This window comes from Telluria sp. PB2R4 (genome assembly GCF_059685695.1).
The window spans coordinates 57,672-171,172 of sequence record NZ_JCASIC010000009.1 but is presented as its reverse complement, the minus strand read 5'-3'; the positions used below and the strand labels follow the sequence as shown (position 1 = coordinate 171,172).

Here is a 113,501-nt window from a genome sequence, read left to right as displayed (position 1 = left end):
GCGAGACCGTCACCGTGCACCTCTACCAGCACCTGGGCGACGAGAAGAACCTGTTCGGCAAAGGCATGGTCTCCAGCCTGTCTTCCGCCATGCTGATGCGCGGCACGGCGAAATACAGCCGCGCCGAACTGGCCGACGCTTTCGACAAGCTGAAGATGGCGGGCGGCCCGGCCAGCTTCCAGACCACGCGCGAGCATCTGGCGGAGGCCATCAAGCTGGCGGCCCACGTGCTGAAGGAGCCGGCCTTCCCGGCGCAGGAATTCGAGCAGCTGCGCCGGCAGATCCTGGTCGGCCTGGAAGCCAGCCGCGCCGAACCGCAGAGCGTGGCCTCGCGCGCACTGTCCACGCACTTCAACCAGTACCCGCGCGGCGACATCCGCCATGCCAACACGCTCGAGGAAGACCTCGAGGACGTCAAGGCCGCGCGCCTGGAAGACGTCACCGCCTTCCACCGCGCATACTACAACGCCAGTCCGGCCGAGATGGCGATCGTCGGCGACTTCGATCCGAAGGAGATCGTGCCGCTGGTCGACAGCCTGTTCGGCAATTGGAAGGCGTCCGCCAACGTGGCGCCGGTACTGCGCAAGCATGCCGAGGTGGGGCCATTGAACAAGACCCTGGATACGCCGGACAAGGAGAACGGTTTCTTCCTGGCGCGCATGAACCTCGACCTGAACATCGACGACGCGGACTACCCGGCCCTGATGCTGGCCAATTACATCTTCGGCGAGGGCGGCCTGAAATCGCGCCTGATGGACCGCATCCGCCAGAAAGAGGGCCTGTCCTACGGCGGCGGCTCCGACCTGTCGGCCGGGGACCTCGACCGCGCCGGCGGTTTCTCGATCAGTGCCATCGCGGCGCCGCAGAACCTGCGCAAGCTCGACGCCGCGGTACGCGACGAACTGGAGCGCGCGGTCAAGGACGGCTTTACGGCGCAGGAGCTGGCCGATGCGAAATCGGGCCTGATGCAGCAGCGCGTGCAGAACCGTACCAGCGACGCCGCGCTGGCATCGGGCTGGACTTCCTACCTGTACCGCGGCCGCACCTACGAGTGGTCGGCCCAGTTCGAAGACAAGCTGATGGCGGTCACGCTGCCCCAGCTGAACGCGGCCTTCCGCAAGGCGATCGATCCTTCCAAACTGTCGGTGGTGATGGCGGGGGACCAGCGCAAGGCCGGTGCTGCTGCGAAAGCACCCTAGATGCAACAACTGTTGTCCCGATTGTGACAAGACACCGGATGCTGCGTTAAAATGTTGCCCTTGGGAAGCATTGATTGCACAGCATCAGGGGTATCATGAAAGCACTATCAAAATCGCACGTTTCGAATGACTTGCCGTTCGCCGGCAAGGTGGCCTTGGTCACCGGCGCGGCCAGCGGTATCGGACGCGCCACGGCGCTGGCCTTCGGCCGTGCCGGCGCCCAGGTCGTGGTCGCCGACACCGCGGTCGACGGCGGCCATGCGACCGCCGCGATGATCGTGGAAAACGGCGGCAAGGCGTTGTTCGTGCGCAGCGACCTCACCCGGTCGAGCGATGTCGAGGCGCTGGTCGAGAAGACCATCAACCACTACGGACGCCTGGACATCGCGGTCAACAACGCCGCCGTCGACGAAGAGTGCGCGACGCTGGCCGAGGGTAACGAAGAGCAGTTCGACCGCATCATGGGCGCCAACGTCAAGAGCGTGTGGCTGTGCATGAAGTACCAGCTGCGCCAGATGCTCAGCCAGGGCGGCGGGGCGATCGTCAACGTGTCCTGCGTGTCGGGCATGGTGGGCGCGCCGAACCGCGCGATCTACGCGGCCAGCAAGCACGCCGTGGTCGGCCTGACCAAGAGCGCGGCCGCCGAATACGCGCGCGAAGGCATCCGCATCAACGCGCTGTGTCCGGGCGCCGTCAAGACCCCGATGCTGGCCCGTGCGGTCGAGCGCGAACCGTCGCGCGAGAAGAAGCTCAAGGCGGCGCATCCGATGGGCCGCTTTGCCGAGACCCTGGAAATCGCGAATGCGGCGCTGTGGCTGGCGTCGGAGCAGGCTTCCTACGTCAATGGGCATGAGATGGTGGTGGACGGCGGGTTCACGGCGATCTGAACCGGCAAACCGGGTCCGTAGGGTGGGCGGCTATGCCGCCCACGCGGTGATAGTTTGAATATGAGTAGCCGCGCAAGCAGCATTACCTTGGTTTGAACGCGTGGGCGGGAGACCCGCCCACCCTACGCGTTCAGCTCCGCCACGAAGTCATACATGTCGCCCCTGAAATAAGAGCGGCAGAATTCCACCGCCCGCCCATCGCGGGCAAATCCCAGCCTTTCCACGCACAGCCCCGCGTCGCCTTCGCGCGCCGCTAGCTGCCGCGCCTGTTCCGCGTTCAGCAGCAGCGCCGACAGCCGCTGCAGCGCGCGCACCGGCCGCTTGCCGGTGGCGGCCAGCGCCTCGTACATCGAATCGCCCACCGCGTCCAGCGCGGTCAGGGCGAAGGCGGGGATGGTCGCGTACTCGAGGCACATCGGCACCTCGTCGGCATAGCGGATGCGGTGGAAGCGGTAGACCGGCGTGCCCGGCGAGAGCCGCAGGCGCAGCGCTTCCTCGGGCGTCACCAGGCCTTCCGAACGCTTGAGCCACTCGGTGCGGGGAATGCGGCCGCGCGCCCGCATGTCTTCGGAAAAAGAGCTGAGCTTGGCGAAGTTCTTTTCGATGCGGGTGTTGATGAAGTTGCCCGCGCCGGCGCGCCGCACCAGCAGGCCTTCCTCGACCAGCGCGTCGATCGCCTTGCGCACCGTGATGCGGGAAATGCCGAGGGCCGAGGCCAGTTGGCGTTCCGCCGGCAGGGCCGCGGCGCCGCCCCAGGCGCCTTCGTCGATGGCGCGGCGCAGAGCGTGCTGCAATTGCTGGTACAGCGGGAGCTTGCCGCCAGCGGCGGCGGCAGACTGCATCAATTCGGCAAGTGCGTTCATCCCCGCATTCTAGCGCCTACTTGGGCCGCGGGTCCCGGAGCCGGTGCTGCGACACGGCGACCCGACCGGCGCGGATTTCGCGCACCGCGCCGGCCACCGCGCGCGCCACGTTGCGCACTTCTTCCTGCACCGCGGTATCGCGGTCGAGGGTGGCGTGGCTGTCGGCATAGGACTCGTAGTAGCCGATGTAGCGGTCGAGCTGGGCGAAGCTGCCGGCGTCGACGAAATCCATCCAGCCGAACCAGTCGGCCAGCGAACGGCGCGTGCCTTCGATGCCGGCCACGTCGCCGTGCACCACCAGTCCGAAGGCGCGTCCCGCCAGATGCTTGGGATAATCCCAGCCGGCCAGCTCGATCTCCTTGGCCTGCTCGGCCTTCTTGCCGTGGGTAGAGGTGGGGTCGGGATTGCCGCCGTCGGCGCACACCAGGCGGTCGATCATGAGCTTGAGGGGGCTGGGCGACTGGTACCAGTAGACCGGGGTGACGATGATGACGCCGTGTGCCAGCACCCAGCGCTCGTAGATCTCGTTCATCCAGTCATTGACCTGGCGTTCGGCGTGGTTGGGGTAGCAGCTGCAGGGCCAGTGGCATAGCGGCATGGCGGTCGAGACGCAGCCCTTGCACGGGTGGATGTGGCGGTCGTAGTCGGAGGTGAGCAGGCTCAGGTCGAGCACGTCGACCTCGACGCCCTCGGCCTCCAGGACCTCGCGCGCCAGCATGGTCATGCGCCAGCTCTTGGAGATCTCGCCGGGGCAGGTGCCGTCGTTGCGGGCGGAACCGTTGATCAGGAGGACGCGGTTGCGCGAGGCGGGGTCCTTCTGGCGCTGCTCGGCCCCCAAGAGGCGGTCGCGCGTTTCCTTCCACTCGACCGACAGGTCGTAGCCAGGGTCGGCGAAGCCGGGTCCGGCCTTGACGGTGCGCGGCGCCTTGCGGCCTTCGTCATACGCTTCCCAGGCGACCTGCTCGATGGCGTCCAGTTCGCGCGCCACGCCGTCGTAGGCGGGGTCGAAGAAGGCCTGGCGGAAGCGGAGATGGAATTCGTTGCGTCCCAGCTTGGCTGGCGCCTGTCCCTTGCGTACCTCTGTCATGCCGCCTCCCTTCGTCGTTGTGCAAGAAATTATCAGCCTTGCAAGGACTCGCCAATGTTCGCGCGCGCACATAGCGCCGCAAAAGCCAGGACAAAGGTGAACGAAAAGCGAGACGAAAAAAACCGGGCGCGTGGCCCGGTCCGGTGTGCGGGAAGCGGCCAACCGGGCTAACCCGGGCCGCAACCGCGTATCAGGCTTGCTGTTGCAGCAGGAGCACCCAGTACTTGGCCAGGTCGGCGGCGCCGCCCTTGCCGGTGATGCCCTGGAAGGTCTGGATCGCTTCGGCCTTCTTGCCGGCGCGAACCTGCGCCATGCCCAGGCGCAGCTTGGCTTCGTCCGGCGCCTTCAGGCCGCCCTTGGCGATACCCTGCTGGATGAAACCGATGCCCTTGTCGGCCTGGTCCATGGTGGCGTAGGCCCAGCCCAGGTTGACGAGGCCGGCGCCGGTCTTGGCCTTGGCCGCGCTCGCTTCGCCCGAGGCGATGGTCTTGGCGTCGTCGGCGGCCTGCCTGGTCGCCTTGCTGCGCAGCGCGGTGTGGGTCTTGGCATCGCTGCCCTTGCCCAGGACGCCGGCGGCGAAGCCAGCATCCAGCACGCTCTTGGCTTCGGCCGGGAAGCCGTCGCGCAGCGCGACTTCCGCCAGGTAGGTGTAGTGCTCCGGCGGCATCTGCTTCACGGCAGCCATTTCCAGGCGCAGCATGGCGGCGCCGTAGGTGGCTTCGTCGAAACCGGCCTTGCGGCCGACGCCGCGGTTGAGCAGGTCGATCCAGAAGTCGTCGTTCGGGTAGTACTGGACCAGGTTCTCCAGCGCGAACATGTAGCCTTCGGTGTCCTTGGCCTTGTTGGCTTCCTGGCCCAGCAGGCGCAGGTCGTTCTCGCTCGGCTTCTGGCCGGCCTTCTTGGCGTCGTTGATGTTGGACAGCAGCAGTTCCTTGGCGCCGCCAAAGTTACCGCTGTTGACCTGGGCGCGCGACAGGGCGGTGCGCACCTTGGCCGGATCGCCGCCTTCTTTCTGGAAGCGGGTGTACCACTCCACGGCCTTGGCATAGTTCTTGGCGTTGAAGTTGGCGTCGCCCAGAGCCTGGTAGTAGGTCAATTGTTCGGCCGGGGTCAGGCGGCCGGAGGCCAGGATCGCTTCCATGACCGGCATGGCGGCGGCGTTGTTTTCCGAACCCAGGGCCAGCGACAGCTTCATGCGGTTGATGACGTAGTCTTCGTACGGGGTGCGGTTCGGCATCGCTTCTGCCTGCGTGATGCGATTCTGCACTTCAGTAAAGTTCTTCGCATCGATCAGCGGCTTGATGCCGGCCGGGTCGAGCAACTTGTACATGTCCGGACGGACGGTGTCCTTTGCCGCCGCCTGGGCGGCAGCCGCCGCGGCATCAGTCTTCTCCTGCGCATAGGCGCTGGACACCAGCGCCGGGGCGGAAACGCCGATCGCGGCGAGCATCAGGCAGAGGCGGGCAAGACGGAATTGGGCCATGAAAAATCCTTCAATCAAGTCGATAGGGGTAAAGCGATAATGGTGGAGACATGCATATCCTGCAATATAGCGAGAATGCTATCCCGGCAAAATGTGCATTGTCCCATAAATCTGCCGTTTTCAGGCTCGGCAATTGTGCCCTAGCGTGCGCGGGAGTGGGGGCGTCGTTACATAGCGTTACCTCATGCTTTTAAGCAAGCGGTGAGCTAAGATTTTGTAGCGTGGGCGGCTCGTGATTCGGTCCAGTGGACCGATTCACCCCACGCGTTCAACGCACGGATGCGCTGTGACTACGCATGATCTGGCTGAACGCGTGGGCGGAAGACCCGCCCACCCTACGATGCAAATCCGGGTACCGGGCAGCGACCCGGCGCCTCGATCTCGCCGGCCAGCCAGTCGATGACGGCGTCCACGGCGGGCGCCGCGAAGCCATAGGTCATCAGGGCCGGGGCATCGAAGTCGAGGGCCTGGTAGGGGTTCCACAGCGCCAGGTGCAGGTCGGGCCGCCAGGTGGCGCGCGCATGCGGGCCATAGCGGCGGCGCGAGGTCGAGGCCAGGATCGTGAAGCGGCCGTCCTGCGGCAGCGCGCTCCAGTCGAAGGCCTCGGCGTCGGCGAAGGTGAGCAGTTCGACCTCGTACAGGCGGCCCAGCGCGGCGGCGATGCTGGCTGCCGGCACGCCGGCTTCCGATACGCCGTCGCTCACCACGTCGGCGCGCGCCACCAGGCGCACCTGGCTGCCCCTGGCGGGGCGTCGTGGTTCGCCGAGCGCGCTCAGGCCGGCGCGCCATGCGCGCGCCATCAGCGCCCGGTCGTCAGGCTCGCTCATGTAGCTCACCGGTCCGGCCGGGTGCGCAGCCGCCAGCCTCGAGAGGCGCGCCAGGCGCGCCTCGACTTCCGCCAACGGCAGCACGCCGTCGCGGATCGCCGCGGCGATCGCGTGCACCGTCTCTTCTTGTGTCTCGCGCGTGCCGATCGCCATCACCATGTCGGCGCCCGCCACCAGCGCATTCACGGCCGCTTCGCCGGCGCCGTAGCGGTGCGCGATGGCGTGCATGTCCATGCCGTCGGTGATGATCACGCCCTCGTAGCCGAAGCGCTCGCGCAGGATGCCGGTCAGGATCGGGCGCGACATCGTCGCAGGGTAGACCGGGTCGAGCGCCGGGTAGACGATGTGGGCGGTCATCATCGCGGAGGCGGCATGTTCACCCTGGGCCGCGATGCGGAACGGGGCGAACTCGAAGCGTTCCAGTTCCGCCAGCGGCTTGTCCACCGTCGGCAGGTCGCGGTGCGAGTCGACGTGGGTGTCGCCGTGGCCGGGGAAGTGCTTGACGCAGCAGGCCACGCCTTCGCTTTCCGAGCCTTCCATCCAGGCCATGGCGAGGCGCGCTGCGGTTTCCGGATCGGCGCCGAAGGAGCGCTCGGCGATCACCGGGTTGTGCGGGTTGTTGTTCAGGTCCAGTACCGGCGCGAAGTTCCAGTTGAAGCCGAGCGCGCGCACCGCGCGCGCCACCGCGGCGCCGACCGCGCGTGCCAGCGCCGGATCGTTGGCCGCGCCCAGCGCCATGGCGCTCGGCGGCGCCGGCACCCAGGTCGCGCGCACCACGGCGCCGCCTTCCTGGTCGAGGGCGATCAGGGCTTCCGGCCCCATCGCTTCGCGCAGCGCGCCGGTGAAGCGCGTCAGCTGGGCCGCGTCCTGCATGTTCTGGCGGAACAGGCAGGCGCCGCGCACCTTGTACTGGCGCAGGAAAGCGTCGGTCTCGGGATCGAGTTCGGTGCCGAACAGCCGCACCATGATCAGCTGGCCGGCGAGACTCAGGTAGTCACCCTTGTAGTCGGTCATTGTCGGTTAACCCCGTTCGCTTAGTTGGTCTTTGTGACTTTGCTCAGGTGGCGCGGCTGGTCCGGATCGAGGCCGCGCGCTTCCGACAGCTGCGCCGCCATCATGTAAAAGGCCTGGATCGCGGCGATCGGGTCGAGGTCGGGCGTTGCCGCAGTCGGCAGCGTCAGGTCGCGGCTGGCGATGTCCTGCGGGGCCGCGAGCATTACGCGCGCGCCGCGGCCGCGCATCTCTTCGGCCAGCGCCACCAGGCCCGCCTGCGTCGGGCCGCGGGTGGCGAAGATCAGGAGCGGGTAGCCTTCTTCGATCAGGGCCATCGGGCCGTGCTTGATCTCGGCGCCGCTGAACGCTTCGGCCTGCAGGGCCGAGGTTTCCTTGAATTTCAGCGCCGACTCCAGCGCCACCGGGAAGCTGATGCCGCGTCCGACCACCATGATGTTGCGGGCCGGGGCCAGCACCTCGATCGCGGCCGACCAGTCGGCTTTGGCTGCGGCGCGCAGGGCGTCGGGCAGGGCGGCAATGCCGTCCTTCAGTTCGGCGTCGCCCTGCCATTCGGCCACCAGGCGCGCGCCGGCGACCATGCTGGCGATGAAGCTCTTGGTGGCGGCCACGCTCTGTTCTTTACCGGCGTGCAGGGGCATGGTCCATTCGGCTGCCCTGGCCAGCGGAGATTCCGCATCGTTCACCAGCGCCACGGTGGTGGCGCCGCCGTCGCGGAAATAGCGGATCGGCTCGACCACGTCCGGGCTCTGGCCCGACTGCGAGATCGACAGTGCCAGGGTGTCGCGCGTGTTCAGCGGCGATTTATAGAGCGTGATGAGGGACATCGGCAGCGACGTCACCAGGCGGCCCATGCGCGCCATGATCAGGTAGGCCAGGTAGCTCGAGGCGTGGTCCGAACTGCCGCGCGCGACCGTCACCGCGCTGTGGAAGCTGGTGGCGCGCAGCGCCCGGCCCAGCTCGGCGTAGCGGTCGACGTCCTGGGCCAGTTGGTGCGCCACGCAGTCCCCGGCGGACAGCGCTTCCTGGTACATGAGCGAGGTAGGAATGTTGGCGGTCACTGGGCTTCTCCTTCGATATAAACGGCTTTGATATTCAGGTCGCGGTCGAGCACGACGAAATCGGCATGGCAGCCCGGCGCCAGGCGGCCGCGCTGGGTTTCGCCGAGGTAGTCGGCGGCGTTGGTGGAGACGCGCAAGCTGGCTTCGCGCAGCGACAGGCCGATCTTCACCAGGTTGCGCAGCGCCTGGTCCATCGTCAGGGTGCTGCCGGCCAGGGTGCCGTCGGCCAGGCGCACGCCGCCCATGCACTTGTGGACGACCTGGCGGCCCAGCATGTATTCGCCATCCGGCATGCCGGCGGCGGCAGTGGAGTCGGTCACGCAGAACAGCTTCGGGATGCAGCGCAGCGCGGTCTTGATCGCGCCCGGGTGCACGTGCAGCAGGTCGGGGATGATCTCGGCATATTCGGCGTGCGCCAGCGCGGCGCCGACCATGCCGGGGTCGCGGTGGTGCAGGCCCGGCATGGCGTTGAACAGGTGGGTGAAGCCGGCCGCGCCGTGCGCCAGGGCCTGCACGCCGTCTTCGTAGGTGCCGCTGGTATGGCCGATCTGGACGCGGATGCCGGCGTCGGCGATCGCGCGCAGCAGGTCCATGTGGCCGTCGATCTCGGGCGCCACCGTGATCAGGCGCATCGGCGCGGCGTCGTTGAAGCGATGGACTTCGTCCAGCGTGGCTTCGCGCGCGTAGGGCGGCTGCGCGCCCAACTTGCCCGAATTGATATAGGGGCCTTCCAGGTGCACGCCGAGGATGCGCGCCTCGCCCTTGCCGCGGGCCTTGATGGCGGCGCCGATGGCGGCCAATGCGCGCTCGATGTCTTCGCTGGGGGCGGTCATGGTGGTGGCCAGCAGGGCGGTGGTGCCGTGCTTGGCGTGCAGGGCGGCGATCGAGTGCGGCGCGTCGCCGCCTTCCATCATGTCGCGTCCGCCGCCGCCGTGCACGTGCACGTCGATGAAGCCGGGCAGGATGTAGTCGTCGTTATTCGCGGACGGATCGACTTCGTGGCCGTCGACGGTCTCGATGAATGCGCCATGGCGCAGTTCGCCGTGGATCCAGCCGCCCGGCGTCAGGATATTGCCTTTCATTGTGCTGCTCCTTGTAGTTGGCGCGCGACCATGCGCAGCGCACCTGCGGCCGAATCGCCCTGCGCCGGCACGCAGCGCGCCAGCGTCGCGGCCGGCAGCCAGGCGCGCAGGGCCTCGCCCAGGCCACCGCACAGGGCCAGCGGCAGGCTTGCACTGCGGTCGAGCGCGTCGGCGATGCTGGCCACTTCACGGCCCGCGTGTTCGAGGATGGTGCGCGCCACCGGGTCGGTCTCGCCGTGCGCGACCACGAAGCGCGCCAGGCCGGCGTAGGCGGTCTGGTTGGCGCGCCCCAGCCAGACCTGCACCGCGTCGCGCGAGCCGCCGCAGAAGGCGATGACGTCGCGCGCAAAGGCGTGGCCTTCGACCCGGCCGTCGAGCACCTGTTCGATGTGGTTCAGCGCGCGCAGGCCCATCCAGGCGCCGCTCGCTTCGTCGCCAGCCGGGAAGCCCCAGCCGCCGACTTCGACCTTGCTGCCATCGTGCAGCATGGCTTCACCGACGCTGCCGGTGCCGATCGCGACGATCGCACCGGGACGGCCGCCATGGGCGCCCATCAGGGTAGTGAAGCCGTCGGTATCGAGCGCCAGCGCGGCGTAGCCGGGATTGGCGGCGATGAACCGGGCCGCCCATTCCTTGTTGTGCACGCCCGCCAGGCCGAGGCCGATACCGCAGGAGGACATGGGAACAGGATCGATGCCGAGGGTGGCGAAGGCCTGGGCAACGACCCCGTTGATGGTGGTCCAGGCATTGTCGATGCCGCGCGACAGGGCCGAAGGGCCGCCGCTGGCCTGCGCTAGTTCTTGCAGTTCGGCGCCGTCGGTCCGGGCCAGGCGCACGCGGGTGCCAGTGCCGCCGCCATCGACGCCGATGAGATAGTCGGTCATGTTGAAAGTGTTCTGCCGGGGAGGTCAGCGCACTATAGGCAGGCGGTACCGTGATGTCAACAGGTATTTAACTGGTATGCAAATTTCCTGTGCAGATATACTTCCATGACCGTAGGTTATTTGCATAAGACCTTGATTATGCAAATCTTTCTATTGGTACTGGAATTGGTATTGTTTAGCCGGACGGTTCCGCTGGTATGACGAAGTCTGTTACTCCACGCGGCGGCTGCCCCTGCGGTCCACCAGCAGGAGCTCGCCGTGGCCGCCGTGGCGGCTCGCCTTGACTCCGGTGACGTTCACTGTGGCATTGGCGGGACCGGTAACGGCAATGTCCGCGCGTCCGGCGCTCAAGCCGCGGCCTTCGAGCCCGCCCGAACCGCTGAGCCGGGCCTTGACCAGCCCGACCTTCCCCTTGAGCTTGGCGGCGCCGGGGCCGCTGATCTCGAGCAGCAGTCGCTTGCCGTCGATCTCCGCATCCAGCCCGCCCGAGCCGTGCAGCCTCGCGTCCAGCGTGTCGGACACCTTCGCCAGTTCGATCCCGCCGGGACCGTCCGCCCTGAGCGTTGCGCGCCGCACGATCAGTTCGCCCGCGTCCAGGTCGCCCGAACCGTTTACCTCGGCGCTGAGTTCGCCGACGCTTCCGCTCAGCGTGGCGCTGCCGGGACCGTCCAGGCGGACGACGGCGATGGCCGCCTGCAGGCCGCTGGCGCGCAGGTCGCCCGAGCCGCCGACCGTCGCGTCGAAGCGCTTGATGATGCCGGCCACGCAGGCGCTGCCGGGGCCGTGCTGCACGGTCGAGGCCGCCTCGACCGCCAGCGCGCAGGCCTCGAAGTCGCCCGAGCCGCCGATCTCGGCACGCAGCTCGCGCGCACTGCCCGATAGTGTCATGCCGCCCGGGCCGCTCATGCGCGCATCCAGGCGCGCCAGGCGCAGCGCGTCGGCCTCGAGGTCGCCCGAGCCGCTGAGCGTCGCGGCCAGCACATTGCCGACGCCGGACAGGCGCACGTCGCCCGGCCCCGACATGTTCAGGTCGACGTTGGCGGCTTTTACCCGGTGCAGGTCGAGGTCGCCGCTGCCGCTGGCGCGCACCGCCAGTTCACGCACCGCGCCCGCGGCCCGCAGGTCGCCCGGTCCGTCGACGCTGACCGAGAAACGCTCGCCCGTCAGTTGCGCCAGGTCGACGTCGCCGCTGCCCGACATCGCCAGGCGCTTGAGCTGGCTGGCCGTGATGTGGATGACGACCGGTGGGCGCTTGCCCCAGCTGAAATGGAAACCGTTGCGCTCCACCGGCCGCACCACCAGGGTGTCGCCGCGCACCAGGGTTTCGATCTCGTCGAGCTGCTTGCGCTCGCCCGACAGCGAGACCGCCTGGCGCCCCTGGGCGCGCACCACGACCTCGTACGGGACCGCGAGTTCGATGGCGCTGAAGGCGGCCACGTTGCGCTGCTGCGTGACCGGTGCGCCGGGCGCTTCGGCATGGCTCGACCGGGTGGCGAAGAAGCCGGCGCCGATGGCGGCGGCCAGCAGGAGGGGCTTCAGGGAACTGTGCATATTCATGTTCTTGTGCTGGCGGGTTCTGGACGGATGTATCGGGAGCCTGGACGATAAGCCAGCGTGGCGCGCGGCGCATGCGGAAAGCGACGGATCCGCGAAAACAGGGAGCAGAGTGCATATTCAGGAGATGAGCGAATAACCTGCAGGGCGTGCCTCCATCCATGGCAACATGACAACTGGGGACCGGTCCGGATGTGGCTCGACCGCAACAGCCATGCATATCGGGCGGTACGCAGCACCGCGCCTTGACCTGCGCCGGGCCTGGCGCGTGGCCGGGCGGGGCCGTGCGGTGTCATAATGCGCGCATGGAAGGAGAACTGCCGTGATTCGCTATATGGGCACCCGCAAGACCGACGACGGGGCCGCCGTCTATGTCTTCCTCGTCAATGGCATGCAGAAGGAAGTGCGCGAGCACGCGCTCAAGCAGCACCCTGGCTGCTTTGAGGCCCTGCCGGCTGCGGTGAAGGCCCAGATCGCGGCCAACCGCGCCTGGCTGTCCAGGCTGTAAGCGGCCGTGCGGTTCATCCGACTGGCGCCCGCCGCCATGCTTCTGGCTGCCCTGGCAAGTTCGCCAGCGGCCCAGGCCATGCCCTCGACCTTCAGCCAGGTCGTCGGCAATGCATTGCTGTGCCGCAGCCATCTCGACAACCGCTATTTCCACGACTACCTCACCACCTCCTTCGGTCCGGCCTACAAGCGCGAAGGCGGCGCCTGGTGGTTCAAGGTCGAGGCCACGCTGTGGGGCGCCGAAGTGAAAGAGGTCATGGTCAGCGACGATACGGCCGAGCTGGTCTTCATCGCCGCCCAGACCGAGAGCACGCCGGAAGAACTGCAAGGCGCGATCCGCAGCGTCACCGGCGCCGCATTCCGCACCGTCGACGCATCGGCCTTTCCCTTGCGCGTGTCGGAGGCGGGCAGTACGATCGCTTACATGAATGACAAAAGCAAGATATATTGCAAGAAGTTCAAATCGCTGCCGGCCCGCTAGCCGGGCCCGCATGGTCGTCACGCAGTTTTGTACATGTATAACCATTATTTCCAGCTGAAGGGCGCGCCGTTCTCGATCGCTCCCGATCCGCGTTACCTGTTCATGAGCGAACGCCACCGCGAGGCGCTGGCGCACCTGCTGTATGGCATCGGCAGCGGCGGCGGCTTCGTCCTGCTCACCGGCGAGATCGGCGCCGGCAAGACCACGGTGTGCCGCTGCTTCATCGAGCAGATTCCCGAGAACTGCCGCCTGGCCTATATCTTCAACCCGCGCCTGAGCGTCGAGGAATTGCTGCTGAGCGTGTGCGACGAATTCCGCATCGACCTGCCGCCGGCCGGCACGCCGCTGGGATTGAAAGGCTATGTCGACGCCATCAACCGCTACCTGCTGGAATCGCACGCCCAGGGCCTGAACAATGTACTGGTCATCGACGAGGCCCAGAACCTGTCGGCCGAGGTGCTGGAACAGCTGCGCCTGCTGACCAACCTCGAGACCAGCGAGCGCAAGCTGCTGCAGATCATCCTGATCGGCCAGCCCGAGCTGCGCACGCTGCTGGCGCGTCCGGAGCTGGAGCAGCTGGCCCAGCGCGTGATCGCGCGCTATCACCTGGGGCCGCTGTCCGAACCGGAGACCGGCGCCTACGTCGCGCACCGGATGGCGGTGGCTGGCGCCGTCGGAACGCCGTTCCCGCCGGCGCTCACGCCATCCATCCACGCGCTGACGCACGGGGTGCCGCGCCGCATCAACCTGCTGTGCGACCGCGCGCTGCTCGGCGCCTACGTCGAGAACAGTCCGCAGGTCACGCGGCAGATCCTCAAGAAAGCGGCGGCCGAGGTGTTCGCCGGCGAGCCGGCCGCGGCGCGCCGCCTGCGCATGCCGCTGGTGGCCGGCGGCGTGCTGGCGGCCATGGCCGTCAGTGCGGCGGCCTGGCAGGCGCTGCCGGCACGCGCGCCGGCAGCCGAGCCCGTGGCGCATGCCGCTGCGCCGGCCAGGGCAGGGGCGGCGAAGGCGACGCCAGCGTCCAGTGTGCCGCCGGTGCAGGCCGACCAGGACAACGCCTTGCGCGAGCTGGCCGCGCTGTGGGGCCAGCCGCTGGAGGGGGCCAAGCCCTGCGAGGCGGCGCTGCGCCTCGAACTGCGCTGCCACCAGGGTCGCGGCGGCCTGTACGAACTGCGCCTGCTCGACCGGCCGGCCGTGGTCACCCTGCACGAGGGCCCGCGCACCGGCTATGCCGTGCTGTCCGCGCTGGACGGCGACAGCGTCACCCTGAGCGCCGGCGCGCGGCGCGAGAAAATCGACCTGGCCAGCTTCGTGGCCCGCTTCGGCGGCGAATTCACCACCTTCTGGCGCATGCCGCGCGGTTTCCGCGAGGAGCTGGCCGAAGGCGCCCGCGGCCCCGACGTGGACTGGCTGGCCGGCCGGTTGGCCGGGCTGGACGGCGCCCCTGCGCCCCAGGCAGGACGCCCGCTGGACGCCGCCGCGCGCAAAACGCTGCAGCGCTTCCAGGCCGCGCAGAACCTCAAGGCGGACGGCCTGGCCGGTCCGCGCACCTACATGCGCCTGAACCAGCTCTCCGGCGTGCCGGAACCGCGCCTGCTGGCCCGCGCCGCGACGGACAAACCACAATAAGCATGTCGTACATCCTCGAAGCCCTCAAGAAGGCACAGGCGGAACGCCAGCTCGGCAATGCGCCGACCATCCACGCGCCGCCGTCCAGCTATCCGGCGGCGCCGAGCCGCACGACGCGCAATCCGGTGATCATCGGCGCGATTGCCGGCACCATCGTGGTGGCGATGGGCGCCGTGTTCCTGCTGCGCCAGCCGGCGCCCGCGCCGGCGGTGCAGGTGGCGAGTGCGCCGGCGCCGGTTGCGGCGGTTGTCGCCACGCCGGCAGCGCCACCGGCCGCTGTACCGTCGACGCCAGTGCAGCCTGTCGCGCCAGAGCCGGTTACGCAAGCCGTGAAGCCGGAAGCGCCGGCCAAGCTTACTAAAGCGGAGACCAAACCGCCGGCGCCTGCCGCAAAACCAGAACCCGCACCGCGCGCCGAACCGGTCGAGGCCGTGGCTGAGACCAGGGCCGAGCCATCGCGTCCGGTGGTGATGGCTGCCCCGGCCGCCGAGGACAGCATCGGCCCGCTGGGCTCGCTGCCGGAACCGGTGCAGCGCGAGATCCCGAAAGTGGCCTTCGGCGGCTACATCTACTCGCCGAACCCGGCCGAGCGCCTGCTGCTGGTCGACAAGATGCTGCGCCGCGAAGGCGAGGAAGTCGCCCCCGGGCTGGTACTCGAACGCCTGCTGCCGAAGGCAGCGATCATGAACTTCCGCGGCCACCGCTACCGTGTCGCTTACTGACCTGCGGGGGCCTGGCGGCGGCCCGGTGCTGGGCGTGGTGGGCTGGTCCGGCAGCGGCAAGACCTCGCTGCTCGAGGGGCTCATCGCGCGCCTGGCCGGCCGCGGCCTGCGCGTCAACATCGTCAAGCACAGCCACCACGACGTCGAGCTCGAGCCGCCGCGCAAGGACAGCGCGCGCCTGCGCATGGCCGGGGCAGCCGAGGTGATGCTGGCTTCCCCCTACCGCGTCGCCATCCTGCGCGAACTGCGCGGGGCGCCCGAGCCATCGCTGGCCGAGCACCTGGGACGCCTGGCGCCGGCCGACCTGACCCTGGTGGAAGGCTACAAGTGGGAGCGGATGCCCAAGCTGGAAGTGTTCCGGCCCAGCCTGGGCAGGCCGGCGCTGTATCCGGACGATCCCGATATCCTGGCGGTGGCGTCGGATGGGCCGCGGCCGCATGGAGAGGACGGGGAGGGCGGACCGGCATGGCTGGACCTGAATGATACGGATCAGGTGCTGGCCTGGCTGGAAAAGTGGTTGCGCTGAAGTGTAGACGAACAATAAGACCGCGGCGGACCGGGTTACACCAGTCGCTTGCAACAATTGAGTTTGCCTCAGCGCTAAGGGCAGGTCTGTGCGCGACAGTGCGTTTTCGACCCGAAGCAGCCCTTCCTTTAACGCGGCTTCAGTCCGTGAAACCGAGGATGCCCGACGGAATGGTCGAGAGCCTGCTGCGGCGCTTATGGCACCCGGGCGCCCTGTTTCTCGGCTTCGTCGACAACATTTATTTTTTTTTGAGATTTGGCAGCGGTGGAGTGCCGATCAGCTTCTGTACTTCATTACGATTCGAGTCTCCGGGCACTGCCAAAACGCGTAGCGCTTCTGGATCGATTAACCCCCCCGTTCTCAAGATCCTTGCAGCTCGATCCGCCGTAATGTACCTGAAAAATAACGAGAGGTCGCGAAGTGTCGTGAGTCAGACATTGGCCACCGACGAAGTCAACTCCTCGATAACGAAATATGGTCTCTCGGCGCCAATCCGCTCCAACATACTGTCATCGGCTCCAAAAAAGTTTGAAGATTGCGATCAAGATTATCAAGGAAGAGCAGGCAATTGCAAGGATCCCGTCCCGATTACCGGATCGACACAAACGCCAAAAGTATCCTGAGTCGCCTTTAACCCGTCGTCCAGACTTCTGATGCCGCATGGAAATATTGAGATTAACTAGAAGGCAGACAATCATGACGATCGAGAGGAGATTGTGATTTTCTCTTGCCCATTCAAGAAGGTGCATTTTCGCTCATTTACGCAATAGTTTTTAACGTCCGGACGAGCAAACGCCGACGGTGATTATTGGTGGTGTTTGCATACGGCCTCCCGTCGCTGAAAACGGCCATTGAGCCAGCATGGCGGGACGTCAGGAAGGAATACTCACGCATTTTTACGACCGGCTGCATCCGAACATAGCAGACTTTGCCTTCAATCTCCATTTTCAGTTATGGCTGAGCTTAAACCTGGCCCACCGAGGCATCGGGACTCCCCGCTTCACGCCGCCGTCGCGCGCGTCGCACTGCTGGAATCGATGCCAGCGGCAGTCCAGCGTGGATCACGATCAACCACCATAAGCTATGCGTCATTGCATATGCGATAGTGAAAACGAAAGCGGAGACAATCGAGGCGAGTAACTGTTTTGGATTCGTGTAGCCATGACCAATGCCATACGCAAGAGCAGAGATAGCAATAGCGAGTGGCAGGCCAGTGTTTGGCGTCAGCAACAGCAGAATGAAACCACGGTAGAGGATTTCCCATGTGGCAGTCATGATCGACATGCTCACGATAAAAGCCAGCGTTTCGCTACCGCTTCGCGGCCAGGGGAAAGACGAATCCAGCACCTCGCGTTCGCTTTCGGCACGGGCCTCGGGCGTCTTGCGCCGCTCGATGACCTTGGCCACTAGCCAAAGGCCGCCAAGAAGCAGCACAGCAAAGCATAGGCCCCAGACGCCTGCCCTGGACAGGGGGATATCAAATCCGAGATCTCGTAACGTATAGCCAGCCTGCCACGAACCGGTCCACAGGACGGCCAATAAGACTAGCGGCTGCCAGCTCATTGACCAGTAACGAAGCATCAGGGAACGGGGCGGTTTGTTGCTCTTCGGACTTAAACTACGCCATAAGTTAAATGCGGGAAAGACAATCAGCAGATAGGCGGCGAGCAGGATGTTTAACATGGCAGGGGGCAGAATTGGGCGTTTGGCAAACACCAGGCGCGTCATACGTCAGCGCAAGAATAACATTGGCACACGCATAGGAAAGTCAACAATTACCACGGCGGCAAACGGCCGTTTTTGGCCGATAGCAGCTGTCGGTATGGTTCAGTGGTCGGCTTCGTTGCCACCTGAACAAGTTATCGGGCGTCGGCGTACTGCCGAGGCTCCTTTGGCAAACTTTAATGTTTTGTGGCAAATTGTTTGTCCATGACATTGAAGGCCTAAAGTTCTCGCCAGTTATGCCGTAAAGGGTGGATACGCCTGAATGGGCCTCAATGGGAGAACGACATGGACGTGTCCAGCATTGCCAAGCTGTCCACCAGCATCGCCGAAACCGGCAACCGCCAGGAAGTGAGCCTGGCCGTGTTCAAGAAGGCGCAGCAGATCCAGGAAGCGACCGCCACCCAGCTGCTCGAAGCGCTGCCGGCGGTGCAGCCGGCGAACCTGCCGGCGCATCTGGGAACCAGGATCAATACGACCGCCTGACAGGCCAGCCGCAGCAGCCGCGGGCACGCCGCCCCGGCTTGCATCTTTCCTCCGCCTGAACAATACTGGCGCCTTCACCAGCCAGGAGATTCCGCATGACCCATCGCCACGCCCTGATCGCCGCCGCCCTTGCCGGCGTATGCGCCCATGCCGCCGCCCAGGACACGATGGGCACGCCGAAGGCCGACCAGGAAACCTGCTACGGCGTCGCCAAGGCCGGTCAGAACGATTGCGGCACCGCCACCCACGGCTGTGCCGGCGTCGCCAAGGCCGACAACGATCCGAACGAATGGAAGTTCGTGGCCAAGGGCACCTGCACCAAGCTTGGCGGTTCACTGGAAGCCGGTCGGGTCGCGCAAGACAAGCCTGCGCAAGCCAAGCCTGCCCAGGACCAGGGCGAGCCGGCCAAGGCCGAACCCGGGAAGTAATCCATGTCCGCCCCGGGCGCGGTGGCCGTCGGCATCGGTCTGCGCACGCCGCACTACCGCGCCTTCCTCGACCAGCGCCCGCGGGTCGGCTTCATCGAAGTCCACAGCGAAAACTACCTTGCCCGCGCCGGCTGGGACTGGCACGTGCTCGGCGAGCTGCGCCGCGACTATCCGGTCAGCCTGCACGGGGTCGGGCTCGGGCTCGGCTCGGCGCGCGGTTTTTCCGATGCCCACCTCGAGCGGGTGCGCGCGCTGGTCGATGCGGTCGACCCTTTCCTCGTTTCCGAACACCTGAGCTGGGGCGCGCTGGCCGACCGCCAGCTCAACGACCTGCTGCCCATGCGCCTCGACGCCGCCGCCCTGGCGCTGCTGTGCGAGCGGGTCGACCGGGTCCAGGCGCGCCTGAAACGGCGTTTACTGGTCGAGAACGTCTCGACCTATGTGCGCTTCCGCGCCGATACGATGAGCGAGGCCGAATTCCTGGCTGAACTGGCGTGCCGTACCGGTTGCGGCATCCTGCTCGACGTGAACAACCTCTACGTCAACCAGCACAACCACGGCGAAGACGCGCGCGCCGCGATCGCCGCGCTCCCTATCGGCAGCGTCGGCGAGATCCACCTTGCCGGGCACCTGGAAACGCCGCTGGCGCTGGTCGACCACCACGGCGCGGCGGTGGCCGAACCGGTCTGGGACCTGTACCGCGCCGCGCTGCGGCGCTTCGGCCGCGTGCCCGCCCTGGTCGAATGGGATGCCGACCTGCCGCCGCTCGAGGGCCTGCTGGCCGAGGCGTTGAAGGCCGAGGCGATCGCAGGGGACTACTCGCCGCCGCCCGTCATGGCTACGCCGGCGCGTCCTGCGGCGCCGCTGGCGCAAGTCGCGGCGCCGGTCCCAGATTCGGGGCTTGCCGAGCTCCAGCAGCGCTTCGGCGAGGCCTTGTTCGACCGCCAGCACGAAGCGGCCCTGCAATCCTCCCTCAGCGAAGGCGGGGCAGGGCGGCTTACACTGTACCGCGGCAACCTGAGCGCGGGTTGGGAGCGCGCACTGGGCGAGGCGTATCCGGTGCTGCGCGAGCTGGTGGGCGACGAATTCTTCGCGGGCCTGGCGCGCGCCTACGGCAAGGCCGTGCCCTCGCAGGATCCGGACCTGGCAGCCTTTGGTGCAGGCTTCGCCGATTTCCTCGGTGGCTTCGCGCCGGCTGCGCCGTATCCCTACCTGCCTGACGCAGCCCGCCTCGAGTGGGCGGTTCACCGTGCCCACCTCGCGCCTGATGCGCCGCCGCTCGGCCTCGACGCCCTGGCCACGATGGCGCCGGCAAGCCTGGACGCCGCCCGCTTCATCCTGCAGCCGTCGGTGGCACTGGTCGATAGCTGGTGGGCCGTCGCCGCGCTGTGGCAGGCGCACCAGCCGGGCGGCCCGGCGCTGCCCGCGCGCGTGGACGCGCCATGCAGCGCGCTGGTCGTGCGGCGCGGCTGGCGGGTGGAGGTGGTGGAACTGGGCGCGCCGGAAGCGGCGGCCCTGGTGCAGCTGGCGGCGGGCGCCAGCTTCGGCGAGGCGGTCGACGCGCTGCTTGCCGCCGCCCCGGCGGATGCGCCCGCGCCGGACATCGGCGCCATGCTGCGCAGCTGGTTCGGACGCGGCGTGGTGAGCGCGATCGCGACGGACGGACCGTCGCGTACTCTACAGACTTAGTGGAAAGCGCGCAGGATGCGCTGTTCGCCGGTGTAGTCGCAGAAGCGTTCGTTGGCGGCGCGGGTGGCGGCCATCATGCGCTCGAGCTGGGCGTCTTCGAAGCGCGCCAGCTCTTCGTTGGCCGCTTCCAGCGCCAGCGCCAGCTTGGCGCGCGCGTTCTGGTACAGCGCGCTGCTGTAATGGTCGGTATTCTTCAGCAGCTCTTCCGCATTCTCGATGACGAGACGCAGGTCTCCGATGAGCTGCTCCTGGGACTGGGCGCGGTTTGGGGTTTCCATGGCTTCACCTGTGGCCGGTTGATTTAAGTCGATCCTGACGACTTAAAATATAAACAAGGAAGCCCCGTCCTGTTTGTTAGCGCGCAAACATAAGCCCGCTGTTTTACGCCATGTTTCCTGCGTGATTACTGGACCCGGATCTGCAGGTCGCCGATGGTGACGGTCTGGCCGCTGCGGATTTTCGCGGTCTTGCGCAGTTCCTGCTTGCCGTCGACCGACACCGCGCCGCTGGCAACCATGTTCTTGCCGGCGCCGCCGCTGTCGACCAGGCCGACCAGCTTCATCAGCTGGTTGAGTTCGACGAACTCCGCTGTCAAATCGAATACTATTTTTTGCATGCTTTTCTCGGGTAGGGGGGTAGAGCGCCTAACAAAACCCCTAGGGCAAGGCGCATCGTCGCAGACAGTACGCTAGTACGGCAAGACGATGCAACGCCGCCATAGGGGGAATTGTCAGGCGCTCTTAGTCGATTGGATCGGGCCGGGTCATATCGATCGGCACGATCCACGCATCGAACTGCTGCTCGGTGACGAAACCCGACTGCAGCGCGGCCTGGCGCAGGGTCAGGCCGTCGTGCGACGCGGTCTTGGCGATCTGCGCGGCGCGATCATACCCGATGTGCGGCGCCAGCGCGGTCACCAGCATCAGCGATTTTTCCATCAGCTCGGCGATGCGTGCGGCGTTCGGCTCGATGCCCTGGGCGCAGTGCGCGTCAAACGAGCGCATGCCGTCGGCCAGCAGGCGCGCGCTCTGCAGGAAGTTGTGGGCGATCATGGGCTTGAACACGTTGAGCTCGAAGTTGCCCTGCGAGCCGCCGACCGTGATCGCGACGTCGTTGCCGAACACCTGGCAGCACAGCATCGTCAGCGCCTCGCACTGGGTCGGATTGACCTTGCCCGGCATGATCGAGCTGCCCGGTTCGTTTTCCGGAATCGTGATCTCGCCCAGGCCCGAGCGCGGGCCCGAGGCCATCCAGCGCACGTCGTTGGCGATCTTCATCAGCGCCGCGGCCAGGGTCTTGAAGGCGCCGTGCGCGTACACCATGGCTTCGTGCCCGGCCAGCGCCATGAACTTGTTGGGCGCGCTCTTGAAGGCCAGGCCCGTGAGCGAGCTCAGTTCGGCCGCGATGCGGGGCGCGAAGTCCGGATGCGCGTTCAGGCCGGTGCCCACCGCGGTGCCGCCAGCGGCCAGCGCCAGCAGGCCGGGCAGGGTGGCGCGGATCGCGCTTTCGCAGAAATCGAGCTGGGCGACGTAGCCGGAGAATTCCTGGCCCAGCGTCAGCGGCGTGGCGTCCTGCAGGTGGGTGCGGCCGATCTTGACGATGTCCTCGAAGTCGCGCGACTTGCGCAGCAGGGTGGAGCGCAGTTTGCCAAGCGACGGTAACAGGTTCTGCGCCACGGCGACCGCGGCCGCCACGTGCATGGCGGTCGGGAAGATGTCGTTCGACGACTGGCCCATGTTGACGTGGTCGTTCGGGTGCAGCAGGCGCTTCTCGCCGCGCTCGCCCTGCATGAGCTCGGAACCGCGGTTGGCCAGCACCTCGTTCATGTTCATGTTGCTCTGGGTGCCGGACCCGGTCTGCCACACCGCCAGCGGGAATTCATCCGGGTGCCGGCCCTCCAGCACTTCGTCGGCGGCGCGGATGATGGCCTCGGCCTTGTCGGCAGGGAGCTTGCCGAGCGAGCGGTTGACGGCGGCGGCGGCGCGCTTGACCTGGGCCAGGGCGGCGACCAGCTCCGGCGCCATGCGCTCGGTCGAGATGTGGAAATGGTGGAGCGAGCGCTGGGTCTGGGCGCCCCAGAGGCGGTCCGCGGCGACCTCGATCGGTCCGAAACTGTCCTTCTCAATCCTGTTGTCCATGGGGTTTCCTGTCGAATGCGGGGCTGTTACTAAAGAGTTTAGCCGATTGGCCGTTAAAGACGCTCAGGCTTCAATTTCATCTTCCTTATGGCGTGCCGCCTTCCACTGTTATTTAGTTGCGTCCTGCTGGCCGGCGCTGTCCAGGCGGCCGAGCTCGGCGAACTACGCGTCAGCTCCTTCATCGGCCAGCCGCTGGTGGCCGACATCGAGCTCACCATGCTGGAAGACGCCGCCACGAAGGTCGGGGTGCGCCTGGCGCATCCGGAGGTCTACCGCGGCGCCAGCATCGGCATGCCGGCGGTGCTGTCGACGCTCAGGATGTCGGTGATGCAGCGCGACGGCCGCCAGTTCCTGCACGTGACATCCACCGGCCCGGTGGTGTCGGAACACCTGCACCTGTACCTGGAACTGGCCGACGGTGCGCAGCGCACCGTGCGGCTGGCCACGCTGTGGCTGTCGCGCGACCCGAACCCGGTCTCGCCCGCGCCAGCGCCGTTGCCGGCGCCGGCACCTGTGGCAGCTCCGTTGCTTGCCATGGCGGCGGAGCCCGCTCCGACACCGGCGCCTGCGCCTGCACCGGTGCAGGAAGCCAGACCGAAGCCTGTTCCAGTCGTCGTCAAAGCAAGGCCGGCTGCCGCACCCCCCAAGCCGGGCAAGCCTGCGCCGCCGAAACCGGAGCCGGTCATGGCCGGCGCAGCCTGCGTCCCGCAACCCCAGCGCCAGGTCGACGCCTGCGCCGTGCTGGATGCCAAGAATGCCATGCTGCGCGAACAGCTGGGGCTGCTGGAGGGCAAGGTGCAGCTGCTGCAGGTGGCGGCGGGCGCCCCGGGGGCCCCGGCCGTTCATCCGGTCAAGGTGCACAAGCCGAAGAAGAAAAAGCCGGAGCCGCCACCGGAACAGGGGACGCCGTGGCTGTTGCTGGGCGCCGGCGCCGCGCTACTGGCGCTGTTGGGCGGCCTGGTGTTCGCCCTGCGCCGCAAGCGGGCGGCAAAGCGCGCGGCCAAGCCGGCGGGCGGACTGGGTGCGCGCCTGAAGGAGCGGTTCGGACGCCAGGCGGGGCCGGCTGGAGCGGTCGAACCGACGCTGGAAGAGGCCGCACACGAGTCGTCTACACAAGTTTGATTTTTACGTTATACTCATTTCGTGGTCGCGAGATCACGAACGGCACAGAGGCCTGGCGCAGCCACCACCGATTGCGTGGCGCGGAAAGCAGGCAGACGTTGAAGAAACGCCTGTGTCCGGAAGCAGTTCGTGCGCCAACTGCGGCAGCGAACGCCGGATGCAACCGGCAAGAGGCGACGCCAGGAGATACCTGGTGCTCGCACTCTCCCTATTCCGTGCCAGAGCCTCCGCTCGGCACACCAAAGGCGCCTGCGGGCGCTTTTGTCGTTTCTGGCCGCCGCAGCGCAGAGCAGGGGCGGTCCATGCTCTTTGCATGGTTCGACCTCCCGCCAGGCCACGGACACGCTACAATCTCGCTGCAGTACCAACCCTGGCGAGTCATGAAAAACTGGATCAATCGTTTGTTGAGCGGAGCGGAAGCCCAGGCGGCCACGCCTTCGGCCGCCGCTGCGCAGCCAGGCAGCGGGGCAGGGGGAAGCGGGGCGGAGCCAGCCACCGCCAGTGCCGCCACCGACGCCCTCTATTACCGCTGGCTGGCGGGGCCGGCTACGTTCGAGGCGCCGTTTGAGACCGAGCGCCTGATCCTCGAGCAGGTGCACACGCTGGCGCAGAACCCGGCCGTCGCGGCCGACCTGGTGCCGCGCGTCCCCGAACTGATTCCCAGGCTGCTGCGCAGCCTGCGCGACGACAGCGTCAGCACGAACGAACTGGCCGGCCAGGTGGCCGAGGACGTGGTGCTGGTCGCGGAAGTCCTGCGCGAGGCGAACAGCGCGTATTACCGGCCCGTCACCCCGATCAAGACCCTGGACGCGGCGATCATGCTGCTCGGCCAGAACGGCTTGCGCATGCTGCTGGCGCGGGTCGCCTTCCGGCCCATTATCAAGCTGCACGAGGCCGGCTTTGCCCGCCGCGCCGCGCCGCTGGTATGGAACCACTCCGAAAAATGCGCCGTCGCCGCCAGCCTGATGGCTTCCGCGGTGGGGGCCGACCTGTTCGAATCCTGTCTGGCCGGGCTGATGCAGGACGTCGGACTGGTCGTTGCCTTCCGCCTGGCCGATCGCGTCTGCCATAACGGCAAGATACCGGCGTCCAGCGACTTCGGCGTGGAACTGCTGGCGCGCAGCCGGCAGCTGTCGGCGGTCATCGCCAGGCACTGGGAGTTCCCCGACAAGGTAGCCGAGGCGATCGCCCGCGCCGGCCAGCCGGACGGCTCGAGCCTGGCGCAAGCGCTGGCGCAGGGGGATCACATCGCCAAGCTGCGGCTGCTGATCGACGCCGGGCGCCTGGGCGAGGACGATGCGCTGGTCACGGAAGGGCTCAACAGCTTCCAGCGGCGCTGCTTGGGCAAGCTGAGCAACCTGGACGCATAACCCATCAAAACAAAAGGCACCCGCAGGTGCCTTTGATCGTGAATCCTTACTGAATCAATGCGCGCACATTGCGCGGTCCAGCTGGCCCATCCACGGTTCGGTCACGTCGCGGATCGCGCGGTCATTGGCCATCAGTTGCTTGAGCAGGTCGATCTTGCGCTGACGCATATTGCCCTCCAGTGCAGGCACGCCGCCGATCGCCGCACCCGCCGCCACACTGGCCTGCACGTTCAGCTTGTCGAATCCGGTCCAGTCGCCCGCCTCGGCGGCGCCCTTCATCTGGCTGCTGAGGCCAGCGAGGTTTTCGTACATCGAGAGGACATCGTTCGAGGTCATGTTAGCACCGAGACAAGTACGCCGGCCGGATTGCCGGGTATCTAAGCCATTTACGGATGGGCTTTCGGGAACTTTAGGGTGTTTTTGAAAAAAACTCGAAATTTTTTCCATTGGATACAAATATTGTCAGTCATGCATGTTCAAGGCATTCGGCATGCTCCAGAATGCCCCCGCCAATCCCCGGTTTCAGCAGCCTGCCCCTGTTTTTTGCAGTCTGTCGCAATCCTGGCGCAGGTGCAGCCCGGCTTACTTACAGTGCGTGCTGGGTTGCTGCGCCGTCGGGCGCAGCGATCCGCCAATAAAAACAGATTCGAGAGAGAGACTTATGAGAGACATGCCAGTCGCCCGGGCTCGCACAGCCGCGTTCGCGCTTATCTCTGCGCTGGTGCTTGCGCCGGGCGCCGCCACCGCGCAGGCCGAGGCGCCATTTTCCTTCGCGGCCACGCCGGGCAAGCTGCCAAAAGACGTGGTGCCGCTGCAGTACACGGCCCACATCATGCCGGACGTCGCCGCAAATACCTTCCGCGGCACGCAGACGGTCGAGATCGAGGTCTTGAAGCCGACTTCGACCATCATGCTCAATGCCGACAACCTGCAGATCGAGGCCGCCACGCTCAGCGGCGACGGCCTGGGCAAGTTGAAGCTCGACCCCATCCTCGACAAACAGGAGCAGACCCTGCGTTTCGAGCTGGCCCGGCCGCTGGCGCCGGGTAAATACGCGCTGGCGCTGGCGTTTCGCGGCCAGATCAACCGCGAAGGGCGGGGCCTGTTCTACGTCAACTACAAGGCCGGCGGCCGCGACAAGAAACTGATCGCCACCACCATGGCGCCGACCGACGCGCGCCGCATGCTGCCCACCTGGGACGAGCCGGTCTTCCGCGCCCGCTTCAAGCTGACCGTCGATGTGCCGGGCAACTTCAAGGCCTATTCCACCACCCCGATCGAAAAGCGCGAAGACCTCCCAGGTGGCATGCAGCGCATCAGCTTCGGCAATACCCCGAAGATGCCGAGCTACCTGGTGGTGCTGGTGGCGGGCGAACTCGAGCGTATCTCCGCCAGGCAGGACGGCGTCGACATCGGCATCGTCACCACCGAAGGCAAGCTCGGCTCCGCCACCTTCCCGCTGGCCGCCACGCGCGACCTGCTGCGTTACTTCAACAACTACTTCGGCATCCCGTACCCGCTGCCCAAGCTGGACCAGATCGCGATCCCGGGCGGCTTCAACGGCGCCATGGAAAACTGGGGGGCGGTCGTCTACAACGAGCCGACCCTGCTGTACGACCCGAAGAAAAGCCCGGAGCGGGTCAAGAAATTCACCTTCAACATCAACGCCCATGAGGTGGCGCACCAATGGTTCGGCAACCTGGTGACCATGGCCTGGTGGGACAACCTGTGGCTCAACGAAGGCTTCGCCTCGTGGATGGCGGCCAAGGCGACCCATCACTTCCATCCGGAATGGCGTCCCTACCTGGACGCGATGGCCGAGCGCGAATACGTGATGAACCTGGACGCGCGCAAGACCACGCACCCGATCCAGACCCCGATCCGGACCGAGGAGCAGGCCGCCGCTGCGTTCGACGCGATCACCTACATGAAGGGCCAGGCCTTCCTGCGCATGCTCGAGGCCTACCTGGGCGAAGACAGCTTCCGCAAGGGCATGCGCGCCTACATGGCGAAACACCAGTATTCGAATACCACCTCGAGCGACCTGTGGGCGGCATTGGAGAAGGCTTCCGGCAAGCCGGTCGAGAAGCTGGCCTCGGACTGGACCCTGCAGCCGGGCTTCCCCCTGATCCGGGTCGAGCAGGCTTGCGACGAGGGCAAGCGCAAGGTCACGCTGTCGCAGGAACAGTACCGGCTGGACGAGCCTGCGAGCGAAAAACGCCTGTGGAACGTGCCGCTGCAGGTTGGCACCGTCAACGGCAAGGCCTGGACCACGCTGTTGTCCGGCCCCGGCACCACCATCAACCAGGGCAGCTGCGACGGCACCCTGGTGGTCGATCCGCACAGCGTCGGCTACTTCCGCGTGCAGTACGACCCGGCCAGCTTCCGCGCCCTGGCCGAGCAGGCGCCGCGCCTGCCGGACAGCACCCGCCTGAAGCTGCTGAGCGACACCTGGAGCTTCGCTTCCAACGGCCGCATGGGCCTGGACGGCTACCTCGACCTGGTGCGCAAGTACGGTAACGAGCCGCGCGTGGCGGTGTGGGAGTCGATGTTGTCGAACCTGCGCACGCTGGACTCGCTGGCGCGCGGCGAGCCGGAGCAGGCCCTGATCCGCCGCTTCCTGATCGACTTCGCGCGTCCGAAATTCGAGCGGCTCGGCTGGGACGAAAAGCCGGGCGAAACCGCCGAGGACACCCAGCTGCGCGGCATGCTGGCCACCGCGCTGGCGCGCGCCGGCGACCCCCAGGCCATCGCCGAGGGCAAGGCCAGGTTTGCGCGCTACCTGGACGACCCGTCCTCGGTGCCGCCCTCGATGATCGATTTCGTCATCGGCACCGCCGGGCGCTACGCCGACAAGGCCACCTACGGACTGCTTGCCGCGCGGCTCGCCGGCGCCGCCACCAGTGAGGAGCGCAACCGCTTCGGCCGCGCCTTGAGCGCCGTCCAGGACCCACAGCTGGCCGCGCGCACCCTGGAGTCGCTCTTGTTACCGCAGACCCCGCCCGACCTGGTGCCTTACCTCCTGGGCGGCGTCGCCAATGAACACCTCGACCAGACCTGGGACTTTGCCATCGCCAACCGCGCAGCCCTGCTGGACAACATGGAAGCGCTGGGCCGCCACAGCCTGTTCGCCGGCATCGTGGGCTCATCGAGCAACCCTGCGCATGCGGCGATGATGGAAGCCTATATGCGCAAGAACTTCGGCGCGGATGGCGTTGTCGAAGCCGAGCGCGTCGCCAACGGCGTGCGCATCCGCGCCGCCCAGAAAGCGCGCCTGCTGCCGCAGGTGCGCACCGCCCTGCAATAACTCGTACCTGGACACTACAAAGAAGGGAAGTCATGAAAACCAGCTGGACTCCGATCAAGACCGCGGTCACCCTGGCGCTGTGCGGTGCCGCATTCGCGTTTGTACCGGCCCATGGGGCAGGGCAGGCCACCGGCGCTGCGGCGCCGGCGCCGGCGAAGGCCGCCGGCGCCGTCATGCTGCCGGGCGACGATTTCTATGCCTACGCCAACGGCGAATGGATGACCAGGACCGAGATCCCGGCCGACCGCGGTTCATGGGGCGCGATGTATGCGCTCGCCGAGGACACCAATGCCCGCATCGTCAAGCTGATCGAGGACGCCGCGGCGAACAAGTCCGCCAGCCTGGATGCGCGCAAGGCCGCCGATTTCTACACCGCCTGGATGAACGAAGCGGCGATCGAATCGGCCGGCCTGGCGGCGCTCAAGCCGCGCCTGGCGAAGATCGAGGCGATCCAGGACCGCGCCGCCCTGGCGCGCGTGCTTGGCGAATTCCTGCGCGCCGACGTCGACCCGCTCAACGCAACCAACTTCAACACCCCGAACCTGTTCGGCGCGTGGTTCAACCAGAGTCTGACCGACCCGTCGCGCAACGTACCCTACCTGCTGCAGGGCGGCATCGGCCTGCCGGACCGCGCCTACTACCTCGACGACAGCCCGAAGATGGCCGAGCTGCGCACCAAGTACCAGCAGTACATCGGCGCGGTGCTCGAGCTGGCCGGCATGGAGAATGCCGAGGCGCGCGCCGCCAGGATCTTCGCGCTGGAGTCGAGACTGGCCGAGAGCCATGCCACCCGTGAAGAATCGAGCGACATCCAGAAGGCCAACAATACCTGGACCATGAAGGACTTCGCCACCAAGGCGCCCGGCATGGACTGGAAAGCCTTCATGCAGGGCGCGCAGCTTTCGGGCCAGGATCGCTTCATCGCCTACCATCCGGGCGCACTCAAGGGCGCCGCGGAACAGGTGCGCGCCGCCGACCTGGCAACCTGGAAGGATTACCTGGCCTTCCACAGCCTGAACCAGTTCGCCAGCACATTGCCCAAGGCGTATTCCGACCTGCGCTTCGAGTTCTACGGCAAGGGCCTGACCGGCTCGCCGCAGCAGTCGCCGCGCTGGAAGCGCGCGCTGGCCGCCACCAACGGCGCCATGGACGAAGCGGTCGGCAAGATGTACGTCGACAAGTACTTCCCGGCGCAGGACAAGGCGCGCATCCTGAAGATGGTCGACGAGATCAAGGGCGCGTTTGCGCGCCGCATCGACAAGCTCGACTGGATGGCGCCCTCGACCCGCGCCCAGGCCAAGGAAAAAGTGCGCACCATGTACTTGGGCGTGGGCTATCCGGATAACTGGAAATCCTACGATAGCCTGCAGGTGTCGCCTGGCGACGCGCTGGGCAACGTCATGCGCGCACAGGAATTCCACTACAAGCAGCAGCTTGCCAAGCTCAAGCAGAAGCCGAAGAAGACCGACTGGGCCATGCCGCCGCAGCTGGTCAATGCGGTCAACCTGCCCTTGCAGAACGCGCTGAACTTCCCGGCCGCGATCCTGCAGCCGCCGTTCTACGACCCCAAGGCCTCGGACGCGCACAACTACGGCGCGATCGGTTCGGTGATCGGCCACGAGATCAGCCACAGCTTCGACGATATGGGCGCCCAGTTCGACGCCCAGGGCCGCCTGCGCGACTGGTGGACCAAGGAAGACATGGCGCACTTCAAGACGGCTTCGCAAAAGCTGGTGCAGCAGTACAACGCCTACAAGCCTTTCGACGACCTGGCGCTCAACGGCCAGCTGACGCTGAGCGAGAACCTGTCCGACCTGGCCGGCCTGGCCGCGGCCTATGACGCGTTCAAGGCCTCGCCGAAGGGCAAGGGCACGGGCATCGAGGCCGACCGCGCCTTCTTCACCGGCTTCGCCCAGAGCTGGCGTACCAAGATGCGCGAAACCTCGCTGCGCCGCGTGGTGCTGACCGACGGCCACTCGCCGGGCCAGTACCGCACCTACACCGTGCGCAACCTGGATGCCTGGTACAAGGCCTTCGACGTGCAGCCTGGGCAGAAACTGTACCTGGCGCCGGAGCAGCGCGTACGCGTCTGGTAAGCCGGTAGGGCAGGCGAGCCTCCATGGCTCGCCTGCCTGCGCCATAATGCGGGCATGAACTCCGACGACATCTCACAGCGCACCCTGGCGCACTACAATCAGAACGCCGACGCCTTTTTCGCCGGCACCATCGACCACGACGTCAGCCAGAACATCGACGCCCTGCTCGGCGCGATCCAGGCCCCCGCGCCATGGACGATTCTCGACCTGGGATGCGGTCCGGGCCGCGACCTCAAGACATTCAGCGAACTCGGCCACAAAGCCATCGGCCTGGACGGCAGCAGCCGTTTCGCCGACATGGCGCGTGCCTACAGCGGCTGCGAGGTCTGGCACCAGGATTTCCTCCATCTCGACTTGCCGCCCGCCATGTTCGACGGCATCTTTGCCAACGCTTCGCTGTTCCATGTTCCCAGCGCGGAACTGCCAGGCGTGCTCGCCAGGCTCTTCGCTACCTTGAAACCCGGCGGCGTCCTGTTCAGCTCCAACCCGCGCGGCGACAACCGTGAAGGCTGGAACGGCCCGCGTTACGGCAGCTACCATGACTACGACACGTGGGAACGCTACCTCGGCACTGCAGGTTTTACTCCGCTGCATCATTACTACCGTCCCGCAGGCTTGCCGCGCGAACAGCAACCCTGGCTGGCCAGCGTCTGGCGCAAGCCGGTATGTTAATTGGCGAACAGAGCCCTTGGGATAACGCGCCTAAGGTGGGACCTCGCATCACAACCCAAGAGGTGACTGACATGAATGACGATCAAATCAAGGGCAAGGCCAAGGACATCGGCGGCAAGGTCCAGGAAAAGGTCGGCGAAGCCGTCGGCAACCGCCAGCAACAGCGTGAAGGGGTGTCCAACCAGGTCGAAGGCAAGGTGCAGGAAAAGGCCGGCGACGTGAAAGACATCGTCAAGGGCAACCGTTAGGGCCCTGAGAATCCATCAATGACCTGAAAAAGCCGCGCACTGCGCGGCTTTTTCGTTCCAGCATCACCGTTCAACTTCGCTTCTGCGTCGGCCTGTCGCCCAGCACATCCTCGATGTAGAGCATCTTGACCAGTACCGCCAGCGCAGCCGCAAGCGGGGTCGCCAGCGCCACCCCGGCAAAGCCGAACAGGGTGCCGAAAATCAGCTGCATCACAATCACGAGCGCAGGGGGGAGGTCGGCCGCCTTTGCCTCGATCAGGGGCTGCAGGCCATAGCCTTCGATCAGCTGGATGCCGATGAACAGCAGCACCGTGTACAGGGCCAGGTCGGGACTGATCGACAGCGCCAGCAGCACCGCGGGAATGCCCGCCATGATCGGGCCGAGGTAGGGAATGAAATCGAGCAGGCCGGCGATGATGCCGAGGATGAGCGCCAGCGGTACGCCCAGCAGGCTCAGGCCGATCGCCGTGGCGGCGCCGACGATCAGCATCGACGCGCCCTTGCCGAGCAGCCAGCTGGCCAGCGTATCTCCCAGTTCCTGCTGCACTTCGCGAGCCCGGCTGCGCTTACCTTTCGGAACGAGCCGGATGAAGCCGGTCGTGTAGGTATGCGGGCTGGCGGCGAAATAAATGCCGACGAACAGGATGATGACGACATTGCCCAGTGCGCCGAGGACGCCGCCGAAGAACAGGCCGGCGTTCGGCACCAGGTCGCCCATCTGCTTGACGATCTGCTCGGGCGGCGGCAATTCGGCGACGACGCGTTTCAGCAGTGGATGCTGCTCGACCTCCGACTTCAGCCGTTTGGCGGCTGCGGGAACCTCTTCGGCCAACTTGGTGGACTGCTCCGAAATCTGCGGCGCCATGGCCCAGCCCCCGATGCCGACGATTGCCAGTAATAGCAGCACCACGATGCCGAGCGCGAACTTGCGCTTGATGTGCAGGCGGCGCGCCGCGATGTCGCTCAGCTTGTAGAGCAGGATGGCGCACAGGATGCAGGCAAACACCAGCAGCAGGGCATCGGCAGCCAGCACAACGGCGGCCGCCAGCGCAATGAACAGGATCGCCAGGCCGTTGATCATCGACACACGCTTGGCGAGGCGTCGCTGAGTGGCAGGCGGGTCGGAAGCGTGGTCTGGATGTGGTTCGGTCATTGCGTCAGCCTTTCACGCGGCATGGTCATGTTGACAACAGATTAGCACCGCCATTGTTTTCTGGGCGCACACATGCTGACATTTGTGCAATGTGAGAACGCGAACAGAAGTGGCGTTCGCGTTTTCGTATTCTGTACCCAATGCATGGCCATCCGGACATGTGAACTCAAGGAGAAGACCATGATTAACAAAAACCAAGTTGAAGGCAAACTGAAGGAAATCGGTGGCAAGATCCAAGAAGAGTTTGGTGATGCGATCGACAGCCCGACCCAGGAAGCCAAGGGCAAGGCGACCAAAGTCGAAGGCAAGACGCAGAAGGCTGCCGGCGACGTCCAGGAACACGTGGAAGACAAGCTGGACAACGCTGCGCGCCGTCCGCACTGATTCGCTTTTCACGCTCTTGCGAACAGCCGCCTGCGCGCGGCTGTTCTGTTTTGGGACGCTGAAATGACACAGCCGCCCTCGGGCGGCTGTTTGCATTGGAAAAACCGCCGGCTTACTTCGCCGCCGTCCCGCCCAGGTGCTTCTTGTAGAAGGCCTCGATCATGCCGTACACATGGCGCTGGTTGACCTTGCCTGAAATGCCGTGCTTGGCGCCCGGATAGGTCATCAGTTCGAACTGCACGTTGCGCTTCACCAGCTCGTCGATCAGGCGCGTGGTGTTGGTGAACAGCACATTGTCATCGGCCATGCCGTGGATCAGGAGCAGGGGCGACTTCATGCCGTCCAGGTGCGCGAACACGCCGCTGCGCTTGTAGGCTTCCGGATCCGACTTCGGCGTGCCGCCGACGTAGCGCTCGGTGTAGTGGGTGTCGTACAGCGCCCAGTCGGTCACCGGGGCCACCGACACGCCCATCGCGATCTTGTCGGATGCCGCTGCCAGCAGGCGCAGCGTCATGAAGCCGCCGTAGCTCCAGCCGAACACGCCGATGCGCTTCGGATCGACAAAGCTCTGCTGCGCCAGCCAGTCGATGCCGGCCACCTGGTCTTCCACCTCGACCGAGCCGAGCTTGTTGTAGAGAGCGTCGGTGAAGGCGCGCTCGCGGCGGCCCGAGCCGCGGTTATCCAGGCGGAACACCACGAAGCCCTGCTGCGCCATGTACTGGTCAAAATAATTCCCCCAGGCGCGGGTCACGCGCTGCGAGTGCGGGCCGCCGTAAGTGAACAGGAACACCGGGTAGCGCTTGCTCGCGTCGAAACCGGCAGGCTTGATGATCGAATAATGCAGGGTCTGGCCATCCTTGGCCTTCATGCTGCCGTATTCGGTCGGCAGGTGGTCAGCGATGTACTTGCCGTAGGGGTGGTTCGCATTCAGCTCGTTCTTCTCGAGCCATTCCACCATGCTGCCGTCGGCGCGGCGAATCGACACCTGCGGCGGGGTCTTCGGGTTCGAGTAGGTGTCCACGAAGATCTTGCCGTTACTGGCGAAGGCAGCGTCGTGCCAGCCGTCGCCGGTCGTGATGCGGTCCGGCTTGCCGGCGTTGCTGCCGTCCAGCTTGAGCGCATAGGTCTGCTTGTCGATGATCGCATCCTTGCCCGACGAGATGTACACCTTGCCGCCGGCTTCGTCGACCGCCAGGATGTTGTCCACGCCCCATTCGCCTTGCGACAGTGGGAACTGCAGCTTGCCGTCCAGGCCATACAGGTAGAGGTGCTTGCGGCCGCTGCGCTCCGAGGCCCAGATGAAGGCCTTCTTGTTCTTCAGGAAACGCAGGTCGTTATGGATCTCGACCCAGGTCTTCGAGGTTTCAGTCAAGAGCGGGCGCTGGGCCAGGGTGTCGACGTCCACGGCCACCAGGTCGAGGCGCTTCTGGTCGCGCGTCTGGCGCTGGTAGACCAGGGTCCTGGCGTCGGCGCTGAAGTCGGCGCGCACCAGGTAGATGTCCTTATCAAGGCCCAGGTCGACCTTGCGCTGCTGGCCGGTGGCCGGATTCACGATCATCAGCTCGATCAGCACGTTCGGATCGCCCGCGGCCGGGTAGTGCTGGTCGATCACTTCGGTGCGGTCGGCGAAGATCTCGAAGCGGCGCACCACCGGCACCGGCGCTTCGTCATAGCGGCGGTAGGCGATCGCGGAATCGTCCGGCGCCCAGTAGTAGCCGGTGTGCTGGTCCATCTCTTCCTGCGCGACGAATTCGGCTTCGCCGTTGTGGATCGTGCCCTTGCCGTCCGTGGTCAGCTGGCGCTCGGCGCCGGTCTGCAGGTCGATCACGACCAGGTTCTGGTTGCGCACGAAGGAAACGTAGCGGCCCTTCGGCGAAATCTTCGGGTCGGTGACGTTACCCGAGGCCACCTTGCGCGGCGCGTCCGGTTTCGCGGCATCGACCAGGAACAGGTCGCCACCGATCGGCACCAGCAGTTGCTTGCCGTCCGGCGACCAGAAATACGTCAGGATGCCCGACAGGCCGGCGGTACGGGCGCGCTCGCGGCGCGCCTTTTCTTCGAGCGACAGCTCTTCGTTCGGCACCAGGCGCTTGGAATCGACCAGGCGCTGGGTGCTCTTGGTCTTCATGTTGTATTCCCACAGGTCCTGCTGGTACTGGTTGTCGCTGCGGCCGCGCAGGAAGGTGACGCGTTCGCCGTCCGGCGACACGCGCAGGTTCTTGACGCTGGCGCCGGCCAGGGCCGGGTCGCCGTAGATACGGTCCAGCGTCAGGCGTTCAGCCGAGGCGGGAGCGGCCGCCAGGGCGGCGAGTAGGAGCAGAAAAGGGCGCATGAAATGTCTCTGGTATAAGTTAATTTACGACAACGGCGGAACGATACCAGAGTCAGCCTCCAAAAGCTGTAATTACGTCGCCAAGACAGGCTGCTTTCCCCCTTCGCGAATGCGCTGGCGCGCCAGCTTCTCGAACGACCAGGTCAGCAGCACCGCCGCCACCGTCAGCGCCACCACCAGCCCGATCCAGAAACCGGTGGTCGACATCGGCGCGCTTGGGGTCCACGGGAACCAGGCGGGCGCCAAGCCCAGGATGCAGCCGAGCGGCAGCGACACGCCCCAGAACGCGAGCAGCTGGATGATCATCGGCGGGCGCGTCACCTGGTAGCCGCGGATCGCGGAAGCGGTGGCCACCTGGGTTGCGTCGGACAGCTGGAACAAGGCCGCGAACAGCAGCAGGTGGGCGCAGGCGGCCTGCACCGCGGGGTCGGAGGTATAGGCCGCAGCGATCTCCCAGCGGAAGATGGCGATGAACAGCGCCGACAGCGCGCCGAACACCACCGACATGCCCACGCCGACCCAGCCGACGAAGCGGGCGCGCGTCGGATCGCCTTCGCCCATGGCCTGGCCAACGCGGGTCATCATGCCGATCGAGAAGCTGAGCGGCACCATGAACACCAGCGACGCAAAATTGAGCGCGATCTGGTGCGAGGACACCGCCACCACGCCGAAGCGCGCCACCAGCAGGCTGATCAAACCAAAAGCGGAGACCTCGGCGAAATAGGTGACGCCGATCGGCAGGCCGAGGCGCAGCATCGCGCCGATTTCTTTCCGATCCGGTCCTTCCCATCCGGTGAAGGGATAGGTCATGCGGTAGGCAGGCGCCACCTTGATCCAGAAGATCATGGCGCCCAGCATCAGCCACATGCCCGCTGCCGTCGCGACCGCGCAGCCGACCGCGCCGAGTTGTGGGAAGCCCAGCTTGCCATACACCAGTACCCAGTTACCGAAGACGTTGAAGAGGAAGCCGATGATGGCGATCCACATGATCGGCTTGGTCTGGTTGATGCTCGTGCTGTAGCCGTATAGGGCGCGAAAGCAGGCGAAGGCGGGCATGCCGATACTGACCACGTGCAAGTACATGGCGGCGCGATCCGCCACTTGCCGGTCGAGTCCGACGTGATCGAACAAGAGCGTACACAGGTTGGCGAACAGGCAGGCCACCAGGCCGACCAGCAGGCCTTTCCATAGCGCCTGGCGCACCGAATGCGGGATCTGGTCGTAGCGCGCCGCGCCGATCTCGTGGGCGACCACGGTGTTGATCGCCATCATCGTGCCCATCACGGTGACCAGCACGATCGACCACACCGAGGTGCCCAGCGAGACCGCGGCCAGCTCATCGGCGCTGACGTGGCCGGTCATCGCCACGTCCGCCACGCCCATGCCCACGGTGGCCAGCTGGCCGACCAGCATCGGCCAGGACAGGCGCCACAGGGTGGAAATCTCTTTGCGCACGGGCGAAGCGGTGCCGGAGGAGGCGGTAGCGGTGGTCATGACGGTCGCGGGTGATGCTGGAAAGTCCGCCATTTTACTGACTAAGTGGCAAGCCCGCGTCACCTGCGGCCTTCCCATGCATTCCGGGTAATTACTGCTCATCCGTTATTGATAGGCCGCAAGGTCTTGTGCGCAAAACTGCACGACCTTTAGAGCTTGGAGAGGAGAGCCTTATGGAAGAGCTGTTGCCCTACTACGAGCGTGAGCTGGTCTACCTGAACACGGTCGGACGCGAGCTGGCGCACCAGTATCCGCGCCTGGCGAGCGAACTGGGCCTGGGCGCCGAAGGGCTGGAAGACCCGCACATCCGCCGCCTGATCCAGGCTTGTGCCCTGCTCAACGCCCGCACGGCGCGCAAGCTGGACGACGACTATCCGGAATTCACCGAGGCGCTGCTCGGCAGCCTGTACCCGTACTTCCTGCAGGGCATCCCATCCTGCTCGATCGCCCGTTTCGGCAGCGGGCATGGCGCACAGCTGCCTGGCAAGTTCGAGCGGGTCGAGACGGTGCCGCGTGGCACCGAAATGAGCGCGCTCCACGGCAAGGGCACGGTCTGCCGCTTCCGCACCGCCAGTCCCCTGATGCTGGCGCCGGTCGGGATCGTGCGGGCGCGCTACGAGCCGGTGGTCCATGTGCCCGCGCAGGTGCGGCTGCCGGCGCGCGCCACCGGCCAGGTGGCGATCACGATCGAGAGCGCCGCGCCGGCACGCCTGCTGCGCCAGCTCGGCATGCCGCGCCTGCGCCTGTATGTGGATGCCGATCCGCTGCTGGCAGCAAGCCTGATCGACACCCTGTTCCTGCACGTCGGCACCAGCTACCTCGAGATCGGCGAGGGCGGGCCGTGGCGCCAGCTCGAGCGCTTGCCGCTGGCCCTCGGCGGTTTCGGCGACGACGACGCGCTGGTGCCGCTGCGCCCGAGCGAGCATGCCGCCTACCGGCTGCTGAGCGAGTACTTCGCTTTCCAGGAAAAGTTCCACTTCATCGACGTCGACCTCGGCAAGCTGGCGCCGATGCTGCCCGCGGCGGCGCAGCGCTTCACCCTGCACCTGATCGTGAATGGCTTGCACGGCGACAGCGGGGCCGCCCGCCTGCTGGGAACCCTGGAGGCGTCGCACCTGGTGCCCGGCTGCGCGCCGGTGGTCAACCTGTTCCACCAGGCTGCCATGCCGGTGCGCATCACGCACCGCACCGCCATGTACGACGTGATGCCGGGACGGCACGAAGAAGACGTGGAGGTCTACAGCATCGACACCGTGAACGTGCTGCGCACGGCGGAGGGCAGGGTGCAGTCGATCGCTTACCGGCCGTATTACGGCCTGCGCCATGGCGAAGGCGGCGAAGACAGCAGACTACGCGAGCGCTACTGGTTCGCGCGCCGCGACGACCGTGGCGTGCACCGCCACCGCATCAAGATCGGCTTCACCGATGCCGGCTTCAGCCTGGGCCCGGATGAACAGTGCGTGGCGTCGATCGATCTGACCTGTACCAACGGCGCACATGCGACGGGTGCCGGTTTCGGCGCGCCGGATGGCGATCTCACCAGCGAGACCGCCGCCGGCGGGCTGCCGATCCACCTGCTGCGCCGGCCGACGCTGCCGCACCGCTTTCCGTCCTCGGGTGGGGCGCACTGGCGCCTGGTGGCCCAGCTCGCGCTCAACCACCGTTCGCTGGGCGACATCGACGCATTCCGCGAAGTGCTGACCCTGTACGACGTGTCGCGCTCGGCGGCAACGCAGCGCCAGATCGCCGGCATCGCCGCGATGGAGACCCTGCCGTCCACGGCCTGGATGCGCAGCAAGATCGGCGCCTCGCTGGTCCACGGCCTCGAAGTACGCATGACGGTGGACGAAGAAGCCTTCGCGGGCAGCAGCCTGTATGTGTTTGCGGAAGTGGTGAACAGGTTCTTCGGCCTGTACGTGCACATCAACAGTTTCACGCGGCTGGTGGTGTGTTCGGCGCAGACCGACAGGGAGCTCCTGCGATGCGAGCCGCGCAACGGCAAGCTGACGCTGGTGTAGGCGTGGGAAACAGCGTGGGGAAAGGCGCGGGCGTGATCGAGCAGCTGCTGGCCGAGCCCTGGCGCTTCGAACTGTTCCAGGCCGTTCGCCTCCTGTCGCGCTGGCTGCGCCGTTACGGTGTCAGCCCTGACACCGCGATCCGCTTCGAGAACAGCCTGTCGCTGGCTTTTCCGGGCAGCGACATCGATGCACTGCAACTCGATACGGCCGGCGACGGCGCGATGCATCTGCGGGTGCGCACTGCGGTGATGGGCCTGCTCGGCGTGAACGGCGCGCTGCCGCTGCACTACACCGAGCGCATCGCCGCCTGGGAACACGCCACGCATGACGAAGGCGCGCGCGCCTTCTACGACGCGTTTTCGAGCCGCCAGGTGGCGCTGTTCTACCGCGCCTGGCGCAAGTACCGGGTGCGCGGCGGCCCGGACGAGCACAACCGCGACCGCTTCCTGGCCCAGCTCGCGGCGCTGGGCGGTGCGGGGTGGCAAAGACCTGAGCCGGCGCGGCAGAATGCGGGGGACGGCCTGGCCTATGAAAGCCTGGCTTACTTCAGCGCCCAGCTGCGCAGCCGGGTGGTGCCGGCCCACCTGATCGAAGGCGTGCTGGGCGAGTACCTGCAGGTGCCGGTCGCGGTGGAACAGTTCGCAGGCCGCTGGGACCCGCTCGGCACGGCCGACCGCAGCCGGCTGGGCGAGAACAACTGCGACGTCGGCCTGGGCGCCACCCTTGGCGAACGCCTGCTGCGCCCGGAACTCGGCATCCGCATCCGCGTCGGGCCGGTGCCGTCGCACGTGTTCGAGCGCTTCCTGCCGGGGGCAAGCGGCGCACGGGCGCTGGCGGCGCTGCTCGACCGTTTCGCGATCGAGGTGCCCTACCGCGAGCTGCAGGTCATCCTGCGCGGCGACCAGGTCGACGGCGCCAGCCTGGACGGCACGGCCCGGCTCGGTCTGGACGGCTTCCTGTGCACGCAGCCGGACCGGCGCGATCGCGACGACGTCTGCTACCTGCTGCCCTGACCGTCACCTCCGCCTGCCATCCGCGCGACGCCTGCCATGGCGGCGTCCTACAATCGAACCGACAAATGAACAAACCAGACAGGAGTGCGTATGGAAAATATTGTGAATGCAGGCGATCACCTGGACCTGGTGAGCGAGAAGGACCTGGTCGGCAGGCGGGTCGCCGTCCTGATGACCGACGGCGTGGAACAGGTCGAATACACCGAGCCGCGCCGCTTCCTCGAAGGCAAGGGTGTACGCGTGACGCTGATTTCGCCCAAGGGTGCGGGCGAGGCAGTGCAGGGCATGAACCACGACCAGCCGGGCGACACATTCAAGGTGGAACTGAGCCTGTCGCAGGCGAACGAATCCGACTTCGATGCGCTGCTGCTGCCGGGCGGCGAAGAGAACCCGAAGAAGCTGCGCCAGATTCCGGAGGCGATTGCCTTCATCAAGGCCTTCGATGACGCGGACAAGCCGATCGCGGCAATCTGCCACGGGCCGTGGCCGCTGATCGAGGCCGGGATTGCGGAATCGAAGCACCTGACCAGCTACCCGGCAATCCAGGACGACCTGAAGGCCGCCGGCGCGGAGTGGACCGATGACGAAGTGGTGGTGGACGGCAAGCTGATCACGAGCCGCAAGCCGGAGGATATTCCGGCGTTCAATGATGCATTGATGAAGGAGCTGATGGTGCTCCAGCAGGCGGGGGCGGATCCAGGGCCGACGTCGTAAGTCGGGAAGATGCAGTTCATCACAACGGTAGACATGACCGGCGGCTGACGCGATTGAGACGCGTCAGCGCGTCAGTCCCCGCAGTTGATTTGTTCCGCAATACACGTCGATTGTCTGGACCTGGCCCAGCGGCCAGAACCATACCTCGCGCGACAACCAGTAGGAGCCGGTTGACTCTCCATCAATCATTTCCGCACCGAATATGCCGACCCCAGCGATCGGTCGACACGATGGCGATATGCAGCACGTCGCCGCGAGCGCTGAATGCGACAGCAGGTCAATGAGGTGAAATGACAAAGCGCTGACAAATCAGAGGCTTCGTGAAGTTGGCGTAAAGAGCACAAGCGCTACGCGCTTGCTTGAATGGACGAATCGGAGAGGCCTTGCGCTTGCAAGCGCAAGGCCGCTACGCCGGCTCGCCGCGGTGCGGCGAGAAACCCCGGCTCCGCCCCGCGTCCGTGCCGGTCGAGGATCCGATTCCTGCGGCCCGAACGCAGTATTCAAAAACAAAGCCCGCCTGACTTGCGCCAAGCGGGCTTTATTTTTGAATACTGGTGGAGGCGGCGGGAATCGAACCCGCGTCCGCAAGCACTCTACAGACAGTTCTACATACTTAGCACTATCAATTAATTTAACCTGGACAACGGGGATGTGCACCCTTTGTACAAGCGAGTCACCTATTTTTTAACAGTCGACCAAGTGACCCGGCCTACTGCGAGCCCCTGTAAATGACTCTACTGCCTTGCGGCCACCCCAGGGGCGAGGTGTTGTAGAGCTAGCAGCAATTAAGCTGCGAGTGCGTACGAGTTATCGTTTGCAGTTATTGATTTCTGGATGTATTTACGAGGTAACCAGTCCTCGGTATGCCCTGCGCTGCTTCGCAACCCACGTCGAAACCAGGTCGCCCCCAACGAAAGAAACTTCATTGTACTCCAATTTGCCGGCAAGTGCAGCGTAACTGCCTGGACCGCGCTTCATGTCAAGTAGGCCAAGAAGATATGTGCCCGGCATGCCGAAATTGCAATATCATGTTTTGGCTACACCGTCCGCATCACGTCTTTCGACAAGGAATGGAAATGGTTTGTATCGTCTGCGGTAACACCCAAACGGCGGGGCTCGCATCGTGGCACGCGACCTGTTCGGCATGTCATTACGAAAGCGCGGCGCTTTCCGTCGCGATCAACAAGCACACCGAAGTACAGATCGACGAAGCCGGGCGCGAGGCCGCGCTCAAGGCCCTGCGGCTCGAGAACTTCCGCGCCATTGTCCAGTACGCAAGGCGGCATGTCCGGCCGGGCGCGCGCAGCCTGCTCGACGTGGGCAGTGCCCACGGCTGGTTCCTGGAAACCGCGCGCGCAGATTTCGAGGTGCTCGGGATCGAGCCCGACGCGGTGGTCGGGGGCCGTGCCGCAGCCCGCGGCCTGCCGGTACGGGCCGGTTTTTTTCCGGATGTACTGAAGGATGACGAACGTTTCGACGCGATCGTGTTCAACGACGTCATCGAGCATATCCCGGATATCCGCAGCGCCCTCGACGCCTGCGGCCGGCACCTGAATCCCGACGGCGTCCTGATCCTCAACCTGCCGAACAGCCGCGGCTTCTTTTACCGCGTCTCGAAGCTCAGCGCCCGCCTGGGCTGGCGCATGCCTTTCGAGCGGCTGTGGCAAAAAGACATGCCGTCGCCGCACGTGCATTACTTCAGTACCGGCAACCTGGCCAGGCTGGTAGCGCGCCACGGCTTCGAGCTGGTCGACAGCGCCGAGCTGCCGGCCCTGCGCGCCAAGGGCCTGCGCGAGCGGCTGAGCTATGCCGGCGATGTGCCACGGCTGGCGCTCTGGCTGCAATATCTGGCCGTCATGTGCGCGATTCCCGTACTGCGCATTTTTCCGAGCGACATCATCGTCGGCATTTTCCGAAAAAAAACCGCTGGCTGAGGGCCTGCGGTTTTTCGTGGAGAGAGTGATGACTGCTTAGCGGTTGCGGTTGGCGATCTCGTTGCCGAGCATGCCGCCGCCGATGATGCCGGCCACGGTAGCGAGCTTCTTGCCATTGCCGCCGCCGATCTGGTTGCCGATCAGGCCGCCGATCACGGCGCCGGTGCCGATGCCGACATAGTTGGGCTGGGCGGGCGCCGGTGCCGGCTGCTGGTAATAGCGCGGCGCGCTCGGCTTGGCGTGCACCACCCGGGTCTTCTCGACCACTTTCACCACCGGCTTTTCACGAATTACTTCCTTGATCACGACCGGCGCTGGAGCCGGCTGAGCGTAGGCGACTGGCTGGGCGTAGGCGACTGGCATCATCTGCGGACCGGCTGCCAGCTGGCTCGCCAGTTGCGGCGTCACCGGAGTCGCCGACAGTGGGGTGGTGGCCTGACCCTGAACTGCGGCGGCCGGCACCAACACAACCTGGCCTTGCGCAGTAGTCACCGGCACAAGGCTCGGCTGTTGCAGCGCTGGCTGTTGCATCGGCTGCTGCAGTGCGTAGGGCGAAGCGGCTGCCAGGTGGGCGGACGGCAGGCTTGGCTCGCTGTTCGAGTTCGGCAGCATGCCGGAGATCGCGGCGGCGCCGGTGAGGCTGACAATCACGACCGACACGGCGGCAGCGGCCATCAGGGGATGAATGCGCGAGGTGATGACGTTCTGGCGGGTAGTTTCCATGTTCTGCTCCGTAAAAGACGTTGTGTTGTCGTATGGGAGTAGATTACCGGCGAGTCCGGTACAGAACTAGACGGAAGCCTGTATCAATCGTAAAGACTTGTAAGCAGGAGAGCGCTCCGGCGGCCAGCCGGAGCGCGAGGGGCCTCAGGCAGCCGACCTCGCCGCGCGTGCGCTTTCCACCACGGTGCGCAGGGTTTGCAGCAGGTCGGTCGGGGTATCGAGCAGGTAATCGGCGCCCCAGGTGGACGGTTCGATGGCGCCGCAATAGCCCCAGTTGCAGGCCACCGTCACCATGCCCGCGGCGTGGCCTGCTTCGACGTCGCGCTTGTCGTCGCCCACGTACCAGCAGTGCTCCGGATCGACGCCGAGGCGGCGTGCGCCTTCGAGCAGGGGGGCAGGGTGGGGCTTCGGGAAGCCGGTGGTGTCGCCCGACACCACGCAGCCCGCATGCGACAGGCCGATCTGCGGAATCAGCGGATCGGTGAAGCGTGCCGGCTTGTTGGTGACGATGCCCCAGGCCATGCCCGCCTGTTCGATCCCGACCAGCAGTTCGGTGATGCCGCCAAACAGCGAGCTGTGCACCGCCATGGTTTCCTGGTAGCGGTCGAACCACTGCAGGCGCAGTTCTTCGTAGCCCTCGTCGCCCGGCGCCAGTCCGAAGGCCGCGCCGATCATGCCGCGCGCACCGGCGGAGGCGGTGGGGCGCAGCACCGAATACGGGGTCGGCGGCAGGCCGCGCTCGGTGCGCAGCCAGTTGACGGCCGCCGCGAGGTCGGGCGCGGTGTCGGCCAGCGTGCCATCGAGGTCGAACAGGATGGCACGCGGTGCCGGCAGGACGGTCGGGAGAGTCATGGAAAGAGTCGGTCAGGGCGCGAGGTTCAAAGCGGCTTGGTGCACGCCACCATGTAATTCACATCGGTGTCGTTGTTGAGCGAGTAGATCTTGGTGAGCGGATTGTAAGTCAGGCCTTTGAGGCCGTCGACCTGCAGGCCCGCCAGCCGTGCGAACTGCGACAGCTCGGCCGGCGTGATGAATTTGGCGTAGTCGTGGGTTCCGCGCGGCAGCATGCGCAGGATATATTCCGCGCCGATGACGGCGAACAGGTAGGACTTCGGATTGCGGTTGAGCGTCGAGAAGAACACGTGGCCGCCCGGCTTCACCAGGGTGGCCGCGGCCTGCACGATCGAGGCCGGGTCCGGCACGTGCTCGAGCATTTCCATGCAGGTGACGACGTCGAACTGGCCGGCTTCCTCCGCCGCCATTTCTTCGGCCGCGATGTGCTTGTAGCGCACCTCCACGCCCGATTCCAGGCTGTGCAGGTCGGCGACCTTCAGCGCCTTCTTCGACAGGTCGATGCCGGTCACCTTGGCGCCCTTGCGCGCCATGGCTTCGGACAGCACGCCGCCGCCGCAGCCGATGTCGATCACGTTCTTGCCCAGCAGCGGGGCGCGGGCGTTGATCCACTCGAGGCGCAGCGGATTGATTTCATGCAGCGGGCGGAATTCGGACGTCGGATCCCACCAGCGGTGGGCCAGCTCGCTGAATTTCTGGATTTCTAATGGATCTGCGTTCGTAGTCATACGCGGATGATACTGGAAATGAGGATGTTCACGGAATGCCGCACGGAAAATATGTAATGGCCTGCTCAAGCATCACGCTAGCGCCTGCACTCGCCAAACACGAAAAAAAACCCCGCCGCAGCGGGGTTCCTTGGGCAACAAGGCTTATTTGTTGACGGTACGGGTACCGACGACTTCGATTTCCACGCGGCGGTTCTTGGCGCGTCCAGCCGAGCTCTTGTTGTCGGCTTCCGGCTGCTTCTCGCCCTTGCCTTCGGTGTAGATGCGGTTTTCTTCCACGCCCTTACCCTTCAGGTAGGCCTTGACGGCTTCGGCGCGGCGGATCGACAGCTTCTGGTTGTAGGCATCGGTGCCGATCGAGTCGGTGTGGCCGACGGCGATGATGACTTCCAGGTTCATGTCGCCCAGCTTCGAGACCAGGTCGTCGAGCGCTGCCTTGCCGGCCGGCTTCAGGACGGCCTTGTCGAAGTCGAAGAAGGCGTCAGCCGAGTAGGACACTTTTTCCGAGGTCGGGACCGGGGCCGGCGCCGGGGCCGGTGCCGGGGCAGGCGCCTCGACCACTGGCGGCGGCGGGGGCGGCGGAGCGACGCACTTGCCGTTTTCCAGCTTCTCTGGCGGCACGCACAACGGCGCGTCGCAGCCCGGGACAGCGTCTGCCGGGGTCCAGTACCCGGTGCGCCAGCACAGGCCGAAAGGATTGCGGGCGATCACGCCGCGGCTGTCCTGCACATAGGCGCTGTATGGGGTACGCGCCTGGATGTCGGTGGTCAGCGGTGCATACGGCGCATCGCTCTGGGCATGGACGTTGCCCGCGATCGCGGCGATAGCAGCGAACACGACGGTTACCAGTTTATTCATATTCTTTTTCCTTTCGGGTAAGTGCCTAGCCAAACTCAGCGGGGCCGTTGTAGTCAAGATACTAACACGTCCAGGGAAGGGGGCCGATCCCGCATTGTGAAACAAACAATTAATTTCCTGTCCATTTTGCCACACGCACCAAAAACGCACGACTGCGCCTAAATCAAATGCAATGCATATTTTTCCTGACGTTGTTTAAGCGCAACATTTGGGTGGGCGTACTGGGCCGGCATCGAGAATCGTGGAAGGGTCAGCCTCAAGAAACGGAATTGTGCTGGTGCCAAGTAGCCCATGGTAGAATCGTCCGTTGTACTCAAGGGAACCCCCAAAACCTGCTGCGCGTTGCATCGTCGGCTTCCGGTGCTCGCTGTACTTCTCGTACAGCTCCGCGCCTCAGCCAACGCTGCTGCCGCTCGCGACGGTTTTCGAGGTCCCCTCAATAATCATTAGCCTGAAAGCAGTCGACCCGCCCAATGGATCAATTCGCAAAAGAAACAGTTCCCATTTCCCTAGAAGAAGAAATGCGCAAGAGCTACCTCGACTACGCGATGAGCGTGATCGTGGGCCGTGCTCTGCCGGACGTGCGCGACGGCCTCAAGCCGGTGCACCGCCGCGTGCTGTACTCCATGCACGAGAGTAATTACGCGCATAACCGTCCGTACGTGAAATGCGCGCGCGTGGTCGGCGACACCATGGGTAAGTACCACCCGCACGGCGACTCGTCGATCTACGACACGCTGGTGCGCATGGCGCAGGACTTCTCGCTGCGCTATACCCTGGTCGACGGCCAGGGCAACTTCGGCTCGATCGACGGCGACTCCGCCGCGGCGATGCGTTACACCGAGTGCCGCCTGGACAAGATCGCCAGCGAGCTGCTGGCCGACATCGACAAGGACACCGTCGACTACCAGCCGAACTATGACGGCAAGGAAAAAGAACCGACCGTCCTGCCGACCAAGATCCCGAACCTGCTCATCAACGGTTCCTCGGGCATCGCGGTGGGCATGGCCACCAATATCCCGCCGCACAACCTGTCCGAAGTCATCAACGGCGCCCAGCACCTGCTGCGCAACCCGGACTGCACGATCGACGAGCTGATCGAGCTGATCCCGGCGCCGGACTTCCCGACCGCTGGCATCATCTACGGCGTCTCGGGCGTGCGCGACGGTTACCGCACCGGCCGCGGCCGCGTGGTGATGCGCGCCAAGACCCACTTCGAGGAATACGGCAAGGACGGCGGCCGCGTCGCGATCATCATCGACGAGCTCCCGTACCAGGTGAACAAGAAGTCGCTGCTCGAGCGCATCGCCGAGAACGTGCGCGAGAAGAAGCTGGAAGGCATCAGCGACATCCGCGACGAGTCCGACAAGTCGGGCATGCGCGTGGTGATCGAACTGAAGCGTGGCGAAGTGCCGGAAGTGGTGCTGAACAACCTGTACAAGCAGACCCAGCTGCAGGATACCTTCGGCATGAACATGGTGGCGCTGGTCAATGGCCAGCCGAAGCTGCTGAACCTCAAGCAGATGCTCGAGTGCTTCCTGTCGCACCGTCGCGAAGTGGTCACCCGCCGCACCGTGTTCGAGCTGCGCAAGGCGCGCGAGCGCGGCCACATGCTGGAAGGCCTGGCCGTGGCACTGGCCAACATCGACGACTTTATCGCGATCATCAAGGCCGCGCCGACGCCGCCGATCGCCAAGGTCGAGCTGATGCAGAAAGCCTGGGATTCGTCCTTGGTGCGCGAGATGCTGAACCGTACCGAGATGGGTGCGTCCGGCGGTATCGAGGCATTCCGCCCGGAGCACCTGCCGAAGCACTACGGCATGCAGCAGGACGGCCTGTACAAGCTGTCCGACGAGCAGGCCCAGGAAATCCTGCAGATGCGCCTGCAGCGCCTGACGGGTCTCGAGCAGGACAAGATCATCAACGAGTACAAGGAAGTGATGGACCACATCGCCGACCTGCTCGACATCCTGTCCAAGCCGGAGCGCGTCACCACCATCATCAGCGACGAGATGGTGCAGATCAAGACCGACTATGCAGACAACGGCAAGGACACCCGCCGCTCGGTCATCGAACACAATGCCAGCGACCTCGAAACCGAAGACCTGATCACCCCGCAGGACATGGTGGTCACGCTGTCGCACACCGGCTACATGAAGTCGCAGCCGATCGCCGAATACCGCGCCCAGAAGCGCGGCGGCCGCGGCAAGCAGGCGATGGCGACCAAGGACGAAGACTGGATCGACCAGCTGTTCATCGCCAACACCCACGACTACATGCTGTGCTTCTCGAACCGCGGCCGGATGTACTGGCTGAAGGTGTGGGAAGTGCCGCAGGGTTCGCGCAACTCGCGCGGCAAGCCGATCGTCAACATGTTCCCGCTGCAGGACGGCGAGAAGATCACCGTGATCCTGCCGCTGTCGGGCGAGAACCGCACCTTCCCGGAAGACCACTACGTGTTCATGGCGACCTCGCTGGGCACGGTCAAGAAGACGCCGCTGCGCGACTTCAGCAACCCGCGCAAGGCCGGCATCATCGCGGTCGACCTCGACGATGGCGACGTGCTGGTGGGCGCCGCACTGACCGACGGCCAGCACGACGTGATGCTGTTCTCGGACGGCGGCAAGGCGGTGCGCTTCGACGAGAACGACGTGCGTCCGATGGGCCGCACCGCGCGCGGCGTGCGCGGCATGAACCTGGAAGAAGGGCAGCAGGTCATCGCCCTGCTGGTGGCCGAGAACGAGCAGCAGTCGGTGCTCACGGCCACCGAGAACGGCTTCGGCAAGCGTACCCCGATCACGGAGTACACCCGCCACGGCCGCGGCACCAAGGGCATGATCGCGATCCAGACCTCCGAGCGTAATGGCAAGGTGGTGGCCGCGACCCTGGTCGACACCACCGACGAGATCATGCTGATCACGACCGGCGGCGTCTTGATCCGCACCCGCGTGTCCGAGATCCGCGAGATGGGCCGTGCGACCCAGGGCGTGACCCTGATCGCGGTGGAAGACGGCACCAAGCTGTCCGGCCTGCAACGCATCGTCGAGACCGACCTGGAAGAGGTCGAGATCGAACAGGCGCCGCAGTAAGCTACCCGACGGGCCGCCCTTGCGCGGCCCGTTTTTTTTGGAAGACCGCATGAAGAAGTTCGTCCTCGCCCTGGCCACCGCCGCCGCTTTCGCGGTCCCCTCGTTTGCCTCGGCTGCGCCGGGCGCCGATCCGCAGGCCACCGCCGCCGTCAAGGCCATGTTCGATGCGATCGACATGCACGAGACCTTGTCCGCCAGCTTCGCGGAAATGCAGAAGACGATGCCGGCCATGATGCGCCAGCAGATCGCCGCCATGATTCAGGCTGATCCGCAGCTGAACGAGGCACAGAAGAAGGAAGCCATGGCGCGGATGGAGCGCCTGCTGCCGGGCATGATCGGGGCGATGGCCAAGACCTTCAGCGATCCGACCCTGATCGATGCGATGATCGTGGAGATGACGCCGCTGTACACCAATAACTACACGGTCGACGAGATCAGGCAGCTGACGGCCTTCTACCAGACGCCGCTTGGCCGCAAAATGATGACGCTCACGCCGCGGCTGTCGTCTGAAAGCATGGCGGTTGGCCAGCGTATCATGATGCCGCGGATCGGCAAGATGATGCAGAACCTGATGCAGGAACTGCAGAAACAGTAACGGAGAAAGGACCGCATGACGACCCAGGTATTCAATTTTTCGGCCGGCCCGGCCGTCCTCCCGAAGGAAGTGCTGCAGCAGGCCGCCAGCGAGATGCTGGACTGGCACGGCAGCGGCATGTCGGTCATGGAGATGAGCCACCGCGGTCCGGAATTCATCTCCATCTACAAGCAGGCCGAAGCCGACCTGCGCGAGCTGCTGGCGGTGCCGCCCAACTACAAGATTTTGTTCATGCAGGGCGGGGGACTGGGCCAGAACGCCATCATCCCGATGAACCTGGCCGGATGCTGCGCCCAGCCCGCCACGATCGATTTCGTCCACACCGGTTCGTGGTCGGGCAAGTCGATCAAGGAGGCGAAGCGCTACGCGCACGCCAACGTGGCGGCCAGCAGCGAAACGACCGGCTTCACCGGCGTACCGCCGCAGGCTGCGTGGAACCTGAGCCCCGGCGCCGCCTATCTGCACATCTGCACCAACGAAACCATCGACGGCGTCGAGTACAACTTCGTGCCCGAGGTCGATCCGCGCCTGCCGATCGTGGCCGACATGTCCTCGCACATCCTGTCGCGGCAAATCGACGTGTCGAAATATGGCGTGATCTTCGCCGGCGCCCAGAAGAACATCGGTCCGGCCGGGCTCACCCTGGTGATCGTGCGCGACGACCTGCTGGACGACGCACTGCCGATCTGCCCGTCGGCCTTCCACTTCAAGACCCTGGCCGAGCACGACTCGATGTACAACACGCCGCCGACCTACGCGATCTACATCGCCGGACTGGTGTTCGCCCACCTCAAGCAGCAGGGTGGGGTGGCGGCGATGGAGCAGCGTAATATTGAAAAAGCGCGCCTGCTGTATGCGGCGCTGGACGCGGACGACTTCTACCAGAATCGCGTCTCGCACGAATTCCGTTCGCGCATGAACGTACCGTTCTTCCTGCGCGACGAATCCCTGAACGACAAATTCCTGGCCGGCGCTAAAGCGCGCGGGCTGCTGCAACTGAAGGGCCACAAGTCCGTCGGCGGCATGCGGGCATCGATCTACAACGCGATGCCGCTCGAGGGTGTGCAGGCCCTCGTCGATTATTTGAACGAATTCGCAGGCCGTTGATCATGTGTTCAACCGGCCGGCGCGGCAACGCATCGGCCGGTTGAACGCGTGGGCGGGGACCCGCCCACCCTACGAAAACCACGGTAACGTAGGGTGGGCAGGTATCCTGCCCACGCGTTCAACAGAAGCATGGACAGCCGCGAATCGCTTAACGCCCGATTTTTGGTTAGCAGATATGTCAGACAAACTTCTCCCCCTGCGCGAGCAGATCGACGCGATCGACGCGCAAATCCTGGAACTCCTGGGCCGCCGCGGCCATATCGCCCAGCAGGTCGGCCACGTGAAGGCCGAAACCAATGCCCCGGTATTCCGTCCCGAACGCGAAGCGCAGGTGCTGCGCGGCGTGGCCGAGCGTAACCCCGGTCCGCTGAAGGACCGCGACGTCCAGACCATCTTCCGCGAGATCATGTCCGCCTGCCGCGCGCTGGAAAAGCGCGTCACGGTGGCCTATCTCGGCCCGTCCGGCACCTTCAGCGAGCAGGCCGTGTTCCAGCAGTTCGGCACGGCCATCGAGACGCTGCCCTGCGTCTCGATCGACGAGGTGTTCCGCGCCACCGAGGCCGGCACCGCCGACTTCGGCGTGGTGCCGGTCGAGAATTCGTCGGAGGGCGCGATCAACCGCACCCTCGACCTGATGCTGGCCACCACCACCGTCATCAGCGGCGAGATCTCGATCCCGGTGCACCACAGCCTGATGAGCAAGACCGGCAGCATGGATGGCGTCACCGTGGTGTGCGCCCATTCGCAGGCGCTGGCCCAGTGCCAGGTGTGGCTCAACCTGCACCATCCCGGCATCGAGCGCCGCGCGGTGGCCTCGAATGCCGAAGCGGCGATCCTGGCCAGCCAGGACCCGACCGTGGCGGCCATCGCCAGCGAGATGGCGGGCGAGCAGTACCAGCTCGGCGTGGTGCAGGCCCACATCCAGGACGACCCGCACAACCGCACCCGCTTCGCCGTGATCGGCAGCCTGGAAACCGGCCCGTCCGGCCGCGACCATACCTCGATCGTGCTGGCCGTGCCGAACAAGGCGGGCGCCGTCTACAACCTGCTGGCGCCGCTGGCGAAGCACGACGTCTCGATGACGCGCTTCGAGTCGCGCCCGGCGCGCATCGGCACCTGGGAATATTACTTCTATGTCGATATCGAAGGCCATGTGCGCGACGCCGGTGTCGCCCGCGCCCTCGAGGAACTGAAGGACAATGCCGCCTTCTTCAAGGTGCTCGGTTCCTATCCCCAGAGCCTCTGATTTCCACTTTTATTGAGAACAAACATGTCGAAATTCGGTCCAGATTACGTCCGCGCCATCGCCCCTTACCAGGCCGGCAAACCCATCGCTGAAGTCGCCCGCGAGTTCGGCCTCGACGAAAGCAAGATCGTCAAGCTGGCGTCCAACGAGAACCCCTTCGGCGTCCCTGAATCGAGCCGTGCCGCGATGGCGCAGGCAGCCGCCGACCTCGGCCGCTACCCGGATGCCAACGGCTTCGAGCTGAAGGCCGCGCTCTCGGCGCGCTACGATGTCCCGGCCGACTGGATCACGCTGGGCAACGGCAGCAACGACATCCTGGAAATCGCCGCCCATGCTTTCGTGCAGAAGGGCGAATCGGTCGTGTACGCGCAGTACTCGTTCGCCGTGTACGCGCTGGCCACCCAGGGCGTGGGCGGACGCGCCATCGTGGTCCCAGCCGTGGACTACGGCCATGACCTGGATGCGATGGCTGCCGCTATTCAAAGCGACACCCGCCTGGTCTACGTCGCCAACCCGAACAACCCGACCGGCACCTTCATCCCGGCCGCCGAAATCGAAGCCTTCCTGCAGAAGGTCCCAAGCAACGTGGTCGTGGTGCTGGACGAGGCCTACAACGAATACCTGGCGCCAGAGCACCAGTTCGAATCGAGCGGCTGGGTGCGCAAGTACCCGAACCTGGTCGTCTCGCGCACCTTCTCCAAGGCCTACGGCCTGGCCGGCCTGCGCGTCGGCTTCGCGATCGCCCAGCCGGCCGTGACCGACCTGATGAACCGCATCCGCCAGCCCTTCAACGTCAATTCACTGGCGCAGGCCGCCGCAATCGCCGCGCTGAACGACAAGGACTTTCTGGAGAAGGGCGCGCGCAACAACGCCGAAGGCTACCGGCAGCTCACCGCAGCGTTCGATGCGCTGGGCCTGCAGTATGTGCCGTCGTTCGGCAACTTCGTGCTGGTGAGGGTGGGCGACGACGACCAGGCCGGCGCGCGCGTCAACCTGGCGCTGCTCCAGCAGGGCGTGATCGTGCGCCCGGTCGGCAACTACGGCCTGCACCAGTGGCTGCGCGTCTCGATCGGCCTGCCGGAAGAGAATGCCGCCTTCATCGCCGCGCTCACGAAAGTGCTCGGCCGATGATCGACCGGCTCGTCGTCGTCGGCGTCGGCCTGATCGGCGGCTCCTTCGCGCTGGCGCTCAAGGAGGCCGGCGCCGTACGCACCGTGGCAGGGCTGGGCCGTGAGCCGGAAGCGATGGCGCGTGCGCTGGCGCTGGGCATCGTCGACGAAATCTGCGCCACGCCCGAGCAAGCGATGCTGGGCGCCGACCTGGTGCTGCTGGCCGCGCCGGTCGGACAGACCGGGGCGATCCTCGCGTCGCTGCTGCCCTGGCTCGAGCCACAGACCGTCGTCACCGACGCCGGCAGCACCAAATGCGACGTGGTGGCAAGCGCGCGCATGGCGTTGGGCGAGCGCGTCAGGCAGTTCGTTCCCGGCCACCCGATCGCCGGCAGCGAATCCAACGGTCCGGATGCGGCGCGTGCGGCGCTTTACCGCGGCAAGAAGGCCGTGCTCACGCCGCTGCGGGAAAACGACCCGCTCGACATCGAACGCGTCGCGGACGCGTGGCGCCACTGCGGTGCGCTCATCCATACGCTGAGCCCCACGGACCACGACCGCGTATTCGCCGCCGTCAGCCACCTGCCGCACCTGCTGGCCTACGCGCTGGTGGACGACATCGCCGCCAAGCCGCACGCCAGCATGCTGTTCCAGTACGCCGCCAGCGGCTTTCGCGACTTCACCCGGATTGCCGGCTCCTCGCCCGAAATGTGGCGCGACATCAGCCTGGCCAACCGCGAGGCCTTGCTCACCGAGCTCGATGCATATCTGGCACAATTGACTTCATTGCGGGCGCGGCTCGCCGCCGCCGACGGACGCGGCCTCGAAACGGTATTCGCCAACGCGCAGCGTGCGCGGCGCGAATGGATCGAGGCCATCGAGGCCGGCTCGCCGCCACCTCCGCAGAACCAGGATACAGAATGACGCCGTCCAAACCGCATCAAAAACACTACCCGCAGCACATCGACCTCGAGCCCGTGATCCACGTCGAGGGCAGCGTGCGCCTGCCGGGCTCCAAGAGCATCTCGAACCGCACGCTGCTGCTGGCGGCACTGTCCGAGGGCACGACGACCATCCACGACCTGTTGGCCTCGGACGACACCATGGTGATGCTGGGCGCGCTGCGCTCCCTCGGCATCCAGTGGGATGAAGTCGACGAGCGTACCGTGGTCGTGCACGGCAAAGGCGGCGCCTTGCCGCAGCACGAGGCCGACCTGTTCATGGGGAATGCCGGCACCGCGATCCGTCCGCTGACGGCGGCGCTGGCCGTGATCGGCGGCGACTACACCCTGCACGGCGTGTCGCGCATGCACGAGCGCCCGATCGGCGACCTGGTCGACGCGCTGAACGAAGTCGGCGCCCAGATCGAGTACACGGGCGAGCCGGGCTTCCCGCCGCTGCGCATCCGCCGCGGCCACATCCACGCCAACCGGATCTCCGTGCGCGGCAACGTCTCGAGCCAGTTCCTGACCGCGCTCCTGATGGCGGCGCCGCTGATGGCGGTGAGCCATGCGGTGTCGATCGACGTGGTCGGCGAGCTGATTTCCAAGCCCTACATCGAGATCACCCTGAACCTGATGCGCCGCTTCGGCGTGACGGTCGAGCAGAACGGCTGGGCCTCGTTCACCGTGCACCCGGGCCAGCGCTATACCTCGCCGGGCAGCATCCACGTCGAGGGCGACGCGTCGTCGGCATCCTACTTCCTGGCGGCCGGTGCGATCGCCGGCGGGCCGGTGCGGGTGGAAGGCGTGGGCGAGAACAGCATCCAGGGCGATGTGCGCTTTGCCGACGCGCTCGAGCGGATGGGCGCCATCGTGACCCGCGGCGAGAACTGGATCGAGGCGCGCTCGAACGGCGTATTAAAAGCGATCGATGCCGACTTCAACCACATCCCGGACGCCGCCATGACCATCGCCGTGGCCGCGCTGTACGCGGACGGCCCCAGCACCCTGCGCAACATCGCCAGCTGGCGGGTCAAGGAGACCGACCGCCTGGCCGCGATGGCGACCGAACTGCGCAAGCTGGGCGCCGAGGTGGAGGAGGGCCCGGACTACATCCGCATTACCCCGCCGGAGCAGCTCAAGCCAGCCACCATCGACACCTACGACGACCACCGGATGGCGATGTGCTTCTCGCTTGCCTCGCTCGACGGCAAGGCGCGGCGCGGGAACGCCATGCGCATCAACGACCCGAAATGCGTGGCCAAGACCTTCCCGGAATATTTTGAAGCCTTTGCCGGTATCGCGAAGAACGAACTGTTTTAATTTTATGAGGCTCGGGCGGCATGGCCGCCCACACACACAACCATGCCGAACAATCCCATTCCCGTCATTGCCATCGATGGCCCGACCGCTTCCGGCAAAGGGACGGTGGCGGCCAAAGTCGCCGAGCGGCTCGGTTTCCACCTGCTCGACTCCGGCGCCCTGTACCGCCTGACCGCGCTGCAGGCGATCCGTCGCGGCCTCGAGTTGCGCGACGAGCATGGCGTCGCCAAGCTGGCGGAGCACTTGCCGGCCCGCTTCGTGGGCGGCGACATTTTTCTCAATAACGAGAACGTCACGGGTGCGATCCGCGCCGAGGAAGTAGGCAACATGGCGTCGAAGATCGCCGCGCTGCCGACGGTGCGCCAGGCCCTGTACGGCTTGCAGCTAGGCTTTCGCGAGACCCCCGGCCTGGTGGCCGACGGACGCGACATGGGCACCGTGATCTTTCCCGGCGCGAAATTAAAAGTTTTCTTGACCGCAAGCGTCGAGGCAAGGGCGCAACGCCGGTATAAGCAATTGATTGACAAAGGAATTTCTGCTAATATGGACGATCTCCTGTCGGATTTGACGGAGCGAGACGAGCGCGACACCAAGCGCGCGATCGCTCCCCTGGTCCCGGCAGCGGATGCGCACCTGCTCGATACCTCGAACATGACTGCTGCGGAAGCGGTCGAACAGGTGTTGGCGTGGTATGCGCATGCATGAGTTTCAGATGGTGGGAGTCGGGTGTTGTTTGCCTGAAAACCGCCATCGCATGACGACTCGTTAGCCCAAGAGTCGTCATTTCCGCGCTGGCGGTAACCCAAGTTCGTTGCGCACCGTTGGCTCGAGTCATCGCCGTGGTACGCACCCAAAATTGGGTCCCCGCCTTCGCGGGGACGACGTGCGAAGGCATGTTGTCCTTGTAGGTGCCTGCGAAAGCAATGTTGCCTTCGCAGGTGTGTTTCAACCTAACCCCAGTTCAGTCCGCACTATCGCCGGCCTGCTGGGCTCACTCGAGTATTAACCTTTATGTCTACTGCAACCAATCAAGATACCGGCATGGAAAGCTTCGCCGCCCTGTTCGAAGAATCGCTGTCGCGTCAAGACATGCGTTCGGGCGAAGTCATCTCGGCTGAAGTCGTGCGCCTGGATCACAACTTCGTGATCGTCAACGCCGGCCTGAAGTCGGAAGCCTTCATTCCGGTCGAAGAATTCAAGAATGACCAGGGCGAGCTGGAAGTCCAGATCGGCGACTTCGTCTCCGTGGCCATCGAATCGCTGGAAAACGGTTTCGGCGATACCATCCTGTCGCGCGACAAGGCCAAGCGCCTGGCATCGTGGCTGGCTCTGGAAAAAGCAATGGAATCGGGCGAGATCGTCACCGGTACCGTCAACGGTAAAGTCAAGGGCGGCCTGACCGTCCTGACCAACGGCATCCGCGCATTCCTGCCGGGTTCGCTGGTCGACACCCGTCCGGTCAAGGACACCACCCCGTTCGAAGGCAAGACCCTGGAATTCAAGGTCATCAAGCTGGACCGCAAGCGTAACAACGTCGTGCTGTCGCGCCGTGCCGTCATCGAAGCTTCGATGGGCGAAGAGCGCCAGAAGCTGATGGAAACCCTGAAAGAAGGCACCGTGGTGACCGGCGTCGTCAAGAACATCACCGACTACGGCGCGTTCGTGGATCTGGGTGGCATCGACGGCCTGCTGCACATCACCGACCTGGCATGGCGTCGTGTGCGTCACCCGTCGGAAGTCCTGTCGGTTGGCCAAGAGATCACCGCCAAGGTCCTCAAGTACGATCAGGAAAAGAACCGCGTCTCGCTGGGCGTCAAGCAGCTGGGCGACGATCCTTGGACCGGTCTGTCGCGTCGTTACCCGCAAGGCACCCGCCTGTTCGGTAAAGTCACGAACCTCACCGACTACGGCGCGTTCGTCGAAGTCGAGCAGGGTATCGAAGGCCTGGTCCACGTGTCGGAAATGGACTGGACCAACAAGAACGTGGCGCCGAACAAAGTTGTCCAGCTGGGCGACGAAGTGGAAGTCATGGTTCTGGAAATCGACGAAGAGCGTCGCCGTATTTCGCTGGGCATGAAGCAGTGCAAGGCGAACCCATGGGACGACTTCGGCATGACCCACAAGAAGGGCGACAAGGTCAAGGGTTCGATCAAGTCGATCACCGACTTCGGCGTGTTCATCGGCCTGCCGGGCAACATCGACGGCCTGGTGCACCTGTCGGACCTTTCCTGGACCGAAGCCGGCGAAGAAGCCGTGCGTCGCTTCAAGAAGGGCGACGAGCTGGAAGCCGTCGTGCTGGCAATCGACGTCGAGCGCGAGCGTGTCTCGCTGGGCGTGAAGCAGCTGGAAGGCGACCCGTTCAACAACTTCTCGTCGCTGAACGACAAGGGTACCCTGGTCACCGGCACCGTGAAATCGGTTGAGCCGAAGGGCGCCGTGATCGCGCTGAGCGAAGAAGTCGAAGGCTACCTGCGCGCTTCGGAAATCTCGCGTGACCGCGTGGAAGACGCCGGCACCCACCTGAAAGTGGGCGACAAGGTCGAAGCCCTGGTCATCAACATCGATCGCAAGGCTCGCAGCATCCAGCTGTCGATCAAGGCGAAAGACAATGTCGACACCCAGGAAGCAATGAGCAAGCTGGCCAACGACAACAGCGCTGCTTCGGGCACCACCAGCCTGGGTGCACTGCTGAAGGCCAAGTTCGACAACAAGAACTAAAGCTTCATTCCTGACCGGGAGCTAGCAGATGACCAAGTCCGAGCTGATCAACCGCCTGGCTGAGCGTTATTCTCAGCTGGTGGCGAAAGATGCGGAGTTCGCTGTCAAGACCATCCTCGATGCGATGACCAACGCCCTGGCGACCGGGCAACGCATCGAGATCCGCGGTTTCGGCAGCTTCGCGCTGAACAGCCGGCCCCCGCGCATCGGCCGCAACCCGAAGTCCGGCGACAAGGTGATGGTGCCCGAAAAACGGGTGCCGCACTTCAAGCCTGGCAAACAGTTGCGCGAGCGGGTGGACGCGATGGTGGGGCAACCCATTATCGAAGACTGAAGTCGACTGCCCCGGCAGAAAAAACGGCGTCCCCTCGGGGATGCCGTTTTTTTTCGCCGGCTCGGCTTTTGAAATATCATGTTGGATATGCGACACTTCGCCTTTGTTCACTCAACCAGCGGACTCTGCTGATGAAATTTGTTTCGACCATCGCCGGCATCATCCTGTTCGTCCTGTTCTTCGGCTTCGCCCTGAAGAACACCCAGGAAGTCGACCTGCATTTCTTCCTCAATTACGAATTGCGCGGTCCGCTCGTGCTGATGCTGCTGGCCTTCTTCATCGCCGGCGCCGCACTCGGCATCCTGGCCCTGACACCGACCGTGTTCCGCCAGCGCCGCCAGACCTCGCAGCACAAGAACACCATCCAGGCCCTGCAGAGCGCCGCCGGCACCGGCGTGGCGAACCTTCAGCCGCAGCCGGATGCCGTCAACCCGGCACCGAAAATGGCCCCATAAGCTTCCCTGGCGCCTTCACACAGAACAAGAACACATGGAATTCGACATCTGGATGCTGCTTGGCATCCCCTTCTTCTTCGGCCTGGGCTGGATCGCCGCCCGGGTCGACATTCGTGAACTGGTCTCCGAATCGCGCAGCCTCCCGCGCGGCTATTTCAAGGGCCTGAACCACCTGCTCAACGACCAGCCCGACAAAGCCATCGATTCCTTCATCGAGATCGTCAAGCTCGACCCCGAATCGGCCGACATGCACTTTGCCCTCGGCAACCTGTTTCGCCGCCGCGGCGAGACCGAACGCGCCATCCGCGTCCACCAGAACCTGCTGGCGCGCCCGGACCTGCCGAGCGAGCAGAAGGCCCACGCCGGGTACGAACTCGGCATGGACTACCTGAAAGCCGGCCTGCTCGACCGCGCCGAGGAAAGCTTCAACCTGCTCGTCGATACGCCGTTCGAGGTGCAGGCGCGCCGCGCGCTGCTCGAGATCTACCAGCGCGAAAAGGAATGGCGCCGCGCGATCGACGTCGCCGTTGGCCTGCAGGAATCCGGCGCCGGTGCGCGCCAGAAGGAAATCGCGCAGTTCTACTGCGAGCTGGCCCAGGATGCGCTGGTGCATCTGCAGCCGAGCGACGCCATGGCGCTGCTGGACAAGGCCTTGCTGGCCGACCGCTCCAGCGTGCGCGCCACCATTCTGATCGGCGACGCCCAGCTGGCCCAGGGCGACACCGAGGCGGCCCTGGCCACCTGGCGCCGGGTCGAGCACCAGAGCGTGCCGCACGTGGCCCTGGTGGCGGGACGCCTGATGGACGGCTACCGCAAGGTGGGCAGGCCGCAGGAGGGCGTCAACCTGCTGCGCGCCTACCTGGCGGAAGCGTCGTCCGTTGACCTGATCGAGGTGGTGTTCAAGGCCGTGATCGAACTCGACGGCGTGGAAGCTGCCAAACAGCTGGTGATCGAAGAGCTGCGCCGCAATCCGACGCTGCTCGGCCTGGACAAATTGCTGGAAGCGCGCCTGATGGACGCGCCGGCCCATGTCTGGGAAGAGCTGTCGATGGTGAAGAACCTGGTGCAGCGCTACACCCAGAAGCTGGCGCGCTACCAGTGCAGCCACTGCGGCTTCAAGGCGCGCCAGTTCTACTGGCAGTGCCCGGGCTGCAGCCGCTGGGAAACCTATCCGCCGCGCCGTACCGAAGAACTGAACGTGATGAACTGACGCAGCCTTGCCCATGACCGACACGACCCCAAGCCGCCTGCTGGCGGCAGACAGCTTCCGCCGCGACGCGGCCCCCGAACTCTCCAGCGTGCGCCTGCTCGTGGTAGGCGACGTCATGCTCGACCGCTACTGGTTCGGCGAGGTCTCGCGCATCTCGCCGGAAGCGCCGGTGCCGGTAGTACGCATCGAGCGCCGCGAAGAGCGCCTGGGCGGCGCCGCCAACGTGGCGCGCAACGCCGCCGCGCTCGGCGCGCACACGGGCCTGCTCGGCATCACCGGCCAGGACGAAGCGGGCGAGGAAGTCGAGAAGCTCCTGCGCGAAGCATCGATCCATAGCTACATGAAGCGCGACGATGCGATCTCCACCATCATCAAGCTGCGCGTCATCGGCCGCCAGCAGCAGATGGTGCGCATCGACTTCGAGGAAGCCCCGACCGAAACCGTGCTGCGCGACAAGCTCGACCAGTTCCGCGCGCTGCTGCCCAGTTACGACGTGGTGATCCTGTCCGACTACAACAAGGGCGCGCTGGTCAACGTGGCCGAGATGGTCAAGGAGGCGCGTGCCGCCGGCAAGATCGTGCTGGTGGACCCGAAGGGCGACGATTTCACCCCTTACCGCGGCGCCACCATCCTGACCCCGAACCGTTCCGAGCTGCAGCGCGTGGTCGGTAGCTGGAAGACCGAGGAGCAGCTGACCGCCAAGGCGCAGAACCTGCGTGCGGAACTGGGCTTGAGCGCCTTGCTGGTGACCCGTTCGGAAGAGGGCATGAGCCTGTATAGCGAGAACGAGGTGCTGCACGTCCACGCCGATGCGCGCGAGGTGTTCGACGTCTCGGGCGCCGGCGACACCGTGATCGCCACGCTGGCCGCCATGCTGGGCACCGGCGCAGCGCTGGACGAAGCCCTGGCCACCGCGAACCGCGCCGGCGGCATCGTGGTCGGCAAGCTGGGCACGGCCACTGTCACCCGGGAAGAACTTTTCCCCGGCTGAGTTCAGCTTGAGCTCGCTCAAGCCCGGCCCGTCAACGGCGGCCGGGCAGCTCCGTTAGTGCGTGGATGGGCGGCGTCGCTGTCCATCGACCGACAAACTACGGAGAACATTCAATGATTAGGAAACTGAGCAAGAAACTGGTATTCGCTGTTGCCGCACTGCTCGCTTCGACCGGGATCGCCTTTGCCCAGGTCGACGTCAACAAGGCCGATGCGGCCGCGCTCGACGGCGTCAAGGGCGTGGGCCCGAGCATGTCGAAGATGATCCTCGACGAGCGCGCCAAGGGCGAATTCAAGGACTGGGCCGACTTCCAGCAGCGCGTCAAAGGCGTCGGCGACAAAAAGGCGATGAAGCTGTCCGAGGCCGGACTGGTGGTGAACGGCAAGGCGATGGAGGCGGGCGCGGCCAAACCTGCCAAGGCGGAGAAGACCTCGGCCAAGGCTGACGCCAAAGCCACGCCGGCCGGGCAGAAAGCCGCAATGTAATCGCACCTGCCCGCGGCGACGCGGTCATGCCGTTCAGTAAAGCCTTGCGAAGACTGTTGCAGGGTGCGGTGCATGCGTCCGCCATCCGCGCGCATACCTGGACTGAGCGGCATGAACTCGGTATGCGATGCCTGGAACCTGTTTCGACAGGGAACGATCTGGTTCTTTGTCCTGGTATCCAGGCGTTCATTCGCAGACAAATCCGTCATATACAGGATTGAACCGCTCCCCATCCGGCGTTAATTGACAAATCTGAGCAATGACAGCACCCGTTGTGATATAGTAGTTGCAGTTAGGAAATACTTGTTATTTTCTTGTTAAGCTCCTCTGCGACACGCACATACACTCATGAAAACAAAGTCTCTCACCATCGGCGCGCGCCTGACTATCGGCTATGGCGCCGTGTTTTTGCTGATGATCGTCCTGACGGTCCTGGCGATCAGCCGGGTCGGCGACATCGACACGATCCTCAAGCACATCAACGACGTCAACAACGTCAAGCAGCGCTACGCGATCAATTTCCGCGGCAGCGTCCATGACCGCGCGATCGCGCTGCGCGACGTGGTGCTGGCGGCCCATCCGGCTGGCGCCGCGGCGCCGGTCAAGCTCATCGGCGTGCTGGACGAGAATTATGCGCGTTCGGCCGAGCCCATGGATAAGTTGTTCCAGACGCTGGACGACATCAAGCCGGCCGAAAAGGATGCGCTGGCTGCCATCAAGGAGCAGGAGCGCCGTACCAAGCCCCTGATCGAGCGCGTGGTGGCCTTGCATGCCGCGGGCCAGGTACAGGAGGCAACGGCCCTGCTGTCGCAGCAGGCCGCGCCTGCATTCGTCGACTGGCTGGCCAGCATCAATGTTTTCATCGATATGCAGGAACAACAGAACAATGAAGAAGCGGCCGGCGCCCGCACGATGGCGTCGGGCTTCTTCGCCTGGATGGCCCTGCTGTGCCTGGGTGCGATTTCCGTTGGCGCAGCGGGAGCGTGGATCATCACGCGCGGCCTGCTGCGCCAGCTCGGCGGCCAGCCGGATTATGCCGCGTCGATCGTCGGCGCCATCGCTGCGGGCGACCTGGGTGTCAAGATCGAGACCGCGCCGGGCGATCGCAGCAGCCTGCTGTTCGCCATGAAGGGCATGCGCGACAGTCTCGTCTCTATCGTCACGCAAGTGCGCAATGGCACGCTGAGCATGGCGAGCGTCTCCACCGAGATTGCGAACGGCAACCGCGACCTGTCACAGCGCACCGAACGCCAGTCCGGGACGCTGGACGCCACCACCGCCTCGGTCGAGCAGCTGACCGTGACCGTGCGCCAGAACGCCGACAGTGCCCGCCAGGCGAACGCGCTGGCCGAATCGGCATCGGAGGTGGCCCTGCGCGGCGGCGCCGTGGTGTCCCAGGTGGTCGAGACGATGGCGTCCATCAACGATTCTTCGAAGAAGATTGTCGATATTATCGGCGTCATCGACGGTATCGCATTCCAGACCAATATCCTGGCACTGAATGCGGCGGTGGAAGCGGCACGCGCGGGGGAGCAGGGCCGCGGCTTTGCCGTCGTGGCGACCGAAGTGCGTAGCCTGGCACAGCGCTCGGCGGCCGCAGCCCAGGAGATCAAGGGGCTGATCGGCAGCTCGGTCGAGCGCGTCGATGCCGGTGCGCGCCTGGTGGACGAGGCTGGTAGCACGATGAACGACATCGTGGACTCGGTACGCCGCGTCACCGACATCATGGCCGAGATCACCCGCGCCAGCGCCGAGCAGAGCGCCGGTATCGGCCAGGTCAACGATGCCATCGGCCAGATGGACGAGGCCACCCGCCAGAACGCGGCCCTGGTGCAGCAGGCAACGGCGGCAGCGGCTTCACTCGAAGACGAGGCGGAGCGCCTGGCGCAGGTCGTGGGCGTGTTCCGACTGGAGACTGCGGCCGAGGGCCTGCACCCGCGGCCAGCGCGGCTGGCCATCGCCGCCGGCTGACTTGCACGGTGTATTGACTGACACCAAGCAATCCGCATGAGAAGATGTGCATGTCATCTGCACTTCATCTTCCAGAAAGGTTCTCATGCCTCACGCCCGCATCTCTTCGTCCCTGCTGGCCGCACTGCTCGCCATTACCACTGGCGCTGCATGGGCACGGCCTGCAGCGGCCGCCACCCCGGCCCCTGCAGCCCCGGCCGCGCCCGACTTCAAGCGCCAGCAGCCGCAAATCAACAAGATCCTGGCTGACATCTCGCCCAAGCGCATGGAAGGCTATGTCGCCAAGCTGGTCAGCTTCGGCACCCGCCACACGATGTCGGAAACCGAATCGGAGACGCGCGGCATCGGCGCCGCACGCCGCTGGATCAAGAGCGAACTGGAACGCTGCGGCGCGGGCACCGGCCTGCAGGTCGCCTTCGACAGCCATATCGCTCCGGTCTCCGCGCGCATTTCGCGCCCGACCGAGATCGTCAACGTGGTCGCCACGCTGCCGGGCACCCAGGCAGCCTCGAAGGACCGCATCTACGTGGTCAGCGGCCACTACGATTCGCGCGTCAGCGACGTGATGAACTACACCGCCGACGCGCCGGGCGCCAACGACGACGCCTCCGGCACCGCCGCCACCATGGAACTGGCCTGCGTGATGGCCAAGCACAAGTTCGACGCCACCATCGTCTTCATGGCGGTGGCCGCCGAAGAGCAGGGCCTGCTGGGCGCGCGCCACTGGGCCACCCAGGCGCGCCAGAAGAACCTGAACATCGCCGGCATGTACACCAACGACATCATCGGCAGCTCGCGCGCCGACAATGGCAAGGTGGATAACAAGCAGGTGCGCCTGTTCTCGCAGAGCATTCCGGCCACCAAGGAAATGAGCGAGTCCGTGCGCCAGCTGGTGGCCACCGGCGGCGACAGCGATTCGCTCTCGCGCCAGCTGGCCCGCCATACCAAGGAGCAGGGCGAGCGCTACGTGAAGGGCTTCAAGGTCTCGGTCATCCACCGCGCCGACCGCTACCTGCGCGGCGGCGACCACATGCCCTTCCTGGAGCAGGGCTACGCCGCGCTGCGCTTCACCGAGCCGGCCGAGGACTTCGCGCACCAGCACCAGGACCTGCGTACCGAAAATGGCAAGGTATACGGCGACCTGATCGAGTTCAATGATTACGACTACATCGCCAAGGTGACCAAGGTGAACGCGGCGGCCCTGGCCTCGCTGGCGCTGGCGCCGGCCGCGCCGCAGGAGGTCAAGCTGCGCACCGACAAGCTGACCAACGATTCGACCCTGGTGTGGCAGGCCAATCCCGAGCCGGACCTCGCGGGTTACCGCATCGTCTGGCGCGAGACCACCGCCTCCGACTGGCAGGGGTCCAAGTGGGTCGGCAACGTCACCGAAGCGACGGTCGACCTGTCGAAGGACAATGTGTTCTTCGGTGTGCAGGCAGTCGACAAGGATGGCAACGTCAGCGTCGCCACCTATCCGCTGCCGAAGCGCTGATGTTGTAGGGTGGTGCGGCTGCACCGCATGTGTCGATTCATCGGGGACGTCAACGACGCCCACGCGTTCAAGCGCGATTCGAGCAGCCCTTGCGACTGACCAGGAAGAAGTTGAACGCGTGGGCGGCGCACACGACACGGTCGGATCATGACGCGCAGTAGAGCCGCGCCACCCTACGGTTCCCGGTCCGCCCAATACGCCACCTTGCTGTCCGGATTAGAATAGCGGTTTAGGAAATCGCGAGAGAGCAAGGAATGGCTTACAAGACCATCGAAGATACGATCGGCAACACCCCGCTGGTGCAGCTGGTGCGCCTGCCAGGTAGCGATGCCGCCGCGCGCAACAACATCATCCTCGGCAAGCTTGAAGGCAATAACCCGGCTGGGTCGGTGAAAGACCGCGCCGCCATGTCGATGCTGCGCGGCGCCGAGCAGCGCGGCCAGATCAAGCCGGGCGACACCCTGATCGAAGCCACCAGCGGCAACACCGGCATCGCGCTGGCGATGGCGGCCGCCATCCGCGGCTACAAGATGCTGCTCCTGATGCCCGACAACCTGTCGATCGAGCGCCGCCAGAGCATGGCGGCCTACGGCGCCAGGATCATCCTCACACCCAAGTCGGGCGGCATGGAATACGCGCGCGACATGGCCGAACAAATGCAGAAGAACGGCGAGGGCATCATCCTCGACCAGTTCGGCAACCAGGACAACCCGCGCGCCCACTATGACAGCACCGGCCCGGAAATCTGGCGCGACACCGAAGGCCGCGTGACGCACTTCGTCAGCGCCATGGGCACCACCGGCACCATCATGGGCGTGTCGCGCTACCTGAAGGAACAGAACCCGGCGGTGCGCATCATCGGCGCCCAGCCGGAAGAAGGTTCGTCGATCCCGGGCATCCGCAAGTGGCCGGAAGCCTACCTGCCGACGATCTACGACAAGGCGCGCGTGGACCAGGTCGAGTCGGTGGGCCAGGCCGCAGCCGAACAGATGGCGCGCCGACTGGCGACCGAAGAGGGCATCTTCTGCGGCATCTCGGCGGCGGGCGCCTGCGAAGTGGCGCTGCGCGTCTCGCAGACCGTGGAGAACGCGACCATCGTATTCGTGGTCTGCGACCGCGGTGACCGCTATCTCTCCACCGGCGTGTTCCCGGCTTAAAGGTCTGGCACCAATGAAAAAGCCATCCTGACGGATGGCTTTTTATTTGCTGCAACTCTATGGGCGCGCCGGTCAGCGACGCCCATGCAGCGTTCAGCATCCGCCCTGAGGGCAGACCGGAGCACGCGGCCCCGCGGCATCACGCCTCTTTCGGCGCGCCTTCTTTTGGCTTGAACTGCTTGTCGCTGATGCGGAACTTGGCGCGGCGGTCGCCCATGAGGTAGCGCAGGTCGCGGATCGACAGGTCGCTGACTTCATGCATGCGGATCAGCAGCGAAGCGCCGACCGGCAGGCGGTGATGGCGGATCTTCGAGATCACCGGCGGTGCGACTTCCAGCGCGCGCGACAGGGCCGCATCGTTTTTCAGGCGCAGGTTTTCGATCAGGGTGTCGAGCAGGCGGTTCGGGTTGTACTGCAGGAGCTCATCGGACTCCGAATCGCTATTCATATCAATGCCGACTTGGTTTGTCATGATTCAATATCCTATTTTGGGTTGGACGGAGCCCCATGCGGCGCTCGGCTCCAGGCTTCATTATTTCGTAATTTTCTATTCAATTGTACAACTAATTTCTAATCTGATACTCAATAGCAATAAAAATCAGACGAAGTTATTCAGAATTGTTGTCTCATCGCAACAATAGCTGCAATGCAATTCTCTCATAAAGTCACGGAAATAATAATTGTTTTTTAATTAATCACTAGTGTAGTGGCTAACGGGATTTGATGCAGCACGGTATGAAAAATACTGTCAGATCACTAAGAAAAGCGGGGGTATGACGCGAGGAGGGATGTTTCTGCGGAGAATCTGCAGGAACGAGGTGCATACCCCCAGGGAGTATGAGGACGGGAAGACGGGAAATCAGGCGTGGAAAGGCGGGAGCCCAGTTACAAACTGATACAAAGTTTCCCGCCGAGCAACGCTCAGCCGCCGCGTGAAGCGCGCACGGCGCGGCCCAGATCAAGGACCGACATGGCATAGAAATAACTACGGTTGTACTTGGTGATGGCAAAGAAGTTATCGTTCGCCGCCCAGTACTCGGTCGCTTCGGCGCCGTTCTGCAGATCGACCAGGCCGTACAGGCGCTCGGCGGGCAGGGCGGATGCGGTGACGACGCCGGCCGCGCGCAGCTCTTCCGGACGCAGGGTCGCCTGCAGGCCGCGCTCGAGCAGCGGCTCCCAGGCGTGGTTCGGCGACACGTCGGCCTGGTAGACCGGGCTGTCGCGGTATTCCGGCTTCCAGCCGTGCTGGATCAGGAAGTTGGCCACGCTGCCGATCGCGTCTTCCGGCGACTCGCGCAGGTCGATCTGGCCGTCGCCATTGAAGTCCACGCCGAACTTCAGGATACTGCCCGGCATGAACTGCGGCATCCCGACCGCGCCGGCAAAGGAGCCCAGCAGCGAGAACGGCTCGAGCTTGTGCTCGCGCGCGAAGATCAGGGTATTCGACAGCTCGCTGCGGAAGAAGGCCATGCGGCTGGCGCGGTTCGGCGTTTCCGGATAGGCGAAAGCGAGCGTGGCAAGGGTGTCGAGCACGCGGAACTTGCCGGTGTCGCGGCCATAGATGGTCTCGACGCCGATGATGCCGACGATGATTTCGGCCGGCACCCCATAGGCCGCCTCGGCGCGCGCCAGCGTTTCGGCGTGCTCGTTCCAGAAGCGCACGCCGGCCGCGATCCGGATCGGCTCGATGAAGCGGTCACGATAGGCTTGCCAATTCTTCGGCTTGCCCGGCGGCGCCGGCTTGACCAGCCGCACCGCCGAATCGATGAAGCGCGCCTGGCCGAACAGCGATTCCAGGTAGCTGCGCTCGAAGCCGTGCTGATTGGCCATCTCGTCGATGAACTCGCGCACCGCCTGCCATTCGAGGAAGTTGTGGTGCTCGCCGTCATAGTCGATCGCGGCCGCCGCGGGGACGGCCTTCAATACTTTGCTCGAGCGGATCGAGACGCGCTTGCCGGCCTTGCCGGCTGCCTTGGCTTTTTTCGGCTTGGCTTTCGCTTTCGCTTTCGCTTTGGCCTTGGCGGAGGCGGTGCGGACTTGCGGGTCTTTTGCGCTGACTGCGGCCTGGCCGGTGGGGGCAAAGGCGATTGCCAGTGCGGCAAACAGGGGAACGATCGATTTCATCTGACTTGCGACAGTAGTCTTTTCAAGGTAGCGGCCAGCTGCCGGGGACGCAATGGACCCGGTCCGGGCTGGGGCGGCGCATAGCGCCAGGCGCTATAGCGGCGCAAGAATTCGGCGGCGGCGTCAAGGGAGGGCGGCGCCAGCTGCCGCGTGGCCGCGATCCGGGCCGCATAGGCGCTGGGCCCTTCGTCCGCTGCACGTGCCAGGCTTGGGTGGAGATGGGCGAGGCGCTTGCATAGGGAGGAGTATACCCCCTCGATCGGATCTGTCTCCTTACGCAGATATAAAATTCTGCCCAGAAGCAACACTCCGGCGCCCAGCATGATCAAACCGGCAACGCGCCAGCTGGCCAGGTTCGCACCCAGGCTTTGCAGGAAGCCGCGCTGGCGTTCCGGCGTGTAGTTGAGTACCCACTGGTTCCAGCCGTTGTTGACGGCCCCGAGCGCGTTGCGCAGGCGGGCCACCAGCGAGTCGCCGCCGCCGAACATCGACAGGCCGCGCAGGGCGTCGATGCCGAACGGCGCCGGCGGCTCGACCGCGGCCGCGAGGTTGCGGTTCACCCGTTCCGGCGCCACGGCGGCGGTCGGGTCCACCCGCACCCAGCCGCGCCCGCGCAGCCAGACCTCGGCCCAGGCATGGGCGTCGGACTGGCGCACCGTGACGTAGCCGTCGATCGGGTTCAGTTCGCCGCCCTGGTAGCCGGTGACCACGCGCGCCGGGATGCCGGCCGCGCGCATCAGGAACACGAAGGCGCCGGAATAGTGCTCGCAGAAGCCGGCCCGGGTCCCGTACAAAAACTCGTCCACCGAATGGCGGCCCAGCAGCGGCGGCTCCAGCGTGTAGCTGTAGGGCTGCTCGCGGAAGCGCCGCAGCACCTGCTCGATGCGGCGCGCCGGCACCGGCTCCTTGCGCAATGCCAGCCCGGCGGCCAGCGCCTGCGGGTTATAGCCGTAGGGGAGCAGCAGCCACTGGTTTGGATCGTCGAGCGCCTCGCGTCCGTCGAGGGCGTAGTCCGGATAGGAGATCATCGGGTAGCGCACCCGCCCGGCCAACGGGCGGTCGGTAGCCAGCTCTAGCTGGTGCGATACCTGCACCGCGTAGCCCGGCACTTCCGGCATGTGGCCGGCCATCTCGAGCGTGAACAGCCAGGTCGTGTCCGACGGCTCCAGCGTCACCTCGTAGCGCTGCGCCTGTCCGCGTACCCGCAGCGAGGTGCCGGAGCGGGTCGCGATCGAACCGCCGCGGGTCCAGGCAGTGCCGTCGAAAGCATCCAGCACCAGGCCGCGCCAGTACAGCTGGGCCTTGGGCGGCACCGGCCCTTCGAAGCGCACCAGGAAGGCCGGCTCATTCGACATGGCGAGGTTCGACATCTGTCCCGGCGCCATGCGGTCCGACAGGCCCGACTTGCCGCCGCCGCCGCCGGCCCCGCCCGGCATGCCCCACAGCGGGCCGCCCAGGCGCGGGAACACGAAGAACAGCACCACCGCGATCGGCGCCGCGAACAGCAGCATCCTGGCCCCCATCGCCAGGCGCGTTCCCAGCTTCGGCACGGCGCCGGTGAACTGGAACGAGAGCTGGGTGGTGAGCAGGGCCAGCACCGCGGCCACCATCAGCAGCGCGCTGCCGATGCCGTGGGCGTAGAAGAAGTTGGTCAGCACCAGGAAGAAGCACAGGAAGATCACCACGTACAGGTCGCGGCGGGCGTGCATCTCGAGCATCTTGAAGGCGACCAGCAGGACCAGCATGGCGACGCCGGCGTCGCGCCCGAGCAGGGTCTTGTAGCTGAACTGGATGCCGGCCATCGCCGCGACCGCGATCGGCAGCAGCAGCAGGGCCGGGGGCATGCGCTTGCCGCGCAGCGTGATCGCGCCGCGCCAGGCCAGCGTGGCCGCGCACAGCAGCGACACCCACAGCGGCAGGTGCGCCGTGTGCGGCGCCAGCACCAGCACCGCGCTGCCCAGCAGCAGCAGGGTGTCGGCTTTGTCCCTCGGCAGGGACTCCCGTGGCAGCGCGTCCAGGACCTTCATCCCGCCTCCTGCATGCCGTACAGCGCCAGCGCGCGCAGGCAGGCCGCCTGGTGGGCGGCGCCATTGCCGGCGTCGTAGTGGATGGCGCCCAGCCGGAAGGCGTAGGGCAGGGCGCGCTGTTCGGCATCGAGCACCCAGCGCGTCATGCGCGACAGGCGCAGCTCGAGGTCGAGCTGGACCGGCAGGAGTGCGAAGTCGAGCACCAGCTCGTCGCCTACGCCGCCTTCGAAATGCTTGGTGACGAGCTGGCCGCCGAGCGCCGGATCGAGCCGCGCGATCTGGCGCCAGGCCAACTGGCGTAGCGAATCGCCGGCCTGGTAATTGCGCACGCCGGCGAAGTCGTCGTGGCCTCCGGCGCGGCCGCTGCCCAGCGCATTGCCGCTCACGGGCAGCGGCGGCGCGCCTTCTTCCGGGCGCGGATAGACCAGCGCACGGGCCGCGGGACGCCAGTAGCTCCAGGCGCGGAACAGGCCGAGCGGGAAGCGGGTGGACAGCACCACCCGCGCCGGCTGCAGCCAGCCGCGCGCGAGGGTCGCCACGCCCAGCTGCACGGCGGCGCTGCCGTGGGCGGCGATGTCGGTGACGTGGCGCGGCTCGGCCTTGTTGGCGGCATCCGAAAAATCGATCCACACGCCATAGCGCGCCAGCCCGGTGCGGTTGGCGATGTGCAGTGTGAACTGCGCTTCCTGGCCGGCGAAGACGCTGGGCACCCGGCCCTGCTGCAAGGCCAGGTGGGCCAGGTTACGGTAGGTGAAGACCATGTCGACCAGCGCGCAGGACAGCGCCAGGAAGGTCAGGGCGAAGCCCAGGCCCAGCGTGTAGTTGATGGAGCCGATCAGGAGCACCAGCAGCAGCACGGCGAAACCGATGCCGGCGCGGGTGGGCAGGATGAACACGCGGCGCTGGCTCAGCACCACTTCGCCGGCATCCAGGGTGCCGCGGCGCGGCAGCCACTTGCCGGTACTGCGCCTGAGCCAGCCGCGCACGCCGCCTGCCGCTCCTGCCATTTCCGCCATCTAGACCGGCACCGATTTCTGCAGTTGCAACACGAGGTCGCGGCTGGCCAGCGCCATGCCTTGCGCCGACCGCAAAGGGCGCAGGCGGTGCGCGCAGACCGGCACCAGCACGGCCTGGATGTCCTCGGGGATCACGTGGTCGCGTCCTTCGAGGGCCGCCCAGGCGCGGCCGGCCTGCAGCAGTGCGATCGCGGCGCGCGGCGACAGGCCCTCGGCGAACAGGCCGTTCTGGCGCGAGGCCTGGGCCAGCGCCTGCACGTAGGTCACCAGGGCAGGCGAGGCGTGGATCTCTTTCAGCGCGCGCTGGGCCTGGGCCAGCTGCTCGGGCTGCATCGCCGGCTGCAAGCCGCGCAGCATGGCGCGGCGGTCTTCGCCCAGCAGCAGCGCGCGCTCGGCGGCGGCATCCGGATAGCCCAGCGTCAGGCACATCAGGAAGCGGTCGAGCTGGGATTCGGGCAGCGGGAAGGTGCCGACCTGGTTGGCCGGGTTCTGGGTGGCGATCACGAAGAAGGGCTCGGGCAGGGCGCGGGTGACGCCGTCGGCGCTGACCTGGCGCTCTTCCATGGCTTCGAGCAGCCCGGACTGGGTCTTGGGCGTGGCGCGGTTGATCTCGTCGGCCAGCAGCACCTGGGTGAAGATCGGGCCGGGGTGGAACACGAAACCGCCCCCGCCCCCGCCCGCTGCGCGCTCGTACACCGAGATGCCGGCCACGTCGGCCGGCAGCAGGTCGCTGGTGAACTGCACCCGGTTGAACTTCAGACCGAGCGAGATCGCCAGCGCATGCGCCAGCGTGGTCTTGCCGACGCCGGGCAGGTCTTCGAGCAGCAGGTGGCCGCCCGCCAGCAGGCAGGTCAGGGCCAGGCGGACCTGCTGTTCCTTGCCGACCACGACCTGGCTGACCTGGCGTGCGGCGGCATGTAGTTGATTGAACATGGTTGGATTCCGGTGAACGGTTCGGAGCGAGGCGGGGTGCTCCCATGGTAGATTAGTGCCATTGGCAACCTTGATACACCCTCGGCAACAAGCCTTTGCACCGATTCTATGCGAGAACGGCCGCAAAGGTGTGCCATGGATGAGCATCCCCACGATGAGCACAGCAATCTACAGCCACCCCGACTGCCTGCGACACGAGATGGGCGACTGGCATCCCGAATCGCCGTCCCGGCTGCAGGCAATCGACGACCAGCTGATCCTGGCGCGCCTCGACGGCCTGCTCGAGCAGCGCAGCGCGCCACTGGCCGACCTGGCCGACATCCTGCGCAACCACACACCGGGCGCGCTGGCGCTGGTGCGCGACCATGTGCCGGCCGCGGGCGACTACTACCCGCTCGACGGTGATACCATCCTCTGCCATGACAGCTACCGGGCGGCGCTGCGCGCGGCCGGCGCGGCGGTGGCGGCGACCGACGCCGTGATCGCGGGCGAGGTGGATAACGCGTTCTGCTCGGTACGCCCGCCCGGCCACCATGCGACGCCAGGCACGCCGATGGGTTTTTGTTTTTTCAATAACGTCGCGATCGCGGCGCGCCGTGCGATGGAGGTGCACGGGCTGGAGCGCATCGCCATCGTCGACTTCGACGTCCACCACGGCAACGGCACCGCCGACTCCTTCCGCCACGACCCGCGGGTACTGATGGCGGGCCTGTTCCAGCATCCGTTCTATCCCTACTGCGACCCGGAGCCGGTCACGGCCACCAACGTCAACCTGCCGGTGCCGGCCATGGCCGACGGCGAGACCGTGCGCAAGCTGGTGCAGGAGTACTGGCTGCCTGCGCTGCACGCGCACAAGCCGCAGATGATCTTCGTGTCGGCCGGCTTCGACGGCCACCGCGAGGACGACATGGGCGGCATCGGCCTGGTGGAGGCCGACTATGCGTGGATCACGCGCCAGCTGATGGCGGTCGCGCGCCTGTATGCGCAGGGGCGCATCGTCAGCTGCCTCGAGGGTGGCTATGCATTGTCGGCCCTCGGGCGCAGCGTGGCGGCGCACCTGAAAGTGCTCGCAGAGCTCGAGTAGCACGCCGGCACGCTGCGGAACGCAAGGCGCGATTGCGCATCTAAGGTCTTCAATACCCATCCAAGGAGAAGACCGTGAAACCGATCCGCACCCTGTTTGCGCTATGCCTGTTGCTTGCTTCAAGCATGGCGGCGGCCGCCAACTACACGCTCTGGATCAACGGCCGCGCCGGCAACGGACCCGAAGGCGCACCCGGCAACTACAACGACTTCAGCTACTGGGGCCCATCCTCGACCCCGGCCGGGGTCAACAAGAAAGCCGTCAACTGGGATGGCCGCAGCAGCATCGCCTCGCAGAGCGGCAGGGTGCGCGATGCGCTCGACTGTTTCTGCACCGGCGACAACTGGTGCTACATCGTCACCTACAGCGCGGGCGACCTGATGATGGGCTACACGCTGGCCAACTATGGCGGCTCGGCGCGCCCGATCAAGAACGCCAGCCCGAACACCAGCGGTGTCTGCGGCAACAGCGGTGGCAACGGCGGCGGCAGCCAGACCGGCTGGAACATCAAGTGGGTACGCGCGGCGGCCGGCGCGGCCGGCGGCACCGAGCTGTCGAACATCGGCGCCTGGACCACCTCGGAGCCGCTGGTGCAAGACCTGAAAACCTCCACGGCACGCGCCATGTACAACCACAACGACACGCGCAACATCTGGTTCTACATGTACGCCGGCGCCCGGGGCACGCTCTACTCCGGCCTGCTGCCGGGCCAGGACGACGAGGTGGTGGCCTACCACAGCGCCGGTGGCGTGGCCGGCAACGGCGGCCGTTCGCTGTGCAATCCCGGCGACTGGTTCTGCGACGACCTGCGGCTCGGCACCGAGAACAACCAGGGCGGCAGCGTGAAGTGGGGCTACCACTCGGTCGCGTTCCGCGACGATGGCGAAGATTTCGATCACTACGCCCGCGGCAACTGGGCCGGCGTCGTCGGGGTCGTGCGCGAGGCTGTCGCGAACACGGCGCAGTAGCTGTTGACGCGGCGCAAAAGGTTGTCAAGCGCTTGCGCGTGCGCTGTCCGACACGTCTGTGTGCGGGGCATACTGTCGCGCTCAGCGTATCCCATGGTGAACCGTGCCCTCCAGACCGCCACCCCCTGGTGCGCCGCGCTGGCGGCGCTACGCCTGGCTCGCCGGACTGGGCGCCGCGCTGCTGGCCGTGCTTTGGCTCTGGCTTGCGCACTGGTTCGGACGCGGCGAGCCAGATGCGGCCATCGCGGCGGCCCCTGCGCCGCCGGCCGGGCCGCGCTTCTTCGACCCGGTGGCCTCAAGCGGCAGCCTGCCGATGCCGGGCGAGCGCGCCGGGCGCCGCCGCCTGCTGGTCGAGCAAGTCCAGCTCACCGACCATACCTACTGCAGCTACCTCGCCGGCAGCAAGTACCCGACGGAGTCGCGCCCGGCAGCCCAGAACCCGGACCAGCTGCATCCGAACCAGCCCATCGCCGAGATGAACCCGATGCGGCTCGAGGGCGGCGGCCTTGATGCAAACGTGTTCCTGCAGACCTCGCAGTCGCGCGTGTATCTGGCCGCCGGCGAAGCCGCGGCCTTCTCGCTGCGCGCGGTGACGGCCCGGGGCGAGAACGTGCCGCTGGTGATCACGCGCGCGGTGGCGCAGGGCATGACCTACGGGAGCAGCCGTCCGACGCCGCAGGTGGCGCTGGCTTTCGCCGACGACGGCAGCGGCGCCGACCCCGTGGCGGGCGACAATGCCTTCGCCGGCGTGCTGGCGCCGGGCCAGACCGGCCTGGCGGGCTTTCACGGCACCATCCGCACCGAGGTGCGCTACACCGCCGGCGGGCGCAACGGCTTTGCCTTGTTCGACGTGATCTACACGCCGGTGCTGCCGGCCACCTGGACCGGGCAGGTGCGCGAAGCGCTGGACAAGGGCTCGCTCGGCTTCTACCTGGGCGTGGAAGTGCGCCAGCCGGGCCGCTACATCATCAGCGGCCGGATCGACGATGCGCGCGGCCAGCCCTTTGCCCTGGCCACCTTCAACGAGGTGCTCGGGGTGGGCGGGCGTGAGATCAAGCTGAGCGTGTTCGGCAAGCTCTTGACGGACGAACGCCCGGCGCTGCCGCTCAGGCTGCGCGACGTCGACGGCTACCTGCTGCGCGAGAACGTCGACCCCGACCGGCTCCTGATGCCGCGTCTCGAAGGGCCGGTGTTCGCCAGCCGCACCCAGACGCTGAAGGGCGTGTCCGACGCCGAGTGGGACAGCGAGGAGCGTTCGCGCTACCTGGCCGAGTACGCGAAAGACCGCAAGGCCGCGAGGGAACAGCTGACCGCCTTCGACCCGAGCCTGCCGCTGCCGCCAGACGCCTGCGATCCGGTGCGCTGACAGTGTGCGACAATCCTGCGCTTGTCCGACCCTGTCCACGCGAGTCCACAACATGCTGTACGACCCCGCGCGCCACGAGCAATTGGAGGCGCACACCTGGAACCAAGACCGGGCGCACGCCGCCATCCGCGACATCGTGGCGCGGACCGAGGCGGCGTGCCGCGAGGGCCGCTACTGGCCGGTCCACGCGCTGGACCGCGAAGGGGATGACCCGGACCCGGTAGAGACGCCGCTGTACCACGGCGCCACCGGGGTGATCTGGGCGCTGCACTACCTGCAGGACTGCAAAGCGGCCAGCTTGGCCCGCGATTACCTAGGCGAATGGCAAGACCTGCTTGCCGCCAACCGCGCATGGCTGGATGCCAATGCGCCCGGTGAACACGCGTCCTGGCTGATGGGCGACACGCCGATCCTGATGATGGCCCTGGGACGCTGCCCGGCGCTCGGCGATGAACTGGCGCGGCTGCTTGCGGCCAACCGGACGCACCCGGCACGGGAACTGATGTGGGGTGCTCCCGGCACCCTGCTGGCCGCGCTGCTCCTGCACGGGCATACCGGCGACGCGCGCTGGGCCGAGATTTTCCGCCAGACCGCGGAAACGCTGTGGACGCAGCTCCTTTGGTCCGGCGAGCATGGGTGCGCCTACTGGACCCAGGAACTGTACGGGCGCACCAGCAGCTACCTGGACGCCGTGCACGGTTTCGTGGCGACGGCGGCGCCGCTCATCAAGGGCCGCCACCTGCTGGGCGAGGCCGCGTGGCAGCGGTGGCAGGACTGCATCGCCAACACCGTGCGCCGCACCGCGGTGGGCGAGGGTGGGCAGGTCAACTGGCACCCGCAACTGATCGGCACCGAACGGGAAAACGCCAAGAAGCTGCTGCAGTTCTGCCACGGTGCACCGGGCTTCGTCATCAGCCTGGCCGGCTTTCCCGGCGAGGAGCTCGACGAGCTGCTGCTGGCCGCGGGGGCGGCCACCTGGGCGGCCGGGCCGCTGGCCAAGGGATCCAACCTGTGCCACGGGACCGCGGGGAACGGTTATGCCTTCCTGGTCCTCTACCAGCGCACCGGGGATCCGGTGTGGCTCGCGCGCGCCCGCGCTTTCGCCATGCACGCCCTTCTGCAGTACGAGCGCGATGCGCTCGCATACGGACAACTGCGGTATTCGCTGTGGACCGGCGACCTGGGTCTGGCTGTCTATTTAAGGGATTGCGTCCACGCCAGCGCGCGCTTTCCGACGCTGGATGTGTTCTTCGGTCCGGCGTCCGCGAGATCGCCCTAGCCCTGCAGCAGCGGAAAACGCTCGACCAGGCAGGCGGCGCCGATCATCACGCACAGGATGCCGAACGCGACCCAGCGGCCCAGCGGCTTCTTCGGCGGCAGCTCGATGGCGGCCCAGCGCGGTGGCGACGTCTTTGGCATGTGACGCATGATGATTCTCCCGAATGCGGCCCAGCGGGCGGAATCTGGAGTGTGCGCCGGTGTCGCGCCAATGCGTTGCTGGGGATCAATGGATAGCGCGGTCGGGTATGCTGTTGTTTCCGAAGCCGGCCCGCAGCGTAAAATAGCGTCCTGACGAAGATTTAGAAAGCACAGCATGTCGATACAATGGTTCCCGGGGCACATGAACGCGGCCAAGAAGGAAGCCGCCGAGCAGATGGAGAACACCGATCTGGTGATCGAAGTCCTCGACGCCCGCCTGCCCGAGGCGAGCTGCAACCCGCTGGTAGAACAGTTGCGCAAGTTCCGCCAGCGTCCCTGCCTCAAGATCTTGAACAAGGTCGACCTGGCCGACCCGGCGGCCACGGCGGCCTGGAAGGCGTATTACGACGCCCAGGAAGGCGTGACCGCCTACCCGATGACGACCAAGAAGCCGGGCGACGTCGCCCGCATCCCGGACATCTGCCAGTCGCTGGCGCCGCACCGCGGCGTGCCGACCAAGCCGCTGCGCATCATGATCATGGGCATCCCGAACGTCGGCAAGTCGACCCTGATGAACGCGCTGCTCAAGAAGCGGGTCGCCAAGGTGGGCGACGAGCCCGCCGTGACCAAGGTCCAGCAGAAGCTCTACCTCGGCAAGCACATCGTGCTGGTCGACACCCCGGGCATGCTGTGGCCGAAGATCGCGATGGCGAGCGACGGCCTGATGCTGGCGGCCAGCCACGCGGTCGGCACGAATGCGCTGATCGAAACGGAAATCGCGGAATTCCTGGGCAACTTCATGCTGGAGCGCTACCCGCAGCTGCTGACGGCGCGCTACGGCTTCCAGACCGAGGGGCTGGACGGCATCTCCGTGATCGAGCACGTGGCCCAGCGCCGCGGCTTCCGCGTGCGCGGCGGCGAGTTCGACTACGAGAAGGCGGCGCACGTGCTGCTGCACGACTACCGCACCGGGGCGCTGGGGCGGATCAGCCTCGAAACGCCGGAGACCCGCGCCGCGGCGCTGGCGCGCCATGCGGCGGAGGTGGCGGAGAAGGCGCGCATCGCCGAAGAGAAGGCGGCGGCGAAGGCCGAGGAAGCCGCGCGCGGCAAGCGCGGTACATAAGCGTCGTTTCGGGTCAACCGAACCGGAAACTGGATACCGTCAGCGACCCAAAGAAATCCTCTTCGTGATACACGCACGCCGCCGGCTCCTCTTCGGCGGCGCCCAGCGCCACCATCAGCGGCAGCAGGTGTTCCTCGCGCGGATGCGCCGCCCGCGCCATCGGCGCTTCTTCCCAGCGCAGCAGCGCCGCGGTGCGTTCGCGCGGCGCCAGCGCCATCGTTTCCTGCAGCCAGCCGTCGAAGGCGCTCGAGGCCGCAGCCCCGCTTGGGCCGAACTGGCGCAGGTTATGGAAGGACAGCCCGCTGCCCAGGATCAGCACCCCTTCGTCGCGCAGCGGCGCCAGCGCGCGGCCGGCCTCGATGTGGGCCTGCGGGTCGAGGTCGCGCCGCAAGGACAGCTGCACCACCGGCATCTGCGCCTCCGGATAGACCGGATACAGCATCGAAAACGTGCCATGGTCGAAACCGCGCGTGGGATCGAGCCCTGCCGGGTGTCCGGCGGCGCCCAGGAGCGCGGCGACCTGCTCCGCCAGCGCCGGGTTGCCGGGTGCCGGATAAGTAATCTGGTAGGTGTGTGGCGGGAATCCGCCGTAGTCGTAGATCATGCCGGGCGCGCTGCCTGACGACACCATGAAGCCCGGCGTCTCCCAGTGACTGGTCACGACCAGCACCGCCTTCACGGCGTCGCCATGGGCCTGCCGGATCGCGGCCAGCGAGGCCGCCAGTTTGTCGTAGGCGCTGCCGGTCTGTTCCTTCATCCACGGCCACGGTCCGCCGCCGTGCGACACGAAATAGCTGGGCAATCGCATGGGTGCTCCTCGTTCAGTCGAAGCACCCATGGTAGCCGATCGCGAAACTCAGCGTGCGCCGGCGCCCCGTGCCAGTTCCATCAGCCCGAACAGGCGCGCGCAGCGCATCCAGGCCAGCGCCAGCACCGCCAGCTGGGTCAGCAGCAGCCCGCCGAGAAAGCTGCCCGCGCCCAGCGCCGGCAGGTTCAGGCGCGCCGCCGCCAGCGCACCGGCCAGGACCAGCCCGGCCAGGGTGATGCCGGCATACAGGCCGAACATGGCCAGCGGCCGGCGCGCCATCAGGCCAAGGCCGTCGCACCAGGCCAGCACCGCCGAGGTGCGGCGGCGGTCCAGCGCCAGCACCGCGCGGCCGGCATCTAGGGTCGCGTGGGCCAGCAGCAGGAGCAGGGCGCCGACCAGCAGGGCGGCCAAGGCCGCGTTGGCCGCCGAGGACTCGAGCACGGCGTCGGGCTGGTCGGCCACGGAGGCCACCATCCCGCCCAGGAAAGCCGCCACGCCGAGTGGCACGACGGCCCAGAGCAGCATGCGCAGCAGGCGCCCGTATTCGCGCACGCCGCCGGCAGCCAGCTGCGCGAAGCCGAGCGGTGCCGGGGCGCGCGCGGCCGTGATGGCGGCGCCGGTCAGGAGTGGCGACAGCAGCAGCGTCAGCACCAGCGCGACGCTGCCGCCGGCCTTGACGGCCGAGGCGTGCTGCGCGTGCAGGCCGACCAGGTCGGCGATTGCCACCAGGTCGAGGCGCTGGGCCAGGGCAGCTGCCCCGGCCGTGCGGTCGAAAGCGGCGCCCAGCCAGGTCCAGACCGGCAGCGCGGCTGCCAGGGTGGGCAGCAGCAGGGCCAGCAGCCAGAGCAGCAGCAGGCGCCATTGCAGGGCAGGGCGCAGGGCTAGCAGGACACTGCGGCGGGCGCCAGGGGCGGCCTGTGGCGCCCGGGCCGGCGCGAGGGGAGCGGTCGTGGTCGTCATACGTTGGCGATCAGGGACAGGATGAGTTGATAGAAGGCCGCCGCGTCGCTCGCCCAGCGGGTCGAGGCGCTGCGGTTGGGTTCGATGGTGCGGCTGTCGTCGAGCTTGTTCACGTCGAGGTAGTGGCTGCGGCGCGGATCCAGCTCGGCCGACACGGCGCGCGCCGGCTTCACGAAGGTGAAGCTGCGCCATTTTTCGTCCGGCGAGGCGGCCTTCCAGGCCACCGTCTCGCTGCTGCCGTCGGCGAAACGCACCACCAGCGTCTGCGGCACGCTGGCGCCGTCGCGGCGCACGGTGACCTCGGTACGCCAGGGGAAGGGGCCGGCGCTTTTGCCTGCACCCGGGTTGGCCTTTTTCCAGTCCGCGCGCAACTTCGCCACGTGTTTGTCGACTTCGACCTGAGTATCCGTGACGCGCTTGCCGTCGGTGAGGCGGGTGCCGGCCAGCGGCAGTACTTCTTCGCTCGAGAGCTTGGCAAGCTTGTCATCGACGCGCGCAACCGCATACACCTGCTGCGCGAACACCTCCTCGACGGCGGCACGCTCGCCGCTGCCGTCGGCCAGCGCCTCGCGCAGGTCGGCGATGCTCGGGTGGCGGAACTTCCAGCGCCGGTAGTATTCCTTGAAGCCGCGTTCCATCGCCTCAAGGCCGATGCGTTCCTCGAGGTCGCGCAGTATGACCGCACTGCGGGTGTATACCGGCCCGATTCCCTGCAGGCGGTTCCAGGCGTTCTGGCCCGGGGCGTCGGCCGGCCGCTCGCGCGGCGTGCCCAGGCGGCTGATATCGAAGCTGTCGAATGCCGGGTCGATGCCGATCCGCTTCAGGAAAGCCGGCGCCGGGTACACCAGCTGGCGGCGCTCGCGCATCATGCGGCTCTCCCAATAGGAAGTCAGGCCCTCGTCGAGCAGCGGTTCCTCGAACTCGTTGCTGGCCAGGATGCCGTAGAAGTAGCCATGGCCGAACTCGTGGATGGTGACCGTGTCGAGTGCATATTCGTCCAGCGACCTGGGCGCAACCTCGGCATGGCCGGACGCGGTGATGAAGGTCGGGTATTCCATGCCGCCCGCTTCCTGCGCGTTGTAGGGCGGGATCACCACGGTGAGCGTGCGGTAGGGGTAGGGGCCGAGCTTGCGCGAGAAGTAGGCCAGCGAATCCTTGGCCGCTTTCATCGCCGGCTTGGCGCTGGCCTCGTACTCCGGCGGGTAGAGCACCCGTACCGTCACGGTGGGGCTGCCCGGGCCGGTCCAGGTCTCGACCAGCGGGCGGGCGCTGCGCTTGTCCGCGGTCCAGGCGAAATCGTGCACGTCGTGCTGCACGTAGCGGTGGGTGAGCATGCCGTTCTTCTCGACGGGCGCGCCCTGCAGTTCGCCGGTGGCGCCGACCGTATACCCCTTGGGGACGGTGAGGCTCACATCGTAGCTGCCGAAATCGGCGTAGAACTCGGACTCCATGTGGAACTCATGGGCGTTCCAGCGCGGCGCCGTGGCCCCGCGCTCGCCCGGCAGTTCGAGCACGGCGATCTTCGGGAACCATTGCGCCACCAGGTGGAAGCTGCCGAAGTAGCCGGTGCGTGCGATCACGCGCGGCAGCTGGGTGGCAAAGGCCATGTCGAGCGTCGTGGCCGCGCCCGGCGCCACCGGCTCGGGCAGGTCGAGGCGCGCCACCGTGTGGTCGGTGGCCGGGCCTCCGTCGGGCTGGACGAAGCGCCACGGCACCGCCGCGCCGCCCTGCTTGATGCTGCGCAGGGCAATGTGGCCCCAGTTGCCCTCGCCCAGGTCGACGCCGCTGCGAAAACCTTCGCCGCGCAGGCGCTGCTCGGTGAAGAAGCTGCTGCCCTCGCCCTCGAAGGCGTTCATGTAGAGGTGCACGTAGACGCTGCGCACCGGTACCGCGCTGCGGTTGCGCCAGGTGAGCTGCTGCTGGCCGGTGACGAGGTGCTTGTCCGGGTCAAGCGTGGCGGCGATGCGGTAGCTCACCACGCGGTCGGACAGCGTCGCGTGGTCGCCGTCGCGGATGCCGCCCCAGGCATCCAGGCTGCTCGGTACGGTGACGGCGGCGGCATTGGGCGCCGCCAGCGCGATGCCGTCCAGCGAGGGCGTGCTGGCCGGCGCAGGCGCGTCGGCCTGGGCGAACCAGGCCGAGCCAGCCCCTGCGGCCAGCAATGCCGCCACGAGAAGCGCGCGCAAGCCGTGTCGGCTTCCTAGAATCTGCATGCAGGACTCCCTTTCGGTCGATGTTGTTCTGGTATGCGTCCGACTATAGCCAGAAGATTAAAAAATTTCCAAGCGTTTAGGATAGAAGTACAAATAAGGCGACGGAATGCGGGAAAAGCTTGTCAGGTTATAATCGCGGCGTTCTGGTGCCCGCGCATGCGATCCGCATGCGCAGTTAAACGGGAAACACGAGGCAAAGGCGCTGCGCGCCAACGCTAACGTGTGCTGCCCCCGCAACGGTCAACAAGCGTCATCGACTCTGATGACAGGCTGCCTCGAAAACCACTGTGCGCAAGCATAGGAAGGTGGGGCAGTCAGTCTTGCAAGCCCGGATACCGGCCAGACAGGTGGAAGCACGCGCGTGTCCATGACAAGCGCGGCTTCCGTTGAACTCCGGTGTGCGGGGACGCAGGCCGGTGCCATTACCGAGAACATCCAATATGAAATTTGCCATCAAGCCGCTCGCGCTGGCCTGCGCTTTGTCCCTGTCCGTCCTGGCCGCCAATGCAGCCGCCGACACCGTTGCGTCGGATGCCCCGGCCTCGATCGTCATCACCGGCGCGCGCTTCCCGGCGCAAGCCGCCAGCGCGCCGATCGGCGCTACCGTGATCACCGCCGAGGACATCCGCCGCGCCGGCGCCACTGACGTCAATGCGGCGATCCGCAAGGTCGGCGCTGTGTACGGCCGCCAGAGCCTGGACGCCTCGCCCGACTTCGCGCTCGACCTGCGCGGCTTCGGCGCCAACAGCGCCCAGAACCTGGTGATCCTGGTCGACGGCGTGCGCCTGAACGAGAACGAACTGACCAATGCCGTGCTGTCGAGCATCCCGGTCGATACCGTCGAGCGCATCGAGATCGTGCGCGGCGGCAGCAGCGTGCTGTACGGCGAAGGCGCGACCGGCGGCGTGATCAACATCATCACGCGCCGCGCCGCCGAGCAGGGCACCCACGGCTCGCTGTTCGCCGAGGCCGGACGCTTCGATGCCCACGACCTGCGCGCCTCGCTGACCCATGGCGCCGGCCCGCTGGCCTTCGACCTGGCGCTGGCCGACCGCGGCACCGACAACTACCGCGCCAACAGCGAATTCAAGCAGAAGACCGCCAGCGGCGGCGTGCAGGTCCGCTATGGCGCCGGCCGCGCCGGCCTGCGCTTCGAGCGCTCGGAGCAGGACGCGCGCTTCCCCGGCTCCCTGACCGAAGCACAGTTCCTGGCCAATCCGCGCCAGACCTTCACGCCGGACGATTTCGGCACCCTCGATACCGACCGCCTCAGCGCCTTCGTGGAACACCGCATCGGCGCCGTCGAGCTGGCGGCCGAGCTGTCGCGGCGTGAACGCGAGGTCGAGGCCAATTATTTCTACCTGAGCGGCGGCACGAAAGTCGCTTCGCGCTCGCGCTACGACGCCAGCCAGACCCAGTTCTCGCCGCGCCTGCGCCACACGGTCAGCCTGGGCGACAAGCGCAACGAACTGGTTGCGGGCATCGACCTGGTGCGCTGGGAGCGCCAGACCAGCTCGGATTTCTCGCGCGGCGATGCCGAGCAGGACTCGAAGGCCTTCTACCTGCGCAACGAAGTCCTGTGGAATGCCCCCAATAACGCGCGGCTGGCGTTTGGTGGCCGCCACGAACGCTTCACCAAGGACTACTCCGACCCGCTGGCCTTCCCGCCGGTGCTGAACGAGCACCGCAAGCAGTCGATCAATGCCTGGTCGCTGGAGGGGAGCGTCGACGTGCTGCCGCAGGTGAACCTCTTCGCCAAGGCGGGCCGCAGCTACCGCATCGCCAACGTGGACGAGAACAGCCTGCGCTCCGGTCCCGAAGTGCTGGCGCCGCAGACCTCGCGCGACCTGGAGCTGGGTGTGACCCTTGGGGGCGCCGAGCGCCAGCTGAGCGCGCGCCTGTTCCGCCACCGCCTGACGGACGAGATCTTCTACGACCCGACCATCGGCTGGGGCGCCAACACCAACCTCGATCCGACCCGCCGCCAGGGCCTGGAGCTGGAAGCGCGTTATGCCTTGGCGAACGACCTGCGCCTGACCGGCCAGTGGCAGCGCGTCGAGGCCGAGTTCACCGCCGGCCCCAACGCAGGCCGCGAGATGGTGCTGGTGCCGAAGAACGTCGTCACCGTGCGCGCAGCCTGGACTCCTGCGGGTGGCCACAGCGCCGACATCGGCGCCCAGTGGGTCGACAGCCAGCGCTACGGCAACGACTTCAGCAACAGCTGCGGCGCGCGCATTCCGTCATATACCACCATCGATGCGCGCTACGCCTACCGTGTGGCCGGCTGGGAAGCGGCCGTCACCGCGCTCAACCTGGCGGACCGCCAGTACTACAGCAACGCCTTCGGCTGCCGCTCGGGCATCTACCCGAGCGACGGCCGCCAGCTGAAGCTGTCGCTGCGCTACGACTTCTGATGGCCGCGTCCCGACAATTCATGGCTGCCTTGCTGGTCCTGGCCCTGGCCTCCGCCGCTGCCCCTGCCCAGGCGGCGGTGACCGTGGTCGACGATGCCGGCCGCCGCGTTACCGTGCAGCAGCCGGCGCGGCGCGTCATCTCGATGGCGCCGCACGCCACCGAACTGCTGTTCGCGGCCGGCGGCGGCGCGCGGGTGGTCGGGGCGATGAACTACAGCGACTATCCGGAGGCGGCCAAAAAGATTCCGCTGGTCGGCAGCAACAGCGTGATCGACATGGAGCGGGTGCTGGCCTTGAAACCCGACCTGGTCGTGGTCTGGCATACCGGGAACACGGCGCGCCAGATTGCCCAGATCGAGTCGCTGGGCGTACCGGTCTTCCACAGCGAGCCGCGCAAGCTGGGGCAGGTGGCCGACAACGTCGAGCGCCTGGGGCAGTTGCTGGGCACGCAGGCAGCGGCGGCAAGCGCCGCTGGCGCCCTGCGCGCCAGGCTGGCCGGCCTGGAGGCGCGCTACGCCAGGCGCGCGCCGGTAACCGTGTTCTACCAGATCTGGGACCAGCCGCTGTACACGCTCAACGATGCCCAGATCGCCAGCGACGCGATCCGCGTCTGCGGCGGGCGCAACGTGTTCGGCAGCTTGAGCGTCGTGGCGCCGGAAGTCGGCATCGAGGCGGTGCTGGCAGCCGATCCGGAGGCGATCATGGCGGGCAAGCGCTACGATCCGGCCAACCCGGGGCTCAAGCTGTGGGCGCCATACAAGACCATGACAGCTGTGAAACGGGGCAACCTGCTGACGGTGGATGGCGAATTGCTGACGCGCCCGGGGCCGCGGGCCGTAGACGGGGCTGCGTTGTTGTGCGAGGCGTTGGAAGGGGTGCGGCAGCGTCGGCCGAAGTGACTGATCCATCCTCCGTGTCCCCAAGTTAATTCCGTAAGCAAATGCAAAATTCAGCCCTTCCTCAGAATGAAGGGCCAAAAAAGTGGTAACCTGCCGGCGTTTGCTCAATCAATTGTGGAAGGAAACCTATGCGTTCTCTGCGTTTTGCCCTCATCGCCGCCACCATGGTCGCCAGTACCGCGTTCGCGTCGCCTGCCGACCCGAAGAACGGTGTCGATTACCAGACCCTGGCCGCGCCACAGCCGGTGCAGGCGACGGGCAAGAAGGTCGAGGTCATCGAATTCTTCGCTTACCACTGCCCGGCCTGCAACATGCTGGAACCGGCCTTCAACGGCTGGGTCAAGAAGCAGGGCGACAACATCCAGGTGCGCCGCATCCACCTGCCGTTCCAGGGCCCGGCGGATCCGGAAGCCCACCTGTTCCTGACCCTCGAGGCGATGGGCAAGCTCGACCAGTACCACCACCGCGTGTTCCAGGCCGTGCACGTTCAGCGCCAGCGCCTGATGAAGGATGACCAGATCATCGAGTGGGCGGTCAAGAATGGCCTGGACCGCGCCAAGTTCATGGAAACCTGGAACTCGTTCGGCGTCACCACCAAGCTGCGCCGCCTGCAGCAGGTCTCCAGCGCCTACAAGGTCTCCGGTACCCCGACCATCATCATCGACGGCAAGTACGTGGTCTCGCCGAGCCAGGTGGCCGAAGCCAACAAGATCCAGGACGTCAACGCGATGCTGCAGGCGACCACCCAGGTCATGGACGCTCTCGTCAAGAAGGCTGCCGCCACGAAATGAGCAAGGATGTCGAACGCGAAGTCCTCAAGATGTACGATGGGTCCCGGCCCAACGAGGACGACCTGTTTGAGACCAGCAATGTGAACCACATCGCGTGGTCGCTGGCGGTGTTCTTCGCGGGCGTCGCCGTCTGGCTGGCGATCGCCCTCGTCAACGCCGAGAACCAGCGCTACGCCCTGATGACGAACAAATGCCCCGATCCGCTCTTCAAGGGCGGCATCGACAAGGCATGTCTGGTGACCGTGCATTCGCGCGACCACTGGTGGGAACACCTGTGGTACGGGGTCACGCACATCCGTGCGCGGCCGGAGCAGAGCGGCCGCTGATCTTTCCTTGCGCTGATCCTATGGGGTCAGCGCTTTCCTCTCTTCCAGCGTCAGCACCTGGACCGGCTTCACCGGGTCCTTCGTGCCCTGCCGGAAGAAGGGATTGTCCCGGTAGCCGCCGCCCAGGCGCGCCTTCACCAGCATCGTCCCCACCTTGAACACCACCCCGGCCGTGGCCAGTCCGCTCGACGCTACCTGCCCCGATGCCGACTCCGTCTCGACCCGGCAGCGCAGCGGGCCGAGTGTACGCGCGAGCTCCTCATCGGACGCATCCAGGCAGGCGCGCACCAGCCCGACATAAGCAGTGCGCGGATCGCGCGGCGTATTGCCGATCGGCGTGCGGCAGCAGCTGGCGTACCAGCGGTACAGTCCTTTCGGGCCGAGCGACATGCAGGCCAGGTGTTCCAGGCCGGCGTCAAAGCGCACCGCGGCGGGCAGGGTGGCGGCCACCTCGGTGCCGCCCGCGCTGTCCAGCACGCCCGTGCCGAGGAAACGGCCGTAGGCCTGGCAATCCTTGCAATAGCAGACGGCGCGCGCCGCCACGCGGCGCTCGTCGACCTGGCCGCGCAACTGGCCGCAGCGGCAGCGTAAGGCGATCGTCATGTCATGTCTCCACTCGGGATGTTTCGGTTGTCGATGGTTTGGTTCAGGCGGGCAGGGTGATCACGAAGCGCGCCCCGCCCAGCGGCGAGCTTTCCGCGCGCAGGCTGCCGCCGTGCAGGGCCACGGCCTTGCGCGCGATCGACAGGCCCAGGCCGAAGCCGCCGGTGGCACGGTCGCGGCTGCGGTCGAGCCGGTAGAACGGTTCGAACACCTTCTCGCGTTCCTCGAGCGGGATGCCGGGGCCGTCGTCGTCCACCGTGATCTCGACGCCGTCGCCCGCATGGCGGGCTGCCGACAGCAGGATGCGGCTGCCCGCGTATTTCTGGGCATTGCGCAGCAGGTTGCAGACGGCGCGCGCCAGCAGGCGCCGGTCGAGCGCCAGTGCGCCCAGCTCGTCGGGGAGCTGGCAGTCGAGCGCGTGCGTCGAGGGCGGCAACATCCCGGTGCATTCGCGCAGGACCTCGCTCAGCGCCACCGGCTCGATCCGGAGCGTGCGTGCGCTGTCGAGCTTGCTCATGTCGAGCAGTTCGGTCACCAGGGAATTCAGTTCGCGCAGGTCGCCTTCCATCGCCTTGACGCGCTTGCTCAGGTCGGGATCCTTGGCGCGCGCGTCCAGCAGCTCCAGGCCGAACTCGAGCCGCGCGATCGGCGTGCGCAGCTCGTGCGACACCGAGTGCAGCAGGCTTTTCTGCGCTTCGAGCAGGTCTTCGATACGGTCGGCCATGTGGTTGATGCGCTCGGCCAGCGGATAGATCGAGGCCGACGGTTTCATCTGTGAGCGCGCGGTCAGCTTGCCGCTGCCGAAGGCGTCCGCCAGGCGCGACAGCGACTGCAGCCCCTGCCAGTGCGCGCGCGACCACAGCGCGATCGGCACCAGCAGCGCCACCGCCACGATCACATAGCGCAGCGCTTCCATCTTGAGCGCCTGCGCGATGTCCACCGGCAGGTCTTGCGCGTGCAGCACTTCTTCATGGCTGCCGATATAGCGTTCGCCGTCCAGGTCGACGCGGCGGTAGAAGCTGCGCCTGGCCGGATCGAGCACCAGCTCGCCACGGTCCAGCAGCGCGCGCTGGCCGGCAGGCAGGATGTCGCGCGCCTGCGCCAGGGGAATCAGGTCGTAGCGCACATCCGACACCACCCGCACATTGTTCAGGCGCGCCAGCCATTCGTCCGCCGGGGCCTGGTCGACATATTGTTCCAGCAGGAAGATCTGGGCGGCCGCCTGGCGGCGTGCGATGTCCTCGAGCGGATCCCCGAACAGCCGGCTGAAGGCGAAATAAATCACGAAGGTGGCCGCCGTGATCGACAGCATGACCAGCACGAAGAAACGGAAGAAAATCCGGTTCACGAGCCCATCCTGTATAACTCACGGTTACGGTGTGCTACATACATAGTCTCTCCTCCGCCGGCATTGTATAGGAGCAATCGGTCATCGGGAACGTTCTACAAATTGATGACAATTCCCCGACAGTTATAGGGGGAATGAAATCGCAGGAATTCTTATGATGCTCAACATCAGGAAAGGATTTTTCAGGTTTTCCGTTTGCCCGCCTGATATGCGAGTGTCGGCGGGTTTTTTTATTCATAAGGAAACGATCAGTGGAGAACAAGAACATGATCACGCTTGGACGCACTTTCGTCACTGCCACGTTGGTTGGCATGATCCTGGCAGCCTGCGGCGGTGGTGGCAGCGATGGCAGCGCCAGCATGCAGAACCGGCAGGCAGGGCAGGGCATCGCCGTCGGCGAGCCGAATGGTGGCGTTCCGGTCGTTTCCGAATATATCAAGATGGCCCAGGATGCTTCCTGCGCATCGACCCGCAACAATCTGTATGTCGTCGACAGCAAGTATGTGCTGTGGGACCGCGCCGGCAACTGCGCCGACAATGCCACTGGCCAGACCCTGATGGGCGCGACCCCGCAGGCCGTGCTGTGCACGGCCGGCGACAGCATCGCCGGCCCGCGCACCAGCTGCAGCGACGAAAGCGCCCGTGCGCTGTTCGACACCATGCTCAAGAACCTCGACATGGCCGACCTCGGCCTGGGCGCCGGTCACAAGGTCGAGCCGGTCAGCTTCCTGCCGAAGTCGGGCACCCCGGTTGCTTTCAAGACCATCGTCAGCGACAGCTTCTCGAACATCGAGACGCCACGCGAAGTCGTGATCAGGGACGCCGCCGCCTGGTCCGCCCTTTGGGCCGAACACAGCAAGACCCGCATCGCGGCGCCCGACGTCGACTTTTCGCGCACGATGCTGGTGGCCGTGTTCCAGGGTAATAACCCGGTCTGCGGCAGCTTCGACGTGGTGCATGTCGGTTCGAAGGACGGCAAGCTGCTGGTCGAGTACGAAATTCGCGATATGTCGCCGGTGGCGCTGTGTCTGGCGGCCATTACCCAACCGATGCGCGTGGTGGCGGTGCCGAAGGTCGATGCGCCGGTCGAGATCCGCAAGATCGTGTCCGCTTACATCAACTTCACGACGGTCGAGCCGCAAGTTCGTACCGGAATCCATGCGCAACGCAATGTCGTCGTGCGTGATGAGGCAGCCTGGGCCAGCCTGTGGGCCGAGCACGCGGGCGCCGAGCATGCCCTGCCGAAGATCGATTTCAGCAAGCAGATGGTCATCGGCGTATTCCGCGGTCCGAAGCCCAGCACTTGTCATGGCGGTGGGATCCGCTCGGTGGACTTCCGCGACGGCAAGCTGAGCGTCGGCATCGTCGATACCGAGCCGGGCCCCGGCATCATGTGCGGCATGATGATCGTCTATCCGGCGCACCTGGTCGTGGTGAACCGGAGCGAGGCGCCGCTTGAGTTTGTCACGGAAACCCGTACCAACCAGTAACAATAGGTGAGCGTTCGGCTTGCTCGACGTAAAATATCGGATTGCCGAACTCGCTGATTGTTGAACACATGAAAAAGCTTTTCGCCCTGGTCCTGGCTGTCTCGGGCAGCGCCGCAAGCGCACAGACGCCGACCACCAACCCGATGCCCGACGGCAGCCGCGATATGTATGCGGGGCTGGGCGTCGTGTCGGCACCGCGGTACGAAGGGGCGGACAGCAGGAAAGTCAGGGCCTTGCCGGTGCTTCAGGTCCAATGGAGCAACGGCGTGTTCATTTCGGGCATGAGCGCCGGGATGCACCTCTCGAGCAGCCCGCTGGTGGAAGTCGGCCCGCTGCTGGCCATCCACCCGCGTCGCAGCGAATCGGGCACCGGCGGCGGCGTCGGTGGCCTCGAAAGCTTCAACACCCTGCTGCCATCGACCGTGCGCGAAATGCGCGGCAACCCGCTCGCCGGGATGGAAGAAATCAAGACGCGCCCGGAAGCCGGCGCCTTCTTCAACTATTACCTGTCGCCGCAATGGCGCCTGACCAGCAGCGTGCTGGCCGGCGCCGGCAACGACCGCAACGGCGTGCGCGGCGACATCGGCATCCAGCGCCTGGCGATGCAGCTGGCCCCACACCACACGGTGTCGGTGTCGGCCGCCGTGGGCTTCGCCAACCGCGCCTACCAGCAGAGCTATTTCGGCGTCACCGACGCCCAGTCGCTCGCCAGCGGCAATTCTCCCTTCCGCCCGGACGGCGGCCTGAAGGACGTGCGCATCGGCGCGCGCTGGAACTGGGCGCTGTCGCCATCCTGGATGCTGACCTCGTCCCTGCAGGCGACCCGCCTGTCGGGCGACGCACGCAAGAGCCCGCTCGCCGAGCGGCCCGACAACCTGACGGTTTCGACCGCCTTCGCCTACCGGTTCTGATGATGCGATTCGCACACGCCACCGCATGCGTTTGTTTCCTGACCACGGCCAGCATGGCCGCGGCGCAGGTGCTTGCGCACGCCTCGGAGTGGGCGAGCTACCGCGATGCCTACCGCAGCATGGTCGTGTTCGAGAAATACGGCGGCGCCAAGAACCTGCTGCAGAACCACCTGCAGCTGGTGACCGGCGAAAAGGGTGCGCTGGCGGACGGCCTGCAGCTGGTCCTGGCCGGCAAGTCCGTGCAGACCAGCCTGGCGCTCGACGCACTGGGCCGCGGCGTGCTGCCGCTGTTGAAGGCGGCCTACGACGAAAACGCCGTGCTGGCGCCGAACCGCAAGATCGGCCCGTTCACCTTGCGGACGCGGGTGACGATCGCGCCGCAGGCGGACAATATTTATGAAACGGATGAGCTGCGCGCCGCCTGCACCCAGGCGCTGAACTATGCCCGCCACATTGACGCGACGGCGCGCGGGCGCCAGTGCGTGGGCGTGCGCATGGTGTTCCCGAAGAAGGGCGTCGAGGCCTCGGTCAAGCTGCGCCGTTCCGAAGGGGAGTCGGCGCTGCCCATCGTGCCGGGCGCGGCCTTCGGCGGCGACCTCGATGCCGACTTCCCATTGGTGAGCTACCGTTTCGGCGCCGAGCGCGCCCAGGTGATTACCTATAGCGCGCCGCTGGCGATCGTGCCGCTGTTTGAATGACTGGTTTGGCAGGGTGGGCGGGTTCCCCGCCCACGCGTCCAAATCACGGCGATACGGCCTGCGCGTTTATTTTATTGCTGGTTGAACGCGTGGGCGTTTGTAATTCCGGCCATTGGCCGAAATTACCCCGCCCACCCTACATTGGTGGTGACGCGAATCAATTCCACGCTGACGGCGAGAACAAATAGCCTTCCCCCCACACCGTCTTGATCTTTTCCGAGTCCGCATCGTCGAACTTGCGGCGCAGCTTCGAGATGCAGTTGTCGATGCTGCGGTCCAGGCCATCGAACTCGATCCCGCGCATCTTCTTGAGCAGGGCGTCGCGCGACAGCACGCGGCCGGCGGCTTCGGCCAGCACCAGCAGCAGCTTGTATTCGGTATTCGACAGCACGCAGGGTTCGCCGCGCCACATCACGCTGCGGTCCGACGTCACGATGCGCAGGGCGCCGAACTGCAGCACGCGCGCATCGACGCCGCCCTTGGCCTGGGCCGTGCGCCGCATCAGGGCGCGCAGGCGCGCCAGCAGCACGCGCGGCTGCACCGGTTTGTTGACGAAATCGTCGGCGCCCTGTTCCAGGCCCGAGACTTCGTCGTACGAATCCTCGCGCGCGGTCAGGATCAGGATCGGCACCTCGGACATCTCGCGGATCTGGCGGCAGACCACCATGCCGTCCAGTCCCGGCAGCATCAGGTCGAGCACGACGACGTCGGGCGACAGCGCCTTGAAACGCTCGATCGCCTGGTCGCCGCGGGTGACCAGGTCGACCGCGAATTCATAGCCGGACAGGTATTCGGTGACGAGCTCCGCGAGGCGCGCATCGTCTTCCACCAACATCACTCGGTACATGCTTGTTTCTCCTTAGTCCGAGATTGTATCGAACTACTTGCTAGAGAGCACAGCCCCTACAAAGGGGGGACATTTGCATACACTTCGATGACAATGATGCGCCCCGGCCTACATCGTGTAAAGTTGAAGTGCAGTAACGCCAACACGCTGTTTCACACCTCGGAGAACACCGGATGAGACCTGCCTACCGCCCGCTCGGGCTGACCCTGATTGCCACCCTGTTCATTGCCGCCGCAGCTGCCACGGCCCAGGAAGCGCCCCTTGCGCCCCCGGCCGCGCTGGTACTGGAAAACGTGCCGCCGGTGCGCGCCGGCCTGGCCACCCAGGTGGCGAAGTACAACGAATTCAAGCCCACCTCGTACGCGTCCTGGCATCCGACGAAGTTCGAGATGATCGTCTCGCGCCGCCACAACAACACGCCGCAGCTGTTCCGCGTGGCCAAGCCGGGCGCCCCGCTCGAACTCCTGACCGATTATCCCGAGCCGGTGCGCAGCGCCCAGTACGAGCCGCGCCACGGCAAGTTCTACGTGTTCGGCCGCGATACGGGCGGCAACGAGGTATTCCGCGCCTACCGCCGCGACCTGAAGGGGAGCGATGCGGTCCCGGTTACGCCCGACAACCGCCGCGTGCAGGACACTGCCTGGGCCAGGAAGAGCGGCAAGCTGCTGTACGTGACGGTGCCGGTGGGCCGCCAGGGCTCGAACGACCAGATCAGCTCCACGATCAGCATCGTCGACCCGAGCGAGCCGGAAGGCGCGCGGGTGCTGGCCGAGCTGCCGGGCGGCGGCTGGGGCTCCTTTGAATTCTCGCACGACGACAGGCAGCTGGTGTACAGCGAGTACGTATCGGCCAACGAGTCCTACCTGTGGCTGATGGACGTCGCCAGCGGCAAGAGCCGGCGCATCACGGAGAAGGGCGGCGCGGGTGCCGACAAGGTCGCCTACGGCGGCGCCGTGTTCGCGCGCGACGGCAAGGGCATCTACACGACCAGCGACCGCGGCTCGGAGTTCCGGCGCCTGGTGTACATCGACCTGGCGAGCGGCAAGGAGACCGTCTTGACCCCGGAGATCAACTGGGACATCGACGACATGGACCTGTCCGATGACGGCAAGCTGATCGCCTTCGTGGCCAACGAGGACGGCAGCAGCGTGCTGCGCATGATGCGTACCTCGGACCGCAAGCTGGTGGCGCAGCCGAAGCTGCCGATCGGCGTCATCGGCCGCATCGAATGGCACAAGGACAGCCGCCACCTGGCGCTATCGCTGTCATCGGCGCGCAGCCCGTCCGAGGTCTACAGCATCGATGCGAAGAGCGGCACGGTCACGCGCTGGACCCGGCACGAGAAGATGGATGTCGACATGAACAAGTTCGTCGAGCCCTCGCTGGTGCGCTGGAAGTCCTTCGATGGCCGCATGATCTCGGGCTTTGCCTACCGTCCGGATGCCGCCAGGTTCCCCGGCAAGCGACCGGTGGTCATCAACATCCATGGCGGGCCGGAAGGGCAGTCCACGCCCGGCTTCCTGGGGCGGAACAACTACTACACCGACGAGATGGGCTTGACCGTCATCTACCCGAACGTGCGCGGCTCGACCGGGTACGGCAAGAGCTTCCTGAAGCTGGACAACGGCAAGCTGCGCGAAGACTCGGTGAAGGACATCGGCGCGCTGCTCGACTGGATCGCGACCCAGCCCGACATGGACGCTTCACGCGTGGCGGTGGTGGGCGGCTCCTACGGCGGCTACATGACGCTGGCGGTATCGACCATGTACGCCGACCGCATCGCGGCCGCCGTGGACATCGTCGGCATCTCGAACTTCGTCACCTTCCTCGAACGCACCGAAAGCTACCGCCGCGACCTGCGCCGCGTGGAATACGGCGACGAGCGCGATCCGGAAATGCGCAAGTGGATGGAAGCGACCGCGCCGGCCAATAACGCGGCGAAGATCAAGAAGCCGCTGTTCGTCGTGCAGGGCAAGAACGACCCGCGCGTGCCCTGGCAGGAGGCCGACCAGATCGTCGCCACGGTGAAGAAGAACGGCACGCCGGTGTGGTACATGACGGCGAACGACGAGGGGCACGGCTTCGGCAAGAAGGCGAATGCCGATTACCTGTTCTATTCGACGATCGACTTTTTCAACACCTACCTGCTCAAGTAAATCGTAGGGTGGGCGGCTCTGCCGCCCACGCGTTCAAACAAAAAATGAATCTTCGAAACGCGAATGCTGGTTGAACGCGTGGGCAGGGAACCTGCCCACCCTACGACACCAGATACGCTGCAATTGCCTCGCCCACGGCGGTCGTACTGGCCGCGCCGCCCATGTCCGGCGTGCGCGGCCCGTTCACCAGGCAATGCTCCATCGCCCGCACCACCGCATCGTGCGCGTCGGTGTACCCGAGGAACTCCAGCATCATCGCCCCCGACCAGATCATCGCGATCGGGTTCGCGATGTTCTTTCCGTAGATGTCGGGCGCCGAACCGTGCACGGGCTCGAACAGCGAGGGGAAGGTCCGTTCCGGATTCAGGTTGGCCGACGGTGCGATGCCGATGGTGCCTGCACACGCCGGCCCCAGGTCCGACAGGATGTCGCCGAACAGGTTCGAGGCCACCACCACGTCGAAGCGTTCCGGCGACAGCACGAAGCGCGCCGCCAGGATATCGACGTGGTACTTGTCCCAGCGGACGTCGGGATAGGCTTCGCCCATGACGGCAACGCGTTCGTCCCAGTAAGGCATGGAGATCGCGATGCCGTTCGACTTGGTGGCCGCGGTCAGGTGCTTCTTGGGGCGGCGCTGGGCCAGCTCGAAGGCGTACTTCAGGATGCGGTCGGTGCCGTGGCGGGTAAAGATCGCTTCCTGCAGCACCAGCTCGCGTTCGGTGCCTTCAAACATGCGTCCGCCGACCGCCGAGTATTCGCCTTCGGTGTTCTCGCGCACCACGTAGAAGTCGATGTCGCCCGGCTTCTTGTTCGCGAGTGGGCAGGGCACGCCCGGCATCAGGCGCACCGGGCGCAGGTTGACGTACTGGTCGAACTCGCGGCGGAACTTCAGGAGCGAACCCCACAGCGAGATGTGGTCGGGCACCGTGTCGGGCCAGCCCACCGCGCCGAAGAAGACCGCCTCGCAACCGTCCAGCTGCTGTTTCCAGTCGTCCGGCATCATCTTGCCGTGCTGGAGGTAGTAGTCGCAGCTGGCCCATTCGAAGTGTGCGAACTCCAGGCCGATATCGAAGCGTTTCGCTGCCGCTTCAAGCGCGCGCAGGCCTTCCGGCATGACTTCCTTGCCGATGCCGTCCCCGGCGATGACCGCGATCTTGTGCATCTTCATTCTGCTCTCCCCTTGTTCAATGCACATCAGGGTAGCAAGAAAACGCCCCGTTTATAATCCCTTTCATTGTGATGCTATGGAGCACGAATCGTGAACAATATCGAGAATGGCGACCTGCGGGTATTCGTGGCCGTGGTGCGCAAGGGCAGCTTCAGCGCCGCCGCCGACGAATTGGGCATGTCGCCCGCTTTTGTAAGCAAGCGGGTCGGCATCCTGGAAGCGGCGCTGGGGGTGCGCCTGTTCGAGCGCTCGACGCGGCGCGTGGTGATCACGGACGAGGGCGAGCAGGTGTATGGCCGGGCCCAGCGCATCCTCGAGCAGCTCGACGACATGGTGGACGAGCTGTCCGAACGCCGCAGCGAGCCGGCCGGCCGGCTGCGCATCTGCAGCAGCTTCGGCTTCGGGCGCAAGGTGGTCGCGCCGGCGATTGCGAAACTCGCGGCCGCCCACCCGAAGCTGCAGATCCGCTTCGAAGTGTTCGACCGGCTGGTGGATACGGTGGCGGAGGGCTTCGATCTGGACGTGCGCATCGGCGACGCCATTCCGCCGCAGCTGGTGGCGCGTAAACTCATGGACAACCACCGCATCCTGTGCGCGTCGCCTGCGTATATCGACCGGCACGGCATGCCCAGGACGCTGAAGGAACTCGCCGGCCACCAATGCCTGGCGATCAAGGAGCGCGACCATCCGCTGGGCAGCTGGCGCCTGCACGGCAAGGGTGGCGAGGAGACCGTGCGGGTGGCGGGCGCGCTGTCGACCAACCACGGCGAGATCGCGCTGCGCTGGGCGGTGGAAGGGGCGGGCATCGTGCTGCGCTCGCTGTGGGATGCGCGCGCCTACCTGATTGATGGCCGGCTGGTGCAGGTGCTGCCCGAGTACACGCAGCCGGCCAGCGTGTGGGCCGTCTATCCGCAGCGGCTCGTCGGATCGGGCCGGGTGGGGGTGTGCGTCGACTACCTGCGCCGGCATCTCGCCGGCGAACCTTCGTAGCAGAGTTCAATCTGCCGACGAGCAGTTTGCGAAGCATCAAGGGATGCCGCTGTGTTTCGACGTCTTCCTTGACGCATCGCCCATCCGCACTACAGTACAAGGCATGCGCGCCCTGGACGTCCTGTCCAGCCAGCGCCGGCGCGAACATGCGCGCAGCTTGGCAGCGATGGGAGACCAGCATGACTTGCCAGCATCAAATGAAGCGCGGCCAGGCCGCATCCCGTGCGCTGCTCCTCTGTGCCGCGCTGGTGCCGGCGTCGGCCGGCGCCGACGAAGCCGATGCCCGGCGCCTGTTCAAGGCGATGTCCGACTACATGGCCTCGCAAAAGGCCATCTCCTTCGATTTCGATTCGAATCTCGACCTCGTCACCCCCGAGCAGCAGACCGTCACGCTCGCCGCTTCTGGCAGCGTCACCTTGAACCGCCCCGACAAGCTGCACGTTACCCGCCGCGGAGGCTTCGCCGACATGGAGGTCGGCTTCGACGGCAAGACGGTGACCCTGCTGGGCAAGAACTCGAAGATGTACGCCCAGGTCGAGGCGGCCGGCACCATCGACCAACTGGTCGACGTGCTGCGCGACAAATACCACCGCCCGGTGCCGGGCGCCGACCTCCTGATGTCGAATCCCTACAAGGAGCTGATGCCCGAGGTCACCGAGGTCAAGGATCTCGGCAGCGGCGTCATTCGCGGTGTGGAGTGCGATCACCTGGCCTTCCGCACCCGCGAGGTCGACTGGCAGATCTGGATCGCCCAGGGGCCGACCCCCTATCCCTGCCGCTACGTCATCACCAGCGCGAAGCAGGCCGGCGCACCCAAGTACAGCATCGAGCTCATGTCCTGGAAGACCGGCGCCAAGGTCGCCCCCGATCCGTTCAAGCTGGCCATCCCGGCCGGTGCCAGGAAGCTCACGCCGGAACAAATCCAGGAACTGGGCGACATTCCCGGCATCTTCAAGGCCGCGGCCAGCGCATCCGGCGCAGCGAAAGGAAGCAAATGAAGACCCTTAAACGCTTCGGGCCCGGCCTGCTGGCCCTGCTTGCCCTGGGGCTTGCCCTCGACGTGGCCGAGCGCGCCGGCCTTGCCAACGTGCCCAGCTTCGTGGCCCCGGCCGAGGCGGTGGTCGGACGGCCGCTGACGCCGGTGAGCTATGCGGGCGTAGCGCGGCGGACTGCGCGGCGCTGTTCGGGTGGGTATTATTGTTAGGCGCCCGGCAGGTCTCGGCGCTCAACAAGACAACGGCCCACACTGGGTGGGCCGTCGGGTGATTACGAAAGAGTGTTTCGTCATAATAAAATTTAATCACCCCGCTTATAGATCGCGCTAAATGTAGAGTTAAGCGGCAAGCGCTGACTTCTGTTTCGGCGTAATACCGCTGAGTGATATATAGGCGGATCTTGAGTGTAGGTCCGCAACTACTTGTTGGCAAATTGCTGGATTCGTCGAGCCTCTCAAAAAGGCAATGGGCGAGCCAATTATAGCCGACCGTCCTGCTGTAACTCTCTACGTAAGCTTTTGCTCGGGCGCACGAACTTGATGAAATCGCTTGAGCAGTGATAACGAGAGGCGAATCTCGGCTCGGATGAAGGAAGTCAATATGACCAAAGCGCACACAAGGCGACGGTGGAAGACTATCGCCTTCCCTACAATCCATGGATGGGGCGCTATGAGCACTAAAATTTGTTCTTGCCTGTGCCTGATGTCTTAGCAAGTCTACGCTCTTTTCGCCTTTTTGCGTTCGATTGCTCGCTGCGTTTGTACTGGAATTTTCAGAAGCGCAGATAGCTGTTGCTTTTCTCGAAAACCGATTGGGAACATATAAACATATTGAACGGCCATATCCTTTAGGATCCGAACGCAAACAGGATTGTTCTTCACACTTTCGTATGTGTCAGCAAGCTTGGGAATGTCGAGCTTTCGAGTAAATTGGAAGGCGATAGATTGATTAAGCAGCGTAATGGCGGGCGATGCAGATTCACCACCGAGGTGGGAGTAAATCTCAGCAGCTTCCTTCGATCCGATTGACATCGCAGTCTTACGAATAACTCCATTAATCACACCATAAGTCAATGCCACAAAGTGATTTTTTGCCAATGCTTCAATTTGCTCATTACTAAGTTCGGGGTTTGTGTTTAAATTAGAAGCCACATACTTAATAACTTCGGTTTTTGCAGCATCGGACACATCGATAAAGAACGTTAAAAAACGGAGTCCAGTGAATGCGCCTTGTTTCGCCAGATTCAAAAGATTTGATTTTGGCAGCGTGGCGTGGCGGTTGCGAATTATCTGGCCAGCTAACTCCATTCCCTTGAATGTTTTATTGATATTTGCTGGAAGATCATTTAACAGTGAGTTTTTTGTTTCAACGCTGAGATTCGCCTCAATCTTGTCAGTGGACAGTTCTGCTTTCTCGATTTTGTCTAAGGACAGGTTATGTTTTTCACGTTCCTCGCGGATTTCTCGCTGCTCAAGCACCAGATCTGGTATTTGCGCAATGAATTCTTGCATAAAACCAGTCTGGTCTCTAGATAATGTTGCAGCTGCATGCCCGGAAAACAGGGACTGCAATGCGTCATCAATTTTGTCAAGGACCCACTTTTCTTTAGTGTGGTGGGTGACAAACACTAAGATGTTTGCATAATCTTCTCGGTGAAGATTTTCAATTAAATTATCTAATTCTTTTCTCGTCACTTCATCGGCTGAGTATGGTTCGGCAATTTTCTTGGCGACGAAGAAATAAAACAAATAAGGATACTTAAACTGGACCTTATAATCACGTTCATGCAAAATCGAGTTACCTTTAAGCTTCTCAATCATCGATGCGCCATCGACGGAAAGGTAGGTTTGCTCGTATCGACTAAAAAAATGCTCAAGTCCGACGTGATTAATTCCGTCTTGGTTTCGATGCAATTCCCAGGACAACTCAGTTAAGACATTAAGATAGGTGTCAAATTCCTTCTTCGGAATTTTAGCATTATCAAAAGACTGGTAGATCAGCTGTTGATAACAATGTCCATAAGAGGAGAGATCAAGATTTTGCTGCGAACCAGCCTCAAACATCTGAAGCATCATTAGGATATAAAGCGGCTTTGCAGGTACGATATTTTTACGAATAACCGCGTCTAGTTTCTCTTTAATCTCATCGCATTGATCATAGAGTTCGTGCTCGGAAATAGACTCCTCTACTCCTAACGAAACCCATTTTTCAACCAACTCAGATCGCTTAACGTGACCAAGTCCTAGCAACTCATAGTTTGAGTACTCGTCAAGAGCGTCAATTTCCGATAGTAAATATGTGAAAGATGCGCTACAGGTGGCAATGACATGTTCGAAATAAGCATTCACGTCCCTAAGGAGGCTTTCGCGAAAACGTTCATTCAGTCTAATCTCATTGATATTGTCGAGAAGTAGAACGCGATTAGGCGAAGCTAGAAGTTCATCCAGCGCGATGCCAGTGTATTGTTCGATCAGTGCCTTGTGAAGATACTTCTCAAGATCAGCATTTGTGATTACCGCCGCGTCAATATACACGACGGGCGCTCCTCGAAAAGCAAAGTGAGCGAAGGCATGTTTTAACAGTGAAGTTTTGCCTTGCTGCTCCTCGCCAGAGATAACGTATCGCCCGACTTCGCTAAGCGCGTGAGACGTGCTCTTGATGACCAGGTCTTCATTGCGGGAAGCCGCGGCCTGCTCCATGTCAAGTGCAACATAAATCTCACTTAAGTAGATTTTGTTAACTCGGCGATGTGATAACGCGACCTCGGTGTCATCGAGCCACTGTAGAGTTACATCATTTACTTTTTTTTGATTTGTATCAGTGGGGTCGATGACCGAAGGTGGTTTTGGCGTAAATTGCGCAAGGCGTTGCTTAATACCTTGCACAACGTTAAGCCACCCCTCATCTTGGTCGACCCATTTAGCAATTGGAAGTGCATCTTTCGGCAGGCCTTGAAACGCCCCAAGTTCACTAGACGTCCAGTCACAGGAACGCACAATAATTGGAATTAGCTGCGCGCTACCTTCAGCATGCTTAGCTAGTGCGCGTTTGAATTCGATATCGAAGCAATACTCAGAAGCAAGAAAGCTTGAACTCACAACAAAGAGAATTAGCTGAGCTTCTTCAAGGTTTTTGGATATCTGACCCTTCCAGTCATCGCCAGCAACAATTTGACGATCATGCCATTCACTGATCAGCTTGTTACGCTTGAGCATGCTTAAATGCTCATTCAAAGATTCTTTGAACTGCTCATCCTTATGTGAATAGCTGATGAAAACTTTGATTTGCATGACGTTCAACTCTGCGTGGATAAATAAACAGGGTTGTTACCACGGCTCTACACAAATAGTCTTCAAGAATCTAAGTTACACATTCTCTATGAAAGTAAAGCGAGAGACCAGTAAAAATACTTGTCATAATGAAAATTACATTACTTCTTTGAATCAAGAATTTATCGAACTTGATTTTGGTAACTGAATGTTGTAGCAGAGAAATTTATAAGTGATAAATAAAAAGGCCCGCGTATAGCGGGCCAAAAAACAGCAGTAGATACGCCCGACGGTTCTTAGCGAATCACCTGCGTGTCAATGTACGGTTGTTTCCAACTTTCCAGAATGATGCGGGCACCGGTAGTTAAAACCGGCAAGGCAAGCTTACGCCATGTTCTGGTTCACGAATTCCCAGTTAGCCACATTCCAGAACGCATCCAGGAACTTGGCGCGAGCGTTGCGGTAGTCGATGTAGTAGGCGTGTTCCCAGACGTCGGCGGTCAGCAGCGGCTTGTCGGTGGTGGTCAGCGGGGTGCCGGCGTTCGAGGTGTTGACGATGTCGACGCTGCCGTCGGTCTTCTGCACCAGCCAGGTCCAGCCCGAGCCGAAGTTGCCCAGTGCCGACTTGTTGAACTCTTCGCGGAACTTGTCGAACGAGCCCCACTTGGCGTTGATGGCGTCCGCCACCTTGCCGGTCGGCGCGCCGCCGCCGTTCGGCGACATGCAGTTCCAGAAGAAGGTGTGGTTCCACACCTGGGCCGAGTTGTTGAACACGCCGCCCGAGGACTTCTGGATGATCTCTTCCAGGGACATGTTTTCGTACTCGGTCCCCTTGATCATGTTGTTCAGGTTGGTCACATAGGTCTGGTGGTGCTTGCCGTGGTGGTATTCCAGGGTCTCGGCCGAGATGTGCGGCTGCAGGGCGTCCTTGGCATATGGCAGTGCTGGCAGTTGATGTTCCATGTTCTATTCCTCGTATTCAGGTTGGACGGGTTTTGTTCCAGAGCGCCGTTATTCTAAACCGGATGCCGCGATGTTGCATGTCTGGCTTCTTTTCAAGGCAATTATTCCAATACGCTTTGCACGCTGGACACGACAATCTCGGCAGTGCCGCCGGCAAGCCGCACGCTCAGCTTGTTGCGCGCCTTGACCTGGGCCGGGTCGCGCAGCACCTCGCCCTTTACGTTGCGCACGATCGCATAGCCGCGCTCGAGCGTGCGTTGCGGGTTCAGCAGCTCCAGCTGGGACGCCAGCCCATTCAGGGCGTCGCGCCGGCCCTTGACCGCGTTGCACAGGCTGGTGTTCAGGTGGCGCCCGTCGGACTGCAAGCGCGCGCGCAGGGCGCGCATGTCGGGGCGGTGGCGCATCCAGCGCTGCTGCAGCTGGGCCAGCACCAGGTTCTGGCGGTTGACCGGCGTGCGCGCAGCGTGGGTGAGCGCGGCCGCCATCGACAGCAGTTTCACGCGCTGGTGCCGGATCTGGGCCGAGGGACTGAGAAGGCGCCGGCTATAGCCGTCCAGGCCCTGGCTGGCTTCGGACAGGCTGCGGCGCATCGCGCGGCGCAGGTCGCCGGCATCTCCCGAGAGCGACGCGAGCCAGTCGGCGCGCGGGGTGGCGGCCAGCTCGGCCGCGGCGGTCGGGGTGGCGGCACGCACGTCGGCGGCGAAGTCGGCAATGGTGACATCGGTCTCGTGGCCGACGCCCGAGATCACGGGAATGGCGCAGGCGTCGATGGCGCGCGCTACGACTTCCTCGTTGAAGCTCCACAGGTCTTCGATCGAGCCGCCGCCGCGGCAGACCAGCAGCACGTCGGCTTCCTGGCGCCGTGATGCGGTCGTGATTGCTTCGGCGATCTTGTCGGCGGCGAACTGGCCCTGCACCGGGGCAGGGTAGAGGATCACCCGCACGTGCGGCACGCGCCGGCGCAGGGCGGTCAGAACGTCGCGCAGGGCCGCGGCCTGCGGGCTGGTAACGATGCCGATGGTGCGCGGGAACAGCGGCAGCGCACGCTTGCGCTCCGGATCGAACAGGCCCTGGGCCTGGAGCTTTTCCTTGAGCCTCAGGAAGGATTCGTAGAGCTGGCCGACGCCGGCGCGGCGGATGGTCTCGACATTGATCTGGTAGTCGCCGCGGGCGCCATACAGGGTGACCAGCGCGCGTACCTCGACCTTGTCGCCTTCGCGCGGATTGAAGCCGGCGTACTGCGCGCGGCTGCGAAACATGACGGCGCGCACCTGGGCGGCATCGTCTTTCAGTGTGAAATACCAGTGGCCGGAACTGGCGCGCGTGAAGTTGGAAATTTCACCGCTGATCCAGGCCAGTGGAAAACTCCGTTCGAGCAGGCGCGCCACCTGCTGGTTCAGCGCCGTCACGGTCATGACAGCTGGGGCGGCATAGGCGGGGTCGGCGTCGCTTCTGGTTTCCATAGTTGTTCGCTGCGTGGTAAAGCTGATGCTTATGTCATATCTGGGCGAAAACGACAAGGGCCGGGGCAGGCGTGCGCGAGGCCGACCACCAACTGCGGTGCGATGTCTTGTTGCCAATTTTCAATGCATTCTATTGAATCGCTTTGAAATCAATGGCTTGCAAGACGGTCTTCGGCCATCCACACGACTTTATCCACAAAATCTGTGGGCAACTCCTTTGCATGACAAGGCGGTAGGCCAGCGTGCTTAAAAATGACGCTAGGAAATTTTGTTGTGTCATATCAAGGGCTTAAGCGATAAGCGGGGCGTTTGCACACAATTTTGTCCACAAAAAGTGTGCACAACAAACGCGGCCGGCGCAGCCGGCGGCGCCCGGTGCACTTGCATCTTTCGAAGGCAGTCGGGTTTGATCCTTTAAGAATCAATGACTTGGAGTGGCGTGTACATGATTCATCACATCCTTATCCACAAAAAATGTGCAGATGTGAATTTTCTATGCCGCTCATCTGCTGGAGCCAAATATCGCATGCATGAACGGCCAAAATTGCACATAAGCCCTTGATATATTGCTGAGTGATGAAATTTTGTGCAGATTTATATTTTTGTTTTAGATCAAGCACTTAGAATGCAAAAAAGACCCTTGCTCACATTTTTGTCCACAAAAAGTGTGAGGAACCGCACGGTGAGATGCGAGTGATGACAAGACACCACACTGCCTATTTTTTTCGCTAAGGAAATTTAATGAAGAAAATCATAGGCTTAGCGTCGCCCGCAGGCCATTGCGCACAATTTTGTCCACAGAATTTGTTCGTAACTGGGAATGGTTGAGCTAGATCAAACCCGCCATCCACAACGCGAGTTCGCTTAAGGCATCTGTATCTGACACGTGCTGTTTTCTTGCGCAAGCTCAATTTATCCTTTGGAATCAACGGCTTTCGTCCCTGGCAAGCGTCTTGCACACATTTTTATCCACAGAAGATGTGCAGAACTGGGCGCGGACTGCACTTGCCGCCCTGCTGGCAACTTGTTACATTGCTGGATTGAATTCTTACCTCAGGAGTTGCTCTTGCTCGCCATTTTCCAAGCTGCAGGCTGGCCCATCTGGCTGTTGCTGGTCGCCTCGATCGTTGCCGTCGCCCTGATCGTGGAACGCCTCCTCTACCTGCGCCGCGAGAAGATCCTCCCGAAGCAACTGCTGGATGACGTCATCCGTGTCTACCGCAGCGGCAAGGTCACGCCGGACGTGGTCGACAAGCTCGAGCACAATTCGCCGCTCGGCACCGTGCTGGCCGCGGCGCTGCGCAATGTCGATGCCCCGCGCGACGTCATGAAGGAATCCATCGAGGAAGCCGGCCGCGGCGTCGCCCACGGCCTGGAGCGCTTCCTGACCACCCTCGGCACCATCGCTTCGCTCGCTCCGCTGATGGGCCTGTTCGGCACCGTGGTCGGCATGATCGAGATCTTCGGCGCGCAAAGCCCGACCGGCAACAACCCGGCCCAGCTGGCCCACGGCATCTCGGTGGCCCTGTACAACACCGGTTTCGGCCTGGCCATCGCCATGCCGGCCCTGGTGTTCTACCGCCACTTCCGTTCGTCCGTGGACAGCTTCATCGTCGAGATGGAACTGCAGGCCGTGAAATTCGTCGACGTCGTGCACGGGACCCGCAAATGATGAACTTCCGCCGCGGCCGCCAGCGCGAGGAGCCGGAGATCAACCTGATCCCCTTCATCGACGTGCTGCTGGTCGTCCTGATCTTCCTGATGGTGTCGACCACCTACAGCAAGTTCACCGAACTGCAGATCACGCTGCCGACCGCCGACGCCGACAAGGTGCAGGAGCGGCCCTTCGAGATCAATGTCACCATCGACGCCAAGGGCAACTACACGGTGAACAATGTGCCGGTGTCCTTCCATAGCGTGGCCGGCCTGGCCGACGACCTCAGGAGTGCGGCCCGCAGCGGCGGTCCGGGCGGGCAGCCGGCCAACGACCCGGTCGTCATCGTCAATGCCGACCAGTTCGCCATGCACCAGATGGTGATCAACGTGCTGGAAGCGGCGCGCGTGGCCGGCTACGACAAGCTGACTTTTGCTGCCCAGACCGCAACGAAAAAATAAGCAATAACAAGGCGGGCCCGGCTCGGCCTGGCCCGCTCTCCCATGGCATCTCCCAAGCTCGAATCGACCCTCACCCGCGCCTGGCTGCGCCGCGGCCCCCTGGCCCTGGCGCTGCTGCCGCTCGCGCTGCTGTTCCGCCTGTTGGCCGGCCTGCGCACGCTGCTGTACCGGCTTGGCCTGAAGAAAAGCGAACGCCTGCCGGTGCCCGTCATCGTGGTCGGCAATATCTTTATTGGCGGGACCGGCAAGACGCCGCTGACGATCTGGCTGGCCGAGGCGCTGTGCGGCGCCGGCCTGCGTCCCGGCGTGATCTCGCGCGGTCATGGCGGCGCCGAATCGGCGCCGCGCGAAGTCACACCGCAGTCCAATCCGGCCGACGTCGGCGACGAGCCGCTTCTCATCGCCGCGCGCACCGGCTGCCCGGTGGTGGTCGGACGCAAGCGCGCCGAGGCGGGCAGGGCGCTGCTGGCCGCGCACCCGGAAGTCGACGTGATCATCACCGACGACGGCCTGCAGCACTATGCGCTGGCGCGCGACGTGGAGATCGTCCTGTTCGACGGCCGCGGCGTCGGCAATGGCTGGCTGCTGCCGGCCGGCCCGCTGCGCGAACCGCCGGCGCGCCGGCGCGACTTCACGGTGGTGAACGCGCCCGAGATCACGCCGGCATTGGCAGGCGCCGTCGGCGGCCGGCCGTTCCGGATGGCGCTGTCGGGCGACTTCGCCGAGCCCTTGCTGCGGCCCGAAGCCTGCGTGCCGCTGGCGCGCCTGAAGGGTAGGCGCATCGTGGCGGCCGCCGGGATCGGCAACCCGGGCCGCTTCTTCGCCATGCTGCGCGGCGCCGGCCTGGCGTTCAGCGAGCTGCCGCTGCCCGACCACCACGACTTCCTCGACCGGCCTTTCGAACGCGTCGACGCCGATGTCATCCTGATCACGGAGAAGGATGCAGTAAAATGTCGGCAACTTGATAACCTGAAGGACGACCCGCGGCTGTGGGTCGTGCCGGTGACGGCGCGGATCGATCCCGCGCTGGCCGAACAAATCGTGGAGAAATGTCGTGGACGCTCGACTGCTTGATATCCTGGTCTGCCCGCTGTGCAAGGGCCCACTCCAGTACGACAAGAAGGCCCAGGAACTGATTTGCAGTCCGGACCGCCTTGCCTACCCAATTCGCGACGGGATCCCGATCATGTGGGCCGACCAGGCGCGCAAGATCGCACCCGTTTGACGCATTGACCATGACATTCACCGTCATCATTCCGGCACGCCTTGGCTCGACCCGCCTGCCGAACAAGCCGCTCGCCGACCTCGGCGGCAAGCCGATGGTGGTGCGCGTGGCCGAACGCGCGCGCGCGTCGGGAGCAAGCCGCATCATCGTCGCGACCGATCACGCGGATATCCTGGCGGCCTGCGAAGCCCACGGCATCGAAGCCTGCATGACCCGCGCCGACCATCCGTCGGGCACCGACCGCATCGCCGAAGTCGCGCACACGCTGGGCCTGGCGCCGAACGAGGTCGTGGTCAACCTGCAGGGCGACGAACCGCTGATCGACCCGAGCCTGCTGGCGGCCTGCGCCGCGCGCATCGTCGATGGCGTGCCGATGGCTACCGTGGCCCACCCGATCCTGGATGCCGCCGAGGCGTTCAACCCCAACGTGGTCAAGGTGGTGCTCGACAGGGAGGGCAGGGCGCTGTACTTCTCGCGCGCCACCATTCCGTGGGACCGCGATGCCTTTGCGCTGTCGAAGGAGACACTGCCCGTCGGCTACGCGCCGCTGCGGCACGTCGGTCTTTACGCCTACAGCAATGCTTTCCTGCAGGCCTACCCGGCACTGGAACGTTCGCCGCTCGAAACCATCGAGGCGCTGGAACAGTTGCGCGTGCTGTGGCATGGCGTCCCGATCGCCGTGCACATCACCGACCGTGCCCCGCCCGCCGGCGTCGACACCTCGGACGACCTGGAGCGCGTACGCCGCCACTACGCTGCCTGAAGCTGTTTTTGTGCATCTGCGCGACATCAAAACCGACCGGGGCACCCCCCGGGGGTTGGCGTAAAAGCTGCCTTTTGTGGTAACTTTCGTATCAAGTAGCCAGATATGCATCAAGCGACGTCGTTCGCTAACATAAAAATTATCAACATCCTCTAAGAATCTAGGAAACTCATGCGTCTCATTCTGTTAGGAGCACCCGGCGCCGGCAAGGGCACCCAGGCAAACTACATCAAGGAAAAGTTCAACATTCCCCAGATTTCCACCGGTGACATGCTGCGTGCCGCAATCAAGGCCGGAACCGAACTGGGCCTGGCTGCCAAGAAGGTGATGGATGCGGGCCAGCTGGTGTCCGACGACATCATCATCGGCCTGGTGAAAGAGCGCCTGAAAGAGACCGATTGCGCCAACGGCTACCTGTTCGACGGCTTCCCGCGCACCATCGCGCAGGCGGACGCCATGAAGGACAGCGGCGTGAACATCGACTACGTGCTGGAAATCGACGTGCCGGACGAGCTGATCGTCGAGCGCATGTCGGGCCGCCGCACCCACGCCGCCTCGGGCCGCGTGTACCACACCAAGTTCAATCCGCCGAAGGCTGACGGCATCGACGACGTCACCGGCGAGCCGCTGGTGCAGCGCGACGACGACAAGGAAGAAACCGTCCTGAAGCGCCTGTCCGTGTACCACAACCAGACCGAAGTGCTGCTCGGCTACTACAACAAGTGGGCCCAGTCCGGCCTGCCAGGCGCGCCGAAGTACCGCAAGATTTCGGGCGTCGGCCCGGTCGAGCAGGTGCGCGATGCGGCTTTCGCGGCACTGTCCGAGTAAACACTCAGCAACTTGATCGAACGGCCCCGCGGGGCCGTTTTCAATTCTGACGCTCTCCGTAGGGTGGGCGGGTCTCCCGCCCACGCGTTCAAATTGCGCTAATGCTGCCTGCGCGCCTAATTAAATCCCAACCATCACCGCGTGGGCGGCAAAGCCACCCACCCTACAAATACCGTTCAACAGCAGCAGTCAACGACTCGCGGTCGGAATCGCCTTCGTATTTTTCGCCGTTGATGAAGAAGCTCGGCGTCCCGCTCGCCCCCAGCGACTTCGCTTCTTCCGCCTGCGCCTGGATCCGATCGCGGTGCCTGCGCGTCGCCAACTCCTCGTCGACGCGCGCCCCATCCAGCCCCAGCTCTTGCGCCAGCAGCGGCAACTGCGCCGGCGCCATCTGCGCCTGGTGCGCGAACAGCGTGTCGTGCATTTCCCAGAACTTGCCTTGGGCGCCAGCCGCTTCCGCCGCCTCGGCCGCCGTCTCCGCATACGGGTGCATGCCAAGGGGCAGGTGCCGGTAGACCAGTGCGATACGATCGCCGTACTGCTCCTGCAGCCCGGCCAGCGTCGGATGGGCGCGTGCGCAGTAGGGGCACTGGAAATCCCCGTACTCGATGATGAGGACGTCGGCATCCGGTTTGCCGCGCAGGTGGTCGTGTTCCGTGATCTGCACTTCGCGCATTCCCGCTCCTGTGAATGTAGACGGCCTGATCTTCGCACGCTTGCCGGCCGCCACGCCGCCCGTTACCGCCCAACAATCATGTGAGGAATTGTTTCGCGTGCGCCGACCCGACGAACAGGGGCAGATAATGGACTGTCCACCATTCGAATCGCGTGAGGTGCAGCATGAGTCCCACCAAGTCCTTGATAGCCGTGCTGTTCGCGCTGGGTTCGGCGGCGGCGCTGGCGCAGCAGCAAGCGCAGCCGCCCACCGGCAAGCCGGTCTCCGACAGCGCCAGCTACGGCCCGGTACTGAATCCGCAGTCGAGCCCGGCGGTGCCGGCGCCACCCGCCGCCCAGGCCGCTGGCGAGGGCCGTCCGCAGGCGCAGGAAGAACGCGCCGGCCAGCCACCGGTGACCAGCAAGCAGAACGAAGTCGACCCATCGGCCCGTCCGGCGCCCGAGACCGTGCAGCCGCAAGCACCGCCGCAGGCGCCAACGCCACCCCTGCAGCCCAAGACCCAGCAGGAGCTTGAGGGCAAGCCGGAGCCCCAACAGCAAACCAGGAAACAGTCACAGCGCCGTCCGGGCGCGGTCCAGCAAATCGGCAGCACCCCGCGCATCGCCGCGCCGGCCCCGAGCTTGTCTCCGCGTGCGCCGGTGCCGGTGACGCCCAGCCCGGCAGGACCGCAATCGAGCCAGGCGGTGGGCTGCATGGGCAGTAGCTGCACCGACGCCAATGGCGCGACCTACAATGCCGGCGGCCCGGGCAACACTGCCGTCAGCAGCAGCGGCCGCCTGTGCACCACCAACGGCGCCAACATCCAGTGCCTTTGACGCAAACGAATAACCGAGCAGCACCTTGGGTGGTTTTTCTTGTCAAAAGTTCGCTACAATGCCGCTGTTTGACGTTTACGTTAACGTAACATAAGCGCGTAAAATAAGCGGCGCTTGAGACAGCGGCACTAGAACTTTTAAAAGGGAAAACCATGCAAATTCAGAACAATGTGTTCATCGTGACCGGCGGCGCTTCGGGCCTGGGCGCAGCTACGGCGCGCATGATCGCCGAAGCGGGCGGCAAGGTCGTCATCGCCGACGTACAGGTCGATGCCGGCACGGCCCTGGCCACCGAATTGAAAGGCCAGTTCGTCAAGTGCGACGTCACTTCGGAAGCTGACGGCCTGGCGGTCGTGGACGCCGCCGTCAAGCTGGGCACCCTGCGTGGCCTGGTCAACTGCGCCGGCGTGGCGCCGGCCGTCAAGACCGTCGGCAAGGACGGCCCGCATCCGCTGGACGCCTTCCAGCGCGCGGTGAACATCAACCTGGTCGGCACCTTCAACATGTGCCGCCTTGCGGCCGACGCCATGGGCAAGACCGAGGGTATGGAATACGGCGAGCGCGGCGTCATCATCAATACCGCCTCGGTCGCGGCCTTCGACGGCCAGATCGGCCAGGCCGCCTACGGCTCCTCGAAAGCGGCGGTGGCGGGCATGACCCTGCCGATGGCGCGCGACCTGGCGCGCAGCGGCATCCGCGTGATGACCATCGCCCCGGGCATTTTCGAGACCCCGATGCTGATGGGGATGCCGCAGGAAGTGCGCGACTCGCTCGGCAAGATGGTGCCGTTCCCGCCGCGCCTCGGCATGCCGAAGGAGTACGCGCACCTGGCCAAGGCCATCATCGAAAACGTGATGCTCAATGGCGAAACCATTCGCCTGGACGGTGCGATCCGCATGCAGCCGAAGTAAGCAGTCCTGAACGCCTCTGCCAATTGTTGTACGATTGGCGGATGTCGGGCGCGTGGCGCAAGCCGCGCGCCCGTTTTGCTTTCGGAGAGACGATTTGAAGAACACGAAGTTGCACAGCACCGTCCTGGCCTTGGCATTGGCCTTTACCACCCACCCGCTGCTGGCGCAGGACACCCGGCAAGCCGCCCCCGAAGCCGCCACCGGCTATGCCGAGAAGGCCGGCTGGCCCGCAAAGAACTATATGGTGGCAGCGGCCAATCCGCTGGCGGTGGATGCTGGCTACCGGATACTGAAGCAGGGCGGCAGCGCGATCGACGCCGCCATCGCCACCCAGCTGGTGCTGACCCTGGTCGAGCCGCAATCGTCCGGCATCGGCGGCGGCGCCTTCCTGGTGCATTATGATGGCCGCAAGACCCAGGCCTTCGACGGCCGCGAGACCGCGCCCTCGAAAGCCGACGAACGCCTGTTCCAGCGTCCGGACGGCACGCCGGTGTCGCGCACCGAGGGCGTGGTGGGCGGCCGCTCGACCGGCGCGCCGGGCGTGCTGCGCATGCTGGAACTGGCGCACCGCGAGCATGGCAAGTTGCCGTGGAAGGCCTTGTTCGCGCCGGCGATCAAGCTGTCCGAAGAAGGTTTCGCGGTCAGCCCGCGCCTGCACGCGCTGCTCTCCGGCGACGCCCACCTGCGCAAGGATCCTGAAGCGGCGCGCTACTTCTACGGCAACGGCGGCAAGCCCTGGCCGGTCGGTCATATCCTGAAGAATCCCGCGCTCGCCACGACCCTGCGCGAGATCGCCATTGGTGGCGCCGACGCTTTCTACAAGGGCCGCATCGCGCGCGACATCGCGGCGAAGGTAGCGGGACACCCGACCAATCCGGGCCTGCTCAGCGCCGCCGACATCGCCGCCTACCAGCCGAAGCTGCGCACGCCGGTCTGCAGCGATTATCGCGCCTATACGGTATGCGGCATGCCGCCGCCTTCGTCGGGCGGCATCGCCGTGGCCCAGATGCTGGGCATGTTCGAGACCATGGACATGAAGGCGCTCGCCCCAAGCAATGGCGTGCCGGGGCCGGAGGCGCTGCACGTGTTCAGCGAAGTAGGGCGCCTGGCCTACGCGGACCGCAACCGCTACGCCGCCGACACCGACTTCGTGCCGCTGCCGGGCCGCGGTGTGCCGAGCCTGATCGACAAGACCTACCTGTCGGCGCGCGCCAGGCTGCTCGGCCCGCGCTCGATGGGCGAAGCCCCGGCCGGCAAGCCGCCCGGCATGGAAATGGCCTGGATGTGGGGCAAGGACAATGCCATCGAAACCCCGTCCACCTCGCACGTGGCGGTGGTCGACGGATTCGGCGCGGGCCTGGCCATGACCACCACCATCGAAGACGCCTTCGGCTCGCGCCAGATGGTGAACGGCTTCATCCTCAACAACCAGCTCACCGATTTCTCCTTCGCGTCACGTGACGCCGACGGCCCGATCGCCAACCGCGTGGAAGCCGGCAAGCGCCCGCGCAGCGCGATGTCGCCGACCGTGGTGTTCGACCGCGAGACCGGCAAGCTGGTGCTCGCGGTCGGTTCGCCCGGCGGCCCGGCCATCATCAACTACGTCGCCAAGGTACTGGTCGGGACGCTCGACTGGGGCCTGAACGTGCAGGAAGCGATTTCGCTGCCCAACTTCGGCAGCCGCAACGGCCCGACCGAACTCGAAGTGGGGCGCTTCCCGTCCACCACCATCGAGGCGCTGAACGCGCGCGGCCACAAGGTACGCCTTGGCGAGCAGACCTCGGGCCTGCACGGCATCCAGCGCATCGAGGTGCATGGCGTGCCGCTGTGGTATGGCGGGGCCGACCCGCGCCGTGAAGGTGTCGCGAAAGGCGACTGAATCCGCACGCCCCATGCCTGCCCCCTCCACCGCTGCCGCGTATGACCTGCTGGCCGAACGCTGGCAGGACGCGGCCTTCAACCCGGCCAATGGCATCGGTCAGCACGAACGTGCGCTCTCCTTTGTCGACGGCGCCAGGGAGGGGTGGTCTGCCGGTGGCCTGGACCAGGCGGCTGAACACGTCGATGCGGCCATGGGCCCCGAGCTCTACTACGCCACCCTCGGCATCCCCGGCTTGATCGCGCTCGTGTACGAGGCGGGCTGTGCATGCCGCCATCTCGAATTCGACCAGCATCCCGAACAGCACCTGTTCGTCATCGCGCAACGCGCGGCTTGATATGGCGCGGGAGCGGAATGCTCGTTCTCGGGTGTTGTGAAAATTCCACTCAGGAACTATCCGTTACCTATAAGTCAAAATTCTTGCTTGTTTTTAATGAAACTCAGATACAATAAAAACATTAAAAATGCGTACGCCATGGTTTGGCGGCAAATCTAGTCCAGCGAAGCGAGGAAAAATGTCCAAGAAAACGGTACTGACGAGTGTTGCTGGCTTGAGCCTGTTCTTGTTGATGCAAGGCAGTGCGCTTGCCGTATCCTGTGCCGGCGTGAAGGACGTCACCACCAAGCAAGGCCGTAAGCTGATCACGACGCCGACGCCCTACGACCTCGGCACCAAGGTCGAGACCGCGCTGGAATGCGACATCGGTGAAGCCAAACAGGACAGCGTTGCGGAAAACAGGGCGCTCACGGTCAATACCGAAGCATTCTTCGGCTTCGACGACTGGAAGTACGATGGCAAATTCGAAACCGGGTCGACCAGGCCGTCGACACTCGCGAACTTCACGTGGGATGCCGGTAAGCAGTTCTACAGTGGCACGTTTACACTGAACGCGGCGGCCCTTCAGTATGACAACCTGATGTTCGTCTTCAAGAGCGGTGCCGGCACCAGCCTGGTGGCCTACCTGGTGGATCCGGCATCCGGCGGCGGCGAGTTCAGCACGCCCTTCGTCACGCCTGCATTCACCCTGACCGGCGGCGCGACCCAGAAGGCGATTTCCCACATCAGCGTGTACTACCAGGGCGAGGCGCGCGGAACGCCGGGATCGGTGCCGGAGCCGGCAACCGCGACCCTGTTCGCGCTCGGCGCACTGGGCCTGGTCGCCCGCCGCCGCAAGCAGGTCGCGAAGGCCTGAGCCCCGGGCAGTGCCAGGCGGTAGAACGTCGGCGAAAACCAACTAAATGTCATATATTTCCCAAGAGATACTCGACATTTGCTAAGCTTGACGGGTGGACAGCAACGAAAAAACAGGCCTGGTCCTCACAGGCGGTGGAGCACGCGCCGCCTACCAGGCCGGCGTGATGCATGCGATCGCCCGCATCCTCGCCGACGCGGGCCGTCCGGCGCTGCGT

103 protein-coding genes, 1 other RNA gene and 1 riboswitch (2 of these 105 cut by a window edge) are annotated in these 113,501 nt (G+C 65.1%); of the genes, 66 read left to right on the top strand and 38 right to left on the bottom strand.

The genetic code is table 11. From position 1 onward, the window contains the following. Positions 1–1,199, top strand: partial view of a M16 family metallopeptidase gene (locus AC56LU_RS16240; protein ID WP_497176650.1) — the 3' end only. 1,567 nt of this gene lie to the left of the window's left edge; 1,199 of the gene's 2,766 nt are visible here — the last part of the coding sequence; its start codon lies beyond the left edge, outside the window; it ends in the stop codon at positions 1,197–1,199. A gap of 95 nt (positions 1,200–1,294) precedes the next feature. Further along, entirely contained in the window at positions 1,295–2,086 is a 792-nt protein-coding gene (locus AC56LU_RS16235) for an SDR family oxidoreductase (RefSeq protein ID WP_497176649.1), read from the top strand. Between the two features lie 122 nt (positions 2,087–2,208). Here AC56LU_RS16235 and AC56LU_RS16230 read toward each other — a convergent pair whose 3' ends face one another. The 8 genes from AC56LU_RS16230 to AC56LU_RS16195 form a co-directional block, all read right to left on the bottom strand. Continuing rightward, on the bottom strand, positions 2,209–2,949 hold the full coding sequence (locus AC56LU_RS16230; protein WP_497176648.1) for a GntR family transcriptional regulator: 741 nt from the start codon (positions 2,947–2,949) through the stop codon (positions 2,209–2,211). 16 nt (positions 2,950–2,965) lie between these two features. Then, entirely contained in the window at positions 2,966–4,036 is a 1,071-nt protein-coding gene (locus AC56LU_RS16225) for a flavodoxin family protein (protein WP_497176647.1), read from the bottom strand. A gap of 190 nt (positions 4,037–4,226) precedes the next feature. After that, positions 4,227–5,519: a tetratricopeptide repeat protein gene (locus AC56LU_RS16220; RefSeq protein WP_497176646.1), complete on the bottom strand. Its 1,293-nt coding sequence runs from the start codon at positions 5,517–5,519 to the stop codon at positions 4,227–4,229. Between the two features lie 335 nt (positions 5,520–5,854). Continuing rightward, positions 5,855–7,360, bottom strand: a complete 1,506-nt coding sequence (gene nagZ, locus AC56LU_RS16215) for a beta-N-acetylhexosaminidase (RefSeq protein WP_497176645.1) — start codon at positions 7,358–7,360, stop codon at positions 5,855–5,857. A gap of 20 nt (positions 7,361–7,380) precedes the next feature. After that, positions 7,381–8,391 (bottom strand): SIS domain-containing protein, encoded by a 1,011-nt coding sequence (locus AC56LU_RS16210; protein WP_497176703.1) that lies wholly within the window; start codon positions 8,389–8,391, stop codon positions 7,381–7,383. Positions 8,392–8,414: 23 nt separating this feature from the next. Continuing rightward, positions 8,415–9,500 (bottom strand): N-acetylglucosamine-6-phosphate deacetylase, encoded by a 1,086-nt coding sequence (gene nagA / locus AC56LU_RS16205; protein WP_497176644.1) that lies wholly within the window; start codon positions 9,498–9,500, stop codon positions 8,415–8,417. Beyond that, complete coding sequence (locus AC56LU_RS16200) at positions 9,497–10,384, bottom strand: glucosamine kinase nucleotide-binding domain-containing protein (RefSeq protein WP_497176643.1); 888 nt, start codon at positions 10,382–10,384, stop codon at positions 9,497–9,499. The genes nagA and AC56LU_RS16200 overlap by 4 nt, the downstream gene beginning before the upstream one ends. A 210-nt stretch (positions 10,385–10,594) precedes the next feature. After that, positions 10,595–11,935: a GIN domain-containing protein gene (locus tag AC56LU_RS16195; RefSeq protein WP_497176642.1), complete on the bottom strand. Its 1,341-nt coding sequence runs from the start codon at positions 11,933–11,935 to the stop codon at positions 10,595–10,597. A gap of 325 nt (positions 11,936–12,260) precedes the next feature. Here AC56LU_RS16195 and AC56LU_RS16190 point away from each other — a divergent pair, with 325 nt between their 5' ends. From AC56LU_RS16190 to mobB, 5 genes are read left to right on the top strand one after another with little or no spacing between them, the layout of a single operon-like run. After that, positions 12,261–12,446 (top strand): hypothetical protein, encoded by a 186-nt coding sequence (locus AC56LU_RS16190; RefSeq protein ID WP_497176641.1) that lies wholly within the window; start codon positions 12,261–12,263, stop codon positions 12,444–12,446. Positions 12,447–12,482: 36 nt separating this feature from the next. Continuing rightward, on the top strand, positions 12,483–12,926 hold the full coding sequence (locus AC56LU_RS16185; protein ID WP_497176640.1) for a hypothetical protein: 444 nt from the start codon (positions 12,483–12,485) through the stop codon (positions 12,924–12,926). A gap of 33 nt (positions 12,927–12,959) precedes the next feature. Next, positions 12,960–14,555 carry an ExeA family protein gene (locus AC56LU_RS16180; RefSeq protein ID WP_497176639.1) on the top strand — a complete coding sequence of 532 codons (1,596 nt, stop codon included), beginning with the start codon at positions 12,960–12,962 and terminating at the stop codon, positions 14,553–14,555. 2 nt (positions 14,556–14,557) lie between these two features. After that, complete coding sequence (locus tag AC56LU_RS16175; RefSeq protein WP_497176638.1) at positions 14,558–15,277, top strand: general secretion pathway protein GspB; 720 nt, start codon at positions 14,558–14,560, stop codon at positions 15,275–15,277. Then, positions 15,264–15,803 (top strand): molybdopterin-guanine dinucleotide biosynthesis protein B, encoded by a 540-nt coding sequence (mobB, locus tag AC56LU_RS16170; protein WP_497176637.1) that lies wholly within the window; start codon positions 15,264–15,266, stop codon positions 15,801–15,803. The genes AC56LU_RS16175 and mobB overlap by 14 nt, the downstream gene beginning before the upstream one ends. A 963-nt stretch (positions 15,804–16,766) precedes the next feature. Here the strand turns inward: mobB and AC56LU_RS16165 are convergent. Next, the gene (locus AC56LU_RS16165) at positions 16,767–17,531 is read right to left on the bottom strand and encodes a CPBP family intramembrane glutamic endopeptidase (protein WP_497176636.1); all 765 of its coding nucleotides are present in this window, start codon (positions 17,529–17,531) and stop codon (positions 16,767–16,769) included. Positions 17,532–17,813: 282 nt separating this feature from the next. On the opposite strand from AC56LU_RS16165, the gene AC56LU_RS16160 reads away from it, so the two are divergent. The 3 genes from AC56LU_RS16160 (at position 17,814) to bufB (ending at position 20,128) form a co-directional block, all read left to right on the top strand. Beyond that, positions 17,814–18,011: a YjfB family protein gene (locus tag AC56LU_RS16160; protein ID WP_497176635.1), complete on the top strand. Its 198-nt coding sequence runs from the start codon at positions 17,814–17,816 to the stop codon at positions 18,009–18,011. Positions 18,012–18,106: 95 nt separating this feature from the next. Further along, positions 18,107–18,439: a BufA1 family periplasmic bufferin-type metallophore gene (locus AC56LU_RS16155; protein ID WP_497176634.1), complete on the top strand. Its 333-nt coding sequence runs from the start codon at positions 18,107–18,109 to the stop codon at positions 18,437–18,439. Positions 18,440–18,442: 3 nt separating this feature from the next. Beyond that, a complete protein-coding gene (gene bufB / locus AC56LU_RS16150) occupies positions 18,443–20,128 on the top strand; it encodes an MNIO family bufferin maturase (protein WP_497176633.1) in 1,686 nt (561 codons plus the stop codon). On the opposite strand, the gene AC56LU_RS16145 is transcribed toward bufB, so the two are convergent. The 3 genes from AC56LU_RS16145 to fumC all read right to left on the bottom strand — a co-directional run bounded on the left by AC56LU_RS16145 (position 20,125) and on the right by fumC (position 22,266). Then, positions 20,125–20,406 (bottom strand): DUF883 family protein, encoded by a 282-nt coding sequence (locus tag AC56LU_RS16145; protein ID WP_497176632.1) that lies wholly within the window; start codon positions 20,404–20,406, stop codon positions 20,125–20,127. The genes bufB and AC56LU_RS16145 overlap by 4 nt on opposite strands. 125 nt (positions 20,407–20,531) lie before the next feature. Then, positions 20,532–20,744, bottom strand: a complete 213-nt coding sequence (locus AC56LU_RS16140) for an RNA-binding S4 domain-containing protein (protein ID WP_497176631.1) — start codon at positions 20,742–20,744, stop codon at positions 20,532–20,534. Positions 20,745–20,868: 124 nt separating this feature from the next. Further along, positions 20,869–22,266, bottom strand: a complete 1,398-nt coding sequence (gene fumC / locus AC56LU_RS16135; RefSeq protein WP_497176630.1) for a class II fumarate hydratase — start codon at positions 22,264–22,266, stop codon at positions 20,869–20,871. Between the two features lie 87 nt (positions 22,267–22,353). Here fumC and AC56LU_RS16130 point away from each other — a divergent pair, with 87 nt between their 5' ends. Next, the gene (locus tag AC56LU_RS16130; protein WP_497176629.1) at positions 22,354–23,388 is read left to right on the top strand and encodes a type IV pilus assembly protein FimV; all 1,035 of its coding nucleotides are present in this window, start codon (positions 22,354–22,356) and stop codon (positions 23,386–23,388) included. 380 nt (positions 23,389–23,768) lie between these two features. Beyond that, entirely contained in the window at positions 23,769–24,758 is a 990-nt protein-coding gene (locus AC56LU_RS16125; RefSeq protein WP_497176628.1) for an HDOD domain-containing protein, read from the top strand. Between the two features lie 54 nt (positions 24,759–24,812). On the opposite strand, the gene AC56LU_RS16120 is transcribed toward AC56LU_RS16125, so the two are convergent. Next, on the bottom strand, positions 24,813–25,094 hold the full coding sequence (locus AC56LU_RS16120; protein ID WP_497176627.1) for a flagellar protein FliT: 282 nt from the start codon (positions 25,092–25,094) through the stop codon (positions 24,813–24,815). 325 nt (positions 25,095–25,419) lie between these two features. Between AC56LU_RS16120 and AC56LU_RS16115 the strand changes: the two genes are divergently transcribed. The 4 genes from AC56LU_RS16115 (at position 25,420) to AC56LU_RS16100 (ending at position 31,081) form a co-directional block, all read left to right on the top strand. Next, the gene (locus AC56LU_RS16115) at positions 25,420–28,065 is read left to right on the top strand and encodes a M1 family metallopeptidase (protein ID WP_497176626.1); all 2,646 of its coding nucleotides are present in this window, start codon (positions 25,420–25,422) and stop codon (positions 28,063–28,065) included. A 32-nt stretch (positions 28,066–28,097) separates the two neighbouring features. Further along, a complete protein-coding gene (locus AC56LU_RS16110; protein ID WP_497176625.1) occupies positions 28,098–30,161 on the top strand; it encodes a M13 family metallopeptidase in 2,064 nt (687 codons plus the stop codon). Between the two features lie 54 nt (positions 30,162–30,215). Continuing rightward, complete coding sequence (locus tag AC56LU_RS16105) at positions 30,216–30,833, top strand: class I SAM-dependent methyltransferase (RefSeq protein WP_497176624.1); 618 nt, start codon at positions 30,216–30,218, stop codon at positions 30,831–30,833. A gap of 71 nt (positions 30,834–30,904) precedes the next feature. Then, positions 30,905–31,081 carry a CsbD family protein gene (locus AC56LU_RS16100; protein WP_497176623.1) on the top strand — a complete coding sequence of 59 codons (177 nt, stop codon included), beginning with the start codon at positions 30,905–30,907 and terminating at the stop codon, positions 31,079–31,081. 70 nt (positions 31,082–31,151) lie between these two features. Here AC56LU_RS16100 and AC56LU_RS16095 read toward each other — a convergent pair whose 3' ends face one another. Beyond that, positions 31,152–32,234 (bottom strand): AI-2E family transporter, encoded by a 1,083-nt coding sequence (locus tag AC56LU_RS16095; RefSeq protein ID WP_497176622.1) that lies wholly within the window; start codon positions 32,232–32,234, stop codon positions 31,152–31,154. 180 nt (positions 32,235–32,414) lie between these two features. On the opposite strand from AC56LU_RS16095, the gene AC56LU_RS16090 reads away from it, so the two are divergent. Then, a complete protein-coding gene (locus tag AC56LU_RS16090; protein WP_497176621.1) occupies positions 32,415–32,618 on the top strand; it encodes a CsbD family protein in 204 nt (67 codons plus the stop codon). 112 nt (positions 32,619–32,730) lie between these two features. Here AC56LU_RS16090 and AC56LU_RS16085 read toward each other — a convergent pair whose 3' ends face one another. Both AC56LU_RS16085 and AC56LU_RS16080 read right to left on the bottom strand, forming a co-directional pair. Further along, the gene (locus AC56LU_RS16085; protein WP_497176620.1) at positions 32,731–34,950 is read right to left on the bottom strand and encodes a S9 family peptidase; all 2,220 of its coding nucleotides are present in this window, start codon (positions 34,948–34,950) and stop codon (positions 32,731–32,733) included. A gap of 72 nt (positions 34,951–35,022) precedes the next feature. After that, positions 35,023–36,444, bottom strand: coding sequence for an MATE family efflux transporter (locus AC56LU_RS16080; RefSeq protein WP_497176619.1), 1,422 nt, complete (start codon positions 36,442–36,444; stop codon positions 35,023–35,025). Positions 36,445–36,617: 173 nt separating this feature from the next. Here AC56LU_RS16080 and tssF point away from each other — a divergent pair, with 173 nt between their 5' ends. From tssF to AC56LU_RS16065, 3 genes are all read left to right on the top strand, one after another. Beyond that, a complete protein-coding gene (tssF, locus tag AC56LU_RS16075; RefSeq protein WP_497176618.1) occupies positions 36,618–38,462 on the top strand; it encodes a type VI secretion system baseplate subunit TssF in 1,845 nt (614 codons plus the stop codon). 2 nt (positions 38,463–38,464) lie between these two features. Then, positions 38,465–39,475 (top strand): type VI secretion system baseplate subunit TssG, encoded by a 1,011-nt coding sequence (gene tssG, locus AC56LU_RS16070; RefSeq protein ID WP_497176617.1) that lies wholly within the window; start codon positions 38,465–38,467, stop codon positions 39,473–39,475. A 90-nt stretch (positions 39,476–39,565) separates the two neighbouring features. Beyond that, on the top strand, positions 39,566–40,189 hold the full coding sequence (locus tag AC56LU_RS16065) for a type 1 glutamine amidotransferase domain-containing protein (RefSeq protein WP_497176616.1): 624 nt from the start codon (positions 39,566–39,568) through the stop codon (positions 40,187–40,189). 552 nt (positions 40,190–40,741) lie between these two features. Here the strand turns inward: AC56LU_RS16065 and ssrA are convergent. After that, positions 40,742–41,098: a transfer-messenger RNA gene (gene ssrA, locus AC56LU_RS16060) on the bottom strand. 167 nt (positions 41,099–41,265) lie between these two features. Here ssrA and AC56LU_RS16055 point away from each other — a divergent pair. After that, positions 41,266–42,123, top strand: a complete 858-nt coding sequence (locus AC56LU_RS16055; RefSeq protein ID WP_497176615.1) for a class I SAM-dependent methyltransferase — start codon at positions 41,266–41,268, stop codon at positions 42,121–42,123. Positions 42,124–42,159: 36 nt separating this feature from the next. Here AC56LU_RS16055 and AC56LU_RS16050 read toward each other — a convergent pair whose 3' ends face one another. From AC56LU_RS16050 to ompA, 4 genes are all read right to left on the bottom strand, one after another. Next, positions 42,160–42,846: a glycine zipper 2TM domain-containing protein gene (locus AC56LU_RS16050; protein WP_497176614.1), complete on the bottom strand. Its 687-nt coding sequence runs from the start codon at positions 42,844–42,846 to the stop codon at positions 42,160–42,162. A gap of 144 nt (positions 42,847–42,990) precedes the next feature. Next, the gene (locus tag AC56LU_RS16045) at positions 42,991–43,698 is read right to left on the bottom strand and encodes an HAD family hydrolase (protein WP_497176613.1); all 708 of its coding nucleotides are present in this window, start codon (positions 43,696–43,698) and stop codon (positions 42,991–42,993) included. A 26-nt stretch (positions 43,699–43,724) separates the two neighbouring features. Then, the gene (gene ubiG / locus AC56LU_RS16040; protein WP_497176612.1) at positions 43,725–44,426 is read right to left on the bottom strand and encodes a bifunctional 2-polyprenyl-6-hydroxyphenol methylase/3-demethylubiquinol 3-O-methyltransferase UbiG; all 702 of its coding nucleotides are present in this window, start codon (positions 44,424–44,426) and stop codon (positions 43,725–43,727) included. A 144-nt stretch (positions 44,427–44,570) separates the two neighbouring features. Beyond that, on the bottom strand, positions 44,571–45,284 hold the full coding sequence (gene ompA / locus AC56LU_RS16035; protein ID WP_497176611.1) for an outer membrane protein OmpA: 714 nt from the start codon (positions 45,282–45,284) through the stop codon (positions 44,571–44,573). Between the two features lie 473 nt (positions 45,285–45,757). Here ompA and gyrA point away from each other — a divergent pair, with 473 nt between their 5' ends. From gyrA to cysM, 17 genes are all read left to right on the top strand, one after another. Next, entirely contained in the window at positions 45,758–48,373 is a 2,616-nt protein-coding gene (gyrA, locus tag AC56LU_RS16030) for a DNA gyrase subunit A (protein ID WP_497176610.1), read from the top strand. 49 nt (positions 48,374–48,422) lie between these two features. Then, positions 48,423–48,968 carry a DUF2059 domain-containing protein gene (locus tag AC56LU_RS16025; RefSeq protein WP_497176609.1) on the top strand — a complete coding sequence of 182 codons (546 nt, stop codon included), beginning with the start codon at positions 48,423–48,425 and terminating at the stop codon, positions 48,966–48,968. 15 nt (positions 48,969–48,983) lie between these two features. After that, the gene (gene serC, locus AC56LU_RS16020; RefSeq protein WP_497176608.1) at positions 48,984–50,075 is read left to right on the top strand and encodes a 3-phosphoserine/phosphohydroxythreonine transaminase; all 1,092 of its coding nucleotides are present in this window, start codon (positions 48,984–48,986) and stop codon (positions 50,073–50,075) included. Between the two features lie 175 nt (positions 50,076–50,250). Then, complete coding sequence (pheA, locus tag AC56LU_RS16015) at positions 50,251–51,321, top strand: prephenate dehydratase (protein ID WP_497176607.1); 1,071 nt, start codon at positions 50,251–50,253, stop codon at positions 51,319–51,321. A 24-nt stretch (positions 51,322–51,345) separates the two neighbouring features. Further along, positions 51,346–52,452 carry a histidinol-phosphate transaminase gene (gene hisC / locus AC56LU_RS16010; protein WP_497176606.1) on the top strand — a complete coding sequence of 369 codons (1,107 nt, stop codon included), beginning with the start codon at positions 51,346–51,348 and terminating at the stop codon, positions 52,450–52,452. After that, positions 52,449–53,354: a prephenate dehydrogenase gene (locus tag AC56LU_RS16005; protein WP_497176605.1), complete on the top strand. Its 906-nt coding sequence runs from the start codon at positions 52,449–52,451 to the stop codon at positions 53,352–53,354. Before hisC ends, AC56LU_RS16005 begins: the two co-directional genes overlap by 4 nt. Further along, entirely contained in the window at positions 53,351–54,694 is a 1,344-nt protein-coding gene (aroA, locus tag AC56LU_RS16000) for a 3-phosphoshikimate 1-carboxyvinyltransferase (protein ID WP_497176604.1), read from the top strand. Before AC56LU_RS16005 ends, aroA begins: the two co-directional genes overlap by 4 nt. 42 nt (positions 54,695–54,736) lie before the next feature. Then, on the top strand, positions 54,737–55,399 hold the full coding sequence (gene cmk, locus AC56LU_RS15995) for a (d)CMP kinase (RefSeq protein ID WP_497176603.1): 663 nt from the start codon (positions 54,737–54,739) through the stop codon (positions 55,397–55,399). Positions 55,400–55,705: 306 nt separating this feature from the next. Next, a complete protein-coding gene (rpsA, locus tag AC56LU_RS15990; RefSeq protein ID WP_497176602.1) occupies positions 55,706–57,412 on the top strand; it encodes a 30S ribosomal protein S1 in 1,707 nt (568 codons plus the stop codon). A 28-nt stretch (positions 57,413–57,440) separates the two neighbouring features. Further along, the gene (locus tag AC56LU_RS15985) at positions 57,441–57,746 is read left to right on the top strand and encodes an integration host factor subunit beta (protein ID WP_027864826.1); all 306 of its coding nucleotides are present in this window, start codon (positions 57,441–57,443) and stop codon (positions 57,744–57,746) included. A 131-nt stretch (positions 57,747–57,877) separates the two neighbouring features. After that, entirely contained in the window at positions 57,878–58,201 is a 324-nt protein-coding gene (locus AC56LU_RS15980) for a LapA family protein (protein WP_497176601.1), read from the top strand. Positions 58,202–58,235: 34 nt separating this feature from the next. Next, on the top strand, positions 58,236–59,411 hold the full coding sequence (gene lapB, locus AC56LU_RS15975) for a lipopolysaccharide assembly protein LapB (RefSeq protein ID WP_497176600.1): 1,176 nt from the start codon (positions 58,236–58,238) through the stop codon (positions 59,409–59,411). Between the two features lie 13 nt (positions 59,412–59,424). Next, the gene (gene rfaE1, locus AC56LU_RS15970; protein WP_497176599.1) at positions 59,425–60,402 is read left to right on the top strand and encodes a D-glycero-beta-D-manno-heptose-7-phosphate kinase; all 978 of its coding nucleotides are present in this window, start codon (positions 59,425–59,427) and stop codon (positions 60,400–60,402) included. Positions 60,403–60,515: 113 nt separating this feature from the next. Beyond that, entirely contained in the window at positions 60,516–60,887 is a 372-nt protein-coding gene (locus tag AC56LU_RS15965; RefSeq protein ID WP_497176598.1) for a ComEA family DNA-binding protein, read from the top strand. Positions 60,888–61,235: 348 nt separating this feature from the next. After that, a complete protein-coding gene (locus tag AC56LU_RS15960; protein ID WP_497176597.1) occupies positions 61,236–62,858 on the top strand; it encodes a methyl-accepting chemotaxis protein in 1,623 nt (540 codons plus the stop codon). Between the two features lie 85 nt (positions 62,859–62,943). Then, positions 62,944–64,350 carry a M20/M25/M40 family metallo-hydrolase gene (locus AC56LU_RS15955; RefSeq protein WP_497176596.1) on the top strand — a complete coding sequence of 469 codons (1,407 nt, stop codon included), beginning with the start codon at positions 62,944–62,946 and terminating at the stop codon, positions 64,348–64,350. Positions 64,351–64,604: 254 nt separating this feature from the next. Beyond that, positions 64,605–65,507 carry a cysteine synthase CysM gene (cysM, locus tag AC56LU_RS15950; protein ID WP_497176595.1) on the top strand — a complete coding sequence of 301 codons (903 nt, stop codon included), beginning with the start codon at positions 64,605–64,607 and terminating at the stop codon, positions 65,505–65,507. Positions 65,508–65,646: 139 nt separating this feature from the next. Here the strand turns inward: cysM and AC56LU_RS15945 are convergent, their stop codons facing one another. The 5 genes from AC56LU_RS15945 to AC56LU_RS15925 form a co-directional block, all read right to left on the bottom strand. Beyond that, positions 65,647–65,979, bottom strand: coding sequence for a hypothetical protein (locus tag AC56LU_RS15945; protein ID WP_027864819.1), 333 nt, complete (start codon positions 65,977–65,979; stop codon positions 65,647–65,649). Between the two features lie 449 nt (positions 65,980–66,428). Continuing rightward, on the bottom strand, positions 66,429–67,631 hold the full coding sequence (mltB, locus tag AC56LU_RS15940; protein WP_497176594.1) for a lytic murein transglycosylase B: 1,203 nt from the start codon (positions 67,629–67,631) through the stop codon (positions 66,429–66,431). Next, positions 67,628–69,658: a transglutaminase TgpA family protein gene (locus AC56LU_RS15935; protein WP_497176593.1), complete on the bottom strand. Its 2,031-nt coding sequence runs from the start codon at positions 69,656–69,658 to the stop codon at positions 67,628–67,630. Before AC56LU_RS15935 ends, mltB begins: the two co-directional genes overlap by 4 nt. Then, positions 69,655–70,665 carry a DUF58 domain-containing protein gene (locus tag AC56LU_RS15930; protein WP_497176592.1) on the bottom strand — a complete coding sequence of 337 codons (1,011 nt, stop codon included), beginning with the start codon at positions 70,663–70,665 and terminating at the stop codon, positions 69,655–69,657. The genes AC56LU_RS15935 and AC56LU_RS15930 overlap by 4 nt, the downstream gene beginning before the upstream one ends. Positions 70,666–70,674: 9 nt before the next feature. Next, positions 70,675–71,607 (bottom strand): AAA family ATPase, encoded by a 933-nt coding sequence (locus AC56LU_RS15925; protein WP_497176591.1) that lies wholly within the window; start codon positions 71,605–71,607, stop codon positions 70,675–70,677. A 154-nt stretch (positions 71,608–71,761) separates the two neighbouring features. On the opposite strand from AC56LU_RS15925, the gene AC56LU_RS15920 reads away from it, so the two are divergent. The 4 genes from AC56LU_RS15920 to AC56LU_RS15905 all read left to right on the top strand — a co-directional run bounded on the left by AC56LU_RS15920 (position 71,762) and on the right by AC56LU_RS15905 (position 76,304). Continuing rightward, on the top strand, positions 71,762–72,691 hold the full coding sequence (locus AC56LU_RS15920) for a histone deacetylase family protein (protein WP_497176590.1): 930 nt from the start codon (positions 71,762–71,764) through the stop codon (positions 72,689–72,691). Positions 72,692–72,765: 74 nt separating this feature from the next. After that, positions 72,766–73,659, top strand: coding sequence for a hypothetical protein (locus AC56LU_RS15915; RefSeq protein WP_497176589.1), 894 nt, complete (start codon positions 72,766–72,768; stop codon positions 73,657–73,659). A 103-nt stretch (positions 73,660–73,762) separates the two neighbouring features. Continuing rightward, positions 73,763–75,025, top strand: coding sequence for a hypothetical protein (locus tag AC56LU_RS15910; RefSeq protein ID WP_497176588.1), 1,263 nt, complete (start codon positions 73,763–73,765; stop codon positions 75,023–75,025). A 52-nt stretch (positions 75,026–75,077) separates the two neighbouring features. Beyond that, the gene (locus tag AC56LU_RS15905) at positions 75,078–76,304 is read left to right on the top strand and encodes a lanthionine synthetase C family protein (protein ID WP_497176587.1); all 1,227 of its coding nucleotides are present in this window, start codon (positions 75,078–75,080) and stop codon (positions 76,302–76,304) included. Here AC56LU_RS15905 and AC56LU_RS15900 read toward each other — a convergent pair. Beyond that, positions 76,301–76,453, bottom strand: coding sequence for a hypothetical protein (locus AC56LU_RS15900; protein ID WP_497176586.1), 153 nt, complete (start codon positions 76,451–76,453; stop codon positions 76,301–76,303). The genes AC56LU_RS15905 and AC56LU_RS15900 overlap by 4 nt on opposite strands. A gap of 166 nt (positions 76,454–76,619) precedes the next feature. On the opposite strand from AC56LU_RS15900, the gene ylqF reads away from it, so the two are divergent. Further along, entirely contained in the window at positions 76,620–77,567 is a 948-nt protein-coding gene (gene ylqF / locus AC56LU_RS15895) for a ribosome biogenesis GTPase YlqF (protein ID WP_497176585.1), read from the top strand. Positions 77,568–77,580: 13 nt separating this feature from the next. Here ylqF and AC56LU_RS15890 read toward each other — a convergent pair whose 3' ends face one another. From AC56LU_RS15890 to AC56LU_RS15880, 3 genes are read right to left on the bottom strand one after another with little or no spacing between them, the layout of a single operon-like run. Beyond that, positions 77,581–78,375: a DODA-type extradiol aromatic ring-opening family dioxygenase gene (locus AC56LU_RS15890; protein WP_497176584.1), complete on the bottom strand. Its 795-nt coding sequence runs from the start codon at positions 78,373–78,375 to the stop codon at positions 77,581–77,583. A 48-nt stretch (positions 78,376–78,423) separates the two neighbouring features. Next, positions 78,424–79,335 (bottom strand): hypothetical protein, encoded by a 912-nt coding sequence (locus AC56LU_RS15885; protein ID WP_497176583.1) that lies wholly within the window; start codon positions 79,333–79,335, stop codon positions 78,424–78,426. Further along, complete coding sequence (locus AC56LU_RS15880) at positions 79,332–81,548, bottom strand: M1 family metallopeptidase (RefSeq protein ID WP_497176582.1); 2,217 nt, start codon at positions 81,546–81,548, stop codon at positions 79,332–79,334. The genes AC56LU_RS15885 and AC56LU_RS15880 overlap by 4 nt, the downstream gene beginning before the upstream one ends. Before the next feature lie 127 nt (positions 81,549–81,675). Beyond that, positions 81,676–81,906: riboswitch (cobalamin riboswitch) on the top strand. A gap of 82 nt (positions 81,907–81,988) precedes the next feature. On the opposite strand from AC56LU_RS15880, the gene AC56LU_RS15875 reads away from it, so the two are divergent. The 4 genes from AC56LU_RS15875 (at position 81,989) to AC56LU_RS15860 (ending at position 85,978) form a co-directional block, all read left to right on the top strand. Beyond that, positions 81,989–83,962 carry a TonB-dependent receptor gene (locus AC56LU_RS15875; protein WP_497176581.1) on the top strand — a complete coding sequence of 658 codons (1,974 nt, stop codon included), beginning with the start codon at positions 81,989–81,991 and terminating at the stop codon, positions 83,960–83,962. A gap of 20 nt (positions 83,963–83,982) precedes the next feature. Beyond that, a complete protein-coding gene (locus tag AC56LU_RS15870; protein ID WP_497176580.1) occupies positions 83,983–84,861 on the top strand; it encodes a cobalamin-binding protein in 879 nt (292 codons plus the stop codon). Positions 84,862–84,989: 128 nt separating this feature from the next. Further along, positions 84,990–85,652 (top strand): thiol:disulfide interchange protein DsbA/DsbL, encoded by a 663-nt coding sequence (locus AC56LU_RS15865; RefSeq protein WP_497176579.1) that lies wholly within the window; start codon positions 84,990–84,992, stop codon positions 85,650–85,652. After that, entirely contained in the window at positions 85,649–85,978 is a 330-nt protein-coding gene (locus tag AC56LU_RS15860; protein WP_497176578.1) for a hypothetical protein, read from the top strand. The genes AC56LU_RS15865 and AC56LU_RS15860 overlap by 4 nt, the downstream gene beginning before the upstream one ends. Positions 85,979–85,996: 18 nt before the next feature. Here AC56LU_RS15860 and AC56LU_RS15855 read toward each other — a convergent pair whose 3' ends face one another. Beyond that, positions 85,997–86,581 (bottom strand): DUF6151 family protein, encoded by a 585-nt coding sequence (locus AC56LU_RS15855; RefSeq protein ID WP_497176577.1) that lies wholly within the window; start codon positions 86,579–86,581, stop codon positions 85,997–85,999. Positions 86,582–86,624: 43 nt separating this feature from the next. Beyond that, positions 86,625–87,929 carry an ATP-binding protein gene (locus AC56LU_RS15850; protein WP_497176576.1) on the bottom strand — a complete coding sequence of 435 codons (1,305 nt, stop codon included), beginning with the start codon at positions 87,927–87,929 and terminating at the stop codon, positions 86,625–86,627. Between the two features lie 266 nt (positions 87,930–88,195). On the opposite strand from AC56LU_RS15850, the gene AC56LU_RS15845 reads away from it, so the two are divergent. From AC56LU_RS15845 to AC56LU_RS15835, 3 genes are all read left to right on the top strand, one after another. Then, positions 88,196–89,419 (top strand): protease complex subunit PrcB family protein, encoded by a 1,224-nt coding sequence (locus AC56LU_RS15845; RefSeq protein ID WP_497176575.1) that lies wholly within the window; start codon positions 88,196–88,198, stop codon positions 89,417–89,419. A gap of 68 nt (positions 89,420–89,487) precedes the next feature. Then, positions 89,488–90,330, top strand: coding sequence for a MipA/OmpV family protein (locus AC56LU_RS15840; protein ID WP_497176574.1), 843 nt, complete (start codon positions 89,488–89,490; stop codon positions 90,328–90,330). After that, positions 90,330–91,028, top strand: a complete 699-nt coding sequence (locus AC56LU_RS15835; RefSeq protein WP_497176573.1) for a hypothetical protein — start codon at positions 90,330–90,332, stop codon at positions 91,026–91,028. The genes AC56LU_RS15840 and AC56LU_RS15835 overlap by 1 nt, the downstream gene beginning before the upstream one ends. A 157-nt stretch (positions 91,029–91,185) precedes the next feature. Here AC56LU_RS15835 and AC56LU_RS15830 read toward each other — a convergent pair whose 3' ends face one another. Then, positions 91,186–91,875, bottom strand: coding sequence for a response regulator (locus AC56LU_RS15830; protein WP_497176572.1), 690 nt, complete (start codon positions 91,873–91,875; stop codon positions 91,186–91,188). Between the two features lie 173 nt (positions 91,876–92,048). Here AC56LU_RS15830 and AC56LU_RS15825 point away from each other — a divergent pair, with 173 nt between their 5' ends. After that, a complete protein-coding gene (locus tag AC56LU_RS15825; protein ID WP_497176571.1) occupies positions 92,049–94,031 on the top strand; it encodes a S9 family peptidase in 1,983 nt (660 codons plus the stop codon). 100 nt (positions 94,032–94,131) lie between these two features. On the opposite strand, the gene AC56LU_RS15820 is transcribed toward AC56LU_RS15825, so the two are convergent. After that, positions 94,132–95,199, bottom strand: coding sequence for a tartrate dehydrogenase (locus AC56LU_RS15820; protein ID WP_497176570.1), 1,068 nt, complete (start codon positions 95,197–95,199; stop codon positions 94,132–94,134). A 90-nt stretch (positions 95,200–95,289) separates the two neighbouring features. Between AC56LU_RS15820 and AC56LU_RS15815 the strand changes: the two genes are divergently transcribed. The 3 genes from AC56LU_RS15815 (at position 95,290) to AC56LU_RS15805 (ending at position 97,393) form a co-directional block, all read left to right on the top strand. Continuing rightward, entirely contained in the window at positions 95,290–96,189 is a 900-nt protein-coding gene (locus tag AC56LU_RS15815) for a LysR substrate-binding domain-containing protein (RefSeq protein WP_497176569.1), read from the top strand. Positions 96,190–96,368: 179 nt separating this feature from the next. Continuing rightward, positions 96,369–97,187, top strand: a complete 819-nt coding sequence (locus AC56LU_RS15810; RefSeq protein ID WP_497176568.1) for a DUF2092 domain-containing protein — start codon at positions 96,369–96,371, stop codon at positions 97,185–97,187. Further along, on the top strand, positions 97,184–97,393 hold the full coding sequence (locus AC56LU_RS15805) for a hypothetical protein (protein WP_497176567.1): 210 nt from the start codon (positions 97,184–97,186) through the stop codon (positions 97,391–97,393). The genes AC56LU_RS15810 and AC56LU_RS15805 overlap by 4 nt, the downstream gene beginning before the upstream one ends. A 507-nt stretch (positions 97,394–97,900) precedes the next feature. On the opposite strand, the gene AC56LU_RS15800 is transcribed toward AC56LU_RS15805, so the two are convergent. From AC56LU_RS15800 to xseA, 3 genes are all read right to left on the bottom strand, one after another. Beyond that, positions 97,901–100,474 carry a TIR domain-containing protein gene (locus AC56LU_RS15800; RefSeq protein ID WP_497176566.1) on the bottom strand — a complete coding sequence of 858 codons (2,574 nt, stop codon included), beginning with the start codon at positions 100,472–100,474 and terminating at the stop codon, positions 97,901–97,903. 363 nt (positions 100,475–100,837) lie between these two features. Next, on the bottom strand, positions 100,838–101,416 hold the full coding sequence (locus AC56LU_RS15795; RefSeq protein WP_497176565.1) for a superoxide dismutase: 579 nt from the start codon (positions 101,414–101,416) through the stop codon (positions 100,838–100,840). A 101-nt stretch (positions 101,417–101,517) separates the two neighbouring features. Then, positions 101,518–102,879, bottom strand: a complete 1,362-nt coding sequence (gene xseA / locus AC56LU_RS15790) for an exodeoxyribonuclease VII large subunit (protein ID WP_497176564.1) — start codon at positions 102,877–102,879, stop codon at positions 101,518–101,520. A gap of 1,066 nt (positions 102,880–103,945) precedes the next feature. Here xseA and AC56LU_RS15785 point away from each other — a divergent pair. From AC56LU_RS15785 to adk, 6 genes are all read left to right on the top strand, one after another. Then, entirely contained in the window at positions 103,946–104,551 is a 606-nt protein-coding gene (locus tag AC56LU_RS15785; RefSeq protein WP_497176563.1) for a MotA/TolQ/ExbB proton channel family protein, read from the top strand. After that, on the top strand, positions 104,551–104,994 hold the full coding sequence (locus tag AC56LU_RS15780; protein ID WP_497176702.1) for an ExbD/TolR family protein: 444 nt from the start codon (positions 104,551–104,553) through the stop codon (positions 104,992–104,994). The genes AC56LU_RS15785 and AC56LU_RS15780 overlap by 1 nt, the downstream gene beginning before the upstream one ends. A gap of 42 nt (positions 104,995–105,036) precedes the next feature. Then, positions 105,037–106,068 (top strand): tetraacyldisaccharide 4'-kinase, encoded by a 1,032-nt coding sequence (gene lpxK, locus AC56LU_RS15775; RefSeq protein ID WP_497176562.1) that lies wholly within the window; start codon positions 105,037–105,039, stop codon positions 106,066–106,068. Continuing rightward, positions 106,049–106,219 (top strand): Trm112 family protein, encoded by a 171-nt coding sequence (locus AC56LU_RS15770; protein ID WP_497176561.1) that lies wholly within the window; start codon positions 106,049–106,051, stop codon positions 106,217–106,219. Before lpxK ends, AC56LU_RS15770 begins: the two co-directional genes overlap by 20 nt. Before the next feature lie 10 nt (positions 106,220–106,229). Next, complete coding sequence (kdsB, locus tag AC56LU_RS15765; protein ID WP_497176560.1) at positions 106,230–106,982, top strand: 3-deoxy-manno-octulosonate cytidylyltransferase; 753 nt, start codon at positions 106,230–106,232, stop codon at positions 106,980–106,982. Between the two features lie 171 nt (positions 106,983–107,153). Next, positions 107,154–107,810 carry an adenylate kinase gene (adk, locus tag AC56LU_RS15760; RefSeq protein ID WP_497176559.1) on the top strand — a complete coding sequence of 219 codons (657 nt, stop codon included), beginning with the start codon at positions 107,154–107,156 and terminating at the stop codon, positions 107,808–107,810. Positions 107,811–107,973: 163 nt separating this feature from the next. Here the strand turns inward: adk and AC56LU_RS15755 are convergent, their stop codons facing one another. Then, complete coding sequence (locus AC56LU_RS15755) at positions 107,974–108,486, bottom strand: DsbA family protein (RefSeq protein WP_497176558.1); 513 nt, start codon at positions 108,484–108,486, stop codon at positions 107,974–107,976. Between the two features lie 164 nt (positions 108,487–108,650). Here AC56LU_RS15755 and AC56LU_RS15750 point away from each other — a divergent pair, with 164 nt between their 5' ends. The 6 genes from AC56LU_RS15750 to AC56LU_RS15725 all read left to right on the top strand — a co-directional run. Beyond that, positions 108,651–109,301 (top strand): hypothetical protein, encoded by a 651-nt coding sequence (locus AC56LU_RS15750; protein WP_497176557.1) that lies wholly within the window; start codon positions 108,651–108,653, stop codon positions 109,299–109,301. Positions 109,302–109,453: 152 nt separating this feature from the next. Next, complete coding sequence (locus AC56LU_RS15745) at positions 109,454–110,212, top strand: 3-hydroxyacyl-CoA dehydrogenase (RefSeq protein ID WP_497176556.1); 759 nt, start codon at positions 109,454–109,456, stop codon at positions 110,210–110,212. A gap of 94 nt (positions 110,213–110,306) precedes the next feature. Beyond that, entirely contained in the window at positions 110,307–112,091 is a 1,785-nt protein-coding gene (gene ggt / locus AC56LU_RS15740) for a gamma-glutamyltransferase (protein ID WP_497176555.1), read from the top strand. Positions 112,092–112,104: 13 nt separating this feature from the next. Continuing rightward, positions 112,105–112,428: a hypothetical protein gene (locus AC56LU_RS15735; protein WP_497176554.1), complete on the top strand. Its 324-nt coding sequence runs from the start codon at positions 112,105–112,107 to the stop codon at positions 112,426–112,428. A gap of 178 nt (positions 112,429–112,606) precedes the next feature. Next, positions 112,607–113,284: a PEP-CTERM sorting domain-containing protein gene (locus AC56LU_RS15730; protein ID WP_497176553.1), complete on the top strand. Its 678-nt coding sequence runs from the start codon at positions 112,607–112,609 to the stop codon at positions 113,282–113,284. Between the two features lie 94 nt (positions 113,285–113,378). Next, positions 113,379–113,501 carry the start of a patatin-like phospholipase family protein gene (locus tag AC56LU_RS15725; protein WP_497176552.1) on the top strand. The gene runs 1,047 nt beyond the window's last position, so 123 of the gene's 1,170 nt are visible here — the first part of the coding sequence; its start codon is at positions 113,379–113,381; its stop codon lies off the right edge, out of view.

What these genes read in the sequence shown, in the direction of transcription:
- AC56LU_RS16235 (WP_497176649.1), top strand. Translation starts at nt 1,295, where the DNA reads ATGAAAGCACTATCAAAATCGCACGTTTCGAATGACTTGCCGTTCGCC.
- AC56LU_RS16230 (WP_497176648.1), bottom strand. Translation starts at nt 2,949, where the DNA reads ATGAACGCACTTGCCGAATTGATGCAGTCTGCCGCCGCCGCTGGCGGC.
- AC56LU_RS16225 (WP_497176647.1), bottom strand. Translation starts at nt 4,036, where the DNA reads ATGACAGAGGTACGCAAGGGACAGGCGCCAGCCAAGCTGGGACGCAAC.
- AC56LU_RS16220 (WP_497176646.1), bottom strand. Translation starts at nt 5,519, where the DNA reads ATGGCCCAATTCCGTCTTGCCCGCCTCTGCCTGATGCTCGCCGCGATC.
- nagZ (WP_497176645.1), bottom strand. Translation starts at nt 7,360, where the DNA reads ATGACCGACTACAAGGGTGACTACCTGAGTCTCGCCGGCCAGCTGATC.
- AC56LU_RS16210 (WP_497176703.1), bottom strand. Translation starts at nt 8,391, where the DNA reads ATGTACCAGGAAGCGCTGTCCGCCGGGGACTGCGTGGCGCACCAACTG.
- nagA (WP_497176644.1), bottom strand. Translation starts at nt 9,500, where the DNA reads ATGAAAGGCAATATCCTGACGCCGGGCGGCTGGATCCACGGCGAACTG.
- AC56LU_RS16200 (WP_497176643.1), bottom strand. Translation starts at nt 10,384, where the DNA reads ATGACCGACTATCTCATCGGCGTCGATGGCGGCGGCACTGGCACCCGC.
- AC56LU_RS16195 (WP_497176642.1), bottom strand. Translation starts at nt 11,935, where the DNA reads ATGCACAGTTCCCTGAAGCCCCTCCTGCTGGCCGCCGCCATCGGCGCC.
- AC56LU_RS16185 (WP_497176640.1), top strand. Translation starts at nt 12,483, where the DNA reads ATGCTTCTGGCTGCCCTGGCAAGTTCGCCAGCGGCCCAGGCCATGCCC.
- AC56LU_RS16180 (WP_497176639.1), top strand. Translation starts at nt 12,960, where the DNA reads ATGTATAACCATTATTTCCAGCTGAAGGGCGCGCCGTTCTCGATCGCT.
- AC56LU_RS16175 (WP_497176638.1), top strand. Translation starts at nt 14,558, where the DNA reads ATGTCGTACATCCTCGAAGCCCTCAAGAAGGCACAGGCGGAACGCCAG.
- AC56LU_RS16165 (WP_497176636.1), bottom strand. Translation starts at nt 17,531, where the DNA reads ATGACGCGCCTGGTGTTTGCCAAACGCCCAATTCTGCCCCCTGCCATG.
- AC56LU_RS16160 (WP_497176635.1), top strand. Translation starts at nt 17,814, where the DNA reads ATGGACGTGTCCAGCATTGCCAAGCTGTCCACCAGCATCGCCGAAACC.
- AC56LU_RS16155 (WP_497176634.1), top strand. Translation starts at nt 18,107, where the DNA reads ATGACCCATCGCCACGCCCTGATCGCCGCCGCCCTTGCCGGCGTATGC.
- bufB (WP_497176633.1), top strand. Translation starts at nt 18,443, where the DNA reads ATGTCCGCCCCGGGCGCGGTGGCCGTCGGCATCGGTCTGCGCACGCCG.
- AC56LU_RS16145 (WP_497176632.1), bottom strand. Translation starts at nt 20,406, where the DNA reads ATGGAAACCCCAAACCGCGCCCAGTCCCAGGAGCAGCTCATCGGAGAC.
- AC56LU_RS16140 (WP_497176631.1), bottom strand. Translation starts at nt 20,744, where the DNA reads ATGCAAAAAATAGTATTCGATTTGACAGCGGAGTTCGTCGAACTCAAC.
- fumC (WP_497176630.1), bottom strand. Translation starts at nt 22,266, where the DNA reads ATGGACAACAGGATTGAGAAGGACAGTTTCGGACCGATCGAGGTCGCC.
- AC56LU_RS16130 (WP_497176629.1), top strand. Translation starts at nt 22,354, where the DNA reads ATGGCGTGCCGCCTTCCACTGTTATTTAGTTGCGTCCTGCTGGCCGGC.
- AC56LU_RS16125 (WP_497176628.1), top strand. Translation starts at nt 23,769, where the DNA reads ATGAAAAACTGGATCAATCGTTTGTTGAGCGGAGCGGAAGCCCAGGCG.
- AC56LU_RS16120 (WP_497176627.1), bottom strand. Translation starts at nt 25,094, where the DNA reads ATGACCTCGAACGATGTCCTCTCGATGTACGAAAACCTCGCTGGCCTC.
- AC56LU_RS16115 (WP_497176626.1), top strand. Translation starts at nt 25,420, where the DNA reads ATGAGAGACATGCCAGTCGCCCGGGCTCGCACAGCCGCGTTCGCGCTT.
- AC56LU_RS16110 (WP_497176625.1), top strand. Translation starts at nt 28,098, where the DNA reads ATGAAAACCAGCTGGACTCCGATCAAGACCGCGGTCACCCTGGCGCTG.
- AC56LU_RS16105 (WP_497176624.1), top strand. Translation starts at nt 30,216, where the DNA reads ATGAACTCCGACGACATCTCACAGCGCACCCTGGCGCACTACAATCAG.
- AC56LU_RS16100 (WP_497176623.1), top strand. Translation starts at nt 30,905, where the DNA reads ATGAATGACGATCAAATCAAGGGCAAGGCCAAGGACATCGGCGGCAAG.
- AC56LU_RS16095 (WP_497176622.1), bottom strand. Translation starts at nt 32,234, where the DNA reads ATGACCGAACCACATCCAGACCACGCTTCCGACCCGCCTGCCACTCAG.
- AC56LU_RS16090 (WP_497176621.1), top strand. Translation starts at nt 32,415, where the DNA reads ATGATTAACAAAAACCAAGTTGAAGGCAAACTGAAGGAAATCGGTGGC.
- AC56LU_RS16085 (WP_497176620.1), bottom strand. Translation starts at nt 34,950, where the DNA reads ATGCGCCCTTTTCTGCTCCTACTCGCCGCCCTGGCGGCCGCTCCCGCC.
- AC56LU_RS16080 (WP_497176619.1), bottom strand. Translation starts at nt 36,444, where the DNA reads ATGACCACCGCTACCGCCTCCTCCGGCACCGCTTCGCCCGTGCGCAAA.
- tssF (WP_497176618.1), top strand. Translation starts at nt 36,618, where the DNA reads ATGGAAGAGCTGTTGCCCTACTACGAGCGTGAGCTGGTCTACCTGAAC.
- AC56LU_RS16065 (WP_497176616.1), top strand. Translation starts at nt 39,566, where the DNA reads ATGGAAAATATTGTGAATGCAGGCGATCACCTGGACCTGGTGAGCGAG.
- AC56LU_RS16055 (WP_497176615.1), top strand. Translation starts at nt 41,266, where the DNA reads ATGGTTTGTATCGTCTGCGGTAACACCCAAACGGCGGGGCTCGCATCG.
- AC56LU_RS16050 (WP_497176614.1), bottom strand. Translation starts at nt 42,846, where the DNA reads ATGGAAACTACCCGCCAGAACGTCATCACCTCGCGCATTCATCCCCTG.
- AC56LU_RS16045 (WP_497176613.1), bottom strand. Translation starts at nt 43,698, where the DNA reads ATGACTCTCCCGACCGTCCTGCCGGCACCGCGTGCCATCCTGTTCGAC.
- ubiG (WP_497176612.1), bottom strand. Translation starts at nt 44,426, where the DNA reads ATGACTACGAACGCAGATCCATTAGAAATCCAGAAATTCAGCGAGCTG.
- ompA (WP_497176611.1), bottom strand. Translation starts at nt 45,284, where the DNA reads ATGAATAAACTGGTAACCGTCGTGTTCGCTGCTATCGCCGCGATCGCG.
- gyrA (WP_497176610.1), top strand. Translation starts at nt 45,758, where the DNA reads ATGGATCAATTCGCAAAAGAAACAGTTCCCATTTCCCTAGAAGAAGAA.
- AC56LU_RS16025 (WP_497176609.1), top strand. Translation starts at nt 48,423, where the DNA reads ATGAAGAAGTTCGTCCTCGCCCTGGCCACCGCCGCCGCTTTCGCGGTC.
- serC (WP_497176608.1), top strand. Translation starts at nt 48,984, where the DNA reads ATGACGACCCAGGTATTCAATTTTTCGGCCGGCCCGGCCGTCCTCCCG.
- pheA (WP_497176607.1), top strand. Translation starts at nt 50,251, where the DNA reads ATGTCAGACAAACTTCTCCCCCTGCGCGAGCAGATCGACGCGATCGAC.
- hisC (WP_497176606.1), top strand. Translation starts at nt 51,346, where the DNA reads ATGTCGAAATTCGGTCCAGATTACGTCCGCGCCATCGCCCCTTACCAG.
- AC56LU_RS16005 (WP_497176605.1), top strand. Translation starts at nt 52,449, where the DNA reads ATGATCGACCGGCTCGTCGTCGTCGGCGTCGGCCTGATCGGCGGCTCC.
- aroA (WP_497176604.1), top strand. Translation starts at nt 53,351, where the DNA reads ATGACGCCGTCCAAACCGCATCAAAAACACTACCCGCAGCACATCGAC.
- cmk (WP_497176603.1), top strand. Translation starts at nt 54,737, where the DNA reads ATGCCGAACAATCCCATTCCCGTCATTGCCATCGATGGCCCGACCGCT.
- rpsA (WP_497176602.1), top strand. Translation starts at nt 55,706, where the DNA reads ATGTCTACTGCAACCAATCAAGATACCGGCATGGAAAGCTTCGCCGCC.
- AC56LU_RS15985 (WP_027864826.1), top strand. Translation starts at nt 57,441, where the DNA reads ATGACCAAGTCCGAGCTGATCAACCGCCTGGCTGAGCGTTATTCTCAG.
- AC56LU_RS15980 (WP_497176601.1), top strand. Translation starts at nt 57,878, where the DNA reads ATGAAATTTGTTTCGACCATCGCCGGCATCATCCTGTTCGTCCTGTTC.
- lapB (WP_497176600.1), top strand. Translation starts at nt 58,236, where the DNA reads ATGGAATTCGACATCTGGATGCTGCTTGGCATCCCCTTCTTCTTCGGC.
- rfaE1 (WP_497176599.1), top strand. Translation starts at nt 59,425, where the DNA reads ATGACCGACACGACCCCAAGCCGCCTGCTGGCGGCAGACAGCTTCCGC.
- AC56LU_RS15965 (WP_497176598.1), top strand. Translation starts at nt 60,516, where the DNA reads ATGATTAGGAAACTGAGCAAGAAACTGGTATTCGCTGTTGCCGCACTG.
- AC56LU_RS15960 (WP_497176597.1), top strand. Translation starts at nt 61,236, where the DNA reads ATGAAAACAAAGTCTCTCACCATCGGCGCGCGCCTGACTATCGGCTAT.
- AC56LU_RS15955 (WP_497176596.1), top strand. Translation starts at nt 62,944, where the DNA reads ATGCCTCACGCCCGCATCTCTTCGTCCCTGCTGGCCGCACTGCTCGCC.
- cysM (WP_497176595.1), top strand. Translation starts at nt 64,605, where the DNA reads ATGGCTTACAAGACCATCGAAGATACGATCGGCAACACCCCGCTGGTG.
- AC56LU_RS15945 (WP_027864819.1), bottom strand. Translation starts at nt 65,979, where the DNA reads ATGACAAACCAAGTCGGCATTGATATGAATAGCGATTCGGAGTCCGAT.
- mltB (WP_497176594.1), bottom strand. Translation starts at nt 67,631, where the DNA reads ATGAAATCGATCGTTCCCCTGTTTGCCGCACTGGCAATCGCCTTTGCC.
- AC56LU_RS15935 (WP_497176593.1), bottom strand. Translation starts at nt 69,658, where the DNA reads ATGAAGGTCCTGGACGCGCTGCCACGGGAGTCCCTGCCGAGGGACAAA.
- AC56LU_RS15930 (WP_497176592.1), bottom strand. Translation starts at nt 70,665, where the DNA reads ATGGCAGGAGCGGCAGGCGGCGTGCGCGGCTGGCTCAGGCGCAGTACC.
- AC56LU_RS15925 (WP_497176591.1), bottom strand. Translation starts at nt 71,607, where the DNA reads ATGTTCAATCAACTACATGCCGCCGCACGCCAGGTCAGCCAGGTCGTG.
- AC56LU_RS15920 (WP_497176590.1), top strand. Translation starts at nt 71,762, where the DNA reads ATGAGCACAGCAATCTACAGCCACCCCGACTGCCTGCGACACGAGATG.
- AC56LU_RS15905 (WP_497176587.1), top strand. Translation starts at nt 75,078, where the DNA reads ATGCTGTACGACCCCGCGCGCCACGAGCAATTGGAGGCGCACACCTGG.
- AC56LU_RS15900 (WP_497176586.1), bottom strand. Translation starts at nt 76,453, where the DNA reads ATGCGTCACATGCCAAAGACGTCGCCACCGCGCTGGGCCGCCATCGAG.
- ylqF (WP_497176585.1), top strand. Translation starts at nt 76,620, where the DNA reads ATGTCGATACAATGGTTCCCGGGGCACATGAACGCGGCCAAGAAGGAA.
- AC56LU_RS15890 (WP_497176584.1), bottom strand. Translation starts at nt 78,375, where the DNA reads ATGCGATTGCCCAGCTATTTCGTGTCGCACGGCGGCGGACCGTGGCCG.
- AC56LU_RS15885 (WP_497176583.1), bottom strand. Translation starts at nt 79,335, where the DNA reads ATGACGACCACGACCGCTCCCCTCGCGCCGGCCCGGGCGCCACAGGCC.
- AC56LU_RS15880 (WP_497176582.1), bottom strand. Translation starts at nt 81,548, where the DNA reads ATGCAGATTCTAGGAAGCCGACACGGCTTGCGCGCGCTTCTCGTGGCG.
- AC56LU_RS15875 (WP_497176581.1), top strand. Translation starts at nt 81,989, where the DNA reads ATGAAATTTGCCATCAAGCCGCTCGCGCTGGCCTGCGCTTTGTCCCTG.
- AC56LU_RS15870 (WP_497176580.1), top strand. Translation starts at nt 83,983, where the DNA reads ATGGCTGCCTTGCTGGTCCTGGCCCTGGCCTCCGCCGCTGCCCCTGCC.
- AC56LU_RS15865 (WP_497176579.1), top strand. Translation starts at nt 84,990, where the DNA reads ATGCGTTCTCTGCGTTTTGCCCTCATCGCCGCCACCATGGTCGCCAGT.
- AC56LU_RS15860 (WP_497176578.1), top strand. Translation starts at nt 85,649, where the DNA reads ATGAGCAAGGATGTCGAACGCGAAGTCCTCAAGATGTACGATGGGTCC.
- AC56LU_RS15855 (WP_497176577.1), bottom strand. Translation starts at nt 86,581, where the DNA reads ATGACGATCGCCTTACGCTGCCGCTGCGGCCAGTTGCGCGGCCAGGTC.
- AC56LU_RS15845 (WP_497176575.1), top strand. Translation starts at nt 88,196, where the DNA reads ATGATCACGCTTGGACGCACTTTCGTCACTGCCACGTTGGTTGGCATG.
- AC56LU_RS15840 (WP_497176574.1), top strand. Translation starts at nt 89,488, where the DNA reads ATGAAAAAGCTTTTCGCCCTGGTCCTGGCTGTCTCGGGCAGCGCCGCA.
- AC56LU_RS15835 (WP_497176573.1), top strand. Translation starts at nt 90,330, where the DNA reads ATGATGCGATTCGCACACGCCACCGCATGCGTTTGTTTCCTGACCACG.
- AC56LU_RS15830 (WP_497176572.1), bottom strand. Translation starts at nt 91,875, where the DNA reads ATGTACCGAGTGATGTTGGTGGAAGACGATGCGCGCCTCGCGGAGCTC.
- AC56LU_RS15825 (WP_497176571.1), top strand. Translation starts at nt 92,049, where the DNA reads ATGAGACCTGCCTACCGCCCGCTCGGGCTGACCCTGATTGCCACCCTG.
- AC56LU_RS15820 (WP_497176570.1), bottom strand. Translation starts at nt 95,199, where the DNA reads ATGAAGATGCACAAGATCGCGGTCATCGCCGGGGACGGCATCGGCAAG.
- AC56LU_RS15810 (WP_497176568.1), top strand. Translation starts at nt 96,369, where the DNA reads ATGACTTGCCAGCATCAAATGAAGCGCGGCCAGGCCGCATCCCGTGCG.
- AC56LU_RS15805 (WP_497176567.1), top strand. Translation starts at nt 97,184, where the DNA reads ATGAAGACCCTTAAACGCTTCGGGCCCGGCCTGCTGGCCCTGCTTGCC.
- AC56LU_RS15800 (WP_497176566.1), bottom strand. Translation starts at nt 100,474, where the DNA reads ATGCAAATCAAAGTTTTCATCAGCTATTCACATAAGGATGAGCAGTTC.
- AC56LU_RS15795 (WP_497176565.1), bottom strand. Translation starts at nt 101,416, where the DNA reads ATGGAACATCAACTGCCAGCACTGCCATATGCCAAGGACGCCCTGCAG.
- xseA (WP_497176564.1), bottom strand. Translation starts at nt 102,879, where the DNA reads ATGGAAACCAGAAGCGACGCCGACCCCGCCTATGCCGCCCCAGCTGTC.
- AC56LU_RS15780 (WP_497176702.1), top strand. Translation starts at nt 104,551, where the DNA reads ATGAACTTCCGCCGCGGCCGCCAGCGCGAGGAGCCGGAGATCAACCTG.
- lpxK (WP_497176562.1), top strand. Translation starts at nt 105,037, where the DNA reads ATGGCATCTCCCAAGCTCGAATCGACCCTCACCCGCGCCTGGCTGCGC.
- kdsB (WP_497176560.1), top strand. Translation starts at nt 106,230, where the DNA reads ATGACATTCACCGTCATCATTCCGGCACGCCTTGGCTCGACCCGCCTG.
- adk (WP_497176559.1), top strand. Translation starts at nt 107,154, where the DNA reads ATGCGTCTCATTCTGTTAGGAGCACCCGGCGCCGGCAAGGGCACCCAG.
- AC56LU_RS15755 (WP_497176558.1), bottom strand. Translation starts at nt 108,486, where the DNA reads ATGCGCGAAGTGCAGATCACGGAACACGACCACCTGCGCGGCAAACCG.
- AC56LU_RS15750 (WP_497176557.1), top strand. Translation starts at nt 108,651, where the DNA reads ATGAGTCCCACCAAGTCCTTGATAGCCGTGCTGTTCGCGCTGGGTTCG.
- AC56LU_RS15745 (WP_497176556.1), top strand. Translation starts at nt 109,454, where the DNA reads ATGCAAATTCAGAACAATGTGTTCATCGTGACCGGCGGCGCTTCGGGC.
- AC56LU_RS15735 (WP_497176554.1), top strand. Translation starts at nt 112,105, where the DNA reads ATGCCTGCCCCCTCCACCGCTGCCGCGTATGACCTGCTGGCCGAACGC.
- AC56LU_RS15730 (WP_497176553.1), top strand. Translation starts at nt 112,607, where the DNA reads ATGTCCAAGAAAACGGTACTGACGAGTGTTGCTGGCTTGAGCCTGTTC.